The sequence below is a fragment of the Pseudomonas sp. Marseille-Q5299 genome (assembly GCF_943737035.1).
In the GTDB taxonomy this organism is placed as follows: Bacteria; Pseudomonadota; Gammaproteobacteria; order Pseudomonadales; family Pseudomonadaceae; genus Aquipseudomonas; species Aquipseudomonas putida_E.
Window position 1 is genome coordinate 1 of sequence record NZ_CALSFR010000008.1, and the last position, 115,343, is coordinate 115,343.

General features: G+C 61.9%; 89 protein-coding genes, 1 rRNA gene, 1 other RNA gene and 3 pseudogenes. 58 read left to right on the plus strand and 36 right to left on the minus strand.

What is annotated here, in order from left to right; genetic code table 11:
* Window positions 1–7: 7 nt before the first annotated feature.
* Window positions 8–123: ribosomal RNA gene (gene rrf / locus NGJ21_RS20820) — 5S ribosomal RNA — on the plus strand.
* Window positions 124–177: 54 nt separating this feature from the next.
* Here rrf and NGJ21_RS20825 read toward each other — a convergent pair.
* The gene (locus tag NGJ21_RS20825) at window positions 178–876 is read right to left on the minus strand and encodes a GntR family transcriptional regulator (RefSeq protein ID WP_046788330.1); all 699 of its coding nucleotides are present in this window, start codon (window positions 874–876) and stop codon (window positions 178–180) included.
* A gap of 220 nt (window positions 877–1,096) precedes the next feature.
* On the opposite strand from NGJ21_RS20825, the gene lapG reads away from it, so the two are divergent.
* A complete protein-coding gene (gene lapG, locus NGJ21_RS20830; RefSeq protein ID WP_376778894.1) occupies window positions 1,097–1,843 on the plus strand; it encodes a cysteine protease LapG in 747 nt (248 codons plus the stop codon).
* Between the two features lie 10 nt (window positions 1,844–1,853).
* Entirely contained in the window at window positions 1,854–3,800 is a 1,947-nt protein-coding gene (lapD, locus tag NGJ21_RS20835) for a cyclic di-GMP receptor LapD (RefSeq protein WP_174142627.1), read from the plus strand.
* A gap of 58 nt (window positions 3,801–3,858) precedes the next feature.
* Here the strand turns inward: lapD and NGJ21_RS20840 are convergent, their stop codons facing one another.
* Genes NGJ21_RS20840 through NGJ21_RS20850 form a run of 3 tightly spaced genes read right to left on the minus strand, consistent with a single transcriptional unit; the run spans window position 3,859 to window position 8,763 of the window.
* Window positions 3,859–5,217 carry an HlyD family type I secretion periplasmic adaptor subunit gene (locus NGJ21_RS20840; RefSeq protein WP_174142631.1) on the minus strand — a complete coding sequence of 453 codons (1,359 nt, stop codon included), beginning with the start codon at window positions 5,215–5,217 and terminating at the stop codon, window positions 3,859–3,861.
* Between the two features lie 7 nt (window positions 5,218–5,224).
* The gene (locus NGJ21_RS20845; protein ID WP_115273161.1) at window positions 5,225–7,381 is read right to left on the minus strand and encodes a type I secretion system permease/ATPase; all 2,157 of its coding nucleotides are present in this window, start codon (window positions 7,379–7,381) and stop codon (window positions 5,225–5,227) included.
* A gap of 44 nt (window positions 7,382–7,425) precedes the next feature.
* On the minus strand, window positions 7,426–8,763 hold the full coding sequence (locus NGJ21_RS20850) for a TolC family outer membrane protein (protein WP_119687964.1): 1,338 nt from the start codon (window positions 8,761–8,763) through the stop codon (window positions 7,426–7,428).
* Between the two features lie 350 nt (window positions 8,764–9,113).
* Here NGJ21_RS20850 and NGJ21_RS20855 point away from each other — a divergent pair, with 350 nt between their 5' ends.
* From NGJ21_RS20855 to NGJ21_RS20880, 6 genes and pseudogenes are all read left to right on the plus strand, one after another.
* Window positions 9,114–29,426: an immunoglobulin-like domain-containing protein gene (locus tag NGJ21_RS20855; protein ID WP_251962603.1), complete on the plus strand. Its 20,313-nt coding sequence runs from the start codon at window positions 9,114–9,116 to the stop codon at window positions 29,424–29,426.
* 156 nt (window positions 29,427–29,582) lie between these two features.
* Complete coding sequence (locus NGJ21_RS20860) at window positions 29,583–29,924, plus strand: hypothetical protein (protein WP_039603601.1); 342 nt, start codon at window positions 29,583–29,585, stop codon at window positions 29,922–29,924.
* A 217-nt stretch (window positions 29,925–30,141) separates the two neighbouring features.
* Window positions 30,142–31,041 carry a TauD/TfdA dioxygenase family protein gene (locus NGJ21_RS20865; protein ID WP_237860246.1) on the plus strand — a complete coding sequence of 300 codons (900 nt, stop codon included), beginning with the start codon at window positions 30,142–30,144 and terminating at the stop codon, window positions 31,039–31,041.
* Window positions 31,042–31,058: 17 nt separating this feature from the next.
* Window positions 31,059–32,078 carry an ABC transporter substrate-binding protein gene (locus NGJ21_RS20870; protein WP_115273157.1) on the plus strand — a complete coding sequence of 340 codons (1,020 nt, stop codon included), beginning with the start codon at window positions 31,059–31,061 and terminating at the stop codon, window positions 32,076–32,078.
* 6 nt (window positions 32,079–32,084) lie between these two features.
* A pseudogene (locus NGJ21_RS20875) lies at window positions 32,085–32,947 on the plus strand (ABC transporter ATP-binding protein).
* 14 nt (window positions 32,948–32,961) lie between these two features.
* Window positions 32,962–33,825 (plus strand): ABC transporter permease, encoded by an 864-nt coding sequence (locus NGJ21_RS20880; RefSeq protein WP_251962604.1) that lies wholly within the window; start codon window positions 32,962–32,964, stop codon window positions 33,823–33,825.
* Between the two features lie 11 nt (window positions 33,826–33,836).
* Here NGJ21_RS20880 and NGJ21_RS20885 read toward each other — a convergent pair whose 3' ends face one another.
* A complete protein-coding gene (locus NGJ21_RS20885) occupies window positions 33,837–34,394 on the minus strand; it encodes a WYL domain-containing protein (protein WP_115273154.1) in 558 nt (185 codons plus the stop codon).
* A gap of 206 nt (window positions 34,395–34,600) precedes the next feature.
* Here NGJ21_RS20885 and NGJ21_RS20890 point away from each other — a divergent pair, with 206 nt between their 5' ends.
* From NGJ21_RS20890 to NGJ21_RS26155, 8 genes and pseudogenes are all read left to right on the plus strand, one after another.
* On the plus strand, window positions 34,601–35,398 hold the full coding sequence (locus tag NGJ21_RS20890; RefSeq protein WP_046788345.1) for a tetratricopeptide repeat protein: 798 nt from the start codon (window positions 34,601–34,603) through the stop codon (window positions 35,396–35,398).
* Window positions 35,399–35,500: 102 nt separating this feature from the next.
* Window positions 35,501–35,953 (plus strand): MarR family winged helix-turn-helix transcriptional regulator, encoded by a 453-nt coding sequence (locus NGJ21_RS20895; protein ID WP_046788346.1) that lies wholly within the window; start codon window positions 35,501–35,503, stop codon window positions 35,951–35,953.
* On the plus strand, window positions 35,950–38,037 hold the full coding sequence (locus tag NGJ21_RS20900; RefSeq protein WP_251962605.1) for an FUSC family protein: 2,088 nt from the start codon (window positions 35,950–35,952) through the stop codon (window positions 38,035–38,037). Before NGJ21_RS20895 ends, NGJ21_RS20900 begins: the two co-directional genes overlap by 4 nt.
* On the plus strand, window positions 38,034–38,246 hold the full coding sequence (locus NGJ21_RS20905; RefSeq protein ID WP_251962606.1) for a DUF1656 domain-containing protein: 213 nt from the start codon (window positions 38,034–38,036) through the stop codon (window positions 38,244–38,246). Before NGJ21_RS20900 ends, NGJ21_RS20905 begins: the two co-directional genes overlap by 4 nt.
* Window positions 38,243–39,118 carry an efflux RND transporter periplasmic adaptor subunit gene (locus NGJ21_RS20910; RefSeq protein ID WP_012316803.1) on the plus strand — a complete coding sequence of 292 codons (876 nt, stop codon included), beginning with the start codon at window positions 38,243–38,245 and terminating at the stop codon, window positions 39,116–39,118. Before NGJ21_RS20905 ends, NGJ21_RS20910 begins: the two co-directional genes overlap by 4 nt.
* Window positions 39,115–40,536, plus strand: a complete 1,422-nt coding sequence (locus NGJ21_RS20915) for an efflux transporter outer membrane subunit (protein WP_204919192.1) — start codon at window positions 39,115–39,117, stop codon at window positions 40,534–40,536. The genes NGJ21_RS20910 and NGJ21_RS20915 overlap by 4 nt, the downstream gene beginning before the upstream one ends.
* Before the next feature lie 100 nt (window positions 40,537–40,636).
* Entirely contained in the window at window positions 40,637–41,617 is a 981-nt protein-coding gene (locus tag NGJ21_RS20920) for an RHS repeat-associated core domain-containing protein (RefSeq protein ID WP_115273152.1), read from the plus strand.
* 276 nt (window positions 41,618–41,893) lie between these two features.
* A pseudogene (locus NGJ21_RS26155) lies at window positions 41,894–42,079 on the plus strand (hypothetical protein); the annotation flags it as partial.
* A 6-nt stretch (window positions 42,080–42,085) separates the two neighbouring features.
* Here the strand turns inward: NGJ21_RS26155 and NGJ21_RS20925 are convergent.
* Window positions 42,086–42,541, minus strand: a complete 456-nt coding sequence (locus NGJ21_RS20925; protein WP_115273151.1) for an REP-associated tyrosine transposase — start codon at window positions 42,539–42,541, stop codon at window positions 42,086–42,088.
* Between the two features lie 520 nt (window positions 42,542–43,061).
* On the opposite strand from NGJ21_RS20925, the gene NGJ21_RS20930 reads away from it, so the two are divergent.
* The 3 genes from NGJ21_RS20930 to NGJ21_RS20940 all read left to right on the plus strand — a co-directional run bounded on the left by NGJ21_RS20930 (window position 43,062) and on the right by NGJ21_RS20940 (window position 44,214).
* The gene (locus tag NGJ21_RS20930) at window positions 43,062–43,325 is read left to right on the plus strand and encodes a hypothetical protein (protein ID WP_012316800.1); all 264 of its coding nucleotides are present in this window, start codon (window positions 43,062–43,064) and stop codon (window positions 43,323–43,325) included.
* Window positions 43,322–43,570, plus strand: a complete 249-nt coding sequence (locus NGJ21_RS20935) for a DUF3077 domain-containing protein (protein WP_115273150.1) — start codon at window positions 43,322–43,324, stop codon at window positions 43,568–43,570. The genes NGJ21_RS20930 and NGJ21_RS20935 overlap by 4 nt, the downstream gene beginning before the upstream one ends.
* A gap of 191 nt (window positions 43,571–43,761) precedes the next feature.
* Entirely contained in the window at window positions 43,762–44,214 is a 453-nt protein-coding gene (locus tag NGJ21_RS20940) for a YaiI/YqxD family protein (RefSeq protein WP_012316798.1), read from the plus strand.
* On the opposite strand, the gene elbB is transcribed toward NGJ21_RS20940, so the two are convergent.
* Complete coding sequence (gene elbB, locus NGJ21_RS20945) at window positions 44,215–44,880, minus strand: isoprenoid biosynthesis glyoxalase ElbB (RefSeq protein ID WP_115273149.1); 666 nt, start codon at window positions 44,878–44,880, stop codon at window positions 44,215–44,217.
* Between the two features lie 113 nt (window positions 44,881–44,993).
* On the opposite strand from elbB, the pseudogene NGJ21_RS20950 reads away from it, so the two are divergent.
* Window positions 44,994–45,620: pseudogene (locus NGJ21_RS20950) on the plus strand (sterol desaturase family protein); the annotation flags it as partial.
* 501 nt (window positions 45,621–46,121) lie between these two features.
* Here NGJ21_RS20950 and NGJ21_RS20955 read toward each other — a convergent pair.
* Window positions 46,122–46,766 (minus strand): DedA family protein, encoded by a 645-nt coding sequence (locus NGJ21_RS20955; RefSeq protein WP_080952215.1) that lies wholly within the window; start codon window positions 46,764–46,766, stop codon window positions 46,122–46,124.
* Window positions 46,767–47,041: 275 nt separating this feature from the next.
* Here NGJ21_RS20955 and ppk1 point away from each other — a divergent pair, with 275 nt between their 5' ends.
* Window positions 47,042–49,222, plus strand: a complete 2,181-nt coding sequence (ppk1, locus tag NGJ21_RS20960) for a polyphosphate kinase 1 (RefSeq protein WP_371928099.1) — start codon at window positions 47,042–47,044, stop codon at window positions 49,220–49,222.
* Here the strand turns inward: ppk1 and ppx are convergent.
* Window positions 49,209–50,711, minus strand: a complete 1,503-nt coding sequence (gene ppx / locus NGJ21_RS20965; protein ID WP_251962607.1) for an exopolyphosphatase — start codon at window positions 50,709–50,711, stop codon at window positions 49,209–49,211. The genes ppk1 and ppx overlap by 14 nt on opposite strands.
* 243 nt (window positions 50,712–50,954) lie before the next feature.
* On the opposite strand from ppx, the gene trxA reads away from it, so the two are divergent.
* From trxA to NGJ21_RS20990, 5 genes are all read left to right on the plus strand, one after another.
* Window positions 50,955–51,284, plus strand: coding sequence for a thioredoxin TrxA (gene trxA / locus NGJ21_RS20970; RefSeq protein ID WP_012316792.1), 330 nt, complete (start codon window positions 50,955–50,957; stop codon window positions 51,282–51,284).
* 227 nt (window positions 51,285–51,511) lie between these two features.
* A complete protein-coding gene (gene rho / locus NGJ21_RS20975) occupies window positions 51,512–52,771 on the plus strand; it encodes a transcription termination factor Rho (RefSeq protein ID WP_003253661.1) in 1,260 nt (419 codons plus the stop codon).
* Between the two features lie 200 nt (window positions 52,772–52,971).
* Complete coding sequence (ubiD, locus tag NGJ21_RS20980; protein ID WP_046788190.1) at window positions 52,972–54,438, plus strand: 4-hydroxy-3-polyprenylbenzoate decarboxylase; 1,467 nt, start codon at window positions 52,972–52,974, stop codon at window positions 54,436–54,438.
* Window positions 54,438–55,406: a CDP-6-deoxy-delta-3,4-glucoseen reductase gene (locus NGJ21_RS20985; RefSeq protein WP_046788191.1), complete on the plus strand. Its 969-nt coding sequence runs from the start codon at window positions 54,438–54,440 to the stop codon at window positions 55,404–55,406. Before ubiD ends, NGJ21_RS20985 begins: the two co-directional genes overlap by 1 nt.
* Before the next feature lie 245 nt (window positions 55,407–55,651).
* The gene (locus NGJ21_RS20990) at window positions 55,652–56,302 is read left to right on the plus strand and encodes a gamma-glutamylcyclotransferase (protein ID WP_046788192.1); all 651 of its coding nucleotides are present in this window, start codon (window positions 55,652–55,654) and stop codon (window positions 56,300–56,302) included.
* A gap of 70 nt (window positions 56,303–56,372) precedes the next feature.
* On the opposite strand, the gene NGJ21_RS20995 is transcribed toward NGJ21_RS20990, so the two are convergent.
* On the minus strand, window positions 56,373–57,350 hold the full coding sequence (locus tag NGJ21_RS20995; RefSeq protein WP_046788193.1) for an NADPH:quinone oxidoreductase family protein: 978 nt from the start codon (window positions 57,348–57,350) through the stop codon (window positions 56,373–56,375).
* A 156-nt stretch (window positions 57,351–57,506) separates the two neighbouring features.
* On the opposite strand from NGJ21_RS20995, the gene NGJ21_RS21000 reads away from it, so the two are divergent.
* Window positions 57,507–57,911: a flagellar basal body-associated protein FliL gene (locus tag NGJ21_RS21000; RefSeq protein ID WP_046788194.1), complete on the plus strand. Its 405-nt coding sequence runs from the start codon at window positions 57,507–57,509 to the stop codon at window positions 57,909–57,911.
* A 209-nt stretch (window positions 57,912–58,120) separates the two neighbouring features.
* On the opposite strand, the gene NGJ21_RS21005 is transcribed toward NGJ21_RS21000, so the two are convergent.
* Window positions 58,121–58,573, minus strand: a complete 453-nt coding sequence (locus NGJ21_RS21005) for an EVE domain-containing protein (RefSeq protein ID WP_119687954.1) — start codon at window positions 58,571–58,573, stop codon at window positions 58,121–58,123.
* A gap of 178 nt (window positions 58,574–58,751) precedes the next feature.
* Here NGJ21_RS21005 and NGJ21_RS21010 point away from each other — a divergent pair, with 178 nt between their 5' ends.
* Window positions 58,752–58,901, plus strand: coding sequence for a hypothetical protein (locus tag NGJ21_RS21010; protein ID WP_168216575.1), 150 nt, complete (start codon window positions 58,752–58,754; stop codon window positions 58,899–58,901).
* A 19-nt stretch (window positions 58,902–58,920) separates the two neighbouring features.
* Here the strand turns inward: NGJ21_RS21010 and NGJ21_RS21015 are convergent, their stop codons facing one another.
* From NGJ21_RS21015 to NGJ21_RS21030, 4 genes are all read right to left on the minus strand, one after another.
* Entirely contained in the window at window positions 58,921–59,529 is a 609-nt protein-coding gene (locus tag NGJ21_RS21015; RefSeq protein ID WP_046788196.1) for a 5-formyltetrahydrofolate cyclo-ligase, read from the minus strand.
* A 71-nt stretch (window positions 59,530–59,600) separates the two neighbouring features.
* Window positions 59,601–59,780: non-coding RNA, 6S RNA (ssrS, locus tag NGJ21_RS21020), on the minus strand.
* A 17-nt stretch (window positions 59,781–59,797) separates the two neighbouring features.
* The gene (locus NGJ21_RS21025; RefSeq protein ID WP_012316783.1) at window positions 59,798–60,118 is read right to left on the minus strand and encodes a cell division protein ZapA; all 321 of its coding nucleotides are present in this window, start codon (window positions 60,116–60,118) and stop codon (window positions 59,798–59,800) included.
* Window positions 60,115–60,297 carry a TIGR02449 family protein gene (locus tag NGJ21_RS21030; protein WP_039603542.1) on the minus strand — a complete coding sequence of 61 codons (183 nt, stop codon included), beginning with the start codon at window positions 60,295–60,297 and terminating at the stop codon, window positions 60,115–60,117. Before NGJ21_RS21030 ends, NGJ21_RS21025 begins: the two co-directional genes overlap by 4 nt.
* Before the next feature lie 182 nt (window positions 60,298–60,479).
* On the opposite strand from NGJ21_RS21030, the gene NGJ21_RS21035 reads away from it, so the two are divergent.
* The 10 genes from NGJ21_RS21035 (at window position 60,480) to gcvP (ending at window position 72,805) form a co-directional block, all read left to right on the plus strand.
* Window positions 60,480–61,034 (plus strand): YecA/YgfB family protein, encoded by a 555-nt coding sequence (locus NGJ21_RS21035; RefSeq protein WP_012316781.1) that lies wholly within the window; start codon window positions 60,480–60,482, stop codon window positions 61,032–61,034.
* A gap of 22 nt (window positions 61,035–61,056) precedes the next feature.
* Complete coding sequence (pepP, locus tag NGJ21_RS21040; protein WP_115273145.1) at window positions 61,057–62,391, plus strand: Xaa-Pro aminopeptidase; 1,335 nt, start codon at window positions 61,057–61,059, stop codon at window positions 62,389–62,391.
* On the plus strand, window positions 62,388–63,587 hold the full coding sequence (ubiH, locus tag NGJ21_RS21045) for a 2-octaprenyl-6-methoxyphenyl hydroxylase (protein ID WP_251962608.1): 1,200 nt from the start codon (window positions 62,388–62,390) through the stop codon (window positions 63,585–63,587). Before pepP ends, ubiH begins: the two co-directional genes overlap by 4 nt.
* Window positions 63,584–64,066 (plus strand): DUF4442 domain-containing protein, encoded by a 483-nt coding sequence (locus NGJ21_RS21050; protein ID WP_046788199.1) that lies wholly within the window; start codon window positions 63,584–63,586, stop codon window positions 64,064–64,066. The genes ubiH and NGJ21_RS21050 overlap by 4 nt, the downstream gene beginning before the upstream one ends.
* 9 nt (window positions 64,067–64,075) lie before the next feature.
* Window positions 64,076–65,293 (plus strand): 2-octaprenyl-3-methyl-6-methoxy-1,4-benzoquinol hydroxylase, encoded by a 1,218-nt coding sequence (locus NGJ21_RS21055; protein ID WP_174142001.1) that lies wholly within the window; start codon window positions 64,076–64,078, stop codon window positions 65,291–65,293.
* Between the two features lie 155 nt (window positions 65,294–65,448).
* Entirely contained in the window at window positions 65,449–66,450 is a 1,002-nt protein-coding gene (locus NGJ21_RS21060) for an extracellular solute-binding protein (protein WP_119687952.1), read from the plus strand.
* A gap of 90 nt (window positions 66,451–66,540) precedes the next feature.
* Window positions 66,541–68,163 (plus strand): ABC transporter permease, encoded by a 1,623-nt coding sequence (locus NGJ21_RS21065; protein ID WP_119687951.1) that lies wholly within the window; start codon window positions 66,541–66,543, stop codon window positions 68,161–68,163.
* A 123-nt stretch (window positions 68,164–68,286) separates the two neighbouring features.
* Complete coding sequence (gene gcvT, locus NGJ21_RS21070) at window positions 68,287–69,369, plus strand: glycine cleavage system aminomethyltransferase GcvT (protein WP_046788202.1); 1,083 nt, start codon at window positions 68,287–68,289, stop codon at window positions 69,367–69,369.
* A gap of 47 nt (window positions 69,370–69,416) precedes the next feature.
* Entirely contained in the window at window positions 69,417–69,800 is a 384-nt protein-coding gene (gcvH, locus tag NGJ21_RS21075; RefSeq protein ID WP_046788203.1) for a glycine cleavage system protein GcvH, read from the plus strand.
* Window positions 69,801–69,931: 131 nt separating this feature from the next.
* On the plus strand, window positions 69,932–72,805 hold the full coding sequence (gene gcvP / locus NGJ21_RS21080; protein WP_251962609.1) for an aminomethyl-transferring glycine dehydrogenase: 2,874 nt from the start codon (window positions 69,932–69,934) through the stop codon (window positions 72,803–72,805).
* Window positions 72,806–72,840: 35 nt separating this feature from the next.
* On the opposite strand, the gene NGJ21_RS21085 is transcribed toward gcvP, so the two are convergent.
* The gene (locus NGJ21_RS21085; protein ID WP_046788205.1) at window positions 72,841–73,155 is read right to left on the minus strand and encodes a DUF2388 domain-containing protein; all 315 of its coding nucleotides are present in this window, start codon (window positions 73,153–73,155) and stop codon (window positions 72,841–72,843) included.
* Between the two features lie 89 nt (window positions 73,156–73,244).
* Entirely contained in the window at window positions 73,245–74,930 is a 1,686-nt protein-coding gene (locus tag NGJ21_RS21090; RefSeq protein WP_251962610.1) for a GspE/PulE family protein, read from the minus strand.
* A gap of 340 nt (window positions 74,931–75,270) precedes the next feature.
* Between NGJ21_RS21090 and gabD the strand changes: the two genes are divergently transcribed.
* The 3 genes from gabD to NGJ21_RS21105 all read left to right on the plus strand — a co-directional run bounded on the left by gabD (window position 75,271) and on the right by NGJ21_RS21105 (window position 79,569).
* On the plus strand, window positions 75,271–76,713 hold the full coding sequence (gene gabD / locus NGJ21_RS21095; RefSeq protein ID WP_046788207.1) for an NADP-dependent succinate-semialdehyde dehydrogenase: 1,443 nt from the start codon (window positions 75,271–75,273) through the stop codon (window positions 76,711–76,713).
* 178 nt (window positions 76,714–76,891) lie between these two features.
* Window positions 76,892–78,169, plus strand: a complete 1,278-nt coding sequence (gabT, locus tag NGJ21_RS21100) for a 4-aminobutyrate--2-oxoglutarate transaminase (RefSeq protein WP_012316754.1) — start codon at window positions 76,892–76,894, stop codon at window positions 78,167–78,169.
* A gap of 137 nt (window positions 78,170–78,306) precedes the next feature.
* Window positions 78,307–79,569, plus strand: a complete 1,263-nt coding sequence (locus NGJ21_RS21105) for a response regulator (protein ID WP_237860273.1) — start codon at window positions 78,307–78,309, stop codon at window positions 79,567–79,569.
* A 30-nt stretch (window positions 79,570–79,599) separates the two neighbouring features.
* On the opposite strand, the gene NGJ21_RS21110 is transcribed toward NGJ21_RS21105, so the two are convergent.
* Together NGJ21_RS21110 and desA are read right to left on the minus strand one after the other, a co-directional pair.
* Window positions 79,600–80,586: a GGDEF domain-containing protein gene (locus tag NGJ21_RS21110; RefSeq protein ID WP_046788209.1), complete on the minus strand. Its 987-nt coding sequence runs from the start codon at window positions 80,584–80,586 to the stop codon at window positions 79,600–79,602.
* Window positions 80,587–80,727: 141 nt separating this feature from the next.
* Window positions 80,728–81,912 (minus strand): delta-9 fatty acid desaturase DesA, encoded by a 1,185-nt coding sequence (desA, locus tag NGJ21_RS21115; RefSeq protein WP_046788210.1) that lies wholly within the window; start codon window positions 81,910–81,912, stop codon window positions 80,728–80,730.
* Between the two features lie 147 nt (window positions 81,913–82,059).
* Here desA and dibA point away from each other — a divergent pair, with 147 nt between their 5' ends.
* Complete coding sequence (gene dibA / locus NGJ21_RS21120; protein ID WP_115273136.1) at window positions 82,060–83,955, plus strand: phosphodiesterase DibA; 1,896 nt, start codon at window positions 82,060–82,062, stop codon at window positions 83,953–83,955.
* A 62-nt stretch (window positions 83,956–84,017) separates the two neighbouring features.
* Here the strand turns inward: dibA and tcyN are convergent, their stop codons facing one another.
* From tcyN to tcyJ, 3 genes are read right to left on the minus strand one after another with little or no spacing between them, the layout of a single operon-like run.
* Complete coding sequence (gene tcyN, locus NGJ21_RS21125; protein ID WP_046788212.1) at window positions 84,018–84,776, minus strand: L-cystine ABC transporter ATP-binding protein TcyN; 759 nt, start codon at window positions 84,774–84,776, stop codon at window positions 84,018–84,020.
* 2 nt (window positions 84,777–84,778) lie between these two features.
* Window positions 84,779–85,447, minus strand: a complete 669-nt coding sequence (tcyL, locus tag NGJ21_RS21130) for a cystine ABC transporter permease (protein WP_039603142.1) — start codon at window positions 85,445–85,447, stop codon at window positions 84,779–84,781.
* Window positions 85,444–86,238 carry a cystine ABC transporter substrate-binding protein gene (gene tcyJ, locus NGJ21_RS21135; protein WP_115273135.1) on the minus strand — a complete coding sequence of 265 codons (795 nt, stop codon included), beginning with the start codon at window positions 86,236–86,238 and terminating at the stop codon, window positions 85,444–85,446. Before tcyJ ends, tcyL begins: the two co-directional genes overlap by 4 nt.
* Window positions 86,239–86,507: 269 nt before the next feature.
* Here tcyJ and epsC point away from each other — a divergent pair, with 269 nt between their 5' ends.
* Both epsC and betT read left to right on the plus strand, forming a co-directional pair.
* Window positions 86,508–87,440: a serine O-acetyltransferase EpsC gene (gene epsC, locus NGJ21_RS21140; RefSeq protein WP_174141987.1), complete on the plus strand. Its 933-nt coding sequence runs from the start codon at window positions 86,508–86,510 to the stop codon at window positions 87,438–87,440.
* 245 nt (window positions 87,441–87,685) lie between these two features.
* Window positions 87,686–89,647, plus strand: coding sequence for a choline BCCT transporter BetT (gene betT, locus NGJ21_RS21145; RefSeq protein WP_217433396.1), 1,962 nt, complete (start codon window positions 87,686–87,688; stop codon window positions 89,645–89,647).
* Window positions 89,648–89,754: 107 nt separating this feature from the next.
* On the opposite strand, the gene tauD is transcribed toward betT, so the two are convergent.
* From tauD to tauA, 4 genes are read right to left on the minus strand one after another with little or no spacing between them, the layout of a single operon-like run.
* Window positions 89,755–90,588, minus strand: a complete 834-nt coding sequence (gene tauD, locus NGJ21_RS21150; RefSeq protein WP_251962611.1) for a taurine dioxygenase — start codon at window positions 90,586–90,588, stop codon at window positions 89,755–89,757.
* Between the two features lie 52 nt (window positions 90,589–90,640).
* Window positions 90,641–91,480 (minus strand): taurine ABC transporter permease TauC, encoded by an 840-nt coding sequence (gene tauC / locus NGJ21_RS21155; RefSeq protein WP_115273132.1) that lies wholly within the window; start codon window positions 91,478–91,480, stop codon window positions 90,641–90,643.
* The gene (gene tauB, locus NGJ21_RS21160) at window positions 91,477–92,265 is read right to left on the minus strand and encodes a taurine ABC transporter ATP-binding subunit (RefSeq protein ID WP_251962612.1); all 789 of its coding nucleotides are present in this window, start codon (window positions 92,263–92,265) and stop codon (window positions 91,477–91,479) included. Before tauB ends, tauC begins: the two co-directional genes overlap by 4 nt.
* A gap of 13 nt (window positions 92,266–92,278) precedes the next feature.
* Complete coding sequence (gene tauA / locus NGJ21_RS21165) at window positions 92,279–93,250, minus strand: taurine ABC transporter substrate-binding protein (protein ID WP_119687945.1); 972 nt, start codon at window positions 93,248–93,250, stop codon at window positions 92,279–92,281.
* A 500-nt stretch (window positions 93,251–93,750) separates the two neighbouring features.
* Here tauA and NGJ21_RS21170 point away from each other — a divergent pair, with 500 nt between their 5' ends.
* The 7 genes from NGJ21_RS21170 (at window position 93,751) to NGJ21_RS21200 (ending at window position 100,316) form a co-directional block, all read left to right on the plus strand.
* Window positions 93,751–95,064, plus strand: a complete 1,314-nt coding sequence (locus NGJ21_RS21170) for an OprD family porin (protein WP_196997184.1) — start codon at window positions 93,751–93,753, stop codon at window positions 95,062–95,064.
* A 166-nt stretch (window positions 95,065–95,230) separates the two neighbouring features.
* Window positions 95,231–95,869: a peroxiredoxin gene (locus tag NGJ21_RS21175; protein WP_161871809.1), complete on the plus strand. Its 639-nt coding sequence runs from the start codon at window positions 95,231–95,233 to the stop codon at window positions 95,867–95,869.
* Between the two features lie 395 nt (window positions 95,870–96,264).
* The gene (locus NGJ21_RS21180) at window positions 96,265–97,230 is read left to right on the plus strand and encodes a sulfonate ABC transporter substrate-binding protein (RefSeq protein WP_251962613.1); all 966 of its coding nucleotides are present in this window, start codon (window positions 96,265–96,267) and stop codon (window positions 97,228–97,230) included.
* Window positions 97,231–97,290: 60 nt separating this feature from the next.
* Entirely contained in the window at window positions 97,291–98,439 is a 1,149-nt protein-coding gene (gene ssuD, locus NGJ21_RS21185; protein ID WP_012316730.1) for an FMNH2-dependent alkanesulfonate monooxygenase, read from the plus strand.
* Between the two features lie 10 nt (window positions 98,440–98,449).
* Window positions 98,450–99,247, plus strand: a complete 798-nt coding sequence (gene ssuC, locus NGJ21_RS21190; RefSeq protein ID WP_237860291.1) for an aliphatic sulfonate ABC transporter permease SsuC — start codon at window positions 98,450–98,452, stop codon at window positions 99,245–99,247.
* Window positions 99,244–100,056, plus strand: coding sequence for an aliphatic sulfonates ABC transporter ATP-binding protein (ssuB, locus tag NGJ21_RS21195; protein ID WP_237860293.1), 813 nt, complete (start codon window positions 99,244–99,246; stop codon window positions 100,054–100,056). The genes ssuC and ssuB overlap by 4 nt, the downstream gene beginning before the upstream one ends.
* A gap of 44 nt (window positions 100,057–100,100) precedes the next feature.
* Complete coding sequence (locus NGJ21_RS21200) at window positions 100,101–100,316, plus strand: TOBE domain-containing protein (RefSeq protein WP_008095172.1); 216 nt, start codon at window positions 100,101–100,103, stop codon at window positions 100,314–100,316.
* Window positions 100,317–100,353: 37 nt separating this feature from the next.
* Here NGJ21_RS21200 and NGJ21_RS21205 read toward each other — a convergent pair whose 3' ends face one another.
* The 4 genes from NGJ21_RS21205 to NGJ21_RS21220 all read right to left on the minus strand — a co-directional run bounded on the left by NGJ21_RS21205 (window position 100,354) and on the right by NGJ21_RS21220 (window position 105,419).
* Window positions 100,354–100,980 carry a TetR/AcrR family transcriptional regulator gene (locus tag NGJ21_RS21205; protein ID WP_046788222.1) on the minus strand — a complete coding sequence of 209 codons (627 nt, stop codon included), beginning with the start codon at window positions 100,978–100,980 and terminating at the stop codon, window positions 100,354–100,356.
* Entirely contained in the window at window positions 100,980–102,557 is a 1,578-nt protein-coding gene (gene gshA, locus NGJ21_RS21210) for a glutamate--cysteine ligase (RefSeq protein WP_237860295.1), read from the minus strand. The genes NGJ21_RS21205 and gshA overlap by 1 nt, the downstream gene beginning before the upstream one ends.
* A 154-nt stretch (window positions 102,558–102,711) precedes the next feature.
* Window positions 102,712–103,095 (minus strand): PaaI family thioesterase, encoded by a 384-nt coding sequence (locus NGJ21_RS21215; RefSeq protein ID WP_012316725.1) that lies wholly within the window; start codon window positions 103,093–103,095, stop codon window positions 102,712–102,714.
* Window positions 103,095–105,419, minus strand: a complete 2,325-nt coding sequence (locus tag NGJ21_RS21220; RefSeq protein WP_119687938.1) for a Tex family protein — start codon at window positions 105,417–105,419, stop codon at window positions 103,095–103,097. Before NGJ21_RS21220 ends, NGJ21_RS21215 begins: the two co-directional genes overlap by 1 nt.
* Window positions 105,420–105,646: 227 nt before the next feature.
* Between NGJ21_RS21220 and ompR the strand changes: the two genes are divergently transcribed.
* Together ompR and NGJ21_RS21230 are read left to right on the plus strand one after the other, a co-directional pair.
* The gene (ompR, locus tag NGJ21_RS21225) at window positions 105,647–106,387 is read left to right on the plus strand and encodes an osmolarity response regulator transcription factor OmpR (protein ID WP_046788224.1); all 741 of its coding nucleotides are present in this window, start codon (window positions 105,647–105,649) and stop codon (window positions 106,385–106,387) included.
* 13 nt (window positions 106,388–106,400) lie between these two features.
* Window positions 106,401–107,714: an ATP-binding protein gene (locus NGJ21_RS21230; RefSeq protein ID WP_046788225.1), complete on the plus strand. Its 1,314-nt coding sequence runs from the start codon at window positions 106,401–106,403 to the stop codon at window positions 107,712–107,714.
* 120 nt (window positions 107,715–107,834) lie between these two features.
* On the opposite strand, the gene rimK is transcribed toward NGJ21_RS21230, so the two are convergent.
* Both rimK and rimB read right to left on the minus strand, forming a co-directional pair.
* A complete protein-coding gene (gene rimK, locus NGJ21_RS21235) occupies window positions 107,835–108,740 on the minus strand; it encodes a 30S ribosomal protein S6--L-glutamate ligase (protein ID WP_012316721.1) in 906 nt (301 codons plus the stop codon).
* On the minus strand, window positions 108,737–109,219 hold the full coding sequence (rimB, locus tag NGJ21_RS21240; protein WP_039603122.1) for a retropepsin-like aspartic endopeptidase RimB: 483 nt from the start codon (window positions 109,217–109,219) through the stop codon (window positions 108,737–108,739). Before rimB ends, rimK begins: the two co-directional genes overlap by 4 nt.
* Window positions 109,220–109,328: 109 nt before the next feature.
* Between rimB and NGJ21_RS21245 the strand changes: the two genes are divergently transcribed.
* Window positions 109,329–109,730 (plus strand): RNA-binding S4 domain-containing protein, encoded by a 402-nt coding sequence (locus NGJ21_RS21245; protein WP_012316719.1) that lies wholly within the window; start codon window positions 109,329–109,331, stop codon window positions 109,728–109,730.
* A gap of 26 nt (window positions 109,731–109,756) precedes the next feature.
* Here the strand turns inward: NGJ21_RS21245 and NGJ21_RS21250 are convergent, their stop codons facing one another.
* Window positions 109,757–110,551, minus strand: a complete 795-nt coding sequence (locus tag NGJ21_RS21250; RefSeq protein ID WP_251962614.1) for a phosphatase PAP2 family protein — start codon at window positions 110,549–110,551, stop codon at window positions 109,757–109,759.
* Between the two features lie 119 nt (window positions 110,552–110,670).
* Here NGJ21_RS21250 and hslO point away from each other — a divergent pair, with 119 nt between their 5' ends.
* Window positions 110,671–111,570, plus strand: coding sequence for an Hsp33 family molecular chaperone HslO (gene hslO, locus NGJ21_RS21255; RefSeq protein WP_046788227.1), 900 nt, complete (start codon window positions 110,671–110,673; stop codon window positions 111,568–111,570).
* A 179-nt stretch (window positions 111,571–111,749) separates the two neighbouring features.
* Window positions 111,750–113,291: a phosphoenolpyruvate carboxykinase gene (locus NGJ21_RS21260; RefSeq protein ID WP_012316716.1), complete on the plus strand. Its 1,542-nt coding sequence runs from the start codon at window positions 111,750–111,752 to the stop codon at window positions 113,289–113,291.
* A gap of 51 nt (window positions 113,292–113,342) precedes the next feature.
* On the opposite strand, the gene NGJ21_RS21265 is transcribed toward NGJ21_RS21260, so the two are convergent.
* On the minus strand, window positions 113,343–113,615 hold the full coding sequence (locus NGJ21_RS21265; RefSeq protein ID WP_012316715.1) for a type II toxin-antitoxin system RelE/ParE family toxin: 273 nt from the start codon (window positions 113,613–113,615) through the stop codon (window positions 113,343–113,345).
* The gene (locus NGJ21_RS21270) at window positions 113,615–114,079 is read right to left on the minus strand and encodes a ParC-related protein (protein ID WP_223255173.1); all 465 of its coding nucleotides are present in this window, start codon (window positions 114,077–114,079) and stop codon (window positions 113,615–113,617) included. Before NGJ21_RS21270 ends, NGJ21_RS21265 begins: the two co-directional genes overlap by 1 nt.
* Before the next feature lie 101 nt (window positions 114,080–114,180).
* On the opposite strand from NGJ21_RS21270, the gene NGJ21_RS21275 reads away from it, so the two are divergent.
* On the plus strand, window positions 114,181–114,621 hold the full coding sequence (locus NGJ21_RS21275) for an acyl-CoA thioesterase (protein ID WP_039604534.1): 441 nt from the start codon (window positions 114,181–114,183) through the stop codon (window positions 114,619–114,621).
* Between the two features lie 54 nt (window positions 114,622–114,675).
* On the opposite strand, the gene NGJ21_RS21280 is transcribed toward NGJ21_RS21275, so the two are convergent.
* Window positions 114,676–115,155 (minus strand): glycine zipper domain-containing protein, encoded by a 480-nt coding sequence (locus NGJ21_RS21280; RefSeq protein ID WP_012316712.1) that lies wholly within the window; start codon window positions 115,153–115,155, stop codon window positions 114,676–114,678.
* Window positions 115,156–115,343 lie beyond the last annotated feature (188 nt).

The window sequence follows — 115,343 nt, forward strand, 5'->3', positions numbered from 1 at the left end:
AGAATTTCTTGACGACCATAGAGCATTGGAACCACCTGATCCCATCCCGAACTCAGTAGTGAAACGATGCATCGCCGATGGTAGTGTGGGGTTTCCCCATGTGAGAGTAGGTCATCGTCAAGATTCAAATCCAAAGCCCCTGTCTGCACTGCAGACAGGGGCTTTGTCTTTTCCGGGTTATGGCATTGGCTGGGCTGCTTGCTTGTCCAGGTAATTCCTGATAACCCGCGCACCATTGTTCAGATGCTGCTCCAGCACCCTCACTGCCTCGTCGACCAGCTTGTCACTGGCTGCATCCGCCAGTGCGTTGTGATCGTCCTGGGTCAGCTTGCCCAAGCCCATCGACGATAGATGAAAGCGCAGGAAGCGCTCTTCCTCGTTGAGCTCGTCCTCGATCAGGCGCAGTAGCTTCTGGTTCTGAGCCTTGCCGTACAGGGCCATGTGGAACAGCCGATTGAGGCGGCCGATTTCGGCGTGGCGCGTCTCGTTTTCCAATTGCCGGATGTAACCACGTGCCCGGGCGATATCTTCGGCATCGAGCAGGGGAATGGATTGGCGCAGGGCCTCGGATTCGAGCAAAACCCGCAACGCATAAGTGTCGACCGCATCTTCACCAATCAAGGGCGCCACAACTGCGCCCTTGTGCATCTCCACCTTGAGCAGCGATTGCGCTTCCAGCTGGCGCAGCGCCTCACGCACAGGCATGCGGCTGACGCCATACAAGGTCGCCAGCTCTTGTTGGCGCACGGCGGTACCGGGCGGCAGGCGGCCATCGAGTATGGCGCTGCGCAAGCGTTCTTCGATCACGCCACGGGCCAGGTTCGCCGGTAGCTGTTCGCTCGCCAGCACATTGCTCAGTTTGATTTTCTCGGCCACGCGGAGTCTGCCTCGACGACTAAAGTTGGATCCAATGACACTAGTAACAGGCAAGGGGGCTTGTCAAACCAGCTCCCCGCAATGGGGGCGGGCGAAACACGGCCTAGAGATATGGTGGATGAAGACGACTGGCAAAGGAAGCGGCACATACAAAGCATTAACTGGAAAGTCTTGGCTCCCCGACCACCGGCGGCATGAGTGCAGGATGCCATTGTTTTTTATGCTGACAGACCTCACCATCGCTGCTTTCGACTGGTCTAAACAGGTCTTCGCAGTGGCGATACCTTGGGTAATCAAAACCGCCGCGCGATGTGTCGGCCTTGCCATTTTGCTGGGCAGCTTGCTGCTGGGCGGTTTGCATGCGGATTGGGATTTTTCCCAGATCAGTCGCAAGTCACAGACCCTGTATGGCCCACTGGGTGCCGGCAAGGGCCGCATCGATGCCTGGCAAGCCATGATGGCCACGCAAAACCAAGGCTCCGAGCTACAACGCTTGCAGGCAGCCAATCTGTTTTTCAACCAGCAATTGCGCTATGTCGAAGACATCGACTTGTGGCGTGAAGTCGACTATTGGGCCACGCCCATCCAGGCCTTGATCAAGGGCGCCGGCGATTGCGAGGACTACGCCATCGCCAAGTATTTCAGCCTGCGCCGCATGGGTATCCCAAGTGAAAAGCTGCGCATCACCTACGTCAAGGCCTTGCGCCAGAATCGCGCGCACATGGTGCTGACCTATTATTCAAGCCCACAAGCCCAGCCGCTGGTACTCGATAGCCTGATGGACGCGATCAAGCCGGCCAGCCAGCGTACTGACCTCTTGCCGGTCTACGCCTTCAATGGTGAAGGCCTCTGGTTGACCGGTGCTGCGGGTAACAAGAAAGTCGGTGACACCAAGCGTTTGTCACGCTGGCAGGACTTGTTAAAGAAAATGCAGGCCGAAGGGTTCCCGGCCGAACCGGTTTACTGAAGGAGCACAGATGTCACTGTTCAAACAATTGCTGTTGGCCATTTGCCTGTTCCTGGTGGTCGCGTTCAGCGGCAGCTTCATGGTCAGCCTGGAGAGTTCACGCAGCCAGTACGTCAACCAGCTGCGCTCACATGCCCAGGACGCTGCCACGGCGCTGGCGCTCTCGTTGACGCCGAACATCGATGACCCGGCCATGGTAGAGCTCATGGTCAGTTCGATCTTTGACAGTGGCTATTATTCGAGCATCAAGGTCGTCGACCTGGCCTCGAATGCGGTGCTGGTGGAGCGTCACGCGCAGCCAGATCCTGGTGGTGTTCCTGCCTGGTTCATCCACCTGATAGGCCTCGAAGCTGCCGGCGGTGATGCCCTCGTCAGCCGAGGTTGGCAACAAGCCGCGCGGGTCGAAGTCATTAGCCACCCGATGTTCGCCATCTCCAAACTCTGGCAGAGCGCCTTGGGCAGCCTGGGCTGGCTGCTGCTCTGCGGTGCAGCGAGCGCGGTACTCGGAGCCTTGCTGTTACGTCGTCAATTGCGGCCGCTGGACTACATGGTCGAGCAGTCCCACGCCATCGCCCGCCGCGAGTTCCTCAGCCTGCCTGAGCTGCCGCGCACGCCCGAGTTGCGTCGTGTGGTGCAAGCCATGAACCAGATGGTGGAGAAGCTCAAGGCCCTGTTCTACGAGCAGGCCGAGCGCAGCGAGCGGCTACGTACCGAATCGTATCAGGACAGCCTGACCGGGTTGTCCAACCGCCGTTACTTTGAAATGCAGCTCAATACCCGAGTCAGCAACCTTGAAGAAGCGAGGGCGGGTTACCTACTGTTGCTGCGTGTTCAGGACCTCACAGGGCTTAACGCCCGCTTGGGCGGCCAACGCACCGACCAGCTGTTGCAGGCGGTCGGTGTACAGCTGCAGCGTACCTGTGCCAAGTTCCCGGAGACCAAAGACCTGATTTCCCGCAGCCGTGGCGGTGAGTTCGCCGTGCTCGCCCCAGGTATGGTGCACGAAGAGGCGGTGCAGCTCGCCCAGGCCTTGGAGGCTACGCTGCAGAGTCTGCACGAGACCGGCGCCACCGATGTCGACCCGGTAGCCTGTATCGGCCTTGCACCGTTCAGCCCCGGCGACGCGCCGCAAGCGCTATTGAAACTTGCCGATGAGGCCCTGGCCCGCGCTGAAAATCAGCCGACACCCGGCTGGGTTTGCCTTGAGCAGGGTGCCGCGGCTGTTGCCGGCGATAGCCATCACGCCTGGCACACGCGGCTTGAGCAAGCCTTCATCAAAGGTCAGTTCGAACTGTTCTTCCAACCGGTTGTGGATTGCAAGGACAAGCAGCGCTTGCTGCACTACAAAGTCATTTCACGGCTGCACGATGATGAAGGCGAGGCAGTGCCGGCCGGCCGCTTTCTGCCGTGGCTCGAGCGCTTTGGCTGGATGCCGCGGCTGGATGTGCTGGTGCTCGAAAAAGTGCTGGCGCACTTGCGTAGCCATGATCAGGTGCTTGCGCTCAACCTGTCGGCTGCGACCCTGGCCGACCCCAACGCTCTGCAGCGGGTATACGATTTGCTTGGGCAATACACCGCACTGGGGCCACGCTTGGTCTTGGAAATCGGCGAAGAGCAATTGCCTGCGCAAGCCGCGCTCGAGCAGTTGACTCGACGCTTGCACGGGCTTGGTTTCGGGCTGGCGCTGCAGCGTTTTGGTGGCCGCTTCAGCATGATCGGTAACCTGGCGCATTTGGGCCTGGCGTACCTGAAGATCGACGGGAGCTACATCCGCAATATTGACCAAGAGCAACACAAGCGTTTGTTCATCGAAGCAATTCAGCGGGCAGCGCACAGTATTGATCTGCCGTTGATTGCCGAGCGGGTCGAGACCGAAGGAGAGCGACAGGTGCTACTGGAAATGGAGGTTCAAGGTATTCAGGGGCAGTTGGTGGGCGAGCCTGCCCCTTGGCGCTGACTTCGGCCTGACAGAGCAGGTGCAGCGCCCTTCCTCAGGGTGGTTGCACCTGTGACAGTCAGCGTTCGCGCAGGGCTTCAGCACGGGCCTTCATGATGGGTTTTAGCAGGTAGCTCATGATGGTCTTCTTGCCCGTCATGATATCCACCGTTGCTACCATTCCTGGGATGATCAGCAACGGTTTCTCGTCAGTGCCCAAGTGGCTTTTTTCCGTGCGCAGCTTGATCAGGTAGTACGTGGTCTTCTTGTCTTCATCGGTGATGGTGTCGGCACCGATCTGCTCCAGCGTGGCCTTCAAACCGCCGTATATGGTGTAGTCGTAGGCCGTGAACTTGACCGTCGCTTCCTGGCCCGGGTGCAGGAATGCGATGTCCTTGGGCAGGATCTTCGCCTCGACTACAAGGCTATCATCCAGCGGCACGATCTCTACGATATCACTGCCCGGCTGGATCACGCCGCCGACAGTGTTGACCAGCAACTGCTTGACGATGCCACGTACCGGCGAGCTGACCATTGTGCGGTTGACCCGGTCATCCAGCGCCCTGCCCGTGGCGGTGGCCTTGTTCAACTCGGTACGTGCCTCGTTGAGCTGAGTCAGCGCCTCGCTGCGGAACTTGCCGCGGGTTTCTTCAATCTTGCTCTGCACTTCCTTGATAGCCGCTTCGGCGCGGGGGATGGCCAGTGCGGTGGAGTCCATCTGCCCTCGGTTCTCTACTTCTGCGCGGCGCAAGCGTAGCACTTCCACCTGGGAAATAGCGCCTTGGGCCACCAGTGGCTCGGACATGGCGATTTCCTGACGCAGCAACTGCAGGCTGTTGGCGTACTGTGACCGCTTGGAGGTGAACTCGCGCAGTTCCTGCTGTTTTTGCACAAGTTGCTGTTCCAAGCCGCTGATCTCATCATGCAGTTGCTGGCGCCGGCTCTGATAGAGCGACTGCTCGCTGGCGGCCTGGCTCGGTGCGGCCTTGCGCAGCTCTTCGTCGATCTGCAGCGGCTTGTCGTCCACTTCGGCGCTCAGGCGCTGCACTCGCAGCGCCATCGCCAGACGATCGGCTTCGGTTTCGCCAACGTTGGATGCGAAGCGTGTTTCGTCCAGCCGCAGCAATGGCTCACCGACTTCGACGATCTGCCCTTCCTTGGCATAGATCTGCGCGACGATGCCACCTTCCAGGTTCTGAATTTTCTGCACTTTGGAGGATGGAATGGCCTTGCCTTCACCGCGGGTAACTTCATCGATGGGGGCCACGCTGGCCCAGATGATCATGACCAGGAAGAACGCGATGATGCCCCAGATAGTCAGGCGCACGATGCGTGGCGCGTCTTCGATCAGCGCTTTGTTGACCTCCGGCAGCGGTTGCCCGGCAAGGGACTCCGAGCCCTTGAAGTAACGGCGCAGGCTGTCCTTGAAACGCCCCATATCCAGCTTATGCAACACTGATCTGCCCCTTTTTAAGCGCATCCATGACGGCGGCTTTCGGGCCATCCGCAACAATCTGTCCTCGATCGATGACGATCAATCGGTCCACCAGCGACAGCAAGGACGCCCGGTGGGTCACCAGCAAAACGGTCTTGCCCTCGATGACCGCAGCCAGGCGCTGTTTGAGGCGTTCTTCCCCCGTGTTGTCCATGGCACTGGTGGGTTCGTCCAACAGCAGGATCTGCGGGTTGAGCAGCAGCGCCCGAGCCAGGGCGACGTTCTGCCGCTGCCCTCCGGAAAGGTTCTGGCCGCGTTCGCCGACCTGCAGTTCGTAACCGTCGGGATGCAGGCGAGCGAATTCATGCACGCCGGCCAGCTCGGCGGCTTGCAGGATCAATTCGTCTTCAATGTAGCGGGCACCGCTGACAAGATTGTCGCGCAAAGTGCCTGCCAGCAACTGAATGTCTTGCGGGACATAGCCGATGTTATGGCGCAACTCACTGACGTCGATCTGGCGGATATCCACGCCATCGACCAGCAAGGAGCCATTGTCAGCCTCGTACAGGCCGACGATGAGCTTGGCCAGCGAGCTTTTGCCCGAGCCGCTGCGGCCGATGATGCCGACCTTCTCGCCCGGGCGGATATTCAGGTTGATGCCTTTGAGCGCCAGGTTCTGCTGATTGGGATAGGTGAAATCTACACCCCGGAATTCGACCGCGCCCTGCAGCACCTGACGGCTCAGAGGACGTTCTTCGAAATTGCGCTCCTGCGGTAGCTCCATCATCTGGTCGGTGGCCACCATGGTCACCTTGGCCTGCTGGTAGCGGGCCAGCAAACCGTTGAGCGAGCTCAACGGGCCTAGCGCTCGACCGCTGAGCATGTAGCAGGCGACCAGGCCGCCCATGCTCAGGTTGCCGTCGATGATCAGGTAAACGCCAACGCAGATCATCGCCACCCCCGCCAACTGCTGGATGAGCAAGGTGATGTTCATGGCCAGGCTCGACAGCACTTTGACGCGCAGCTCGAGGCGGCTGAGGGTGCCAAGGGTCTGCTCCCACATGTACTGGCGTTCGCTCTCGGCGTTGTTGACCTTGACTGCGTCCAGACCGGCCAGCGTTTCGATCAGGCTGGACTGGCGCTCCGATGCCAGCGCCATGGTGCGCTCCATGGTCGCCATCAACGGCTTCTGCAGCGCATAGCCGATGCCCAAAGCCAGCGGGAACGCAAGGACCGGGATCCATACCAGATGCCCGCCGATGATGGCGATGACAAGCAGGATCAGCAGGGTGAACGGCAGATCGATCAGGGTGGTCAGCGTTAGCGAAGCGAGGAAGTCGCGCAGGCCCTGGAATTCGTGAATGTTCTGGGCAAAGCTGCCGACCCGGGCAGGGCGATACTTCATCGACATGCCGACGATCCGCTCGAACAGCGTGGCTGAAATGATCAGGTCGGTCTTCTTGCCCGCAAGGTCCAGGCAGAGGCCGCGCAGGCCTTTGAGAATGAGGTCGAATATGTAGGCGAAGCCGATGCCTGCCGCCAGCACCCATAACGTCGACGTGGCCTGGTTGGGAACCACGCGGTCGTACACATTCATCACGAACAAAGGCGCAGCCAGTGCAATCAGGTTGATCACCAAGCTGGCAGCAATGGCGTCGATGTACAGCCATTTGCTGCGCATCAACGTGTCGCGGAACCAGGAGCGGGCGCGCGGGATGAGGTTGCCGTGGTTCACATCGAACTTGTGCTGCGGCTGGGCGAAGAACACTTTGCCGCTGTAGTCGCCCTGCAGCGCCTCGCGGCTCACCAGCACCTCACCGCCGTCGCTTTCACTGAGCAGCAGGCGGGCGGTGTCTTCGTTTTCCCAGCCCACCAGCACTGCACTGCGGCCCTCATTGAGCAGCAGCATGGCCGGCATGGCGATGCTCGGGATCTGCTCCAGCTTGCGCTGAAGTACGCGCCCTTGCAGCCCGGCACGGGCAGCCGCACGAGGCAGCAGATCAGGGGTCAGGCGCTGGGCCGGCAAGGGCAGGCCGGTAGTCAGCATGGCCCTGCTTGCGGGCTTCTGGTGCAGAACACACAGGGTCAGCAGACTATCCAGCAACGGGTCATCGTGCTGGCTGCGTGGATCGTGGCTGAGTTGCACTCGACTGACTTCGGATTCCACGCGGCGCTCTCTTCATCCTTGCGGGTAGATGGTGCGGGTGCGCCTCAGTTCATGCCTGGCAGGTTCACTCGCGGTTTCACATCATTCTGCACAACGGTGGCCATCGGTGCTACGACACCCTGGCTCTTGAGCAGTTGGCCAATGGTCGCCTTGATTCGGTATTGAGTAAACAATTGTATGTTCTTCACCTCAACCAGACGACGCTGAGCAGTGAAGGTTTCATTTTCACTGTCGAGCAAGTCGAGCAGTGTGCGTTCGCCTAGGCTGAACTGCTGCTGGTAAGCGCTGCGTACCCGGTTGCTGTGATCGACGTATTGCTGGGCGATAGGCAACTGGGCGTTGGCGTTCTCTTGCGCATTCCATGCCAGGCCCAGTTCTTCGTTGAGCTGGCGCAGGGCGTTATTGCGAATATCCAGCGCCTGGTTGGCCAAGTATGACTTGGACTCCAGGTCAGCCTTGTTGCTGCCGCCGGCGTACAGGTTGAAGTTCATGCGCAGCATGGCCTGCCACTCATTGTTGTGGCCGACAGTGCCGTCGATGTTGTTATCGGCCGTTCTTCCGAGTTCTGCATCGAACCGCGGATAGAAGCTCGACTTCGCTGCGTCGTACTGTTTCTCAGCCGCGGCGATGTCCGACTCTGCCGAGCGCAGTACTGGGCTGCTCTCTACCATCTGCGCGCGCGCCTCATCCAGAGTTGCCGGCAGCAGGTCGATGAAAGGCGCCGGGGCGCTCAGTTCATCCGGCATCTGGCCTACCACGCTTAGGAAGTTGGTGTTGGCATCGGCGAGGTTGGTCTGCTCGGTTATCAAATTATTGCGCGCTTGAGCCAGACGGGCTTCGGCCTGATCAAGGTCAGCCAGGCGGCCAACACCACGGCTGGTACGCAGTTTGATCTGGTCGAGGATACGTTCGTGGTTGCGCAGGTTTTCCTCGGCAAGGCGAACCATTTCGCGGCGCGACAGCACGTCCAGGTAAACCTGGGCCACGTCAAGCGCGGTGCGCTCCGAGGTGTCCATCAGCGAGTAGGCGCGGGCATTAACGGTGGCTTGTTGACGGCCTACTTCGTTAGAAGTGGCAAAACCGTCAAAAACCATTTGGCGAAGACGGATTGCTGACTCACCGCGATTGAGGGTTTCCCAGCGGTTGCCGGTGCTCGGGCTGTCAGTCCCCTCTCGTCCATAACCAGCGGTCACATCTACCCGCGGCAAATAGCCGCCCTTGGCCGCACGCAGCTGGTAATCGGCCGCCACTCGGGCGTTGACACCCGCCTGGATCTCCGGGTGCACCTCAAGGGCTTTCTGCATGGCTTCGGGCAAGGTTTGTGCTTGCAGGAAAGTGGCGGCAAAGGCGAATGGAAGAGCGGTAAACAGTGACGCACGCATTTTTACTGATCCCCGAGGGCGCTGTTGTCCTGAATCACGGCCGAAGCGGTTCAGGTCTGGAAAATGACAACCTGATTTGACCGATGAGCAGCTTCCGACGGGGCACTGGTATTAGTACTAAAGGAAGGGATAGCAACCGTTCAAATATCAATGTGACATTACATTGCCGATTGTTTAGGATGGCGACCATAAGGTCAATAGTTTGGCATAAAGTTAATAGCTGGCAGTTATAGACGATAATTTGACGTCAAGCATGCCGGAAACAGTATCGACACACTTCCGTCTGCAGTGGCTCGTGAACGCTGCTCGGAGCATGGAAGTAGATCACATCGGGTAACCCGGAGAGTCCAATGAGCAGCGTTGTAGCCATCGTCAAAAGTATTGTTGGCCAAGTCATCGCAGTATCCCCAGAAGGCATCCGGCGTGTACTCATTGAAGGTGATCGCCTGTTGGCCGGTGAAGAAGTTCTCACCGGCCCGGGCGGCGCCGTCACCCTCGAACTGGCCGATGGTCGCTTGCTCGATTTGGGCCGTGATACCCAATGGAGCGCTGATGCACCCGACAGCAGTACCGACTTGGGTCAGGCTACCGCGCAGGCCGCGCCGTCGGTGGAAGAGCTGCAGCAAGCGATCGCCGCGGGCGTGGACCCTACCACCGAACTGGAAGCGCCGGCAGCAGGGCCTGCAGCGGCAGGTGGTGGCACGGTTGGCGGTGGCCACAGTTTTGTCCTGTTGGAAGAAACAGCAGGCTCGGTGGACCCGACCATCGGCTTCCCGACTGACCCTCTGAGCTTCGCCGCCGGACTCAATGGCGAGGAGGTCGGCGGGCTTGATACCGATGCCAACAACACTACAGCCGATACTCCGACACCGGTCGCCACCGGGCTGACCCTCAGCGCCACCCCTTCCATCTCCGAAGCGGGTGGCGTTATCGTCTATACCGCGACGGTCGGCCAGGCACCTACGTCCAACCTGACCGTAACACTGTCGAATGGGGCAGTAATCGTCATTCAGGCTGGCCAGACCAGCGGCACCGTCAATGTCACGATTCCGCCTAACGATACCCCATACGTCGATGGCAGCCAGATCTCCACCACCGTGACGGGGGCCAGTGGCGGTACTGGTATCACCGTGGCCTTGCCGCAGACGCCTGCGGTGACTCTGGTTACCGATACAGTAGACAACACCACTGCGACCCTTACCGCTTCGCCAAGCGTGACCGAAGGTGGCGTCATCACTTACACCGTAACCCTGAGCAACCCCGCCCAGAGCCCGGTGACCGTGACACTGTCGAACGGCCAGACTATTACCGTTGGCGCGGGCAATACCACGGGCAGTGTGGCCTTCCAGACGCCGGCCAATGATGTTTTCAACAATGGCTCGACAGTCACCGCCACCATCACCGGCGCCACCGGGGGCAATTTTGAGCAGCTGTCGATCAACCCCCAGAGCGCTGTAACTACTATCAGCGACAGCATTGACACGTCGACGGTCACCTTGACTGCCACCCCAAGCGTGGTCGAGGGCGGTACTGTGGTGTACACCGCCTCGGTGTCGGCGCCTGTTACTGGTTCGCCGCTGGTCGTGACCCTGGCCAATGGTCAGAGCATCACCATCGGTGTCGGCGAGTCGTCCGGCTCGGTCAACTTTGTTGCGCCGAACAACGTCTACAACACCAATGCACCGCTGACCAACAGCATTACCAAGGTCGAGGGCGGTAACTACGAACAGCTCGACACCGCCGGCACTCCGACCACCACGGTCACCGACAGTCCCGCTACTCAGGCCACCACCAACCTGGTGCTGAGCGCAACTAGCGATGTGGCTGAAGGCGGTCAGATCGTTTACACCGCAACGCTTAGCAACCCAGCTGGCACGGCGATGACCGTGACCCTGAGCAACGGCGCGACCATCAACATCGCGGCCGGTCAGACCTCCGGCACGGTCTCTGTTGCAGCCCCGGCCGATGACGTCTACAAAGACGCCGGCCAGGTCAAAGCCACCATCACCGGTACCACCGGTGGTGACTTCGAGCAGTTGGCTGTTAATCCGGCTGAAGCCGTGACCAACGTCAGCGATACCCTCGACACGTCGACCGTGACCCTGACTGCGAATGCCTCGGTCGTTGAAGGTGGGGTGGTTACCTACACGGCCTCCGTCAGCGCTCCGGTCACCGGCAGCCCATTGGTGGTCACCTTGGCCAACGGCCAGAGCATCACAATCGGCGTCGGCGAGTCGTCCGGCTCGGTCGACTTCGTTGCGCCGAACAACGTCTACAACACCAATACCGCGCTGACCAACAGCATCACAAAGGTCGACGGCGGCAATTACGAACAGCTCGACACCGCGGGGGCTTCGACCACGACGGTTACCGACAGCCCGGACACTCAAGCGACCACCAACCTGGTACTTAGCGCGACTGGGGACGTGGCCGAAGGCGGCCAGATCGTCTACACCGCGACCTTGAGCAACCCAGCCGGCACGGCGATGACCGTGACCCTGAGCAACGGCGCGACCATCAATATCGCGGCAGGTCAGACCTCCGGCACGGTCTCTGTACCAGCCCCAGCGGATGACGTTTACAAAGACGCAGGCCAGGTCAAAGTCACCGTCACCGGCACCACCGGCGGTGACTTCGAGAGCCTCGCAGTGAATCCGGCTGAAGCCGTGACTAATGTCAGCGACACCCTCGACACGTCGACTGTCACGTTGACCGCTACCCCAAGCGCGGTCGAGGGCGGTACCGTGGTGTACACCGCGTCCGTGTCGGCGCCGGTTACCGGTAGCCCATTGATCGTCACCCTGGCCAACGGCCAGAGCATCACCATCGGCGTCGGCGAGTCCTCCGGTTCGGTCAATTTCGTTGCGCCCAATAACGTCTACAACACCAATACCCCGCTGACCAACAGCATCACCAAGGTTGAAGGCGGTAACTACGAACAGCTCGACACCGCCGGGACTCCGACCACTACGGTTACCGACAGCCCGGCTACCCAGGCGACCACCAATCTGGTGCTGAGCGCCACTGGCGATGTCGCCGAAGGCGGTCAGATCGTCTATACCGCCACGCTGAGCAATCCCGCCGGCACGGCGATGACCGTGACGCTGAGCAATGGCGCGACCATCAATATCGCTGCCGGCCAGACCACTGGCCAAGTGACCGTCGCTGCACCGGCGGATGACGTTTACAAAGACGCCAGCCAGGTCAAAGTCTCAGTCACTGGTACCACCGGTGGTGACTTCGAAAACCTCGCAGTCAATCCGGCGGAGGCCGTGACTAACGTCAGCGACACGCTCGATACCAGCACGGTGACCCTGACCGCCACTCCAAGCGTGGTCGAGGGCGGTACCGTGGTGTACACCGCTTCCGTGTCGGCCCCAGTCACCGGCAGCCCACTGGTGGTCACCCTGGCCAACGGTCAAAGCATCACCATCGGTGTTGGCGAGTCGTCCGGCTCGGTCGGCTTCGTTGCGCCAAACAACGTCTACAACACCAACACCCCGCTGACCAACAGCATTACCAAGGTCGACGGCGGTAATTACGAGAAGCTGGATACCGCCGGCACTCCAACCACCACGGTCACCGATAGCCCAGCTACTCAGGCCACGACCAACCTGGTGCTGAGCTCCACTGGCGATGTCGCCGAAGGCGGTCAGATCGTCTATACCGCCACGCTGAGCAATCCCGCCGGCACGGCGATGACCGTGACCCTGAGCAACGGCGCGACCATCAACATCGCGGCCGGCCAAACCTCTGGCCAAGTAACCGTCGCCGCCCCGGCTGATGACGTTTACAAAGACGCCGGCCAGGTCAAAGCGACCGTCACCGGTACCACCGGTGGTGACTTCGAGAACCTCGCAGTCAACCCGGCTGAGGCCGTGACCAACGTCAGCGACACCCTCGATACCAGCACGGTGACCTTGACCGCCACTCCAAGCGTGGTCGAGGGCGGCACCGTGGTGTACACCGCCTCGGTGTCGGCGCCTGTTACTGGCTCGCCGCTGGTTGTGACATTGGCCAACGGTCAAAGCATCACCATCGGCGTCGGTGAATCGTCCGGCTCGGTCAACTTCACCGCACCAAACAACGTCTACAACACCAATGCACCGCTGACCAACAGCATCACCAAGGTCGACGGCGGTAATTACGAGAAGCTGGATACCGCAGGTACTCCAACCACCACGGTCACCGATAGCCCAGCTACTCAGGCCACGACCAACCTGGTGCTGAGCTCCACTGGCGATGTCGCCGAAGGCGGTCAGATCGTCTATACCGCCACGCTGAGCAATCCCGCCGGCACGGCGATGACCGTGACCCTGAGCAACGGCGCAACTATCAACATTGCGGCCGGCCAGACCACTGGCCAAGTGACCGTCGCTGCCCCGGCTGATGACGTTTACAAAGACGCCGGCCAGGTCAAAGCGACCGTCACCGGCACCACCGGTGGTGACTTCGAGAACCTCGCGATCAATCCGGCTGAGGCCGTGACCAATGTCAGCGACACCCTTGATACCAGCACGGTGACCCTGACCGCTAATGCTTCGGTAATTGAAGGTGGCGTGGTGACCTACACCGCCTCGGTTAGCGCACCTGTTACTGGTTCGCCGCTGGTCGTGACCCTAGCTAACGGCCAAACCATCACCATCGGCGTCGGCGAGTCGTCCGGCTCGGTCGACTTCACCGCGCCAAACAACGTCTACAACACCAACACCCCGCTGACCAACAGCATCACCAAGGTCGACGGCGGTAATTACGAGAAGCTGGATACCGCGGGTACTCCAACTACGACGGTTACCGACAGTCCCGCTACCCAGGCGACTACCAACCTGGTGCTGAGCGCCACGGGTGATGTCGCTGAGGGCGGTCAGATTGTCTACACCGCGACCTTGAGCAACCCAGCGGGTACGGCGATGACCGTGACGCTGAGCAATGGCGCGACCATCAATATCGCTGCCGGCCAGACCACTGGCCAAGTGACCGTCGCTGCACCGGCCGATGACGTCTACAAAGACGCCGGTCAGGTCAAAGCCACCATCACTGGTACCACCGGTGGTGACTTCGAAAATCTTGCGGTCAATCCAGCGGAGGCCGTGACTAACGTCAGCGACACGCTCGATACCAGCACGGTGACCCTGACCGCCACACCAAGCGTGGTCGAAGGCGGGGTGGTCACCTACACGGCGTCGGTTAGCGCTCCGGTCACCGGCAGCCCACTGGTGGTCACCCTGGCCAACGGTCAAAGCATCACCATCGGCGTCGGCGAATCGTCCGGCTCGGTCAACTTCACCGCGCCGAACAACGTCTACAACACCAATGCACCGCTGACCAACAGCATCACCAAGGTCGACGGCGGTAATTACGAACAGCTCGACACCGCCGGTACTCCAACTACGACGGTCACCGACAGCCCGGCTACCCAGGCGACCACCAACCTGGTGCTGAGCGCGACTGGCGATGTGGCGGAAGGCGGTCAGATCGTTTACACCGCGACCCTGAGCAACCCAGCTGGTACGGCGATGACCGTGACCTTGAGCAACGGCGCGACCATCAATATCGCAGCAGGTCAGACCTCCGGTACGGTCGCTGTCCCAGCCCCGGCCGATGATGTCTACAAGGACGCTGGCCAGGTCAAAGCCACCATCACCGGCACAACCGGTGGTGACTTCGAGAACCTCGCAGTCAACCCGGCTGAGGCCGTGACCAACGTCAGCGATACCGTCGATATCTCGACTGTCACCCTGACTGCGAATGCTTCGGTAATCGAAGGTGGCGTGGTCACCTACACCGCTTCGCTGTCGGCTCCGGTCACCGGTTCGCCGCTGGTCGTGACCCTGGCCAACGGCCAGAGCATCACCATCGGCGTTGGCGAGTCGTCCGGTTCGGTCGACTTCGTTGCGCCGAACAACGTCTACAACACCAACACCCCGCTGACCAACAGCATCACTAAGGTCGAGGGCGGTAACTACGAACAGCTCGACACCGCTGGTACTCCGGCCACCACGGTCACCGACAGCCCGGCTACCCAGGCGACCACCAACCTGGTGTTGAGCGCGACCGGCGATGTCGCTGAGGGCGGCCAGATCGTTTACACCGCGACGCTGAGCAACCCTGCGGGAACGGCGATGACCGTCACCCTGAGCAACGGCGCGACCATCAACATCGCGGCAGGCCAGACCACCGGCCAAGTGAACGTCGCTGCGCCGGCCGATGACGTCTACAAAGATGCGGGTCAGGTCAAAGCCACCATCACCGGTACCACCGGTGGTGACTTCGAGCAGTTGGCTGTTACTCCGACCGAAGCCGTGACCAACGTCAGCGATACCCTCGATACGTCGACCGTGACCCTGACTGCGAATGCTTCGGTGATCGAAGGTGGCGTGGTTACCTATACCGCCTCGGTCTCGGCTCCTGTTACTGGTTCGCCACTGGTCGTAACCCTGGCCAACGGCCAAAGCATCACCATCGGCGTCGGCGAGTCGTCCGGCTCGGTCGACTTCGTTGCGCCGAACAACGTGTACAACACCAATACCGCACTCACCAACAGCATCACTAAGGTCGAGGGCGGTAATTACGAACAGCTCGACACCGCTGGTACTCCGACCACCACGGTTACCGACAATCCCGCTACCCAGGCCACTACCAACCTGGTGCTGAGCGCAACTGACGATGTGGCTGAAGGCGGTCAGATCGTTTATACCGCGACCCTGAGCAATCCAGCCGGCACGGCGATGACCGTGACCCTGAGCAATGGCGCGGTCATCAATATCGCAGCAGGTCAGACGTCCGGTACGGTCTCTGTTCCAGCTCCGGCTGATGATGTCTACAAAGACGCCGACCAGGTCAAAGCCACCATCACCGGTACCACCGGTGGTGACTTTGAGCAGTTGGCTGTTACTCCGACCGAAGCCGTGACCAACGTCAGCGATACCCTCGACGCGTCGACCGTGACCCTGACGGCGAATGCTTCAGTAGTCGAAGGTGGCGTGGTTACCTATACCGCCTCGGTTAGCGCTCCGGTTACCGGCAGCCCATTGGTCGTCACCCTGGCCAACGGTCAGAGCATCACCATCGGCGTCGGCGAATCGTCCGGCTCAGTCGACTTCGTTGCGCCGAATAACGTCTACAACACCAATACCGCACTGACCAATAGCATCACCAAGGTCGAGGGTGGTAACTACGAACAGCTCGACACCGCCGGTACTCCGACCACCACGGTTACCGACAGCCCGGCTACCCAGGCGACCACCAACCTGGTGCTGAGCGCGACTGGCGATGTCGCTGAAGGCGGCCAGATCGTTTACACCGCGACCTTGAGCAATCCAGCCGGCACGGCGATGACCGTGACCTTGAGCAATGGCGCGGTCATCAATATCGCAGCAGGTCAGACGTCCGGTACGGTCTCTGTTCCAGCTCCGGCTGATGATGTCTACAAAGACGCCGGCCAGGTCAAAGCCACTATTACCGGTACCACCGGTGGTGATTTCGAGCAGCTCGCGGTTAGTCCGGCTGAAGCCGTGACTAACGTCAGCGACACCCTCGACACGTCGACCGTGACTTTGACCGCCACTCCAAGCGTGGTCGAGGGCGGCACCATGGTGTACACCGCCTCGGTCAGTGCTCCGGTCACCGGCAGCCCGCTGGTCGTCACTCTGGCCAATGGCCAAAGCATCACCATCGGTGTCGGTGAGTCTTCCGGTTCGGTCAACTTCACCGCGCCGAACAACGTCTACAACACCAATACCGCGCTGACCAACAGCATCACTAAGGTTGAGGGCGGTAACTACGAACAGCTCGATACGGCGGGCACTCCGACTACTACAGTCACCGACAGCCCGGCTACCCAGGCGACCACCAACCTGGCGCTGAGCGCGACTGGCGATGTCGCTGAGGGCGGCCAGATCGTTTACACCGCGACCTTGAGCAACCCCGCCGGTACGGCGATGACCGTCACCCTGAGCAATGGTGCGGTCATCAATATCGCAGCGGGCCAGAGCTCCGGCGCTGTCTCTGTTCCAGCTCCGGCCGATGATGTCTACAAAGACGCCGGCCAGGTCAAAGCCACTATCACCGGTACCACCGGTGGTGATTTCGAGCAGCTCGCGGTTAGTCCGGCTGAAGCCGTGACCAACGTCAGCGATACCCTCGACGCGTCGACCGTGACCCTGACTGCAAATGCCTCAGTCGTGGAGGGCGGTGTGGTCACCTACACTGCTTCCGTTAGCGCCCCTGTCACCGGCAGCCCACTGGTCGTAACCCTGGCCAACGGCCAGAGCATCACCATCGGCGTCGGCGAGTCGTCCGGCTCGGTCGACTTCGTTGCGCCGAACAACGTCTACAACACCAATACCGCACTGACCAACAGCATCACCAAGGTCGACGGCGGTAATTACGAACAGCTCGACACCGCCGGCACTCCGACCACGACTGTCACCGACAGCCCGGCTACCCAGGCGACCACCAACCTGGTGCTGAGCGCGACCGGCGATGTCGCTGAAGGCGGCCAGATCGTTTACACCGCGACCTTGAGCAATCCAGCCGGCACGGCGATGACCGTGACCCTGAGCAATGGCGCGGTCATCAATATCGCAGCAGGTCAGACCTCCGGTACGGTCGCTGTTGCAGCCCCGGCCGATGACGTCTACAAGGACGCTGGCCAGGTCAAAGCCACCATCACCGACACCACCGGTGGTGACTTCGAGAACCTCGCAGTCAACCCGGCTGAAGTCGTGACCAACGTCAGCGACACCCTCGACACGTCGACCGTCACGTTGACCGCCACCCCAAGCGTGGTCGAGGGCGGTACCGTGGTGTACACCGCGTCGGTCAGTGCCCCAGTCACCGGCAGCCCGTTGGTCGTCACCCTGGCCAACGGTCAGAGCATCATCATCGGCGTCGGCGAATCGTCCGGCTCAGTCGACTTCGTTGCGCCGAATAACGTCTACAACACCAATACCGCACTGACCAACAGCATCACCAAGGTCGAAGGCGGTAATTACGAACAGCTCGACACCGCCGGCGCTCCGACCACCACGGTTACCGACAGCCCGGCTACTCAGGCGACCACCAACCTGGTGCTGAGCGCGACTGGCGATGTCGCTGAAGGCGGCCAGATCGTTTACACCGCGACGCTGAGCAACCCAGCGGGGACGGCGATGACCGTCACGCTGAGCAATGGCGCGACCATCAACATCGCGGCAGGCCAGACCACTGGCCAAGTGACCGTCGCTGCGCCGGCCGACGACGTTTACAAGGACGCCGGCCAGGTCAAAGCCACCATCACCGGCACCACCGGTGGCGACTTCGAGCAGTTGGCGGTCAATCCGGCTGAAGCCGTGACCAACGTCAGCGATACCCTCGACGCGTCGACCGTGACCCTGACGGCGAATGCTTCAGTAGTCGAAGGTGGCGTGGTTACCTATACCGCCTCGGTTAGCGCTCCGGTTACCGGCAGCCCATTGGTCGTCACCCTGGCCAACGGTCAGAGCATCACCATCGGCGTCGGCGAATCGTCCGGCTCAGTCGACTTCGTTGCGCCGAATAACGTCTACAACACCAATACCGCACTGACCAATAGCATCACCAAGGTCGAGGGTGGTAACTACGAACAGCTCGACACCGCCGGTACTCCGACCACCACGGTTACCGACAGCCCGGCTACCCAGGCGACCACCAACCTGGTGCTGAGCGCGACTGGCGATGTCGCTGAAGGCGGCCAGATCGTTTACACCGCGACCTTGAGCAATCCAGCCGGCACGGCGATGACCGTGACCTTGAGCAATGGCGCGGTCATCAATATCGCAGCAGGTCAGACGTCCGGTACGGTCTCTGTTCCAGCTCCGGCTGATGATGTCTACAAAGACGCCGGCCAGGTCAAAGCCACCATCACTGGTACCACCGGTGGTGACTTCGAGCAGCTGGCGGTCAGCCCGACCGAAGCAGTGACTAACGTTAGCGACACGATCGACGCTAGCACGGTGACCCTGACCGCCAATGCTTCGGTAGTCGAAGGTGGCGTAGTCACCTACACCGCCTCGGTATCGGCCCCAGTCACCGGCAGCCCACTGGTCGTCACCCTGGCCAACGGCCAGAGCATCACCATCGGCGTTGGCGAGTCGTCCGGTTCGGTCAACTTCAGCGCGCCGAACAACGTCTACAACACCAATGCACCGCTGACCAACAGTATTACCAAGGTCGAAGGCGGTAATTACGAACAGCTCGACACCGCCGGCACTCCGTCCACCACGGTCACCGACAGCCCGGATACCCAGGCCACTACCAACCTGGTGCTGAGCGCGACCGGGGATGTGGCGGAAGGCGGTCAGATCGTTTACACCGCGACGCTGAGCAACCCAGCGGGGACGGCGATGACCGTCACGCTGAGCAACGGCGCTACCATCAACATCGCGGCAGGCCAGACCACTGGCCAGGTGATCGTCGCTGCCCCGGCTGATGACGTCTACAAAGACGCCGGCCAGGTCAAAGCCACCATCACCGGTACCACCGGTGGTGACTTCGAGCAGTTGGCTGTTAATCCGGCTGAAGCCGTGACCAACGTCAGCGACACCCTCGACACGTCGACCGTCACGTTGACCGCCACACCAAGCGTGGTCGAGGGCGGTACTGTGGTGTACACCGCCTCGGTATCGGCCCCAGTTACCGGCAGCCCACTGGTCGTGACCCTGGCCAACGGTCAGAGCATCACCATCGGCGTCGGTGAGTCGTCCGGCTCGGTCGACTTCGTTGCGCCAAACAACGTCTACAACACCAATACTGCACTGACCAACAGCATCACCAAGGTCGAGGGCGGTAACTACGAACAGCTCGATACTGCCGGCACTCCGGCCACCACGGTCACCGACAGTCCGGCTACCCAGGCGACCACCAACCTGGTGTTGAGCGCGACCGGCGATGTCGCTGAGGGCGGCCAGATCGTTTACACCGCGACGCTGAGCAACCCTGCGGGCACGGCGATGACCGTCACGCTGAGCAATGGCGCGGTCATCAATATCGCAGCAGGCCAAAGCTCCGGCACGGTCTCTGTTCCAGCCCCGGCCGATGACGTCTACAAGGACGCTGGCCAGGTCAAAGCCACCATCACCGGCACCACCGGTGGCGACTTCGAGCAGTTGGCGGTCAATCCGGCTGAAGCCGTGACCAACGTCAGCGATACCCTCGATACGTCGACCGTCACGTTGACCGCCACTCCAGGCGTGGTCGAGGGCGGCACCGTGGTGTACACCGCCTCGGTATCGGCCCCAGTTACCGGCAGCCCACTGGTCGTGACCCTGGCCAACGGTCAGAGCATCACCATCGGCGTCGGTGAGTCGTCCGGCTCGGTCGACTTCGTTGCGCCAAACAACGTCTACAACACCAATACTGCACTGACCAACAGCATCACCAAGGTCGAAGGCGGTAATTACGAACAGCTCGACACTGCCGGCACTCCGACCACCACGGTTACCGACAGCCCGGCTACTCAGGCCACTACCAACCTGGTGCTGAGCGCAACTGGCGATGTCGCTGAAGGCGGTCAGATCGTTTACACCGCGACCTTGAGCAATCCAGCCGGCACGGCGATGACCGTGACCTTGAGCAACGGCGCGACCATCAACATCGCGGCAGGCCAGACCACTGGCCAAGTGACCGTTGCTGCCCCGGCTGATGACGTCTACAAGGACGCTGGTCAGGTCAAAGCCACCATCACTGGCACAACCGGTGGTGATTTCGAGAACCTCGCGGTGAATCCGGCTGAAGCCGTGACCAATGTCAGCGATACCCTCGATACCAGCACGGTGACCCTGACCGCCAATGCTTCGGTAGTCGAAGGTGGCGTGGTTACGTACACCGCCTCCGTGTCGGCTCCTGTTACTGGTTCGCCGCTGGTCGTCACCCTGGCCAACGGCCAAAGCATCACCATCGGCGTCGGCGAGTCGTCCGGTTCAGTCGACTTCGTTGCGCCAAACAACGTCTACAACACCAATACTGCACTGACCAACAGTATTACCAAGGTCGAGGGCGGTAACTACGAACAACTCGATACCGCCGGCACTCCGACCACGACGGTCACCGATAGTCCTGCTACTCAGGCCACTACCAACCTGGTGCTGAGCGCAACTGGCGATGTCGCTGAAGGCGGTCAGATCGTTTATACCGCGACCCTGAGCAATCCAGCCGGCACGGCGATGACCGTGACCTTGAGCAACGGCGCGACCATCAACATCGCGGCAGGCCAGACCACTGGCCAAGTGACCGTTGCTGCCCCGGCTGATGACGTCTACAAAGACGCCGGCCAGGTCAAAGCCACCATCACCGGCACAACCGGTGGTGACTTCGAGAACCTCGCAGTCAACCCGGCTGAGGCCGTGACTAACGTCAGCGACACCCTCGACACGTCGACCGTGACACTGACTGCAAATGCCTCGGTGATCGAAGGTGGCGTGGTTACCTATACCGCCTCGGTCTCGGCTCCTGTTACTGGTTCGCCACTGGTCGTCACCCTGGCCAACGGCCAGAGCATCACCATCGGAGTGGGCGAATCGTCCGGCTCGGTTGACTTCGTTGCGCCGAACAACGTCTACAACACCAATACTGCACTGACCAACAGCATCACCAAGGTCGAAGGCGGTAATTACGAACAGCTCGACACTGCCGGCACTCCGACCACCACGGTTACCGACAGTCCCGCTACTCAGGCGACCACCAACCTGGTGCTGAGCGCGACTGGGGACGTGGCCGAAGGCGGTCAGATCGTTTACACCGCGACCTTGAGCAATCCAGCCGGCACGGCGATGACCGTGACCCTGAGCAATGGCGCGGTCATCAATATCGCAGCAGGTCAGACCTCCGGTACGGTCGCTGTTGCAGCCCCGGCCGATGACGTCTACAAGGACGCTGGCCAGGTCAAAGCCACCATCACCGGCACAACCGGTGGTGATTTCGAGAACCTCGCGGTGAATCCGGCTGAAGCCGTGACCAATGTCAGCGATACCCTCGATACCAGCACGGTGACCCTGACCGCCAATGCTTCAGTAATCGAAGGTGGCGTAGTCACCTACACCGCCTCGGTATCGGCCCCTGTCACCGGCAGCCCACTGGTCGTAACCCTGGCCAACGGCCAGAGCATCACCATCGGAGTGGGCGAGTCGTCCGGTTCGGTCGACTTCGTTGCGCCGAATAACGTCTACAACACCAATACCGCACTGACCAACAGCATCACCAAGGTCGAAGGCGGTAATTACGAACAGCTCGACACCGCCGGCACTCCGACCACCACGGTTACCGACAGCCCGTCTACCCAGGCCACTACCAGCCTGGTGCTGAGCGCGACCGGCGATGTGGCGGAAGGTGGCCAGATCGTTTACACCGCGACCTTGAGCAACCCCGCCGGCACGGCGATGACCGTGACCTTGAGCAATGGCGCGGTCATCAACATTGCGGCCGGTCAGACGTCCGGTACGGTCTCTGTTCCAGCCTCGGCTGATGATGTCTACAAAGATGCCGGCCAGGTCAAAGCCACCATCACTGGTACCACCGGTGGTGACTTCGAGCAGCTGGCGGTCAGCCCGACCGAAGCAGTGACTAACGTTAGCGACACGATCGACGCTAGCACGGTGACCCTGACCGCAAATGCTTCGGTAGTCGAAGGTGGCGTAGTCACCTACACCGCCTCGGTATCGGCCCCAGTCACCGGCAGCCCACTGGTCGTCACCCTGGCCAACGGCCAAAGCATCACCATCGGTGTAGGCGAGTCGTCCGGCTCGGTCGACTTCGTTGCGCCAAACAACGTCTACAACACCAATACCGCACTGACCAACAGCATCACCAAGGTCGACGGCGGTAATTACGAACAGCTCGACACCGCCGGCACTCCGACCACCACGGTTACCGACAGCCCGTCTACCCAGGCCACTACCAGCCTGGTGCTGAGCGCGACCGGCGATGTGGCGGAAGGTGGCCAGATCGTTTACACCGCGACTTTGAGCAACCCAGCTGGCACGGCGATGACCGTGACCCTGAGCAACGGCGCGACCATCAACATCGCGGCCGGTCAGACCTCCGGCACGGTCTCTGTTGCAGCCCCGGCCGATGACGTCTACAAAGATGCGGGTCAGGTCAAAGCCACCATCACCGGTACCACCGGTGGTGACTTTGAGCAGTTGGCTGTTACTCCGACCGAAGCCGTGACCAACGTCAGCGATACCCTCGATACGTCGACCGTGACCCTGACTGCGAATGCTTCGGTAGTCGAAGGTGGCGTAGTCACCTACACCGCCTCGGTATCGGCCCCAGTCACCGGCAGCCCACTGGTCGTCACCCTGGCCAACGGCCAGAGCATCACCATCGGCGTCGGCGAGTCGTCCGGCTCGGTCGACTTCGTTGCGCCGAACAACGTCTACAACACCAATACCGCACTGACCAACAGCATCACCAAGGTCGACGGCGGTAATTACGAACAGCTCGACACCGCCGGCACTCCGACCACGACTGTCACCGACAGCCCGGCTACCCAGGCGACCACCAACCTGGTGCTGAGCGCGACCGGCGATGTCGCTGAAGGCGGCCAGATCGTTTACACCGCGACCTTGAGCAATCCAGCCGGCACGGCGATGACCGTGACCCTGAGCAATGGCGCGGTCATCAATATCGCAGCAGGTCAGACCTCCGGTACGGTCGCTGTTGCAGCCCCGGCCGATGACGTCTACAAGGACGCTGGCCAGGTCAAAGCCACCATCACCGGCACAACCGGTGGTGATTTCGAGAACCTCGCGGTGAATCCGGCTGAAGCCGTGACCAATGTCAGCGATACCCTCGATACCAGCACGGTGACCCTGACCGCCAATGCTTCAGTAATCGAAGGTGGCGTAGTCACCTACACCGCCTCGGTATCGGCCCCTGTCACCGGCAACCCACTGGTCGTGACCCTGGCCAACGGCCAAAGCATCACCATCGGCGTCGGCGAGTCGTCCGGTTCAGTCGACTTCGTTGCGCCAAACAACGTCTACAACACCAATACCGCGTTGACCAACAGCATCACCAAGGTCGAAGGCGGTAACTACGAACAGCTCGACACCGTCGGCACTCCGACCACCACGGTTACCGACAGCCCGGCTACTCAGGCGACCACCAACCTGGTGCTGAGCGCCACTGGCGATGTGGCTGAAGGCGGTCAGATCGTCTATACCGCCACGCTGAGCAATCCAGCCGGCACGGCGATGACCGTAACCCTGAGCAACGGCGCGACCATCAATATCGCGGCAGGCCAGACCACCGGCACGGTCTCTGTTCCGGCCCCGGCGGATGACGTCTACAAGGATGCCGGTCAGGTCAAAGCCACCATCACCGGCACCACCGGTGGTGACTTCGAACAGCTGGCTGTTAACCCGGCTGAAGCCGTGACCAACGTCAGCGACACCCTCGACACGTCGACCGTGACCCTGACTGCGAATGCTTCAGTAGTCGAAGGTGGCGTGGTGACCTACACCGCCTCGGTTAGCGCCCCGGTCACGGGTTCGCCGCTGGTCGTCACCTTGGCCAACGGTCAAAGCATCACCATCGGTGTTGGCGAATCGTCCGGCTCGGTCGACTTCACCGCGCCGAACAACGTCTACAACACCAATACCCCGGTGACCAACAGCATCACTAAGGTCGACGGCGGTAACTACGAGAAGCTGGATACCGCCGGCACTCCAACCACCACGGTCACCGATAGCCCAGCTACCCAGGCGACCACCAACCTGGTGCTGAGCGCGACTGGCGACGTCGCTGAGGGCGGCCAGATCGTCTACACCGCGACCTTGAGCAATCCCGCCGGCACGGCGATGACCGTGACCCTGAGCAACGGCGCAACTATCAATATCGCGGCAGGCCAGACCTCCGGCACGGTCTCTGTTCCGGCCCCGGCGGATGACGTCTACAAAGACGCCGGCCAGGTCAAAGCGACCGTCACTGGTACCACCGGTGGTGACTTCGAGAACCTCGCAGTCAACCCGGCTGAGGCCGTGACCAACGTCAGCGACACCCTCGACACGTCGACCGTGACCCTGACTGCGAATGCCTCGGTCGTTGAAGGTGGGGTGGTCACTTACACCGCCTCCGTTAGCGCTCCAGTCACCGGTTCGCCACTGGTCGTCACCCTGGCCAACGGCCAGAGCATCACCATCGGCGTCGGCGAGTCGTCCGGCTCGGTCAACTTCACCGCGCCGAACAACGTGTACAACACCAACACCGCGCTGACCAACACCATCACCAAGGTCGACGGCGGCAATTACGAGAAGTTGGTCACCGCTGGTACCCCGTCAACGACGGTAACGGATGTGGCGGGTACCAAGGACACGACGAGCCTTGTCCTGAGCGCGACGCCAACGGTCGCCGAAGGCGGCAAGATCACCTATACCGCAACCTTGTCCAACAAGGCCGGTTCTGACATGACCATCAAATTGAGCAATGGCGAGACCATCTCCATTGCCAAAGGTCAGACCGAAGGCAGCATCACCCTCAACGCGCCCGGCGATGATCCCTACATCGATGCCGGCTCGGTACAGGTCAAGATCGACGGAAGCACCGGCGGCGACTTCGAATTGCTGGCAGTCGACGGCGCTTTCGCGGTGACCAAGGTCACCGACACCATCGACAATACCAGCCTGACCCTCAGCGCCACGCCGACGGTCGCCGAAGGTGGCCAGATCACATACACCGCCACGTTGAGCACCCCGGCAGGCACCGCGATGACGGTCACCCTGAGCAATGGCCAGACCATCAACATTGCAGCAGGCAAAACGTCAGGTTCGGTAATTGTCGCTGCGCCCGGTGAGGATGTGTACATCGATGCAGGTGACGTGTCGGCGAAAATTACCGGCACTTCCGGTGGCAACTTCGAGAACCTCGTCGTCAGTAACACGGCAGCGGTAACGGCCGTGACCGACACCCTCCAGACCACCACCCTGAGCATCAGTGGTACAACCGCTGTTGCCGAAGGCGGCAACGCAACTTACACGCTGAACCTCAGCAACAATGCGCAAACCGATGTGACGGTGAAGCTTTCGTATACCGGCCCTGCCGCCGATGGTACCGACTACACCGGTGTGGCCATCGTAACGATCAAAGCCGGTAGCAACTCAGCCACCTTCACCATCCCGACAATCAAGGACAACGTCACCGAAGGTACCGAGCAGTTCACCGTCAAGATCGACTCGGCCACCGGCGGCAACTTCGAAAACCTGGCGGTCAGCGGTAGCGCTGGTAGCGTCACCACCCAGATCTTCGAGCCGGCGCCTGCTCTGGACCTAGACGCCAACGATTCGAGCGGCAAGACCGGCGCCGACTACCAGACCACGTTCACCGAGAACCAGCCAGGCAGCGGTGTTTCGATCGGCGATATCGACGTGTCGATCACCGACTTCGACAGCTCGATGCTGACTGGCGCGACGGTGACCCTGACCAATCGCCAGCCAGGCGATGCCCTGAACTTGGGCAACAGCGTCAATGGCATCTCGATCAATGCCAACAGCACCGACGGCAAGGTGGTCCTGACCCTGAGCGGAACCGCTTCGCTGGCTGACTACATCCAGGCGATCAAGAACATCACCTTCATCAACACCGGTGAAGACCCGAGCACCGCCCCTCGGATCATCACTGTCACGGTGACCGACGGTGTGAACACCTCGAACACGGCGACCACCACGGTCAATGTCGTGGCGGTCAACGACGTGCCCACCACCACTGGCGGAGCGGTCACCGGAACCGAGGACACCGACCTGGTGCTGGGTTGGAGCGACTTCAACATCAGCGATGTCGATTCCTCGCTCGCCAGCCTGGGGGTGACCATCACCCAGTTGCCAGGGGCCGGTACCTTGAAGCTGTACAACGGCACCAGCTGGGTCGATGTGAAGGCAGGCCAGACCATCAGCCAGGCCGACATCGCCGCCGGCAAGCTCAAGTTCGTTCCTGTGGCTAACCAGTCGGGTGTCGACGGCTACGGTGGTAGCGGTGTGGGCAACAAGCAGGTGGACTACGCGCAGATCAAGTACGCGCCTACCGATGGCAAGGGCACGGGCAGCGAAGCCACGCTGAAGGTCGATATCACACCGATGGCCGACAAGCCGGACCTGAGCATTGGCAACAACAACGTCAACTCGCTGGGCCTGACCAAGGAAACCTGGACCAGCCTCACTGGCCTGGGCACCAACGGCAATGGCATCACGGGCGACGCGCTGAAGAACGTCTTCGCCAACTCCGGCAACGCCGGCAAGAGCGAGCAGGTGACCACTGTCGACACCACGGCCACCGTCACCCCGGGGTCGGGCTCGAAGACCTCAGGCCTGATCTATCTGGAGGCCGGCAAGACCTACACCTTCAGCGGCACCGCCGACGACAGCCTGCAGATCGTCATCGGCGGCAAGAACGTCGCCGGTGGTACCTGGGGCTCGGCCAGCGGCAGCATTTCCGGCAGCTACACCCCAACCACCAGCGGCTATTACACCCTGGAGGTCTACAACGCCAACCAGGCTGGGCCAGGTAGCCTCGACGTCAACATCAAGGTGGGTAACGGTGCGGTAACTGACCTTAGCAGCGCCAACATCCCGATGTACCCCAACCTCGCCGCGCTGGCCAACGCCGGGGTTACGGTATCCGACCTGCATGGCAGTAACGGCGTGGGTTACTACGACGGCTACAAGCTCAACGAAGGCGGCGAGAACGGCGCGCCGGTCAAGCTGGTAAGCATCAGTACCGCCCTGACGGACACAGACGGCTCCGAGAGCCTGAGCGTCAAGCTCAGCGGCATCCCGGCAGGCTCGGTGGTTGCCGACAATGCCGGCCATACGTTCACCGTTGGCACCAATGCGGTTGATGTCACGGGTTGGAATCTGGGCACTTTGACCATCAAGCCACCGGCCTACTACTCCGGCCAATTCGACGTGAAAGTCACCTCGACGTCCACCGAGAGCGTTGGCGGCAGCACCGCGACCAGCGAAGGCAGCATCAAGGTCACGGTCTACCCGCAGTCGTACACCACCAGCAACCTGTCATCCGATAGCGATAACGTCGCCAGCACCGATGGCAATGACATCGTGGTCGCGGATGTCAGCGGCCTGCACGTGGTACCGGGCCAGGACTACAACATCGCCTTCATCGTCGACACCTCGGGCAGCATGGGCTCTTCGGGCGTCGATGCTGCGAAGAAATCGTTGGAGTCGGTATTCAAGACCTTGGCTGCAAGCGTCAAGGGCTCACAGTCCGGGACGGTGAACATTCTGTTGGTCGACTTTGCAAGCCAGGTCAAGAGCAGCGTATCGGTGACCCTCAACGATGCGGGCCTCAAGACCCTGCTGAGTGCGCTGGGTACGTTGAACTCCAATGGCGGCACCAACTATGAGGATGCCTTCAAAACAACCGCCAACTGGTTTGCGAACCTCAAGGCTGCAGGTAGCACCGGTAGTAACCAGACATTCTTCATCACTGACGGTGAGCCGACCTATTACCAGACGAGTGAACAGACCAACCCGAACCTGGGCAACACCAACGTCAAGCTCGACACGTTCCTGTCGTCGATCAACTACAAGATGGGCGATACCGTTACCAACTATCAGTTGGATACCAGCAATCGTCTCTCGATCGACAGCAGCGGCAAGTTGACCATGCAGGTTCGCGAGTTGGACTGGAGTTGGAACACGGGCTACTACTACAAATGGTCCACGCAGAGCACAGCCACTATCCATGCCGAGGGTAACGGTGGATACGAGCTGTCGACCCGAGACGGCACGGGCAACTCGACAGACCGGGCAACCACCAACAACTCGACTGACAGCTTCAAGATCCTTTCTGGCTTGTCCGATGTGGAGGCAATAGGCCTGAACAGTGGCGTGAACAAGGACGACCTGAAGCCCTATGACTCCGATGGCAAGCCACAGGCCAACATCGACCCAAGCAAACTGGCAGACGCCATCCTCGGCCACACCGAAGTTACCCAGCCGGGCAACGACACGGTCAACGGTGGTGACGGCAACGACATTATCTTTGGCGACTTGCTGACCTTCTCTACGGTCGCCGGCACTGGTGTAGAGGCAGTCCAGGGTTATGTGGCCAACAAACTCGGTGTCGATGCGGGTGATGTCGATGCGCGGGCAATGCACAAGTACATCAACGAGCATTACACCGAGTTCGATGTTGCGGGCAGCAATGATGGCGCCGACACCCTGATGGGGGGCGCAGGCAATGACATCCTCTTCGGCCAAGGGGGTAATGACACCCTCGATGGCGGCAAAGGTAATGACATGCTGCTGGGCGGCACTGGCAACGACACCCTGATCGGCGGCCAAGGCAACGACATGCTGATCGGTGGCAGCGGTGCCGACACCTTCGTGTGGAAGTCCGGTGACATTGGCAGTGACGTGATCAAGGACTTCAAAGTCAGCGAGGGTGACCGTCTCGATCTGCGCGACCTGCTGCAGGGTGAGAAGGCCAGCACTATCGACAACTTCCTGAAGATCACCACCGTCGATGGTTCCTCGACCTTGCAGGTCAGCACCGAAGGCAAGCTCAACGCAGCGGGTGGCCTGGCCAATGCCGATGTGTCTATCAAACTGGAAGGGGTCAACTGGTCCAATACCACGGTCAACTCGTTGATCAGCGGTGCAGACCCCACCATCAAGATCGATAACTCCTGATCCCGTCTGCGCGGTGGCCACCCGGGCCACCGCGCAGAGCGGTCTTTTCTGGCATCTTCGTGCAGCGCATACTTCTGCGCCGGGCTGTCATGCCCGATGAACTTTGCCTATGCTGCTGACTACCAACAAGGAACCATCGTGACGAGGGACGACGCCATGTTCTACGTGCAACGCGACGCCGAGGGCCAGTTGCTGCGGGTAGAAGCTGCACCCTATGCCGAACATACGGAGATCCTCCCGGCAGATCATGCCGAGATACAGGAGTGGTTTGCTGACGATGTCGTCGAAAACAGCCTGAAGCAGCTGAAGCAGAGCGACTTGGACATGATCCGGGTGCTTGAAGACTTGATCGAGGTGCTGACTGCCAAAGGCGTGTTCAGCATCACCGACCTGCCGCCTGGCGCCCAGGCCAAGCTGCTCAGTCGCTCGACTGCGCGCAAGGCGCTCGGCAGCTTGAACAATCTGATCGAGGACGAGGAGGAGGGCGGGTTGATTTAATCCGCTGTACTTGCCTGCTTACCCGGCAGACAGCTGCCACCCTCATATCGTTATTCATTAACGGTATTTAAAATATTTTTCTTATTACCTTATAGTCACTCCACTGCGTACCCGTCGACCAATCGATGCGCCGCACGACTTGAACCCACACGGCTAAACCCCGTGCGTTTCTGATCGTTGCGCGTCATCGAAGTCGCGCACTGCGTGGGAGTGAAAAATGTCCGTCGCCTCGAACGCCTTGTCGTCCAACCACAGCGCTCAGCCGCAAACCTTTGAAATCCGCCCGTTCTCGGGTGCCGTTGGCGCCGAGATCATCGGCCTGGACCTGGCAAAACCGGTCAACGCCGAGGACTTCAGCCTTATTCATCACGCCCACCTCGAGCACCATGTACTGGTGCTGCGCGACCAGCGCATCAGCCCTGAACAGCAGATTGCCTTCAGCCGCCGCTTCGGCCAACTGCAGATCCATGTGCTAAAGCAGTTTCTGCTCAAAGGCCACCCCGAGATCCTGATCGTCTCCAACATCATCGAGAACGGCCACAACATCGGCCTGGGCGATGCCGGCAAGTTCTGGCATTCGGACCTGTCATACAAGGAACTCCCAAGCCTGGGCTCCATGCTGCACGCCCAGGAGTTGCCCAGCGAAGGTGGCGACACCCTGTTCGCCGACATGCACAAGGCCTGGGACGCGGTACCCCAAGCGCTGCGCAAGCAGGTCGAGGGCCGCAGTGCCGCGCACTCCTACACCGCCCGTTATGCCGAGACCAAGTTCGAAGGCAACTGGCGCCCGACCCTTAGCGCCGAGCAGCTTGCACAGGTGCAGGAAGTGGTCCATCCGGTGGTACGAACCCATCCGGAAAACGGCCGCAAGGCACTGTTCGTCAGCGAAGGGTTCACTACCCGCATCGTCGGTCTGCCGGATGATGAAAGCCGCGACGTGCTGCAGCAGCTTTATGCCCTGAGCGTGCTCGAACAGAACATCTACCGCCACCAATGGCAGGCACACGATCTGGTGTTCTGGGACAACCGCTCGCTGACCCACCTCGCCACAGGCTGCCCGGCGCACCTGCGACGCAAACTTTTCCGTACCACCATCCAGGGCGATGCCCCGTTCTGACGACTGAGGAAACCATCATGCGCAAATCCATCAGCCGCCTGGCGGCAAGTATCTCCCTGGGTGCAAGCTTGGTCGTGGGCAGCCTTGCGGCCCCCACGGTGGCCCATGCCGAAGGCCAGATCCGCATTGCCGAGCAGTTCGGCATTGTCTATCTGCTGCTCAATGTGGTGCGTGATCAGCAACTGATTGAAAAGCACGGCAAGGAGCAGGGTATCGACATCGACGTCGACTGGGCCCAGCTATCCGGGGGTGCTGCGATCAACGACGCGCTGTTGTCCGGCGCGGTGGACATCGCCGGTGCCGGCGTTGGGCCGTTGCTGACGGTATGGGACCGCACCAAAGGCCGGCAGAACGTCAAGGCGGTGGCCTCGCTGGGCAACTTTCCGTACTACCTGGTCAGCAGCAACCCGAACGTGAAGACCATCGCCGACATTTCCGGCAAGGACCGCATTGCCGTGCCGGCCGTGGGCGTCTCGGTGCAATCGCGCTTCCTGCAGTACGCCGCTGCCCAGCAGTGGGGCGAGAAGGAATACAACCGCCTCGACAAGTACACCCTTGCCGTACCGCACCCAGATGCCACCGCTGCGTTGCTGGCTGGCGGCACCGAGCTCAACGGGCACTTCTCCAACCCGCCGTTCCAGGACCAGGCACTGGCCAACAAAGACGTGCACGTGGTGCTCAACAGCTATGACCTGCTCGGCCCCAACTCGCCGACCGTGCTGTTTGCCACCGAGAAATTCCGCAACGACAACCCCAAGACCTACAAGGCGTTCGTCGATGCCCTGGCCGAGGCTGCGGACTTTGCCCAGAAGGACAAGGCGGCGGCTGCCGATACCTATATCCGCGTCACCAAGGCCAAGATTGACCGCGATGTGCTGATCAAGCTGATCGACAACCCCCAGTACGAGTTCACCGTAACGCCGAAGAACACCTACAAGCTGGCCGAATTCCTCTACCGGGTAGGCGCCATCAAGCACAAGCCTGAGTCGTGGAAGGATTACTTCTTCCAGGATGAACGCCCACTGCAGGGGAGCTGACCGACCATGACCGCCCCATTGCCAGGCCACACGGCCAGCAACCTTAGCCGTGTGGCTACACCGCCGTTGCTCAAGGTGGATAACCTGAGCCTCGAATACCGTACCGCGCAGCGCGTGGTGCGGGCCACCCATCAGGTCAGCTTCGAAGTCGACCGTGCCGACCGTTTTGTCTTGCTGGGCCCCTCGGGGTGTGGCAAGTCCACGCTGCTCAAGGCCGTAGCCGGGTTCATCAGCCCACAGCAAGGGCAGATCCTGCTGCAGGGCCAGCCGGTCACCGGCCCTGGCCCCGATCGCATCGTGGTGTTCCAGGAGTTCGACCAGCTGCCGCCGTGGAAGACGGTGAAGCAGAACGTCATGTTCCCGCTGCTCGTTTCTGGCCAGCTCAAGCGCGCCGAGGCCGAAGACCGAGCGTTGCATTACCTGGACAAGGTTGGCCTGGCGGCTTTTGCCGACGCTTATCCGCATACCCTGTCGGGCGGCATGAAAGCGCGCGTGGCAATTGCTCGTGCACTGGCCACGCAACCGAAGATCCTGTTGATGGATGAGCCGTTCGCCGCACTCGATGCGCTTACCCGGCGCAAGATGCAGGAAGAGTTGCTGTTGCTGTGGGAGGAGGTGCGCTTCACCTTGTTGTTCGTCACCCATTCCATCGAGGAGGCGCTGGTGGTGGGTAACCGCATCCTGTTGCTGTCACCCCATCCGGGGCGGGTACGGGCCGAGGTGCACAGCCATCAGTACGACCTTGGCAGCCTCGGCGCCAGTGACTTCCAGGCCAGCGCCCGGCGCATCCATCGGCTGTTGTTCGACGAGGTCGATGCCCCGAGCAGGCCGAATACCTGGGCTTCAACGACATCCGCATTGCCTACTGACAGGAGCTTGAGCCATGACCACTACACCTGTACGTCAGGAATACGAGGTGCAGCTGGAGCCGCTGCTCAGTGTGCCTCTGGAACGCAACCTGCCGCTGGCCCAGCGCCTGTGGCAGCAAGGCTGGTTACGCAAGGCGGTGATCCTTGTGGTGATCGCAACACTGTGGGAAGCCATTGCCCGCTACCAGGGCAATGACCTGCTGCTACCGAGCTTTTTGCAGACTGCCGCGGCGCTGTGGGACGGCCTGCGCAGCGGCGAGCTGCCGGCCAAGGTCGGCGTGTCGCTGGTAATCCTGCTCAAGGGCTACCTGATGGGCATCGTCCTGGCATTCGGCCTTACCAGCCTTGCGGTATCGACCCAGCTTGGGCGCGATCTGCTGGGCACGCTGACCTCGATGTTCAACCCACTGCCGGCGATTGCCCTGCTGCCGCTGGCCCTGCTGTGGTTCGGGCTGGGTGATAACAGCCTGATCTTCGTGCTGGTGCACTCGGTGCTTTGGGCGCTGGCGCTGAATACCTACGCGGGTTTTCTTGGCGTTTCTGAAACCTTGCGCATGGCTGGGCGCAACTATGGCCTCAAAGGGCTGCGGCTGGTGCTGCACATCCTGGTGCCCGCGGCACTGCCGTCAATCCTGTCGGGGCTGAAGATCGGCTGGGCATTTGCCTGGCGCACGCTGATCGCCGCCGAGCTGGTGTTCGGCGCGAGCAGCGGCAAGGGCGGGCTGGGTTGGTACATCTTCCAGAACCGCAACGAGCTGTATACCGACAAGGTTTTTGCCGGGTTGGCGGTGGTGATCCTGATCGGGCTGCTGGTCGAGGGGTTGGTGTTCAATACCCTGGAACGGGTGACCGTGCGGCGCTGGGGGATGCAGCGCTGATCTGTAGCGGCCTAATTTTGGTACTGCGCAGCCGCATTGCTCAGGGTCTTGGCAATCTCACTGCGCAGTTCATCCGGCTGCTCCACCTTCACCCCGTCCCCCTGGCTCAACACCCACCAGCGTAACGCCCAGCCATCTTCCATCGTGGCCTGCAGCCGATGCCCGTGCTCCAGGGCAGTCAGCTGCATGTCTGCACTCAACGGCTGATCACGTAACTGTCGTGCCACCCTGTCGTTGACCCAGGCTTGCAGCGCCAGCCCACCACCTTGCGCCGGCTGGAGCGCCTCACCGCGCAAGTAGCCCTGCAGGTCGAAATTCCCACGCAGCTCACCCAAGGCATTCGCCGACCAGTGCCAGCCGAACGGAATGCTCTTGTCGTTGCGCTCCAGCGGGAAGATCAACGACAGCTCATTGAGGTCGCGTTCCACCGTGCGTTTGCTGACGGTGAAACCCACATCGCGCAGGCGCCACACCAGTTCTGCGCTGGTAATGCCCGGGGAACGGCTGGGTAGCTGGCGCAGCAGCGCCCACTGACGGCTGAGGGTGGCGCGGGTGGTGGCGAACGGCAAAAGGTAACGTCCTTGTCTAGGCTTGCCGCATCAGGATGGCGGCATTAGTGGGTCATGGCAATTAGCCACGATCCGTTCAGATCAAGGAACCGCCAATTGGTTGCCTGGCGCCGAATCGTTCGCGACAGGTTTTGACGTGACGTCGCGCAGAATCACGCCTCATCACAGCCGCAGTAAGGCCTGTGGGTCGTTCAATGAGGATGAACATGTCAGCTGTCAGCAATATCCACTCGCTGCTCGCCCGTCTTCTGCCTGAGCAGGTCATTCCCGCGCCGACCCCCGCTGGCAGGCGGCAGCGGCTGTTCGCCGGGGTGGGGTTGCCCAGCCAGCGGGCGCTGCTGGTCAACCGCCTGGACGAAGCGGCGGACCTGCAAGCGGTGTATGCCGACCTGCGCCATCAAGCGCTGGCCGGCCATGTGGCGGCGCTCAATGACCTGGGCTGGGTCTGGCTCAATGGCAAGTACTGGCGTGCCGACACCGTGCTGGCCGGGCACCTGCTGCGCATGGCGGCCATGCAGGGCAATGCCGCAGCCTGGTTCAACCTGGGGCAGCAGCACTACTTCGGCAAGGGTGTGGAGGTTTCCTACGTCCAGGCCGCAGAGTGCTATCGCCATGCCTTTGACCGGGGCATGCTCGATGCAGCCGCCGCACTCGGCGATTTGTACGAGGAAGAAGTGTGCGATGCGCAACTGGGCTGGCAGGTCGATCTGGCTCAGGCTTACCAGTGGTTTCTTCGTGGGGCCGAACGGGGCGAGGTGCGTTGCCGCTTCGAGGTGGGCTACCGTTTGTTGCATGGCCTGAGTGTGGACGCTGATATCAAGGCCGGGCTGTACTGGCTGGAGCTGGCGGCAGCGACCGGGGTCATGCAGGCGGCCGAGGAGCTGGCAGTGCATTTCAGCCGTTGCGATGCGGCGCGCTATCTGGATTGGCGGGATCGGGCAGTGCAGATGGGCAGTACATTGGCGCTGGCGATGAAGTTGGAGGACCAGGTTCAGCCTCAATGAACAACAATTCATGTATTCCCCCCGTCGCCCCCGGTTGACGACAGGGGGAGGGCCAGGCGTATATTGATAGTTAGCAAACTATGAATATCCTTGGTTCTTTACATGACGCTTGACTCACTGCGCCTGCAAGTCAGCACCGGCATGGTCGTTGCCGCCCGCCATTGGCGGCGCATTTGCCATACGGCCCTGACCAGCTACGGCATTTCCGAAGCCTGCGCCGCACCTTTGCTGATGATCGTGCGCCTGGGCGATGGCGTGCACCAGGTAGCCGTGGCTCAGGCCGCTGGCCTGGAAAGCCCGTCGCTTGTGCGCCTGCTTGACCAGCTGTGCAAGGCTGGCCTGGTATGCCGCAGCGAGGATCCGCTGGACCGCCGTGCCAAGGCCCTGAGCCTGACAGCCGAGGGCCGTGCCTTGGCCGAAGCCATCGAAGCCGAACTGGTGCGCGTACGCCACGAAGTGCTGCAGGGTATCGATGAGGCCGACCTGCATGCCGCCTTGCGCGTGCTCCGCGCCTTCGAGGCAGCAGGCCTTGGAAGCACTGGCGGGGTGGCATGAACGGTTTTTTCAGTTCGGTACCGCCGGCCCGCGACTGGTTCTATGGTGTGCGTACCTTTGCCGCGTCGATGATCGCGCTGTACATCGCACTGCTCATGCAGCTGCCGCGCCCCTACTGGGCGATGGCAACCGTCTACATCGTTTCCAGCCCATTCGTTGGGCCTACCAGCTCCAAGGCCCTGTATCGGGCCCTTGGCACGCTGCTCGGCGCTGGCGGGGCAATCTTCCTGGTGCCGCCGCTGGTGCAGTCGCCGTTGTTGCTGACCGTCGCGATCGCCCTGTGGACTGGCACATTGCTGTACCTCTCGCTGAACCTGCGCACCGCGAACAACTACGTGCTGATGCTGGCCGGCTATACGCTGCCAATGATCGCCCTGGCGGTGGTCGACAACCCGCTGGCAGTGTTCGACGTTGCTTCTTCACGTGCCCAGGAAATCTGCCTGGGGATTGTCTGCGCAGCCGTGGTCGGCGCGATTTTCTGGCCACGACGCCTGGCGCCCGTGGTGGTTGGCGCGACCGGAAGCTGGTTCAGCGAAGCGATCCGCTACAGCGATACCTACCTCGCCCGTGATGTTGCTGCGGACAAAGTGGGCGGCATGCGTGGTGCCATGGTTGCCACCTTCAACTCGCTGGAGTTGATGATTGGCCAGCTCGGCCACGAGGGTGCAGGCCCGCATACCTTGAAGAACGCCCGCGAGCTGCGCGGGCGCATGATCCATCTGCTGCCGGTGATCGACGCCCTTGACGACGCCCTGGTGGCGCTCGAAGGCCGCGCCCCGGCGCAGTTCGCCCAGCTGCAACCAGTGCTCGCCGCCGCCCGCGAATGGCTCGAGGGCACAGCACAAAGCGCCTCGGTAGCACGCTGGACTGCCCTGCACGAACAGATCGACCGCCTGCAGCCCGGCGCCGCCGCGCTCGACCAGCGCGCCGAATTGTTGCTGTCCAATGCGCTTTACCGGCTGACCGAATGGGCCGACCTGTGGCAGGACTGCTGTACCTTGCAGCACGCCTTGCGCACGGATGACGCCAAGCCCTGGCGCGCGGTCTACCGCCACTGGCGCCTGGGCCGCCTGACACCGTTCTTCGACCGTGGCCTGATGCTTTATTCGGTGGTTTCCACCGTGCTGGCAATCATCGTCGCCTGCGGCCTGTGGATCGGCCTGGGCTGGAACGACGGCGCCAGCGCGGTGATCCTCGCCGCCGTGTCGTGCAGCTTCTTCGCCGCCATGGACGACCCGGCACCGCAGATCTACCGGTTCTTTTTCTGGACGTTGATGTCGGTCATCTTCTCCAGCCTGTACCTGTTCCTGGTGCTGCCCAACCTGCACGATTTCCCGATGCTGGTGCTGGCCTTCGCGGTGCCGTTCATCTGCGTCGGCACCCTGACCGTGCAGCCACGCTTCTACCTGGGCACCTTGCTGACCATCGTCAACACCTCGACCTTCATCAGTATCCAGGGCGCCTACGACGCCGATTTCTTCACCTTCCTCAACTCCAACCTGGCAGGCCCTGCAGGGCTTCTGTTCGCATTCATCTGGACCCTGGTGATGCGCCCGTTCGGTGTGGAACTGGCCGCCAAACGCATGACTCGCTTCGCCTGGCGGGACATCGTCGAGATGACTGCCCCGGCGACCCTGGCCGAACGTCGCCAGCTCGGCGTGCAGATGCTCGACCGCCTGATGCAGCACCTGCCGCGCCTGTCGCAGACCGGCCAGGACAGTGGCGCAGCCCTGCGCGACCTGCGCGTGGGCCTGAACCTGCTCGACCTGCTGGCCTACCTGCCGCGTGCAGGCACCCAGGCCCGCGAGCGCCTGCAAACGGTGATCGAGGAAGTGGGCGGCCACTACGCTGCGTGCCTGCGTGCCGGTCAGCGCCTGCATGCCCCTGCACCGCTGCTGCGCAACATGGAGCGGGCACGCCTGGCGCTGAACCTGGATGAACTGTACGAACGTGGCGATGCCCGCACGCACCTGCTGCATGCCCTGAGCGGCCTGCGCCTGGCATTGCTGCCGGGTGTCGAGGTGATGCTCGAGCCTGCCGAACAACCGCAACTGCCCCCCGGGCTCGACGGAGCGCCCCTGTGATCGGTGAACTGGATATCAGCGGGGTGTTCCTGCCCACGCTGCTGGTGATGATGGTCTGCACCTACCTGCTGTTTCTCGGGGTGCACGCGGTGCTGGTGCGCCTGCACTTCTACCACCTGGTCTGGCACCGGGCGTTGTTCAACGTTGCTTTGTATGCCGTGCTGCTTGGCGCGGTGGACCATTTTTGCCGAAGCCTGATGCTGCCATGAAAAAACCTTTGCTGACCCTGGGCCGTGTGGTCCTGACCTTGCTGGTAGTGACCTTCGCCGCCGTGCTCGTGTGGCAGATGGTGGTGTACTACATGTTCGCCCCCTGGACCCGCGACGGCCACATCCGCGCCGACGTGATCCAGATCGCCCCGGATGTTTCCGGGTTGATCCAGAAAGTCGAAGTGCGTGACAACCAGACCGTCAAGCGCGGCGACGTGCTGTTCACCATCGACCAGGACCGCTTCACCCTGGCGCTGCGCCAGGCCAAGGCGACCCTTGGCGAACGCCAGGAAACCCTGGCCCAGGCCTCTCGCGAAGCGCAGCGCAACCGCAAGCTGGGCAACCTGGTGGCGGCCGAGCAACTGGAAGAAAGCCAGTCCCGCGAGGCCCGTGCCCGTTCGGCGGTGAGCGAGGCCCAAGTGGCGGTCGACACCGCCCAGCTCAACCTGGACCGTTCGGTGGTGCGCAGCCCGGTGGACGGTTACCTCAACGACCGCGCGCCGCGAAACCACGAATTCGTCACGGCCGGCCGCCCCGTGCTTTCGGTCGTCGACAGTGCTTCGTATCACGTCGATGGCTATTTCGAAGAGACCAAATTGGGCGGCATCCACATTGGCGATGCCGTGGACATCCGCGTAATGGGCGACAACACTCGCCTGCGTGGCCACGTGCAGAGCTTTGCCGCCGGTATCGAGGACCGCGATCGCAGCAGCGGCAGCAACCTGCTGCCCAACGTCAACCCGGCGTTCAGCTGGGTGCGCCTGGCCCAGCGGATCCCGGTGCGCATCGCCTTCGATGAAGTGCCGCAAGACTTCCGCATGATCGCCGGGCGTACCGCCACGGTGTCGATCATCGAGGGCCCGCGCCCATGAAACAGCTGATCCTGGCTGGCTTTTGCCTGTCTCTTGGTGCCTGCATGATGGTAGGCCCGGACTATGAAGTGCCCAAGGACGCGGCAGTGCAGCGCAGCGACCTCAGTGGGCCGCTGCGCCAGGATGCTGCCAGCGTCGTGTCGGCGCCGGTACCCGAGGACTGGTGGCAGCTGTATCAGGATCAACGCCTCAATGAGCTGGTGCGCCAGGCGTTGAGTGCCAACACCGAACTGCGCGTGGCTGCGGCCAACATTGCCAAGGCCCGTGCGCAGGTCGAGGTAGCCCAGTCCCAGGGTGGATTCAACGGTGGCATCAAAGCCGGAGCCCAGCGGTTGCAGGAGTCTGGCGAGGCATTTTTGCTGACCGAGAAGGTGCCAGTGGCCAACATCGGTGATGCGATCATCAGCGCTTCCTACCAGTTTGACCTCTGGGGTACCTTCAAGCGTGGCACCGAAGCGGCCAAAGCCAATGCCGACGCTGTGCAGGCCGCTGCCGATACCGCCCGCATCACGTTGGTGGCCGATGTGGTCAAGGCCTACACCCAGGTGTGTTCGGCCAACGAGGAATACCACATCGCCCGCGAGTCGCTCGGCTTGCAGCAGCAGAGCGTGCAGCTCAACCAGCGCCTGCGTGATGCTGGCCGGGGTGACGAAACCCAGGTCACTCGCTCGCAGACCCAGTTCAAATCGCTGCGCGCAGAGTTGCCGCGCTTCAAGGCCGAGCGTGAAACCGGCCTGTATACCTTGGCCGCGCTGCTGGCCAAGCCTGTGGAGCAACTGCCTGCCGGCACTGCCGAGTGTGCCGAGCTGCCACACCTGAACCAGCTGTTGCCGGTCGGTGATGGCGCCGCGCTGCTCAAGCGCCGCCCCGACGTGCGCCAGGCCGAACGCCAGCTGGCGGCATCTACAGCGAATATCGGCGTGGCCACGGGCGCCCTGTATCCCGACATCAGCATCGGCGCCCAGGTTGGTACCATCGGTATTCTCGAGAACCTGGGTGAGCCTGCGACCAACCGCTGGGGCTTCGGCCCGCAGATCAGCTGGAACATCCCCACCAACGGCACCCGTGCCCGCATTCGCATGGCTGAGGCTTCGACCCAGGCGGCGCTGGCGCATTTCGACGGCGTGGTGCTCAACGCCATTCGCGAAACCCAGACCCGCCTGGCCCAGTACAGCGCCTTGCTCGACCGGCGTGATGCGCTGGCCGAGGCGGAGAAGTCGGCAAAAGAAGCGGCGGACCAGACGCACCGCTATTACCAGGCGGGGCGTGAGTCATTCCTGGCGGACTTGCAGGCGACACGGACCTACACGGACATGCGCGCGCAGCTGGCGGCGGCCAATAGCCAGGTGGCGATGGGGCAGATCGGTGTGTTCCTGGCGTTGGGCGGTGGGTGGAAGGGCGCTGCGGTGAAGCAGTGAGGGCGGAACAGGGTCGTGGCGATACCTGTCACTTTTGCCAGTAGCGAGCTGCCACGAACTGCATCAGCATGGTCTGGGCCCGATACGAGGTCAAACCACCATGAGCCAGAACACGCAGGGTCGAGAACTGTCCTGTACCCAGTTTTTTTACGCGCAAGACCGGCTTGTGACACAGGTGGAGGGCCAGTCAACGCGAACGGTGTTGCGGGCGAGGGGCTTACTGTTAGCGCAGTTGCGTTGTGACGACAACGCACTGCAAACCGTAGTGCTTACGATGGACGCCAAAGACTCTGTGCTCATGGCTTCGGTAAGCGGCGAAGCACAAAGTTTTGCCTACCCACCTTACGGCTCCAAGCAGGAAAGCGCCGATCTCCCAGGGTTGCCCGGTTTCAATGGAGAAACACGGGACGCTGTGACAGGGCACTATTTTCTAGGTTTGGGCTATCGTCTGTACAACCCTGTGCTGATGCGCTTTCAAAGTACTGACAGCTTGAGCCCATTTGGCGAGGGTGGGTTGAATGGCTATGCGTATGTCTCCGGTGATCCTGTCAATTTCAGTGACCCGACCGGGCATATGCCTACTAAGGGAGTATTGCCGGCACACATGAAAAGGCCTCACTCATTGATTGTGTCTCCCAATTCGCAGAAGACCCGCGCTTCGAGGAAGCCTGCGATGAACCGATCTATTTCGACTGCCTCCAGCTCGTCATTATTATCCTCCCCCTCCCCCTTGTCAGGAGGGAGCCCTCCATTGGGTGAACGGTACAGCTCACCAAGCTCTGTATTTTCAAACGCATTCTCAGAAGAAAACCAAGGCTGGAAACTAAACAAGGCGGACGTGAGAAAAAATTTGAAAGTACTGACTAAAGTTGAGCAGCAGAAATTCGATGAATTTCAAAATTCGATTCACAATAAGGGGCTGCCGCCTTGGGAAGCTGTATTGCCTTTAGGTGATGTAGACTACAAACTTTATAGGAAAGATTTAGGGATTTATCAGTTCCGCCTCAATGGCGGTACCCGTGTTCACTTTGAGGTGGAGGGTAAAACCGTGATTATTCGCCAGGTGGGAGGGCATGCGTAGCGTACGCGGCATATTGCCAACCCTGCAGTCGTAAGAAATTTCCGAATATAAAACCAAATGCTTCAGTCGAATTATCCTACGGCGTCTGTCGGAAGGTGTCGTTTTGGCTGGAAAGTGTTCCCGGAATACTGTGCTCAGGTCACCTTGCAAGGCGATCGGGCGTGAGACACTCGGTTTAAACGTGAGTAGCCGACAGCCTTCATTGCGGAAATCCTCACTTCGGCATCATCAGGCAAATGTTTCTCACGCTACAAGGAAAATTATGATTTTTAGGGTTTGCTCGACTATATCGGTGCCGACTATCCGCCGACCGTGCGTGACGGCCAGTTGGGCGCGCGCCTGGCCGTGGCCTACGAAGTCCGTCAGGCGCCGGTGATTACCCCGGACCCCGCCCGTGGTGCTTCGTTGTATGCACACAACTGCTCGATCTGCCACGGTGACACGGGGCAGGCGATGTGGCCATGGCAGTCAAACCCAGATCGCGTCCCAATGCGGATAATCCCCCACCCGCTCAACCAGACCTGCGCGCTTAGGGTTCAAGACGATGTACCGCGCCACAGCCTGCACGTCTTCTTCTCGCCGCAACGCCCGGTCATGAAACCCCTTCTGCCAAAGCCTCCCATATCGCCCGAGATGGCGGTTGATGGCACAGGTGCTGTGCGACTTCACCCGGCGCATCAACGTTTTCAGGCTCACCGGCCCCAGCTCGATCAACCAGTGGAAATGATCAGGCATTACCACCCAGGCTAAAGACCGCGCCGCACCTTCTGCCTCGGCCTGGCGTAGCTGGCTGACCAACAAGCGGGCCGAGTGAAACCCACCCAGTACAGGGGCCCTGTGCAATGTGGTGCTGGTGAGAAGGTACAACCGATGCCTTTCTGAGAACCGGCCAAGCCTTAGCTGATTTGAATGGGGACGATCCATGTTCCCTGCCTCCTATGGTTTGCCTGTGAGGCTAGTAGCGACGGTTTTATCAGGTTGGACGCAATTGGTACCTGCTGTTTCCGCGGGGTAGCCAATCGCCGGCAAGCCGGCCACAGGGAACGCGCAGTTCTTGAGGTCTGCACTGTACTTGTGGGAGCCGGCTTGCCGGCGATCGAGGGCGAAGCCCTCGCAGCAGTCGCAAGCCGTAAGACATTTCTGAACCTGAAACCAAATGCTTCTGTTCTTTCACTCTGGCGACTTATCCTACGACGCCTATCGGAAGGTGCCGTCTTGGCTGGCAAGCGCTCCGGGAATAATGTCCTCGGGTCGCCTCGCAAGGCGATCGGGCGTGAGACACCCGGTTCACATTCGGTAGCGCCGCTCCATGGCGGTCGTGCGCGGGCAGGCTTCGGTCTGGCCGGGGTTACCGTATGTCCCGGGTCTCACCCCGTGCACGACTGCCACCCAAATCCGTGAGACGAGGAGGAAGGCAGGTCAGCCCAACATACGGAGATCCGCCATGAAAAAGCTCGTCCCAGACCCACCTCCATCCGCCCTGCTTCTGCTCGACCCTCCCGCCATCTCGCTCCCGGAACCGCCCAACACCCAAGAGTGCAACGCACTCATCTGCGCTTTGACCCTGACCATCAAACAGACCTCCAGCGTGCTGCTCGACAGCCCGCAAGGCCCTGTGCGTGACGCCATGGGCATGAACATCCGCCTGCTGTGCCGGATGATCAATGCGCTGAACGAGCACGCCGGTGCGCAAGGAGCATCACAATGAGCGAGGGCCTCAACCAAGCATCAACGGCAGGCGTAGAAACCTTCGACCTGTTCAGCCTCAGGCCTGATGTTCCGTTCGATCATGCGTTCTCGCAGCTTTCCGTACTGCTCGGCTGCATCCGCCACCTCACCACAGAAGCAGAAATGGAAAACGACCGCATCGCTGGCAGCGCGGCGCGGATTCTCAGCGAGATGGCCAAGGCATTGATCGATGATCTGGAGCGGGGGATGAACGAGGCTCACTGAGGGCTGCGCAGGCTCCATTTGTTGCGATTGCTGCTTCTGCAACTGCACAGGGCCATTGAAATAGATGTGCCATTGCGTGTTTCTTTCGCCGGGACGAGTAACATGGCCGTTTCGGGGCCGCAAAGCGGCCCCAAATCGCTCAACTGAACGGCATCGGGCAAAGCCCTTCCTGCTTCAAGAGGAAAAATGCAATGCGCATATGGATCGACGCCGACGCCTGCCCCAAGGCAGCCAAGGACCTGATCGTCAAATTCGCCCTCAAGCGCAAGCTCGAGGTGGTCATGGTGGCCGGGCAGGCCGTGGCCAAACCGGCCTTCGCCGTTGTGCGGCTGATCGTGGTACCCAGCGGCATGGATGCCGCCGATGATTACCTGGTCGAGCACGCCGTGCCAGGTGAGCTGGTCATCTGCAGCGACGTGCCGCTGGCCGACCGCCTGATCAAGAAGGGGGTAGCGGCGCTGGACCCACGCGGCCGTGAATTCGACGAGCGCAACATGGGCGACCGGCTGGCAGTGCGCAACCTGTTTACCGAGTTGCGCGAGCAGGGCCAGGCCGGCGGAGGGCAGGGGCCTTATGGCGAACGCGAAAAGCAGGCGTTCGCCAATGCGCTGGACCGTATTCTGGCCCGCTTGGCCAAGGGCTGATCAGTCAGCCTCGTGGGTCATTTCCAGCACGCGATCCACCAGCTTGTAAATGCCGCCAGCCGCCTCGCTGATCGACTTGGCCACCATGTACGCCGGCGTGGTCACCAGCTTGCGCTGGGTGTCCTCAACGATGTCATGCACATCGCACTCTTCATGGGTGCCACCCATCTTGGTCACCGCAGCAGCAGTATCGGCATCGTTCCCGATGGTGCAGACCACGCCAGGGCCGTAGATCTTGGCCGCCAGTGCCGGTGAAATGCACATCAGGCCAACCGGCTTGCAAGCTTCGGCAAAGGCCTCGGCCAAGGCCAGTACCTGCGGGTTGACCGTGCAATCGCTACCTTCGACGGCAAAGTCGGACAGGTTCTTCGCCGCCCCGAAACCACCCGGCACGATCAGCGCGTCGAAGTCCTCGGCCCTGGCCTCGCTGATGTCCTTGACCTCGCCGCGGGCGATGCGCGCCGATTCCACCAGTACATTGCGCGACTCAGGCATCTGCTCACCGGTGAGGTGGTTGATCACATGCATCTGCGCGATGTTCGGCGCGAAGCACTGCACCTGTGCGCCGCGCTGGTCGAGGCGCAGCAGGGTGATCACGCTTTCATGGATTTCGGCGCCATCGTAGACGCCACAGCCGGAAAGAATCACCGCTACTTTTTTCGTCATGCTCATTACTCCAGTGTCGAGGCGCTAAATGTCCTCTAGTTTGGCAGATGTGGCCATAGGGGTTGCCTTGGGTGCATCCTAATCTGTGTGGATACCCTTCGAGGCAGCTGTCCATGGACCTGATTCTGCTGGCCGTACCGTTCTTTTTCGTGCTGATCGCGGTTGAACTGGTCGCCGACCATGTGCGCGGCCAGCGCAATTTCACGCTGGCCGATTCGATCAACAGCCTGAGCACCGGCGTGCTGTCCACCAGTACCGGGCTGCTGACCAAGGGGGCAGGGCTGGTGACCTATGCACTGGCGTGGGAGCATCTGGCGCTGCTGCACCTGCCGGACCACGCCGTCTGGGTCTGGTTGGTGGCGTTCGTGCTGTACGACTTCTGCTATTACTGGCTGCACCGCTTGGGGCATGAGCGCAATGTGCTGTGGGCAGCCCATTCGGTGCATCACCAGAGCGAGGAGTACAACCTCACCACCGCGTTGCGCCAGACCAGTAGCGGCTTCCTTTTTTCGTGGATCTTCTACCTGCCGCTGGCGCTGATCGGCGTGTCGCCAGGGGTGTTCATTACAGTGGCGTCGCTCAACCTGCTGTACCAGTTCTGGGTGCACACCCGGCACATTCCCAAGTTGGGCTGGCTCGAATGGATACTGATCACACCGTCCAACCATCGCGTCCACCATGCGCAAAATACTGTTTACTTGGATCGCAACTACGGCGGTGTGTTCATTCTTTGGGACCGTCTGTTTGGCACCTTCAAGGAAGAAGACCCGGCCGAGCCGGTGGTGTTTGGCGTGACCACGCCGTTGGCCAGCTGGAACCCGTTGTGGGCCAACCTGCAGTTCTATGCCCAGCTCTGGGACGATGCCCGGCGTACCGATAGCCTGTGGGACAAACTGCGTATCTGGTTCATGCCCACTGGCTGGCGGCCGGCGGATGTGGCCGCGCGTTATCCACAGGCCAAGCAGAACCTGGCGCTGTTCCGTAAGTTCGAGGTTGCCCTGGGGCGGGCGCAGCAGGTTTATGTGGTGCTGCAGTTCGCCGTTTACGTGGCATTGGGCAGCTACCTGATGGGTGTTGCAGAGCAGGTGCCGACGGCGGCCCTGGTGCTTGGCTGGTCGGTGATGGCGCTGGGGTTGTTCGCCCTGGGCGCGGCCCTGGAAAACCGGCCGTGGGCAGGGCGCCTGGAGCTGGCGCGCCTGTTGTTGAATGTGCCTGCGCTGTATCTGGCTGGCGCTTTGGGCTTAGGGGTTGTTACGCCCTTGGTCTGGGCCCTGCTCGCGCTTTACAGCCTGCTCAGCCTCGGCGGCCTGGGCCTGTGCCGCGGCCTTGCGCTCGGCGCGCAAGGTGCGAAAACGCCGCCGCAGCCACAGCAGGGCGCCGAGCAGCAGCAGGCCACCGAGCACCCATAGCTCGTACTTCTTCACGTTGCCCAGCATGCCTTCAAGAATGGCGCCGAAGTGGTACGCGGCTGCGCCCAGGGCCAAGGCCCAGACGGCTGCGCCGATGCCGTTGAGCAGCAGATAACGGCGGGGTGGGTAGCCGGACAGGCCGATAGCCACAGGCATGACCGTGCGCAGGCCATAGACGAAGCGGAAGCTCAGTACCCAGATGTCGGGGTGGCGGCGGATATGTTCCAGCGCCCGGTCGCCCATGGCCTGCCAGCGCGGCTTGCGCGCGAGGATCTTGCGCCCGTGGCGGCGGCCCATGAAGTACCACAGCTGGTCGCCGGCATAGCTGCCGAAGAATGCCACGATCACCACCAGGCTGATGTCCATGTACCCGCGGAACGCAAGGAATCCTGCAAGCACCAGGATGGTCTCGCCTTCAAAGAAGGTGCCTAGAAAAAGGGCAAAATAGCCGAAATCCTGCAGGAATTGTTGAAGCATTTTCTGAGGTGCTGGCGAAATGAACGCGCAGCCTACCCCTTCACGCGCGTTCGTGAAAGTGTCCAGATGCGTCTCGACGTGAACAATTCGTACAAGGACAATGGCTTCAGCCACAAGTCGCGGGCTTGCCTATAGATGTAACACAGACGTCATAATGGCCGCTTATCGTCCCGCTCAATTGATGATAGGGCGTTAACGTCCTCCAGGAACGCCAGATGAATAATGAAGTGCTAACCCCTGTCGCGATCAAGGACGCTCAGGCAGTCCCCGAAGAGATGGTGCAGACCCCGCCGGATCTGCCAGAGGCCCCGGAGCCTGCAGTAGAGGCCGCAGCCCCCGCGCCCGTGCATACTGCCCCCGCGCCGGCCATCGCCATCCCGAGCCTGGACGACAGCAGCCTGTACATTCATCGCGAGCTGTCGCAGCTGCAGTTCAACATCCGCGTGCTGGAGCAGGCGCTGGATGAGTCCTACCCATTGCTCGAGCGCCTAAAGTTCCTGCTGATCTTCTCCAGCAACCTCGATGAATTCTTCGAGATCCGCGTGGCGGGCCTGAAGAAGCAGATCAACTTTGCTCGTGAACAGGCCGGTGCCGACGGCCTGCAGCCGCATCAGGCGCTGGCGCGCATCAGCGAGCTGGTGCACACCGAAGTGGAGCGCCAGTACGCCATCCTCAATGACGTGCTGCTGCCGGAACTGGAAAAGCACGCGATCCGCTTCATCCGCCGCCGTTACTGGACGCCCAAGCTCAAGACCTGGGTGCGCCGCTACTTCCGTGACGAGATTGCGCCGATCATCACCCCGATCGGCCTCGACCCGACGCACCCGTTCCCGTTGCTGGTGAACAAGAGCCTTAACTTCATCGTCGAACTCGAAGGGGTCGATGCCTTCGGTCGTGATTCGGGCCTGGCGATCATCCCGGCACCGCGCCTGCTGCCGCGGGTCATCCGTGTGCCGGAAGAGGTCGGTGGCCCTGGGGACAACTACGTGTTCCTGTCCTCGATGATCCACGCCCATGCCGACGACCTGTTCCAGGGCATGAAGGTCAAGGGTTGCTACCAGTTCCGCCTGACCCGTAACGCCGACCTGGCGCTGGATTCGGAAGAAGTCGACGACCTGGCGCGCGCCCTGCGCGGTGAGCTGTTCTCGCGCCGATACGGCGATGCCGTGCGCCTGGAAGTGGCCGACACCTGCCCCAAGCACCTGTCCGACTACCTGCTCAAGCAGTTCAGCCTGAGCGAGAGCGAGTTGTACCAGGTCAACGGCCCGGTCAACCTGACCCGCCTGTTCAGCATCACCGGCCTGGACAGCCACCCGGAGCTGCAGTACACGCCGTTCACCCCGGCGATCCCCAAGCTGCTGGTCAACGCCGACAACATCTTCAGTGTCATCAGCAAGCAGGACATCCTGCTGATGCACCCGTTCGAGTCATTCACCCCCGTGGTCGACCTGCTGCGCCAGGCCGCCAAGGACCCGCACGTGCTCGCCGTTCGTCAGACGCTGTACCGCTCCGGCGCCAACTCGGAAATTGTCGACGCACTGGTGGATGCAGCACGAAACGGCAAGGAGGTCACCGCGGTGATCGAGTTGCGCGCGCGCTTTGACGAAGAGTCCAACCTGCAGATGGCCAGCCGCCTGCAGGCCGCCGGCGCCGTGGTGATCTATGGCGTGGTGGGCTTCAAGACCCATGCCAAGATGATGCTGATCCTGCGCCGCGAGCAGGGCGAGATCGTCCGCTACGCCCACCTGGGCACCGGTAACTACCACGCCGGTAATGCTCGCCTGTACACCGACTACAGCCTGCTGACCTCCGACGATGCCCTCACCGAGGACGTCGGCAAGCTGTTCAGCCAGTTGATCGGCATGGGCAAGACTTTGCGCATGAAAAAACTGCTGCACGCGCCGTTCACCCTGAAAAAGGGCATGCTCGACATGATTGCCCGGGAAACCCAGTTCGCCCTGGAAGGCAAGCCCGCGCACATCATCGCCAAGTTCAACTCGCTGACCGATGCCAAGGTCATCAAGGCCCTGTACAAGGCCAGCCAGTCGGGCGTGAAGATCGACCTGGTGGTGCGTGGCATGTGCTGCTTGCGCCCAGGCATCCCGGGGGTTTCGCACAATATCCAGGTGCGCTCGATCATCGGCCGCTTCCTGGAGCATACCCGGGTGTTCTACTTCCTCAACGGCGGCGAAGAGCAGATCTACCTGTCCAGCGCCGACTGGATGGAGCGCAACCTCGACAAGCGTGTCGAGACCTGCTTCCCGGTGGAGGGCAAGAAGCTGTTGCTGCGGGTGAAGAAGGAGCTGGAAGGCTACCTGACCGACAACACCCATGCCTGGACGCTGCAGCCCGACGGGCGCTATGTGCGCAGCAGCCCGACCGGCAACCAGAACCCGCGCAGTGCCCAGGCGACCCTGCTGGAGCGCCTGAGCAACCCGGTACTTAACGTACGCTGAGGACGAAGTTGACCCGGGCCAGCCACTCCGCCTCGTTGGCGAAGTCGGCCTGGGTCAGCTGGTTCTGCTCCAGCCAGCCGGCCGGGAAGGCCACGTCGAGGCTATTGTCTGCGGCCTGCAGTTGCACCTTGGGCATCTGTTGGGTGCCACGGATGTGGTGGAACAGAATGGCGAAGCGCAGCAGTACGCACAGGCGCAGCAGTTTCACGCCTTCATCGTCGAGTTCGGCGAACTTGTCCTTGGGGATGTTGCGGCGGTGGCCACGTACCAGCAGCGCCATCATCTGCTGGTCTTCACGCGAGAAGCCCGACAGGTCGGAGTGCTCGATCAGGTAGGCACCATGCTTGTGGTAGTGGTAATGGGCAATGTCCAGGCCAATTTCGTGAATTTTGGCTGCCCAGCCCAGTAGATCGCGCCAGTTACCCTCTCCAAGGCCCCATGCCTTGGCCACTTGGTCAAAGGCGTGCAGCGCCTTGCGCTCGACGCGCGCAGCCTGGCCCTGATCGACGTGGTAGCGCTCCATCAACGAGTTCAGGGTGCGTTCGCGCACGTCTTCGTGGTGGTGGCGGCCAAGCAGGTCGAACAGCACACCTTCACGCAGCGCGCCATCGCAATGGTCCATGCGTTGCAGTTCCAGCGCGTCGAAAATCGCCTCGAGAATCGCCATGCCGGCCGGGAAGATGGCGCGGCGGTCGGGTTTGACCCCGTCGAAGTCGATCTTGTCGGTCTCGCCCAGCTTGAACAGCTTACGTTTGACCCAGGCCAGACCGTCGGCGTTGACCTCGCCATTGCCCAGGCCAGCGGCCTTGATTGCGGCGCCGATGGCACGGATGGTCCCGGAGGAGCCTATCGCTTCATCCCAGGTCAGGCGGTGCAGGGCATTCTCGATGCTCATCAGCTCCAGGCGCGCGGCAGTGTAGGCCTGGGCGTAGCGGGCCGGGGTGATCTTGCCATCGCGGAAATAGCGCTGGGTGAAGCTGACGCAGCCCATCTGCAGGCTTTCACGCAGCAGCGGCTCAAAGCGCTGGCCGATGATGAACTCGGTGCTGCCACCGCCGATATCGGCGACCAGGCGTTTACCAGGGGTGTCGGCCAGGGTGTGGGACACGCCCAGGTAGATCAGGCGCGCTTCTTCGCGGCCGGAGATCACTTCCACGGGGTGGCCGAGGATCACTTCGGCACGCTGGATGAATTCGTTGCGGTTGCGCGCCTCGCGCAGGGCGTTGGTGCCAACGATGCGCACGGCCCCCGCAGGCATGCCGTTGATCAGCTGGGCAAAGCGCTTCAGGCATTCCAGGCCCCGGACCATGGCTTCTTCGCTGAGCATGCGTGCTTCGTCGATGCCAGCGGCGAGCTGAACCTTTTCCCCGAGCCGCTCCAGGATGCGGATCTCGGTATGGTGAGCCTTGGCCACGACCATGTGGAAACTGTTGGAGCCCAGGTCGATGGCGGCAATCAGGGACAGGTTCTTCGCTAAGGTATGCGGCATGATCTGAGTAGTCTCGGTCGGTAACCCGGCAATCGTGCCACGTTAGCAGGCTGTCGCCAACGCGCGACTCGCCAGGGCTTGATGCAAGGCAATGTGCCAGTCGATGCTATGACACTTCTGTGACAGTTTCGATTCGTGGCGTCTTGCACAACTATAGTGACACTCAATCGTCCGCGACTTCCTGTAGCGCGTGGGTGCGGCTATGATGGGCCACGTTTTTTGCTTACGACCCTGGAGATATCCATGAGCAGCGATCTTATCAAACACGTCACCGACGCCACCTTTGAGGCCGAAGTCCTGCAAGCCCAAGGCCCGGTGCTGGTCGACTACTGGGCTGAATGGTGCGGCCCATGCAAGATGATCGCTCCGGTGCTGGACGACATCGCCACCACCTACGAGGGTAAACTGACCGTCGCCAAGCTGAACATCGACGACAACCAGGAAACCCCGGCCAAGCACGGCGTGCGTGGCATCCCGACGCTGATGCTGTTCAAGAACGGCAACGTCGAGGCCACCAAGGTCGGCGCCTTGTCCAAATCCCAGCTGGCCGCGTTCCTCGACGCCCACCTGTGATGTGAAAAGCCCCGGAAATTCCGGGGCTTTTCTTTTCCAACCCACTAGACGTCGAAAAAAGCAAGTGTTACATTCGGCCTCGCACTGTTTCTCCAGTGCCCCCTGCACGCCGTCGCCGACGCACTCCTAATTAGAATCTGTGCGCGATCCTATCGCCTTCTAGCGGCGCGGCTTCATTAAGCCAGAAGCTTAATCCTCCCTTCATACATGATTACGTCATTCCCCTTATGAACCTGACTGAACTCAAGCAAAAGCCGATTACCGATCTGCTGGAAATGGCCGAACAGATGGGCATCGAAAACATGGCCCGTTCGCGCAAACAGGACGTGATTTTCGCCCTGCTGAAAAAGCACGCGAAAAGCGGCGAAGAGATCTCAGGTGACGGCGTGCTGGAGATTCTCCAGGATGGTTTCGGTTTCCTGCGTTCGGCTGATGCGTCCTATCTGGCCGGCCCTGACGACATCTACGTCTCGCCCAGCCAGATCCGCCGCTTCAACCTGCGTACCGGCGATACCATCGTCGGCAAGATCCGCCCGCCGAAGGAAGGGGAGCGTTACTTCGCGCTGCTCAAGGTCGACACGATCAACTTCGATCGCCCGGAAAACGCGAAGAACAAGATCCTCTTCGAAAACCTGACGCCGCTGTTCCCGAACAAGCGCCTGAAGATGGAAGCCGGCAACGGTTCCACCGAAGACCTGACCGGCCGCGTCATCGACCTGTGCGCGCCGATCGGCAAGGGCCAGCGTGGCCTGATCGTCGCCCCGCCGAAAGCGGGTAAAACGATCATGCTGCAGAACATCGCGGCCAACATCACCCGTAACAACCCCGAGTGCCACCTGATCGTTCTGCTGATCGACGAGCGCCCGGAAGAAGTGACCGAAATGCAGCGCACCGTGCGCGGTGAAGTGGTTGCCTCGACCTTCGATGAGCCGCCAACCCGCCACGTGCAGGTTGCCGAAATGGTCATCGAGAAGGCCAAGCGCCTGGTCGAGCACAAGAAGGATGTGGTCATCCTGCTGGACTCCATCACCCGTCTGGCGCGTGCCTACAACACCGTGATCCCGAGCTCCGGCAAGGTGCTGACCGGTGGTGTCGATGCCCACGCCCTGGAGAAGCCGAAGCGTTTCTTCGGCGCTGCGCGTAACATCGAGGAAGGCGGTTCGCTGACCATCATCGCCACCGCGCTGGTAGAAACCGGCTCGAAGATGGACGAAGTGATCTACGAAGAGTTCAAGGGTACCGGCAACATGGAACTGCCCTTGGACCGTCGCATCGCCGAGAAGCGTGTGTTCCCGGCCATCAACATCAACCGCTCGGGCACCCGCCGTGAAGAGCTGCTGACTGCTGATGACGAACTGCAGCGCATGTGGATCCTGCGCAAGCTGCTGCACCCGATGGACGAGATCGCCGCCATCGAGTTTTTGGTCGACAAGCTCAAGCAGACCAAGACCAACGACGAGTTCTTCCTGTCGATGAAGCGTAAGTAAGCGTTTCAGGCTGGCAGTGATTGGGGCTGCTTCGCAGCCCATCGCCGGCAAGCCGGCTCTTACAGGTCCTCTGCGATCCTTGTGGGAGCCGTCTTGCCGGCGATGGGGCGCGGAGCGGCCCCAAGTCATTTTTGGCCATTGAGCGCTGAACGGCGCTACACTCTGCACCCCGACCGATACGGCCAACACGAGGCTCATGCATGCAGTATCGCGACTTGCGCGACTTCATTCGTGGCCTGGAACAGCGCGGTGAACTCAAGCGCATCCAGGTCCCGATCTCCCCCGTCCTGGAAATGACCGAGGTGTGTGACCGCACCCTGCGTGCAAAGGGCCCGGCGTTGTTGTTCGAAAAGCCCACAGGCTTCGACATTCCGGTGCTCGGCAACCTGTTCGGCACCCCGCAGCGGGTGGCCATGGGCATGGGCGCCGAGTCGGTCGAGGAGCTGCGCGAGATCGGCAAGCTGCTGGCCTTCCTCAAGGAGCCGGAGCCGCCGAAAGGCCTCAAGGATGCCTGGTCGAAACTGCCGATCTTCAAGAAGGTCGTGTCCATGGCGCCGAAGGTGGTCAAGGATGCTGTTTGCCAGGAGGTGGTGGTCGAGGGTGATGATGTCGACCTTGGCCAGCTGCCGATCCAGCACTGCTGGCCGGGCGACGTGGCGCCGCTGATCACCTGGGGCCTTACCGTGACCCGCGGCCCGAACAAGGACCGCCAGAACCTGGGCATTTATCGCCAGCAGGTCATCGGCCGCAACAAAGTCATCATGCGCTGGTTGAGCCACCGCGGCGGTGCCCTGGATTATCGCGAATGGTGTGAGAAGAACCCCGGCCAACCGTTCCCTGTCGCCGTTGCCCTGGGTGCCGACCCGGCAACCATCCTCGGCGCCGTCACGCCGGTGCCCGATACCCTGTCCGAATATGCCTTCGCCGGCCTTTTGCGTGGCAACCGCACCGAGTTGGTCAAATGCCGAGGCAGCAACCTGCAGGTGCCGGCTACCGCCGAGATCATCCTTGAAGGTGTGATCCACCCGGGGGAGATGGCTCCGGAAGGCCCCTATGGTGACCACACCGGCTACTACAACGAAGTGGACAGCTTCCCGGTGTTCACCGTCGAGCGCATCACCCACCGGCAAAAACCGATCTACCACAGCACCTATACCGGCCGGCCGCCAGATGAGCCGGCCATCCTCGGCGTGGCGCTCAATGAAGTGTTCGTGCCGATCCTGCAAAAGCAGTTCCCGGAGATCGTCGACTTCTACCTGCCGCCGGAAGGGTGCTCGTACCGGATGGCGGTGGTGACGATGAAGAAGCAGTACCCGGGCCACGCCAAGCGCGTGATGCTGGGTGTGTGGTCGTTCCTGAGACAGTTCATGTACACCAAGTTCGTTATCGTAACCGACGACGACATCAACGCCCGTGACTGGAATGACGTGATCTGGGCCATCACCACGCGCATGGACCCCAAGCGTGATACGGTGATGATCGACAACACGCCGATCGATTACCTGGACTTTGCGTCGCCGGTATCGGGCCTGGGGTCGAAGATGGGCCTGGATGCCACCCACAAGTGGCCGGGCGAGACTACACGCGAATGGGGCCGGGTCATCGTCAAGGACGAGGCCGTCACCCGCCGCATCGATGAGTTGTGGGACCAGTTGGGAATAGATTGATGCAGGTAACGTTGCAGCCGTCCGGGGCGGTGCTGGCGCTCGAACCCGGGGAACGGATCCTGGATGGAGCGCGGCGGCTGGGCTATGACTGCCCGAACAGCTGTCGCAATGGCAATTGCCATGTGTGCGCCGCATTGTTGGTCGAAGGTCGCGTTCGCCAGAACGGTGAGGTGCGCGACCATGGTGAGCTGTTCACGTGCATCGCCGAACCGCTGGAGGACTGCGTGCTGCTCTGGGATGGTGTGCTGGCCCTGGGCGAGCTGCCAGTGCGCAAGCTGGCATGCAGCGTCATTGAATGCGTAGAGGTGGGTGGCGATGTCTGGCGCGTGCGCTTGCGCGCGCCGGCTGGCAAGCCACTGCGCTATCACGCCGGGCAGTATCTGATGATCGAGCGCGAGGGCGGCAAGCCGGCGGCCTTCTCCCTGGCGTCTGCCCCCCACAGTGGGCGCGACCTTGAGCTTCACGTGCTGGTCCGCGAAGACAGCGCCCGTCAGCTTTTGGCGCAACTGCAGCGTGACCCTATCGCCCGCATCGAAATGCCATTCGGTGACACCCACCTGGCCGAGCTGCCCGATGGACCACTGGTGCTCATCGCTGCGGGAACCGGCATGGGGCAGATGCACAGCCTGGTCGAGCATTGCCGCGCTCAGGGCTTCAAGCACCCGGTGCACCTCTACTGGGGCGTGCGACGCCCTGAAGACTTCTACGCCATCGAGCACTGGGACGAATGGGAGCGTCTGCCCAACCTGTTCCTGCACAAGGTGGTGAGCGACCTGTGTGGCTGGGAAGGCCGTTGCGGCATGTTGCACGAGGCTGTGTGCGAGGACGTGCAAGACCTCAATACAGTTCATGTTTATGCCAGTGGTTCACCAAACATGGTTTATGCCACGCTCGATGCCCTGGTCGAGGCCGGTATGGATGCGCACCGCATGCGTGCGGATGTGTTTGCCTACGCACCGCGTGGTTAATAACCGAAGTTTCAGGTAGTGGGTATAAGGCGGTAATTCTTACCGCCTTGACTAATAACTTTCACTATACTTGGAACAATGCTCTCCAACCGTCGGAAGTTCGCGTGAAACTTAGGCTTCAGGGCTTGAGTGTTGGCGCGGTTCTATCCTAAGGTGGTTGCAGGCTCCCAAGGCGCTGGCGCAAGCCCCGCCCTGCAGGGCCTTTCGCTATATCAGTAGTTCACAGGGAATAATGGCGGCAGCTTATGTCGGCACTTGAAAGTTTATCCTGGAAAAGCGCTTATCCTCCGGCACTCGACTTCGGCCAGCAACTGACCCGCGAGCAATTGATCAACTCGATGCATACGACCATGTCGCGCCATGACGGTGGCCCGGTCTGGTTGTTCGCCTATGGTTCGTTGATATGGCGCCCGGAGTGCAGTTCGGTAGAGCGCCAGCGTGCACGCGTGCATGGCTATCACCGTGGCCTTTACCTGTGGTCGCACGAGCATCGTGGTACGCCGGAAACGCCAGGCCTGGTATTCGGCCTCGACCGCGGCGGTTCGTGCAGCGGTTTTGCCTACCGCCTCGATGAAAGCAACCTCGACGACTCGCTGATGGCCTTGTGGCAAAGAGAGATGCCGTACCCGGCGTACCGGCCGCACTGGCTCAGCTGCCGGCTGGGTGATGGCAGCAAGGTGCAGGCCTTGGGCTTTGTACTTGAGCGGCACCTGCCGTGCTACGCCGGCAATCTGCCTGATACGCTGCTTAGCCAGATTCTTGCCAGTGCCAAAGGGCGCTACGGCACGACGCGTGAGTATGTCGAGCAGACGCTGAACGCATTGCGCAGCCACCAGATGCCTGACCGCAACCTCGAAGCGCGGTTCAGGCGCTGCCACAACCTGCGGGAGGTCTGATTGGGCTGTGCAGGGCTCTTCGCGCGTTTATCGGCGAAGAGCTCTGCAGGGTCAGCGTATCTTTCAATGATTAGCTGGCCAGCAGCACCAGCTTACCCACCGCTTTCCTTTGGCCCAACTGCTCGATCGCCGCGCCCGCCTCGGCCAGTGGGTAAGTCTTCGATACCAGCGGCTTCAGCTTGCCCTCGGCATGCCAGGCAAACAGCTGGTTGAAGTTGGCCGCATTGTCCTGCGGCTGACGCTGGGCAAATGCCCCCCAGAATACCCCCAGTACCGCTGCGCCCTTGAGCAGTACCAGGTTCGCCGCCATCTGTGGAATCGTCCCGCTGGCAAAGCCGACCACCAGCAGCCGCCCGTTCCACGCCAGCCCGCGCACGGCCTGGTCGAACAGTTCACCGCCGACCGGGTCGTAGATCACATCTACCCCTTGGCCGCCGGTCAGGCGCTTGATTTCCTCCTTGAGGCTGGCCTGGCTGTAGTCGATCAACTCGTCCGCCCCTGCAGCCTTGGCCACGGCCAGTTTCTCTGCGCTGCTGGCGGCTGCGATCACCTTGGCGCCCATGGCTTTGCCGATCTCCACGGCCGCCAGGCCGACGCCACCGGACGCACCCAGCACCAGCAAGGTTTCCCCTGGCTGCAACTGGCCGCGCTGCTTGAGCGCATGCATCGAGGTGCCATAGGTCATGCCAAAGGCAGCAGCGGTGGTGAAGTCCATGCTTTCGGGGATGGGCAGCACGTTGTAGAACGGCACGGCCACCTGTTCGGCGAACGCCCCCCATCCGGTGAGGGCCATCACCCGGTCTCCGACCTGGAAGGCACCGGCGCGCTCGCCGACAGCGGCAACGACACCCGCCGCCTCGCCACCGGGAGAGAACGGTAGCGGTGGCTGGAACTGGTATTTGCCTTCGATGATCAGGGTATCTGGGAAGTTGACCCCAGCCGCATGCACCTCGAGCAGAATCTCGTTTTTCTTCGGTACCGGGCTGGCCACCTCTTCCAGAACCAGGTTGCGTGCCGGCCCCAAGGTTTTACACAACACAGCTTTCATCGGGCTATTCCTTTGCGGGTAGTGGCCGATAAGTGTAGGAGGGCGGCCTGCCGGGTCAACGAGCATGGCCCGCCCTGATGGGGCTGCATAAGCCCGGGCTTGGGTTTGGGCCGCATGCTGGGTAAGCTGGCGCCAATTGTTTTGAGGAGTGAATTCGTGAAAGCGTGGATCTTGATGGTGCTGGCCCTGATGCTGCCAGCGGCGGCCCTGGCCGAAGAAGCCAAGGAAGGAGCCCCCAAGGTCTCCTATATCAGCCTGAGCCCGCCCTTTGTAGGCAACTACGCCCTCGACGGCGGCCCCAGGTTGCGCGTATTCAAAGCTGATGTGGCCCTGCGTGTGACTGGCGATGAGGCAGCCAAGGCGGTCAAGCACCACGAGCCGCTGATTCGCAACCAGCTGGTGGCGCTGTTCACCCAACAAGGTGTGGATAACTTGAGCAACGTCGACGCCAAGGAAAAACTGCGCCAAGAGGCGCTCAAGCAGGTACAGCAGGTGATGGAAGCAGAAGAAGGCAAGCCGATTGTCGAGGATCTGCTGTTCAATAACCTGATTGTGCAGTGATCGCCCTTGCAGTCAGTTGTCAGTGTGGCACGGGATACACCATACTAAGCAAGTTCCAAAAAGGGGCTTGAGAGACTCTGCGGATCCTGGTCAATCCAGCAATCACAGAGCCGGGCAGGTGTCAGGCGATGACAAACCATCCTGTCTGTGAGTAGGGCGCCGAAAGGCGCCCTTTGTCTTTCTGGGCCAATCGAGTGACTATCAGCAATTCACTGAGTGAGCGCTACAATCGCCGCCCACTGCTCTTCGGTCACCGGCATCACCGACAGCCGAGTGCCTTTTTGCACCAGCGGCAACTCCTCCAGCGCGCTTTGTTGCTTGAGCAAGCCCAGCCCCAGCACCTGCCTGAACGTCTTCACGTGCGCCACATCTACCGCGCTCCAGGGGTTCTTCTCGGCAGTGGCTTTGGCGTCGTAGTAATGGCTCTGAGGGTCCAGCGCAGTTGGGTCCGGGTAGGCCGCTGCAGTGATCCGGGCGATCCCGGCAATGCCCGGTTGAGGGCAACTGGAGTGGTAGAAGAAAAACTCATCGCCTACGTTCATGGCGCGCAGAAAATTGCGCGCCTGATAGTTGCGCACGCCATCCCAGCGGGCCTCACCCAGGCGGCCCAGGCCTTCGATCGAAAGCTCATCGGGCTCGGATTTCATCAGCCAGTAGGCCATGGATACTGCTCCTGAAAAGGTTTGAAATAACCTGTTGCACGAAACCGACAGCCGGTTGGCGTCAACGTTTGCGTGTCGACGCAGGTTGTCGGAAAATGCGCCGATTTTAACGCTATATGCTCCGGCGGCACCAAGAAGGTCGCCGAGCCAGAACGTATGCCTAGGGGGGCATTCTTCGATGAATCAACGCAAACCGGACCTGCTCTGGGTCCTGGTCTTCATCTTTGGTCTGGGTGTGGTTACCACCGGTTATGCTCAGGGTATCTGGGAGCGCAAGCTCGATACCGCGTACCAGGCACCGGTCGAAGCCGGTCAGCAGCAGCGCTGATCTTCCCCGCTGGCGCCTGTTATTTAGGCGCCAGGTACCAGTCACGGTCCGAGACCGTGCCCTGCAGTGGTACATCCCAACTGGCCTGCGCCAGTCGTTCGACCTTCTGGCATTCATGGGCCAGCCCCAGCAGCAGGGGTTTTTTCCATGTTTTGCGTCGCGCCTGGTAGGCCAGGCTGCGATCATAGAAACCACCGCCCATGCCTAGCCGCCCGCCGGCTTCATCGAAGCCCACCAGTGGCAGCAGAATCAGGTCCAGCGACCAGATCGGGCGCTGGCGCTTGCGGTCAGTCAGTGGCTCTGGAATACGGAAACGGTTGCGCTTGAGCTTTTCCCCTTGCTCGAACCGCTGGAACACCATGCGCGTACGCGGCCATGCGTGCAGTACCGGCAGGTAGGTACGTTTGCCACGGCGTTGCGCCTCGCGCAGTAGCAACTGCGGGTCGATTTCACCGTCGTTGGGCAGGTACAGGGCAATGTGCCGTGCGCGGCGGAACAGCGGGTTTTGCGCCAGCTGCCGATACAGCCCAAGGGAGGCTTGGCGTTGCTGGGCTGGCGTGAGTGCGCGGCGGGCATTGCGAAGCAGGCGACGAAGCTGGGGGCGGGTTAGCGGCGCGGTGTCGGTCATGGCACGGGCGTTCCCAGGTGTCGAAGCTAAAAGCGAGAACTGCCCGCCGGGGTGGGCGGGCAGTCGAAATCAGGCTCCCCGATAAGACCGCTATCGGTGTAGCCCTTGAACCCGAAAGTTCAAGGTGGAGATTGCAGGGGGCGTTAAGGCTTTCCGTCGGGCGGACATGCACACCGGCCCCAGCGTGCAACCCCCGTGGTTGTGCGTATCGGCTCAGGGACATAACCGACTGGCGCATCCCCCAGGGAGTGGCGCCAGTATACCAACCTCAGCCGATTTTGGTATCCGTGTCGTCGGACAAAGCCTTGTCGACGCGATCGAGCAGGTCGCGGACCTGTTCGCGGGTGGCACTGCCAGCGGGGGCGTCGGTGCGGTCTTCCTGGCGGTGGAGCATCTCGTGGGTGATGTTCAATGCGGCCATGACCGCGATCCGATCAGCACCGATCACCTTGCCGCTGCTGCGGATCTCGCGCATCTTGCCGTCCAGGTAGCGTGCGGCGCTGACCAGGTTGTTGCGTTCTTCCGGCGGGCAGATGATCGAGTATTCCTTGTCCAGGATCTGCACGGTGACGCTATTGCTTGAACTCATGAGTCATGCTCCAGGGCCTTGAGGCGTAAGATCATCGACTCGACCTTGCGCTTGGCGATCTCGTTCTTTTCGATGAGGTGGGCGCGCTCTTCGCGCCAGGATTTTTCCTGAGCTACTAGGAGTGCATTTTGCCGTTTAAGTTGCTCGACGCGCTCGATCAGCGACTCGAACCGGCTCATCAATGCTTGCAGGTCGTTCTCTTGCGTGGGTTGCACTCGATTCGCTCCGTCATTGAATCACCCGTCGATGATGCCTCTCCCTGAGCGGTGACGGCCAGTGCCGATGGTCTTGGCGCGCCTGCCGGTGCTAGGATACAAGGCCTTCATTCTAGTCAAATGCGCCGTCTGGCGCCTAGCCGCCCATGCCTAATACCCAATCGCCCTACACCGCATTCGCCGCACTGCTCTCGAGCAACGGCCACCCTGTTTCCCCCGCCGAGCTGCACGGCCTGCTGATCGGCCGCAGTTGCGCCGGTGCCGGCTTCGAGGCCGATGCCTGGCTGGCCGACGCTGCCGGGGTGCTGGAAAACGAACCTGAAGACAATGTGCGCGCTGCACTGATCGGCCTGCAAGAGATGGTCAAGGCCGAGCTGACCGGCGAGGACATTGCGATCGTTCTGCTGCTGCCAAGCGACGAAACCCCGCTGACCGAGCGTGCCACGGCGCTGGGCCAGTGGTGCCAGGGCTTCATCGCCGGCTTCGGGCTCAACGCTGGCGGCAAGGACCTGTCAACCGATGCCAAGGAAGTGCTCCAGGACCTGGTTGCCATTTCCCAGGTCCAGGAAGCGCTGGAAGAATCCGAGGACGGCGAAAGCGATTACATGGAAGTCATGGAGTATCTGCGCGTTGCGCCGCTGCTGCTGTACACAGAGCTGGCCGCGCCGGCCGCGCCTGCGCCAAAACCTTCGCTGCACTGATCAACCGGGGGTAGTCCTGCCCATGAGCCACATACCCAAGGCCGAATATGCCCGTCGGCGCAAGGCGCTGATGGCGCAGATGGTCCCCAACAGCATTGCCATCCTGCCGGCTGCCGCAGTCGCCATTCGCAACCGCGATGTCGAGCACGTCTACCGCCAGGACAGCGATTTCCAGTACCTGAGCGGCTTCCCGGAGCCGGAGGCGGTGATCGCGCTGATCCCGGGGCGCGAGCATGGCGAGTACGTGCTGTTCTGCCGCGAGCGTAACCCTGAGCGCGAGCTGTGGGACGGCCTGCGTGCCGGCCAGGAAGGTGCCATCCGCGACTTTGGCGCGGACGATGCCTTCCCGATCACCGACATCGACGAGATCCTGCCGGGCCTCATCGAAGGTCGCGAACGGGTCTACAGCGCCATGGGCAGCAACCCCGAGTTCGACCGTCGGCTGATGGACTGGATCAACGTGATCCGCTCCAAGGCGCGCCTTGGCGCCCAGCCACCGAACGAGTTCGTTGCCCTGGATCATCTGCTGCACGACATGCGTCTGTATAAATCGGCGGCGGAAGTGAAAGTGATGCGCGCCGCTGCAGAAATTTCCGCGCGTGCCCATGTGCGGGCCATGCAGGCCTGCCGGGCAGGGCTGCACGAGTACAGCCTGGAAGCCGAGCTGGACTACGAGTTCCGTAAAGGCGGGGCAAGAATGCCAGCCTACGGGTCGATCGTCGCTGCCGGCCGCAATGGCTGTATCCTGCACTATCAGGAGAACAATGCCGCGCTCAAGGACGGTGACCTGGTGCTGATCGACGCCGGTTGCGAAATCGATTGCTATGCCAGCGACATCACCCGCACCTTCCCGGTCAGCGGGCGGTTTTCGCCTGAGCAAAAGGCCGTCTATGAACTGGTGCTCAAGGCCCAGGCCGCCGCTTTCGCCGAGATTGCCCCAGGCAAGCACTGGAACCACGCCCATGAAGCGACCGTGCGGGTGATCACCGAGGGCCTGGTGGAGCTGGGCCTGCTCAAGGGCAAGGTGCAGGCGCTGATCGAAAGTGAAGCGTATCGGGCCTTCTACATGCACCGTGCCGGGCACTGGCTGGGCATGGACGTGCACGATGTGGGCGAATACAAGGTCGGCGGCCAGTGGCGGGTGCTGGAGCCTGGCATGGCGCTGACCGTCGAACCGGGTATCTACATTGCCGCCGACAATCAGCAGGTCGCGAAGAAATGGCGCGGCATCGGCGTAAGGATCGAGGACGACGTGGTGGTGACCAGGCAAGGCTGTGAAATTCTGACTTCGGGCGTGCCCAGGACGGTCGCCGAGATCGAGGCGCTGATGCAGGCGGCACGTAAGGACGCGGCATGAACCGAGTCAACCTAGCGATCATTGGTGGCGGCCTGGTCGGTGCCAGCCTTGCGCTGGCCCTGCAGGCTGGGGCCAAGGCGCGTGGCTGGAAGATCCTGCTGATCGAGCCATTCGCCCCGGGCGACAGCTTCCAGCCCAGCTATGATGCGCGCTCCTCAGCGCTTTCGTTCGGTACCCGGCAGATCTACCAGCACCTGGGCGTGTGGCAGGCCATCAGCCCCCGTGCCGAGCCGATCCGGCAGATCCAGGTCTCGGACCGTGGGCGCTTTGGCTCCACCCGCCTCGATGCGCAGGAGGAGGGCGTGCCAGCGTTGGGCTACGTGGTCGAGAACGCCTGGCTTGGTCAGTGCCTTTGGCAAGGGCTGGACAGCGAGGTGGTGAGCTGGCGCTGCCCGGCCGAAGTGAAGGCGATGCAGGCCGTCGCCGGTGGTTATCGCTTGCAGCTGGACGATGACACCGCCCTTGAGTGCGACCTGGCAGTGCTGGCCGACGGTGGCCGCTCCGGGTTGCGCGAGCAACTGGGCATCCATGTGCGCCGCACGCCCTACGAGCAGAGCGCCCTGATCGCCAACATTACCCCGGGCGAGTCCCATCGCGGGCAAGCCTTCGAGCGCTTTACCGAGCAAGGCCCCATGGCATTGCTGCCGCTGCCCGAGAACCGCTGTGCGTTGGTCTGGACCCGTCAGGGTATGGACGCCAAGCGCTTGGCCGAGATCGACGAACGCAGCTTCCTGCGCGAGCTGCAGGATGTATTCGGCTATCGCCTCGGCGCCCTGCGCCAGGTCGGCGCACGGCATCTTTACCCGCTGGCACTGGTCGAAGCCCAAGAGCAGGTGCGCCCGCATCTGGTGGTACTGGGCAATGCCGCGCACAGCCTGCACCCCATTGCCGGGCAGGGTTTCAACCTGTCGCTGCGCGATGTGCAGTCGCTGGCCGATGCGCTGCTGGCCGGCCCGCAGCAGCCAGGCGATCTGGCGACCCTGCAGGCGTACCATCAACGCCAGCAACTCGACCAGGCCATGACCATCGGTTTCTCCGACCAGGTTACCCGCCTGTTCGGCAGTAATCAGCCGTTGCTGGCCGCCGGGCGCAACATCGGCTTGCTTGGGCTCGACTTGCTGCCGCCGGCCAAAAGCTGGTTCGCCCGCCAGGCCATGGGCCTGGGCACCCGCCCTGATCCGCGGGGGCAGGCATGAGCAACCCGCGCAAGCTGGCGCGCCGGGCGCGCATGTTGCGCTGGCTGCTGAACCTTTACCCACCGTACCTGGGCGCTGGCATTCGCATTCAGCACATCAGCCCAGACATGCGCAGTGTCAGGGTGCGCATGAAGCTGAACCGCTGGAACCGCAACTACGTCGGTACCCAGTTTGGCGGTAGCCTGTATTCGATGGTCGATCCGTTCTACATGCTATTGCTGATCGAACTGCTGGGCCGTGAGTACATCGTCTGGGACAAGGCAGCCAGCATTGACTTCATCGCACCGGGCAAAGGCCCGGTGTATGCCGATTTCCACATCGAAGACGCACTGCTGGACGAGATCCGCCAGCAGACCGCCAGCGGCAAGAAATACCTGCCACGTTTGCAGGTCGATGTCCGCGACGGTGCCGGCGAGCTGGTGGCGCGGGTCGATAAAACCCTATACGTGCGGCTCAAGCCGCAAGCGAGGCAGGCGTAAGGCATGGAAATGCGCGCAGATCTGTTGATTGTCGGTGCCGGTATGGTCGGCAGCGCCTTGGCCTTGGCGTTGCGCCACAGTGGCCTGGAGATACTCCTGCTCGACGGTGGTTCGCTGACGGTGAAGCCGTTTGACGGCGATGCGCCGTTCGAGGCGCGGGTCAGCGCCCTCTCGGCGGCCAGCCAGCGCATCCTCGAGCGTTTGGGTGCCTGGGAAGAAATCGCCAAACGGCGTGTTTCGCCCTACTCGGACATGCATGTCTGGGACGGCAGCGGCACTGGGCAGATTCACTTTTCCGCCGCCAGCGTGCACGCGCAGGTGCTTGGCCATATCGTCGAAAACCGGGTAGTGCAGGATGGCCTGCTGGAGCGCCTGCATGACAGCGATATCGGCCTGCTGCCCAACGCCCGCCTGGAGCAGATGCGCCGCTCTGGCGATGAGTGGCTGCTGACCCTGGCCGATGGCCGCCGCCTGCGGGCACCGCTGGTGGTGGCTGCCGACGGTGCCAATTCGGCGGTGCGGCGCCTGGCCGGCTGCCAGACCCGTGAGTGGGATTACCTGCACCACGCTATCGTCACCAGCGTGCGCTGCAGTGCTGCACACCAGGCTACCGCCTGGCAGCGCTTCACCGACGAAGGGCCGCTGGCCTTCCTGCCCTTGTCGCGAGACGGCCAGCAGGGCTGGTGCTCGATCGTGTGGTCGACCACGCCCGAGCAGGCCGAGCAGCTCATGGCGCTGGATGATCAAGCTTTCCTCAAGGCCCTGGAGCGTGGATTCGAGGGGCGCCTGGGCCAAGTGCTGCACGCCGACCCTCGGGTTTGCGTGCCGTTGCGCCAGCGCCACGCCAAGCGGTACGTGGACGAGGGGCTGGCATTGATCGGCGATGCCGCGCACACCATTCATCCGTTGGCGGGGCAGGGCGTGAACCTGGGCTTTCTCGATGCAGCGGTGCTGGCTGAGGTGTTGGTGAACGCCTGCGAGCGGGGTGAACGGCTGGCGGATGTGAAAGTGCTCAGCCGTTATGAGCGCCGACGCATGCCACACAACCTGGCATTGATGGCGGCGATGGAGGGCTTCGAGCGGCTGTTCCAGGCCAACCCGCTGCCGTTGCGCTGGTTGCGTAACAGCGGTCTGAAGCTGGTGCAGCAGATGCCGGAGGCCAAGGCGCTGTTCGTGCGCCAGGCGTTGGGGCTTTCCGGGGACTTGCCGGAGCTGGCCAGACCTTGAGATTGTTGGGCCGCTTTGCGGCCCTTTCGCGACACGAGGCCGCTCCCGCAGGCGTTCGCGTGCTCTTGCAACATCTGGTAACGGCTGGGTAGGTGAGCCGGAAAATGGGATTCACTACCATTTGCGCCTCTCATACGATTCGAGGAGTGCATCCCATGTTGCCACGCAAGCCCCTACTGGCCGCCCTGGCCCTGACGCTGTTCGGTGGCACCGCCCAGGCGGCGGACGAAGTAGTGGTGTACTCCTCGCGCATCGACGAGCTGATCAAGCCGGTGTTCGACGCCTACACCGCCGAGACCGGCGTCAAGATCAAGTTCATCACCGACAAGGAAGCCCCGCTGATGCAGCGCATCAAGGCCGAGGGCGAGAACGGGGTGGCCGACCTGCTGCTGACCGTCGATGCCGGTAACCTGTGGCAGGCCGAGCAGATGGGCATCCTGCAGCCTATCAAGTCGGCCATCATCGACCAGAACATCCCCGCTCAATACCGCGCCTCGTCCCATGACTGGACTGGCCTGAGCCTGCGCGCGCGGACCATCATCTACTCCACCGAGCGGGTCAAACCCGCAGAGCTGAGCACCTACGAGGCACTGGCCGACAAGCAGTGGGAAGGGCGTCTGTGCCTGCGCACGGCAAAGAAGGTCTACAACCAGTCGCTGACCGCCACGCTGATCGAGAACCATGGCGAGGCCAAGACCGAACAGATCGTCAAAGGCTGGGTCAACAACCTGTCTACCGACGTGTTCTCCGATGACAACTCGGTAATCCAGGCCATCGAGGCCGGCCAGTGCGATGTGGGGGTGGTGAACACTTACTACTTCGGCCGCCTGCACAAGCAGAACCCGAACTTGCCGGTGAAGATCTTCTGGCCTAACCAGGGCGACCGAGGCGTGCACGTCAACCTGTCCGGCATCGGCCTGACCAAGCACGCACCGCATCCGGAGGCGGCCAAGAAGCTGGTGGAGTGGATGACCGGTGAGCAGGCGCAGAAGCTGTTCGCCGACATCAACCAGGAGTTCCCGGCCAACCCGAAGGTCAAGCCATCGGACGAGGTCGCGGCATGGGGCAGCTTCAAGGCTGACAGCATCCCGGTCGAGGTGGCAGGCAAACGCCAGGCCGAGGCCATTCGCTTGATGGATCGGGCTGGCTGGAACTAAGCCCCAGGCTTTATCCTGCAGGGGCCCACAAGGGCCCCTTCGCGTGGCAAGCCCGCTCAGCGGTTGCCATCTGCCACAGAGACAGTTGCCTTGCCCCACGCTCCCCAACGCCGCTGGTACCTCCCGGTCATCCTGACCGCCGCCCTCGTGCTCTTGCCCTTGAGCGTCCTGCTGCTGTCCTGGCAGTCGATCGACGTGCAGATCTGGTCGCACTTGCTCGACACCCAGATGAGCCGCCTGCTCGGCAACACATTCACCTTGGTGGCGGGTGTAGGCGTAGGCGTCACCGTGCTCGGCGTGAGCCTGGCCTGGCTCACCAGCCTTTGCGAGTTCCCCGGCAGGCGCTGGCTGGACTGGGCACTGATGCTGCCGTTTGCCATCCCCGCCTATGTCCTGGCGTTCGTCTTCGTCGGCCTGCTGGATTTCGCCGGCCCGGTGCAAAGCGCCTTGCGTGAAGTGTTCGGGCCCATGCGCCTGCCGCGGGTGCGCTCCACCGGCGGGGTGATTGTGGTGCTGGTGCTGGTGTTCTACCCCTATGTCTACCTGCTCGCGCGCACGGCATTCCTGGCTCAGGGCAAGGGGCTGATGGAAGCGGCGCGGGTGTTGGGCCTTTCGCCGCTGCAAGCTTTCTGGCGGGTTGCCCTGCCCATGGCGCGGCCGGCCATCGGCGCAGGCATAGCGCTGGCCCTGATGGAGACCTTGGCAGATTTCGGTGCGGTGGCTGTGTTCAATTTCGACACGTTCACCACCGCCATTTACAAGACCTGGTACGGCTTCTTCAGCCTGTCCAGCGCGGCTCAGCTGGCCAGCCTGCTATTGCTGGCGGTAATGCTGGTGCTGTACGGAGAACGCCGCGCCCGTGGCGCCTCGCGCAGCTCAAACGAACGCCCGCGGGGTCAGGCCCTCTATCACCTGCGCGGTCTGAAGGCACTGCTGGCCAGTGGCTGGTGCCTGCTGGTATTTGCCTGTGCCTTCGTCATCCCGCTGCTGCAGTTGCTGGTATGGTTCTGGCACCGGGGGCGGCATGACCTGGACGAGCGCTATGTTGGCCTGGTGCTGCACACCTTGTACCTGGGCGCCCTGGCAGCCTTGATCACGGTGAGCGTCGCACTGCTGCTGGCATTTGCCCGGCGTCAGGCGCCGACCGGCGGCATCCGTGCCGGGGTTGGCCTGGCCAACCTAGGCTACGCCTTGCCCGGCTCGGTGCTGGCGGTGTCGATCATGCTGGCCTTCAGCTACCTGGACAACCACCTGGTGATCCCTCTGTCGAGCTGGCTGGGTGGGGCAGGCAAGCCATTGCTGCTGGGCAGCCTCGCGGCATTGCTGGTGGCCTATCTGGTACGTTTCATCGCCGTGGCCTATGGGCCACTGGAAGGCAGCCTGGAGCGCATCCGCCCGTCGTTGCCCGAGGTTTCACGGAGCCTGGGTGTCGGAGGGGCGAGATTGTTTTTCAAAGTGTATATGCCGCTGCTGGTCCCTGGTGCCCTCAGCGCCGCACTGCTGGTCTTCGTCGATGTGCTCAAGGAAATGCCCGCGACCTTGCTGATGCGGCCCTTCGGCTGGGATACCCTCGCCGTACGGGTGTTCGAGATGACCAGTGAAGGCGAGTGGGCGCGTGCCTCACTGCCCGCCTTGACCTTGGTGCTGGTTGGCCTGCTGCCGGTCATCGGCCTGATTCGTCGTTCAGCCAGGCGCCCCGGTCACAGTCACTGAGGGTGCCAGCCCGCGCCCTTGCGGCTACAATGCGCGGCATTCGCGCGACGGGTCCTACAAGAAGAGCTGACAACCAAACGTCATCGACCGCCGCCGCTTCGCCACGCCCGGAAGGAGAAACCCATGGGACAGCGCACGCTTTTGTACGACTTGCACCTGGCGCTAGGCGCCAAGACAGTCGATTTCGGTGGCTGGGACATGCCGCTGCACTACGGCTCGCAAGTTGAAGAGCACCATCAGGTGCGCAGTGACTGTGGGGTGTTCGATGTTTCCCACATGACCGTGATCGACATCGATGGCACCGATGCCACCGTCTGGCTGCAGCGCTTGCTGGCCAACGACGTTGCCCGCCTTGGGGGTGTCGGCAAGGCGCTGTACAGCCCGTTGCTCAACGAACAGGGCGCAATTATCGATGACCTGATCGTCTACCGCACGGAAAATGGCTACCGGCTGATCACCAATGCCGCTACCCGCGCCAATGTACTGGCGTGGCTGGAGGCCCACAGTACCGGCTTCTCGGTCGGTTTCAAGGTGCGCCCCGACCTGGCCATTCTCGCCATCCAGGGCCCCCAGGCCCGCGAGAAAGTCGCAGCCTTGCTCAGCGCTTCGCGCGCTGCGCTTATCCGTGAGCTGCGCCCGTTCGAAGGGCTTGGCGAGGGCGACTGGTTCATTGCCCGCACCGGTTACACCGGTGAGGACGGGTTGGAAATCATCCTGCCGGGCCATGAGGCCGTGGCCTTTTTCAACGACCTGGTCGGCGCTGGCATCGCCCCCAGTGGCCTTGGCGCCCGCGACACCTTGCGCCTGGAGGCCGGCATGAACCTGTACGGCCAGGATATCGACGAAGACCACACCCCGCTTACCTCCAACCTGGGCTGGAGCATCGCCTGGGAGCCGGCCGAGCGTGATTTCATCGGCCGCGCTGGCCTGCTGGCGGAAATCGAGCGCGGCGTGCAGGACAAGCTGGTCGGCCTGGTGCTGGAGGAACGCGGTGTTTTGCGCGCCCATCAGGTGGTTCGCGTTGCCGGCATTGGCGAAGGGGAGATCACCAGTGGTAGTTTCTCTCCTACGCTGAGCAAATCCATTGCCCTGGCGCGCGTGCCCATGGCCACCGGCGATCGTGCCGAGGTCGAGATTCGCGGCAAGTGGTACCCGGTGCGGGTGGTCAAACCGACCTTCGTGCGTCACGGCAAGATTCTGATCTGAACAATCAACGGCGGGCCGACCGCTGACCCAATCGAGGAATACAAGACATGAGCAATATCCCCGCCGATCTGCGTTTTGCCGAAAGCCACGAGTGGGCGCGCCTGGAAGCCGACGGTACTGTGACCGTGGGCATCAGCGACCACGCTCAAGAGGCCCTGGGTGATGTGGTGTTCGTGGAACTGGCAGAGGTTGGCAAAGTATTCGCTGCTGGCGATGCTGCTGGCGTGGTCGAGTCGGTCAAGGCCGCTTCGGATATCTATGCCCCGGTGGGTGGCGAAGTGATCGCGGTCAACGAAGACCTGGCCGACAGCCCGGAGCTGCTCAACGAAGAGCCTTACGGCGCCTGGATCTTCAAGCTCAAGCCAAGCGACAAGGCCGAACTGGACAAGCTGCTGGACGCTGCCGGTTACAAAGCCGCTATCGGCGAGTGAGCCTTCTGGCCTCATCGCCGGCTTGCCGGCGATGAGGCCGGTACTGGCGAAGCAAGTTTTCCCGCAGTATCGGCAATCCTTCCTAGACTTATAAGTCTCCACGAGGCCTGGTCTAGGAAGAGAGCGTCGTCATGTCCCAGTCGCCATCCCTGCATCAACTGCAAGAGCTCAACCCATTCCTGCGTCGCCACCTGGGGCCAGATGCCTCCGAGCAGCAGGCCATGCTCAACGCCCTGGGCTTGAGTAGCCGCAGCGAGCTGATCGAACAGACCGTCCCGCCGGATATCCGCTTCAACCGCGCCCTCGACCTGCCCCCCGCCCTGGATGAACAGGCTGCCTTGGCCAAGCTCGCCGGTTATGCCGAGCAGAACCAGGTGTGGACCAGCCTGATCGGCATGGGTTACCACGGCACCGTCACGCCAACCGTCATCCTGCGCAACGTGCTGGAGAACCCCGGCTGGTACACCGCCTATACGCCTTACCAGCCAGAAATCGCCCAAGGCCGGCTGGAAGCGCTGCTCAACTTTCAGCAAATGGTCATCGACCTGAGCGGCCTGGCCCTGGCCAATGCCTCACTGCTCGATGAAGCCACCGCCGCAGCCGAAGCCATGGCCTTGGCCAAACGCGTGGCGCGCAACAAGAGCAATGCCTTCTTTGCCGATGAACACTGTCACCCGCAGACACTGTCCGTGTTGCGAACCCGGGCTGAAGGTTTTGGTTTCGAGCTGATCGTCGACGCTGTGGATAACCTTGGCCAGCACCAAGTATTCGGCGCTCTGCTGCAGTACCCGGATACCCATGGGGAAGTGCGTGACCTGCGCCCGCTGATTGACCAGTTGCACGGCCAGCATGCCTTGGCATGCGTGGCGGCAGACCTGTTGAGCCTGGTGCTACTCACGCCGCCGGGCGAACTTGGCGCAGACGTGGTGCTTGGCTCGACCCAGCGCTTTGGCGTGCCGATGGGCTATGGCGGCCCGCATGCGGCCTATTTCGCCTGCCGCGAAGACTACAAGCGGGCGATGCCGGGGCGCATCATCGGTGTGTCGCGTGATGCCCGTGGCAACACCGCACTGCGAATGGCCCTGCAGACCCGCGAGCAACACATCCGCCGCGAAAAAGCCAACTCCAACATCTGCACCGCCCAGGTACTGCTGGCCAACATCGCCGGCTTCTATGCGGTGTACCACGGCCCTGAAGGCTTGCAGCGCATTGCACAGCGCGTGCACCGGCTGACCGTCGTGCTCGCCGCGGGCCTTGAGGCCAAGGGCATCAAACGCCTTAACCAGCATTTCTTCGACACCCTTACCCTGGATGTCGGCGGTGCCCAGGCGGCCATCATCGAAAGTGCGCAAGCGGCGTGCATCAACTTGCGCATTCTGGGCCGCGGCCATCTGGGTGTGAGCCTGGACGAAACGTGCAGCGAAGAAACCGTGCTTCGGCTGTTCGACATCTTTCTTGGCGTGGATCATGGCCTTGAGGTCACCGCGCTTGACCAGCAGGTTCTGACAGGGGGTATTCCGGCCGCTCTGGAACGGCGCACGCCGTTCCTCTCCCACCCGGTGTTCAACCTGCATCACAGCGAAACGCAGATGCTGCGCTACCTCAAGCAGCTGGAAAACAAGGACCTGGCGCTGAACCAATCGATGATCCCGCTGGGTTCCTGCACCATGAAGCTCAACGCCACCAGCGAAATGATCCCCATCACCTGGCCCGGATTCGCTCTGCTTCATCCCTTTGCGCCCGATGCTCAGGTCGCAGGCTACAAAGCGATGATCGATGAGCTGGAGCGCTGGCTGTGCGCTATTACCGGTTTTGATGCGATCTGCATGCAACCCAACTCGGGTGCCCAGGGCGAATACGCCGGGCTGATGGCAATCACCCGTTACCACCGCAGCCGTCATCAGCCCCAGCGCACGCTGTGCCTGATCCCTTCGTCGGCCCACGGCACCAACCCTGCTTCAGCGCAGATGGCTGGCATGGAAGTGGTGATCGTCGACTGCGATGACGACGGCAACGTTGACCTCGACGACCTCAAAGCCAAGGCCAAGGCTGCAGGCGAGCGGCTGTCCTGCCTCATGGTTACCTACCCGTCGACACATGGTGTGTATGAGGAGGGCATCCGGGAAATATGTGAGGTGGTGCACCAGCACGGTGGCCAGGTCTACATGGACGGCGCCAACCTCAACGCCCAGGTCGGTCTCACGCGGCCGGCTGACATCGGCGCCGATGTCTCGCACATGAACCTGCACAAGACCTTCTGCATCCCGCACGGTGGCGGCGGCCCCGGGATGGGGCCGATTGGCATCCGTGCACACCTCAAGCCGTTCGTCGCCAGTCATCCGGTGGTGCCGGTGCCGGGCCTGGACCCGAACAACAGCGCGGTCAGCGCCGCGCCTTGGGGCAGTGCGAGCATCCTGCCGATCAGCTGGATGTACATCGCCATGATGGGGCCGCAACTGGCCGATGCGAGCGAAGTGGCCATCCTGTCGGCCAACTACCTGGCCAGCCAGCTTGGTGGGGCTTTCCCGGTGCTGTACAGAGGCCGAAACCAGCGGGTGGCGCACGAGTGCATTCTTGATCTGCGGCCGCTCAAGGCAATTACCGGGATAACTGAAGAGGATGTGGCCAAGCGCCTGATGGACTATGGCTTCCATGCCCCGACCATGTCATTCCCGGTGCCCGGGACCTTGATGGTCGAACCGACAGAGAGCGAGTCGAAAGCCGAGCTGGACCGGTTCGTCGAGGCCATGCTGGCGATCCGTGCGGAGATCGGTGAGGTGCAGCAGAGTAACTGGCCAGCGGAAGACAACCCGCTCAAACATGCGCCACATACCCTGGCCGATGTGCTGGCACCGTGGAGCCGGCCTTACAGCCTTGAGCAGGCTGTAGCCCCCAGCGCTCACGTGCGCCAGCACAAGTACTGGCCGGCGGTGAACCGGGTCGACAACGTGTATGGGGACAGGAACCTGTTCTGTGCGTGCGTACCGGTGGAGGCGTATCGCTGAGTTGAAGTTGGGGCTGCACAGCAGCCCCAGGGGGCTTACTCGGCTACCGCATTCCTGGCCAGGATGGCATTGGCCAGTTCCATGTCGCTGGCTTGCATGCCTGGGTTCTCAGCCCGCACCTGGCGCATTGCCGCCTCCAGGAACGGCCCACGAATAGCACCTTCACTGGCAACGAAGCTGCCGGCGTCATCCTGCGCCGCGACGACCAGCTTGTGGTCCCTGGAGGTCAGGTAAGTCGATGCCGTGGTCGCGCCGGAAGAAATCACGTTGCGCCAGAAGGTATCGGCCATGGCGGAGCCAATGGGCAGCGAAAGCAGGGCAGCGGCTGCGATGGCGGTTGGGAGACGCATGATGAAACACCTCGAAGGGTGAGGGCTGATGGAGCCCGATTTGATTGAGTCTGAGGGGTGTAAGTTCCCAGAAAACAAGGGTTTTTTGCTTATGCGCAGACCCGCAGCACTTCCTCTTGGCAGGTCAGCCCACTGGCCACCTTTGCCTCCCCGCAGCGTTTCAGGTCCAGCAACCCTTCGCTCAATGCCTGTCGCTGCAAGCTGGCAAGGTCCGCCCCTGCGCCTATCCGGGCGCGCAGGCTTTCACTTGGGACCAGCAGCTCGAACACGCCCGTTCGGCCATGAAAGCCGGTGCCCCGGCACAGCAGGCAAGGCTGGCCGCTGGCCGATGATGCGCAGCCCTGGCAGTCACGGCACAGCAAGCGCACCAGGCGCTGCGCCATCACCCCGCTCAGGGAGGCCTTGATCAGGTAATCGGGCACGCCCAGTTCCAGCAGGCGGGTGATGGCGCCACAGCTGTCGTTGGTGTGCAGGGTCGAGAGCACCAGGTGCCCGGTAAGGGCAGCTTGCACGGCTACCAGCGCCGTCTCGCGATCGCGGATCTCGCCGATCATGATGATGTCAGGGTCTTGGCGCAGCAGCGCGCGTACGCCGTTGGCGAAGCTGAGGTCCAGTGCCGGCTGCACCTGTAATTGATTGAAAGCCGGCTCCAGGCGTTCGATCGGGTCTTCGATGGTGCACAGGTTGACCTCGGGCGTGGCCAGCCACTTCAGGCTCGCGTACAGCGTGCTGGTCTTGCCTGAACCGGTAGGGCCGGTGACCAAAAGAATGCCATGACGGCGCTGCAGCAGGGCCTGCCACTGCTGCAGTTGTTCACCTTCCAGGCCCAGGCGGTCGAAGTCTTCCTGTAGCTGTTGTGGGTCGAACAAGCGCAGTACCAGCTTTTCGCCAAAGGGGGTGGGCAGCGTAGACAGGCGCAATTCCACCTCGTGGCCACCTGGCAGGCTGCTCTTCACACGGCCATCCTGCGGCCGGCGTTTTTCCGCGACATCCATGCGGCCCAAGTGCTTCAGGCGGCTGACGACGGCCAGGGTCACGCTGGCCGGGAAGGCGTAGACCGTATGCAGGAGGCCGTCTATGCGATAGCGCAACCGGCCCTGCTCGCGGCGTGGCTCAAGATGGATGTCACTGGCGCGCTGTTCGACAGCGTACTGCAGCAGCCAGTCGACGATGTGCACGATATGCGCGTCGTCTGCCGTGGCGTTGCCCTGGCGCTTGTCCTGCTCCAGCAATTGCTCGAGCTCACCGAGGCTTGCTGACTGCTGATGCTGGGCACCTTGCACCGAGTGGGCGAGGCGAAACAGCGACTGGCCCACCTGGCGCAACTGCAGGGGGCTGGCGAGCACACGGCGGATCGGCCTGCCCAGGCTGCGGGCCAGATCGGTTTGCCAGTCACACTGGTAAGGCTGCGCACTGGCCACGGTGATGCCCAGGCTGTCGCTGGCCAGGATGAGTATGCCGTGGCGATGGGCGAATGCTGGCGATATCAGCCCGTTGACCTGCGACAGGTCGAGTTGCAGTGGGTCGATGCGCTGGTAAGGCTGGCCGACTTTTCTGGCGAGCCATTGGCACAGGCAGTCCAGATGCAGGCGCTGGCCGGGGTGCTGGCGGTCTTCGAGGCCCAGGGCCGCTATGGTTTCGAGCGGATGGCGAGGTGGCTGTGAGGTGGCGTGTTCGAGTACCTGCCTGGCGTCGTTGGCGCTCAGGCGCTGGTCGGCTTGCAGCGTGTCCAGCACGCGCTTGATGTCGAGGGATCGATCGTCGGGGTTGTGCATGGCGGCGTCCGTGCCAAGTGATGAGTTCCTCATGAAGGCTAGCCAGTGGGGCTGGTTCGAGCGTAAGCGAAAGGTTTCGGGATCTTGCCGGGCTGGTAGTAGTCTGTTTCACGGTGAGGGGTGTCGGTTGGTCCTCCCCTCACATTTGCCTGCGCGCATTCGTCTACCCTGTAGGGGTTCCTGCCGGCAGCTTTCGGATAGGCTGTGCAACCATTCGTTCTTTTTTTCGAACAGCCTATTGTCCTATACCCCAGCAGCCGCTTAGCATTCGTTTGAGATTTCAAACGCTCGATGCCCTGCCTTGGGCGCTTTTCAACAATCAACAATTCGGGAAGCCGACATGCAGCTCAAAGACGCTCAGTTGTTCCGCCAGCAAGCCTTCATCAACGGTGAATGGCTGGATGCGGACAGCGGCCAGACCATCAATGTGACCAACCCGGCCACAGGTGAAGTCATCGGTACCGTGCCGAAGATGGGCTCTGCGGAAACCCGCCGCGCCATCGAAGCTGCCGACAAGGCCCTGCCGGCCTGGCGTGCACTGACCGCCAAAGAGCGCTCGAACAAGCTGCGTCGCTGGTTCGAACTGATGATCGAGAACCAGGACGACCTGGCTCGCCTGATGACCACTGAACAAGGCAAGCCACTGGCCGAAGCCAAGGGCGAAATCGCCTACGCAGCCTCGTTCATCGAGTGGTTCGCCGAAGAAGCCAAGCGCGTCTACGGTGATACCATCCCGGGCCACCAGCCTGACAAGCGCCTGATCGTCATCAAGCAGCCGATCGGCGTTACCGCGGCCATCACCCCGTGGAACTTCCCGGCGGCGATGATCACCCGTAAAGCCGGCCCGGCCTTGGCCGCTGGCTGCACCATGGTGCTCAAGCCTGCTTCGCAAACCCCGTACTCTGCCCTGGCCTTGGTCGAGCTGGCTACCCGTGCCGGCATCCCGGCTGGCGTGCTGAGCGTGGTGACCGGCAGCGCTGGCGAAGTTGGCGGCGAGCTGACCGGCAACTCCCTGGTGCGCAAACTGTCCTTCACCGGCTCGACCGAAATCGGTCGCCAGTTGATGGAAGAATGTGCCAAGGACATCAAGAAGGTTTCCCTGGAGCTGGGTGGCAACGCCCCGTTCATCGTGTTCGACGATGCCGACCTGGACAAGGCGGTAGAAGGCGCGATCATCTCCAAGTACCGCAACAACGGCCAGACCTGCGTTTGCGCCAACCGTATCTATGTGCAGGACGGCGTCTACGATGCCTTCGCCGAGAAGCTCAAAGCTGCTGTGGCCAAACTGAAGATCGGTAACGGCCTGGAAGACGGCACCACCACTGGCCCGCTGATCGACGGCAAGGCCGTCGCCAAGGTTCAGGAACACATCGAGGACGCCGTCTCCAAAGGCGCCAAGGTGCTGTCCGGTGGCAAGCTGATCGAAGGCAACTTCTTCGAGCCGACCATCCTGGTCGACGTGCCGAAGACCGCTGCCGTCGCCAAGGAAGAGACCTTCGGCCCGCTGGCGCCGCTGTTCCGCTTCAAGGACGAGGCTGAAGTCATCGCCATGTCCAACGACACCGAGTTCGGCCTGGCCTCGTACTTCTATGCCCGCGACATGAGCCGTGTGTTCCGTGTTGCCGAGGCGCTGGAATACGGCATGGTGGGTATCAACACCGGCCTGATCTCCAACGAAGTCGCGCCGTTTGGCGGCATCAAGGCTTCGGGCCTGGGCCGTGAAGGTTCCAAGTACGGCATCGAGGACTACCTCGAAATCAAGTACCTGTGCATCAGCGTCTGATGCGCTGAAGGCTTTACCTCTGCCAGCGGGGCGCGAGAGCGACGTCTCGCTGGCTTTTTTGACATCGCAGCACCTGGTGGCCAGGGCGTTCACGGCAGTCGATCAACGAATACTGTTCGCGAACACTCCCAGCCACCCCCGAATAAAAGCGCCGCTGATCGGCGCAAATGAGGGCATTATGAGCAAGACCAACGAATCCTTGATGCAACGTCGTGTAGCCGCCGTCCCACGTGGCGTAGGCCAGATTCACCCGATCTTCGTCGAAAGCGCGAAGAACTCGACCGTGATCGACGTTGAAGGCCGCGAACTGATCGACTTCGCCGGCGGCATCGCAGTTCTGAACACCGGCCACCTGCACCCGAAAGTGGTTGCCGCTGTTCAAGAGCAGCTGACCAAAGTCAGCCACACCTGCTTCCAGGTACTGGCTTACGAGCCTTACGTAGAGCTGTGCGAGAAGATCAACAAGCTGGTCCCAGGTGACTTCGACAAGAAGACCCTGCTGGTTTCCACCGGCTCCGAAGCCGTTGAGAACGCCGTGAAAATCGCCCGTGCCGCCACTGGCCGTGCTGGCGTGATCGCCTTCACCGGCGGCTACCACGGCCGCACCATGATGACCCTGGGCCTGACCGGCAAGGTTGTGCCGTACTCCGCAGGCATGGGCCTGATGCCTGGCGGTATCTTCCGCGCCCTGTTCCCGAGCGAACTGCACGGTGTCAGCGTTGACGACGCCATCGCTTCGGTCGAGCGTATCTTCAAGAACGACGCCGAGCCGCGCGACATCGCCGCGATCATCCTCGAGCCGGTACAGGGCGAAGGCGGCTTCCTGCCAGCGCCTAAAGAGCTGATGAAGCGCCTGCGCGCCCTGTGCGACCAGCACGGCATTCTGCTGATCGCCGACGAAGTACAGACTGGCGCTGGCCGTACCGGCACCTTCTTCGCCATGGAACAGATGGGCGTCGCGCCGGACCTGACCACCTTCGCCAAATCCATTGCTGGCGGCTTCCCGCTGGCCGGTGTTTGCGGCAAGGCCGAGATCATGGACGCCATCGCTCCGGGCGGCCTGGGCGGTACTTACGCCGGTTCGCCGATCGCCTGTGCTGCGGCTCTGGCCGTCATCCAGGTGTTCGAAGAAGAGAAGCTGCTGGACCGCAGCAAGGCAGTAGGTGAGCACCTGACCGCTGGCCTGCGCAAGATCCAGGAAAAGCACCCGATCATTGGCGACGTCCGTGGTCTGGGCTCGATGATCGCTGTGGAAGTCTTCGAAAAAGGCACCCACACCCCGAACGCCGCTGCGGTCGCCCAAGTGGTTGCCAAAGCCCGTGACAAGGGTCTGATCCTGCTGTCTTGCGGTACCTACGGCAACGTTCTGCGTATCCTGGTTCCGCTGACCGCCGAAGATGAGCTGCTCGACAAGGGCCTGGCCATCATCGAAGAGTGCTTCGCTGAACTGGCCTGATGTGACACGCTTCATGAAAAAACCCGCTTAGGCGGGTTTTTTTTGTGCCTATTAAAGGCCCTTGGCGCTATGGTTGTGGCAGGACTTGCTTTGGAAGCTGCAACGGATTGCGTGTCAGGGATATTCAGGAGTTGGCCATGAACGCTGCAGACCCCACCCCACCTTGCGTACTGATTGCCGAGGGCGATCCCTGGGTGCGCGACATGCTGCGTGAGATGCTGCTCAGCGTGCGCTGTGATGCCCGGCTGCAGGTGTGCGCCGATGGCTCACAGGCGCTCACGGCATTGGCCAGCAAGCCTGATCTGATCATCGCTGCCCGTGAGCTGGCAGGTGTCGATGGCCTGGACCTGTTGCGCAAGGTGCGCGCCAAGGGGCCGGGGTTGCCGTTCATTCTCATGAGCAACCGCAGTGACAGTGCCAGCGTGCGTGAGGCGCTGCCGCTGCACCCCACGGCTTACCTGAGCAAGCCACTGAACATGGACAACCTGCGCAAGCGCCTGGAAGAGCTGCTGCTTGAAGTGGGTGAGCAGATCGCCTGCCCGGTGCCACCGTTGCAGCCAGGGGCGAGCTTGCCGGCCTTCCTTGAGCAGCGCCGCGCCACCGCCGATGGCGGGCCGCTGTTCGCCGACGTGCAGGTGGCGATCAAGCGCGCGCTGAACCCGCAGGGGCTGGACCTCAAGGTGCTCGAAGAGGAAGTGCGCAACGACCCGCAGGTTACTGCCGTACTGATCGCTGCGGCCAACAGTGCTGCGCTGCACCGCGACGCACCGGTGCAGACCCTGCTGCAGGCGCTGAACAAGCTTGGCAGCACGCAGAGCATGAACCTGATTCTGGGCCTTGCCCTCAAGCGCAGCGCCCGCCTTAGCGACCCGCTGCTGGCGCAGCAGGCGGCGCATTTCTGGAACCTGTCGCTGCATACCGCCGAATACGCTCGTTCGCTTGCGCGCATGCTTGAGCTCGATGAAGAGCTTTGTTACTGCGCCGGGCTGTTGCACTGCCTGGGTGACCTTGCGGTGCTGCGCTGCCTGCAGGAATGGCGGCTGGCAGGTGGTGAACTGCATGATGGCTTGGTGCATGCATCACTGCGCGACTTCGGTGCAGCATTCGGTTCGGCGCTGCGAACCCGCTGGCGCTTGCCGCTGGGCCTGCGTGAGCTGATCGCAGCAATCTATCAGTTGGGCGGTGGGGTGTATTCGCGGGAGATCCTGGCCATGAACCTGGCAGGGCAACTGGCAAGGCTGCCGGCGGGTCAGGGGTTGGAGAAGGTGGCCGACAACAAGACCGCGCGCTTGCTCAAGGTTGGGTTGGCGCAGTTGAGCCGGTTGCGCAAGGTGCAGAACCCTGAGGTAAAACCGCAAGATGAAGAGCCGCCTGTTCCCGAAGAAAAGGTGCCGACCTGAGTTTTGGGGCCGCCGTGCGCAGCCACTGGCTCAGCCCCGCACGATCTGATTCTTGCCCTGCCGTTTGGCCCGGTACATCGCTGCATCGGCCCGAGCGAAGAGGCTGTCCAGTGAGTCATCCTCATCCGTTAGCCCGGTCAACCCCTGGCTTACCGTCACTCCATACACCTGCTCGCCATGGCTGAAACTCAGCCGCTGAATCTCGCGCTGCAGGCGCTCGGCAATCTGCTCGGCGACCTGCGCATTGCAGCCGGGGAACACTGCGGCAAACTCCTCGCCACCAATACGCCCAAAAAGGTCGCCGCGGCGCAGCACTGCCTTGCCGCTGTCGGCAATGCGTTGCAATACCTGGTCGCCTTCCTGATGGCCGTAGCTGTCGTTGATCTGCTTGAAGTCATCGATGTCCAGTAGCAGGAACGCCAGTGGCGTGCCGTCTTCGCGTGCGCTGTCGAAGGCTTGGCCTGCACATTCGAAAAAGTGCCGGCGGTTGCTGCTCTGGGTCAGCACGTCCGTGGTGGCCAGGCGATGCAGCTCGCCCTCAAGCTGCTTCTTGTCGGTGATGTCTTCGGCAATGCCGACGATTATCACCCGGTCACCTTCCTGCTGCTGGTTGATGTAGCACTTGTCACTGAGCCAGCGTACCTGGCCGTTTGCATTGAGAATGCGGTACTCGCGGTCTTCAACCGCGCCTTTGATCAGCACCTGGGCCAGGCTGCGCTCGGCGTATTCCAGGTCATCGGGGTAGATGCTGTCGCGCCATTCGTTGAAGTCCGCCAACACCAGGCTCGTGGGGCGGCCGAAGATGCGTTCGTAGGCGGGGCTGACGTAGAGCACCTGGCGTGTTTCCCAGTCGAACGCCCAGAGCACCGCGTTGACGCTGTCGAGCAACGAGCTGTAGAGCTGTTCACGTTCGCTCAGGCGAGCCACTTCGCCTTGGGCATGCAGCAAGGCCAGCAGTATTTGGGCTGCCTCGGGAGCTGAATTGCCGGGCAGCGTTGAATGGATGTTCTTGGCCATGTGCACGGAGCGGCTCTCGACGGGTAAGCGTGCGGCCAAAGACCGGCCCGCCACGCGGGCGATGTGCCGGCTTTGAGTGGTTTTTCAGGGGGGAAGTTCCAGCGTGCACGCCCCGTTGCGGGGCGTGCCGATCAACGGTGCTCAGGCGCCGTTCGGGCGCAGGGAGTAGGTTTTCAACTGCGCTGCGAAGTCGTGCAGGGCGTGAATGCCACTGGCTTCCGCCTCGTGCACCCAGTCTTTCATGGCGGCCAGCATGTCGTGACCATTGGCGCTGGTACGGGCCCAGATCTGCTGCAAGGCCAAGCGTTTCTCATAGATGGTCTTGAGTGCCTGGCTCTGCTCAAGCAGGGACTCGATGCGCACATGGTGACGCTCTTCGAGCAGGCTGGGTTCCCGCGACAGCAGGCGTTTGGCCCGGCGGAAGCGATGGCGTACCGACGCATCGACCTTGGCCAGTTCCTGTTTGACCAACGGGCCGATCACCAGCTTGCGGTACTGGGCCATGATCTGGAAGCGGTTGTTGAGGATGGCCATGGTGGTGTCCATGTCCAGGTTGGCCTTGCCTTCGACGCGATGGGCGATAGGCGCCACCCGTTGTACTTTGGCCAGCCGCAGCAGGCACAACAGGCGTATCCAGGCCCAGCCGGCATCGAACTCCCAGCGCTTGACCGACAGCTTGGCCGAATTGGGGTAAGTGTGGTGGTTGTTGTGCAGTTCTTCGCCACCGATGACGATGCCCCATGGCACCAGGTTGGTAGCAGCGTCGCGGCACTCGAAGTTGCGGTAGCCCACCGCATGGCCCAAGCCGTTGACCACACCCGCTGCCCAGAACGGAATCCACATCATCTGCACCGCCCAGATGGTGATGCCGATGGTGCCGAACAGCAGCAGGTCGAGCACCGCCATCAGGGCGATACCGCCATGTTTGTAGCGTGAGTAGAGATTGCGCTCGATCCAGTCATCCGGGCAGTTTTTGCCGTAGATGCGCAGGGTTTCGGGGTTGAGTGCTTCTTCCCGATAGAGTTCGGCGCCTTTGCGCAGCACCGTGCCCAGGCCTTTGTGTACCGGGCTGTGCGGGTCGTCCGGGGTTTCGCACTTGGCGTGGTGCTTGCGGTGCACTGCTGTCCACTCGCGGGTGTTCTGCGCCGTGGTCAGCCACAGCCAGAAGCGGAAGAAGTGCTTGAGCGCGCCATTGAGCTCCAGGGCACGATGGGCGGAGTAGCGGTGCAGATAAATGGTGACGCTGATGATGGTCACGTGAGTCATCAGCAGGGTAACGCCAACCAGTTGCCAGGCCGACAAGTCGAGCAGACCGTAATACCACATAGGTGTCAAAACCCTCGAAGACACAGGGGAAGGCTCTGATTATCCCTTGGCAGGGAAATAAAACCAGTCACCCTTGCAGATAGGACGTCACGGCATGTTTCTGCCTCTATAATGCCCCATCATTTTTCATGGACTTTTGTTGCCGACATGTCTGTTTCCGTTCGCGACGCCTTGCGCATGGCCGCGCTGTATCTGGTGCTCTCGATCCTCTGGCTGGTGCTGTCAGAGGTGGTTTTGCGCAGCATGTCTGAAGACCCTCTGGCCTTGGCCGTGGGGCGGCAGATCAATGTTGTTCTATGGGTGCTGGCCAGCGCGGGGCTGATTTTCTTTACCCGTGCCCGTCTGCTCAATTTCATCGGTGTCGGCGCACGGCTTCGCAGCGAAGACCGCGCCCGCCTGCGTATGGCCGCAGCCGTGTTCGACAGTACCCTGGAGGGCGTGCTGGTCACTGACCGCCAGGGGCTGATCGTGCACGTCAACCGTGCCTTCATGCGGATCACGGGTTACCAGCAGGACGAAGTGCTCGGCCAGCGCCCGAGCAAGTTCAAGTCGGGCCGGCACGGCGTGCCGTTCTATCAGCAGATTTATGCCACCCTGGCAGAGAAGGGCGAGTGGAGCGGGGAGATATGGAACCGGCGCAAGAGCGGTGAAATCTACCCGCAATGGCAGACAATCCGCGCCATACACGATGATGGCGGTGAGATGACCCATTATGTCGCGGTTTTCAGCGACATCAGCGCGATCAAGCATACCGAGCAGGAACTGGCCTACCTGGCCCACCACGACCCCCTTACCGGCTTGCCCAACCGTCTGCTGTTCAACGACCGGGCCGAGCAGGCACTGGCTTCGGCACAGGCCAACAAGCGAGGATGTGCTTTGTTGCTGCTTGACCTTGACCACTTTCAAAGCATCAACGACGGCTTGGGCCACACCATCGGTGATCAGCTGCTCAAGCTGGTAGGCGAGCGTCTGGCCGAGGTGGTGGGCAATGGCGTGACCTTGGCGCGCCTGGGCGGTGACGAGTTTGGTGTGCTGGCAGAGAACTGCCAGCAGGTCGGCCAGGCCGGCAAACTGGCACAGGCGCTCATCGAACGCATGCGTGAACCGTTCGAGTTCGACGGGCATCGGCTGTTCATCAGCGTCAGCGTTGGCATCAGCCTGTTCCCCAGCGATGCGTTGAGCGCCGAACAGCTACTGCGCAACGCCGACTCGGCGCTGTTCAAGGCCAAGCACAATGGCCGCGCCTGTTACGCGCTGTACACCGAAGAGCTGACAGCACACGCCCAGCACCGGGTGGAAACGGCAGGCGAGCTGCGCCGTGCGCTGGCGCAAGACGAACTGCGGGTGTTCTACCAGCCGGTGTTCGACCTGTTCACCTCGAAGATGGTCGGGGTGGAGGCACTGGTGCGTTGGCAGCACCCGCAACGTGGCTTGGTGCCGCCAAGCGAATTCATCCCTATCGCCGAGCGTACCGGGCTGATTGCCGACATCGATGCCTGGGTGCTGCGCGAGGCGTGCCGGCAGATGGTCAGTTGGCAGGCTGACGGGCGCCTGCTCGAGTTCGTTGCGGTCAACATCTCCAGCCGGTTGTTCGGCCAGCGTGAGCTGTACCGGCAAGTGGCCGGGGTGTTGCACGAAACCGGTCTGGATCCGTCGCTGCTGGAGGTGGAGGTGACCGAGAGTGCAGTCATGGAAGACCCCGAAGTCGCGCTGGAGCAGTTGCACCGGCTGCGTGAGCTGGGCTTGAACCTGGCAATCGATGACTTTGGCACCGGCTACTCGTCGTTGCTGCGGCTAAAGCGCCTGCCGGTGCAGAAGCTGAAGATCGACCAGGGCTTCGTCGCCGGCTTGCCGATGGATGACGACGACGTCGCGATCGTGCGGGTGATCATCGCCCTGGCCCGGAGCATGGGCATGCAGGTGCACGCTGAGGGCATCGAGCAGCCGGAGCAGGCCAGGTTCCTGCTGGAGCAGCAGTGCCAGCTGGGGCAGGGCTACTGGTTCGGGCGGCCCGTGCCGGCTGAGGGTTTGCGTTGGAACTGAGTAGGGCCGCTTCGCGCCCCATCGCCGGTTTGCCGGCGATGGGCCAGTGAAACGAATGCCGATTATTCGGAAGCCGCAGTCCCGAGAAACTTGCGCAAGAACTGCCGCGTCCGCTCTTCCTTGGGATTGGCAAACAGCGCCTTGGCCTCGCCCTGCTCTACGATCACCCCCTTGTCGAAGAAGATCACCCGGTTAGCCACATCACGCGCAAAGCTCATCTCATGGGTGACGATGATCATGGTGCGCTTTTCTTCCGCCAGGCCGCGGATGGTCGCCAGCACCTCGCCGACCAGCTCAGGGTCGAGCGCCGAGGTGGGTTCATCGAACAGAATCACCTCAGGTTCCATGGCCAGCGCCCGGGCGATGGCAACGCGCTGTTGCTGTCCGCCCGAAAGGCGTTTGGGGTAGGCGTCTTCCTTGCCTGCCAGCCCGACCTTGGCCAGCAGCTTGCGGCCCAGCTCGATGGCTTGGGCGCGGGGCGTCTTCTTGACGATCACCGGCCCTTCGATGACGTTTTCCAGCGCTGTGCGATGAGGGAACAGGTTGAAGCTCTGGAACACGAAGCCGGCCTGCTGGCGCAAGCGGCGAATGGCACTTTGCTGATTGCCAAGCGGGCGGTTGGCATCGATGCTGATGGCACCAATCTGAATGCGCCCGGCGTCAGGCGTTTCCAGCAGGTTGAGGCAACGCAGGAAGGTGGTCTTGCCCGAGCCGCTGGGGCCGATGATGGCCACCACTTCGCCCGGTTGCACGGTCAGGTCGATGCCGTTGAGCACGGTCTGGCCTTTGAACTGCTTGGTCAGGCCTTCTACTACGATCATCTTCAGTGCTCCTGGTCGTGCTGGTTGACCCGCGCTTCCATGCGGTTCTGGAAGTGCGCGAGGATGCTGCAGAGGACCCAGTAGACCACCGCAACGGCCAGGTACATGGTGAATACTTCGAAAGTGCGTGCAGTAATCAGCTGCGCCTGGCGGAACAGCTCGGGCACCTGGATGGTCGCCGCCAAGGCGGTGTCCTTGACCAGCGAGATGAAGCTGTTACCCAGCGGTGGCAATGCCGTGCGCAGTGCTTGCGGCAGGATCGCCCGGCGCATGGCCTGGGTGCGGGTCATGCCGATGCTGGCGGCTGCTTCCCACTGGCCACGGTCGATCGAGGAGATCGCCGCACGCAGGATTTCGCAGATGTACGCTGCCATGTTCAGCGACAGGCCAATCAGCGAGGCCGGGATCGGGTCGAGTTCGATGCCGATCTGCGGCATGCCGAAGTAGATCACGAACAGCTGCACCAGCAGCGGCGTGCCCCGGAAGAACGACACATAGATGCGTGCCAGCCAGTCCAGCGGCAGGATCTTCGACAGGCGCATCAGTGCCAGGGCAAAACCCAGTACCAGGCCGAAGAACATGCCGCCGACACTCAGCAGCACTGTATAACCCGCGCCCTTGAGCAGGAAGGGCGCGGAATCGACAACGAGTTGCAGGCTTTCAGCGATCATTTGGTGACATCGGCACCGAAGTATTTCTCGGACAGCTTGGCCAGGGTGCCATCGGCCTTGAGCTTGTCGATGGCCTTGTTGATGGCCGCCAGCAGCTCCGGCTCACCCTTGCGCAGGGCCACGCCACTTTCCAGGCGCGAGAAGGCGTCGCCTGCAAGCTCGGTGTCCTTGGCTTTTTGCGCGTATTCCAGGGCGGCCAGGCGGTCGATCAGGATGGCGTCGATACGGCCGTTGCGCAGGTCGGCGAACTTGCTCGGGTCATCTTCATAGGTGCGCACTTCAGCGTTCGGAACGTCCTGCTTCACCCACTGTTCGTAATTGGTGCCCAGGCCCACGCCGACCTTCTTGCCGGCCAGGTCCTGCGCGGTCTTGATGTTCAACTGCTCGGCTTTCTTCTTCAGGATCAGCGCCTGGATGCCGGAGACGGTGTAGGGCTCGGAGAAGTCGTACTTCTTCTTGCGCTCCTCGGAGATGGTCACTTGGTTGACCACCACGTCCAGGCGCTTGGATTCCAGCGCTGCAAGGATGCCATCCCATTTGGTTGGCTGGATCTTGGCCTTGACGCCCAGCTCCTTGGCCAGCAGTTCTGAAAACTCGACCTCGAAGCCGGCGAGCTTGCCGTTTTCATCCTGGAAGCTGAACGGCGGGTAGGTGCCCTCGAGGCCGACGTTGATCACGCCTTTTTCCTGGATGGTTTTCAGTTGCTCGCCGGCGAATGCCTGGCTGAACAGACCGGTGCCCAGCAGGATGGCCAGGCTGGCATTGAGAAGCGGTTTGGCGAATTTCGACATGTCAGGCCCCGCGCTTGTTGTGGAAGTGGTGGGTGGCGACTATAGGGTTGGCTTCATAGGCCAGGAAATAATAAAAACTTATTTTGTTATTTCCTTTTTGATCTGTGCCGGGTTTTGGCTGCTTTGTGGGTAGGCGACGATGCCGGGTCCGTCATCGCGGCTTATGCCCGACTTAGCGCAGGATGGAATAAAGCGTTGTTTTTTCCAAGGGGCTGATTTGCCGTAAAGTGGATTGCAAACTATCTGATTGGCCCTGGCAGGAGATCACCGTGAGCGAACAACCTTCATCCGCGCATTGGCAGTTGCACAATATTGTCAGCGGCCTGCGCAGCGCCCGTGAGCAGTGGCGAAGCCACAATGGCCGCAGCATTGGCGAGCAGGGCGGGCGCGAATTGCCCTCGCGCGAGGCCATTCGCCAGGTCCTCGAGCAGTTGTGCGGTGCGCTGTTCCCGATGCGTTTGGGCCCGGTCGACCTGCGCGAAGAGAGCGAGGACTTCTACGTTGGCCACACCCTCGACGCCGCGCTGACCGCGTTGCTGGCCCAGGCACGTCTGGAACTGCGCTATGCCGCGCGCCAGAGCAATGCCGACCTGGCCGCCGTCGATGCCCAGGCACTGCGCCTGATCCAGGATTTTGCCGCCGCCCTGCCAGGCCTGCGCGTGCTGCTCGACACCGATGTACTTGCCGCCTACCACGGTGACCCGGCCGCGCGCAGCGTCGATGAAGTGCTGCTGTGCTACCCGGGCATACTCGCCATCATCCATCACCGACTGGCCCACCATTTGTACCAGGCCGGTTTGCCATTGTTGGCGCGCATCTGTTCGGAGCTGGCGCATTCGGCCACGGGTATCGATATCCACCCGGGCGCGCAGATCGGCCCGAGCTTCTTCATCGACCACGGTACCGGTGTGGTGATCGGCGAGACTGCGATCATCGGTGAGCGTGTGCGCATCTACCAGGCGGTGACCCTTGGCGCCAAGCGTTTCCCGAGCGATGAGTCGGGTACGTTGCACAAAGGCCTGGCCCGCCACCCGATCGTCGAGGACGATGTTGTGATCTACGCGGGGGCGACCATCCTGGGAAGGATCACCATTGGTAAAGGTTCGACCATTGGCGGCAATGTGTGGCTGACCCGGAGTGTGCCGGCCGAAAGCAACATTACCCAGGCCAATCTACAGTTGGATTGCCAGGGCAAGAATTGACCTGAATGCTTCACTGCCTGTACCGGCCCTATCGCCGGTGCAGGAATGCGCCGATCAGCAGCCCGGGTCGCATCGAATCCCGATCCATGTTTAACTTGAACGCTTGTTCAACGAAAAAACGCTGGTCCGCTGCCGGTGTTCAACAGGAGGATTCCTTTGCTGAACCCGTTCATTCCGAACCTCACGTCAATCGACGAGGTGCATGCCCCATGAGTGCACCGACCCCTTCCAACAGCCAGATCCGCATGAACCCTCCGGTGTTCTATTTTGCGGCAAGCTTCATCCTCATCTTCGGCCTGGTGGTCATCGCCCAACCGCAAGCAGCGGGCGACTGGCTCTTGGCAGCGCAGAACTGGGCGGCCAACACGGTCGGCTGGTACTACATGCTGGCCATGACCCTGTACCTGGTCTTCGTGGTGGTCACCGCCTTGTCCGGCTACGGCAAGATCAAGCTCGGTGCCGACCACGACGAACCCGAGTTCAGCTACCTGTCGTGGGCCGGCATGTTGTTCGCCGCCGGTATCAGCATCACGCTGTTCTTCTTCTGCGTTTCCGAACCCCTGACCCACATGCTCCAGCCCCCCCAGGGTGAGGCGGGCACGGCGGAGGCCGGGCGCCAGGCGATGCAGATACTGTTCCTGCACTGGGGCCTGCATGGCTGGGGCGTGTTTGCCTTCGTCGGCATGGCGCTGGCCTACTTCGCCTACCGCCACAACCTGCCGCTGGCTTTGCGTTCGGCGCTGTACCCGCTGATCGGCAAGCGTATCAACGGGCCGATCGGTTACGCGGTAGACGGTTTCGGCATCATCGCCACGGTGTTCGGCCTGGGCGCCGACATGGGCTTCGGGGTGCTGCACCTCAATGCCGGCCTCGACTACCTGTTCGGCATCAGCCATAGCCAATGGGTGCAGATCGCGCTCATCGTCCTGATGATGGGCGCTGCGGTGGCCGTAGCGGTCGCGGGGGTGGAGAAAGGTGTGCGGGTGATGAGCGACATCAACCTGTTCCTGGCCTGTGCCCTGCTGCTGTTCGTGCTGTTCGCCGGGCCCACCCAGCACCTGTTCAATACCTTGATCCAGAACCTTGGCGATTACCTCGGCGCCCTGCCACGCAAGAGCTTCGACGTTTATGCCTATGGCGAAAACCGCGACTGGCTGGGCGGCTGGACGGTGTTCTACTGGGCCTGGTGGATTGCCTGGGCGCCTTTCGTGGGGCTGTTCATCGCGCGTATCTCGCGTGGCCGCACCATCCGTGAATTCGTCTTCGGTGTGCTGCTGATCCCGCTGGGCTTCACCCTGGCGTGGATGTCGATCTTCGGCAACAGCGCGCTGGACCAGGTGCTGAACCACGGCATGACCGCGCTCGGCCAGTCGGCCATCGATAACCCGTCGATGAGCCTGTACCTGCTGCTGGAGACCTACCCGTGGAGCAAGACCGTCATCGCGGTGACGGTGTTCATCAGCTTCGTGTTCTTCGTCACATCGGCGGACTCGGGCACGGTGGTGCTGTCGACCTTGTCCGCCAAGGATGGCGGTGCTGATGAAGACGGCCCGAACTGGTTGCGGATCTTCTGGGGCGCGATGACCGCGCTGATCACCAGCAGCCTGCTGTTCGCCGGCAGCATCGATTCGCTCAAATCGGCGGTGGTGCTGACCTCGCTGCCGTTCTCGTTGATCCTGCTGTGCATGATGTGGGGCCTGCATAAGGCGTTCTACCTTGAGTCGCAGCGCCAGATCGCCCAGTTGCATTCGCTGGCACCGTTCGCGCAGTCCCGCCGTGGCCGTGGTGGTTGGCGCCAGCGCCTGAGCCAGGCGGTGCACTTCCCGTCACGCGATGAGGTGTACCGCTTCATGGACGACGTGGTGCGCCCGGCGATTGCCGATGTGCGCGAGGTGTTCGAGCAGAAAGGCCTGGTACTGGTGACCCAGGATGACCCTAGCCACGACAACGTCAGCCTGAAGGTCGGCCATGGTGAAGAGCAGCCGTTCATCTATCAGGTGCAGATGCGCGGGTATTTCACACCGTCGTTCGCGCTGGGTGGGTTGGGGACGCAGGATTTGAAGAACCGCCGTTATTACCGGGCGGAGGTGCACCTTAGCGAGGGCAGCCAGAACTACGACCTGGTGGGCTACAGCAAGGAGCAGATCATCAACGACATCCTCGACCAGTACGAGCGGCATATGCAGTTCTTGCATCTGGTCAGGTAGATCGCTGGGGCCGCTTTGCGGCCCTTTCGCGACACAAGGCCGCTCCTACAGGCCTGTAGGAGCGGCCTTGTGTCGCGAAAGGAGGCCAAAGGCCTCCCAAGGTTCTTTCAGAACGGCGCATCCCCCAGGATGGTCGCCCGATGCATCACCCGCCGGTTCGGCCGGTAATCATCCACCGCAAAATGCTGAGTGACGCGGTTGTCCCAGAACGCCACGTCGTTCTCCTGCCAACGCCAGCGGATGCTGAACTCCGGCCGCGTCGCATGGGCGAACAGCAGCTTGAGCAGCGCCTCGCTCTCCAACTCGCTCAGCTCATTGATCCGCGTGGTGAACCCTTCATTGACGAACAACGCCTTGCGGCCGCTCACCGGGTGCGTACGAACAACCGGGTGTGACAGCGGCGGGTTGTTGCGCCGGGTCGCTTCCCAGCGCGCCAGGTCCTCAGGCGTAGTGCCAAAGCGCTCGAGCGGGAACGACTTGGTGAAATCGTGCGTTGCAGTCAGGCCATCAAGCATCTCGCGCAGCGGGGCCGACAGGGCTTGGAAGGCGGCAATGCCGCTGGCCCACAAGGTATCGCCGCCATAGGCCGGCAACTGCTTGGCACTGAGCACCGCACCCAGTGCCGGGGTCGGCAGGAAGGTTACGTCGGTGTGCCACACGGCATTATCGCGTACGTCGGTGACCGCAGTGTCGAGTATCAGCACCTGCGGGGTTTGCGGTACGTTGGGGTAGATCGGGTGGATGTGCAGGTCGCCGAAGCGCGCGGCAAAGCGCGCTTGCTGCTCGGGTGTGATCGGCTGGTCCCGGAAGAACAACACCTGGTGTTGGAGCAGTGCCTGCTCGATGGCGTCGCGCTGCTCGACGTTAATCTCGCGGCCGATGTCCACGCCGCTGATCTGGGCGCCGAGGGCCGGGCTGAGGGGGGTAACGGTCAGGCTCATGTCTTTTCTCACTCCAGGCGCCGGGTAGCCGGCGTGGTCAGTCCGCAATCGGTCAGTGGCTTTGCCCATGCCAGGGCACCAGCTTGCGCTGCAGGGCGCGCAGGCCCATCTCCAGGGCGAAGGCGATCAGGGCGATCAGCAGGATGCCCAGCACCACCACGTCGGTCACCAGAAACTGCGCCGCCGACTGCACCATGAAGCCCAGGCCGCTGGTGGCAGCGATCAGCTCGGCGGCTACAAGGGTCGACCAGCCCACACCCAGGCCGATACGGATGCCGGTGAGTATGTCGGGCAGGGCGCTGGGCACGATCACATGGCGGATCAGTTGCACCTTGGTCGCCCCCAGCGATTGCGCAGCGCGCAATCTGGCCGGGTCGACGGTGCGCACGCCGGTGGCCGTAGCGATGGCGATCGGGGCGAAGATTGCCAGGTAGATCAGCAGTACCTTGGACAACTCGCCGATACCGCACCAGATGACGATCAGTGGCAGGTAGGCCAGTGGCGGTATGGGGCGGTAGAACTCGATCAGTGGGTCGAGGATGCCTCGGGCCACACGGTTGTAGCCGATGGCGATACCGGCCGGGATGGCGGTCAGGGTCGCGGCAACCAGCGCCAGGCCGATGCGGCCCAGGCTCGCGCCCAGGTGTTGCCACAGGCTGGCGTCCATGTAGCCTTGGGTGAGCAAGCTGCAGGCTTTGGCCAGGATGTCGCCGGGCGCTGGCAGGAACAGTGGCTCGATCCAGCCGGCGGCGGTCACCAGCCACCAGACCAGCAGCAGGCTGGCCAGGGTTAGCGTGCTGATCCAGCGGGTGGAAAGCTGGCGGCGCGCTTTATCAACGGGCCGGGCTTGGCTGTCGCGCTTGCTGGCGACCGGCAGATCAAGGCTGCTCATGCGTGCTCCTGCAGGCTTTGGCGTTGAGAGAAAACCCGCGCCAGCACATGCTCGCGAGTTTCAATGAAGCGTGGGTCAGACTTGATGGCCCGGGCCGATTCGCCAGCGGCATAACGTTGGCCGAAGTCCAGCTGCAGGCGCTCGACCACGCGGCCTGGGTCTGGGGCCAACAGCACCAGTTCGGTTGCAAGGAATACGGCTTCTTCAATGTCGTGAGTGATCAGGAACACCGGTTTGGCGGTGCGCTGCCAGACCTGCAGCAACAGTTCCTGCATCTGCTCGCGGGTGAACGCATCGAGGGCGCCGAACGGCTCGTCCATCAGCAGTACCCTTGGGTCGGCCGCCAGCGCGCGGGCCAGGCCCACACGCTGCTTCTGGCCACCGGACAGTTGCCAGATGCGCCGCTCGCCAAAGCCATCCAGATCGACCAGTGCCAGCATTTCCCGTGCCTTGGCCTCTCGCTTGCCGCGGGCTACACCAGCCAGCTCCAAACCGAAGGCGACGTTGCCCAGCACGTTCTGCCACGGCAGCAGAGCATCGTCCTGAAACACCACGCCGCGTTCGGCGCCGGGGCCTTGCACCGGCACGCCGTCAAGGGTGATGCGCCCGCCGCTGGGGGCGACAAAGCCCGCGATCAGGTTGAGCAGCGATGTCTTGCCGCTGCCGGAGGGGCCCAGTGCTACCAGCAGCTGGCCTGGGCCCAGGCTGAGGTTGATGTCGGCCAGCACAGGGGTGCTGGCGCCGGGGTACTGTGCGCTGATGCGCTCCAGTTCTAGCAAGGCCATGACGGGCTCCGGATCAATTGGGCAAGAACTTGGCGCTGACGTAGGCCGAATAGTCCGGCAACACGGCGTCGACCTTGCCTTGCTGCTTGAGGAAGGTGGCGGTGTCGGTCAGCGCTTGAGTGGTCGGTGCACCCAGGGCGTTGGCCTGGTCGGCGGCCAGCGGGTAGACGTTGCCTTGCAACAGAGCAGGAATATCACTGGCCTTGGCACCGGACAGCTTCACCAGCTTGGCCACGTTGTCCTTGTTGGCCAGCCAGGCCTGCGGGTCTTTGCGGTAGTCGGCGTAGGCGTCGAGGGTGACCTTGGCAAAGGCTTTGACCACCTCGGGGTGCTTGTCGGCGAAGTCCTTGCGCACGATCCAGGCATCGAAGGTCGGTGCGCCTTTCTCGGCCAGTTCCCCTGAGGTGATCAGCACCTTGCCGTTTTCCTTGGCCACGCCCAGGGCCGGGTCCCAGACGTAAGTGGCGTCGATGTCGCCGCGCTTCCAGGCAGCGATGATCGCCGGTGGGGCGAGGTTGAGGATCTGCACCTTGGACGGGTCGATGTTCCAGCTCTTCAGTGCGGCCAGCAGGCTGTAGTGGCCGGTGGAAACAAAGGGCACGGCGACTTTCTTGCCGATCAGGTCTTGTGGGGTCTTGATGCTGTCGCGGGCCACCAGCGCTTCGCCGGCGCCGATCTGGGTGGCGATCAGGAAGGTTTCCACCGGCAGCTTGCGGGTGGCGGCAGCGGCCAGCGGGCTTGAGCCCAGGTAGCCGATCTGCACGTCGCCGCTGGCCACTGCAGTGATCACATCAGCGCCGTTATCGAACTTGCGCCAGTCGATGCTGGCCTTGCTGGCTTTTTCGTAGTCGCCATCGACCTGGGCCACCTTGGCCGGGTCGACGGTGGTCTGGTAGGCGACGGTCAGGTCGGCGGCCTGGGCGAACCAGCTGGTTCCGGCGAGGGTCAGGGCGGCGAGCAAGCGCAGTGGCGTGTGCGGGATCATGGTCGAACCTCTTGTCAGGCAATCGGTGTGCTGAATGGCAAGAAGGCTAGATGATCTAAGAAATAGAAAATAAATAACTTTTTGGAATTAGCATAGGAGCCATTCGCTTTAAGCTGAAGGGCTTGATCAGGCTTCTGGGTGAAGACCAAGTGAAATGGTCGGTCTTTTTCCGCTTAACAGGGCGATTGGAAATAAGGATATGAGCAAACGTTTGCAAATAACCTAAAGCTATTACAAGCGTCTGCCGATACAGCTTTTGGCAGTAAAGGTTTCAACCATATGCCTTAAAAATCTTACAAATTCATAAAACGGTCATTTTGGATTTATAGGATTGTCATTATCCTGTAGCGCAGGTGGCGTCTTAGACCAAAGTCGTGAAATGTTCAGTAACGATTGACTTGCTGGTCACTCTTTGGGACTAAATCGCCAGTCCACGGTGAGCAGGGCATCAGATCCCGCCGCCAGAGATACACAAAAATTAGAACGTAGAGGAGCAAAACATGTACAAGTCCAGCCTGGCTCTGGCCGTGGCACTGGGGGTTCTCGCCCAACAAGCAGGCGCTGCCGGTTTCGTTGAAGACAGCAAATTGTCTTTGAGCTCGCGCACCATGTATTTCAATGGCGATAACCGTGATGGCGGTTCAGACAACCGCGAGTCGGGTCAAGGCTTCAAGCTCGACTACCTGTCCGGTTTCACCGAGGGCACCGTTGGTTTTGGCGTAGACGTTCAAGCGCTGTGGGGCATCCACCTGGATGGCGGCAAAGGTCATCACCCTGACAACAGCTCCTTCTTCCCAAGCGACAGCGACGGTTCGGCTGTAGACCAGTGGGCGCGTATCGGCGGAAACGCCAAGGCTCGCTTCTCCAAGACCGAAGTTCACTACGGTAGCGCCCTGGCGCCGAACCTGCCGATCCTGGTCTCCAACGATGGCCGTCTGCTGCCGCAAACCTTCGAGGGTGGCACCATCCAGTCGAAGGAAATCGACAACCTGACCATCAATGCCGGTCAGCTGACCCACGCCATGGGTCGTGCGTCGAGCAACCGTACCGGTCTTTCGGTACAGGGTGCTACTCAGGAGAGCAACAAGTTCCGCTACGCTGGTCTGGATTACAAGCTCACTCCCGACCTGACCTTGCAGTACTACTACTCGAATCTGGAAGACTTCTACAAGCAGCACTTCCTGGGTGCCACTCACGTCTTCAAGATTGCTGACGACCAGTCGTTCAAAACCGACCTGCGCTACTTCGATAGCAGCAAAGACGGCCGTAATGGTGAGGCCGGTTACGAGTTCAAAAACAATAACGGCTACGCCAAAAACCCAGGCGAAGTGGACAACAAGACTTGGTCCGCCATGTTCACCTACACCCTGGGCGGCCACGCTCTGATGTTGGGTCATCAGCAGGTCAGCGATGATGGTGGCTTCGTCTGGCTGAACCAAGGCAGCCTGGTCGATGAAGGCGCTGGCGGTTCCAGCTTCTACCTGTTCACCGACAGCATGATCAACCAGTTCGCCAAGGCCGGTGAGAACACCACCTTCGGTCAGTACTCGTATGACTTTGCTCGCCTGGGCGTGCCTGGCCTGAAAGCATCTGTTTCCTATCTGCGTGGTGAAGATGGCCGTAGCACCAATGGCAACGGCACCTTCAGCGAGTGGGAACGTGATGCGCGCGTCGACTACGTCCTGCAGGAAGGCACGCTTAAAGGTCTGGGCTTCAGCCTGCGCCAAGGCGTCTATCGCGGCACCGGTTCGGGCTCTGCGAACGATCAGGATCAGACCCGCTTCATCGTCAACTACACTTACAACTTCATGTAAGACGTAGTTGGAAAAAAGAGCCTCGCCTAGTGCGAGGCTTTTTTGTGCGCGCATTTGTAAATTCCATTAAGTTATAAATAGAGAATTATTTATTCCTTTTGTCTTTCTGCGGATGCAGGCACATTGAACCTCACAAGGCCAGCCCATAGCCCAGGAGCCACACCCCATGAGCCTCAAACTCGGCGACATCGCCCCCGACTTCGAACAAGATTCCAGCGAAGGTACGATCCGCTTCCACGAGTGGCTCGGTAACAGCTGGGGTGTGCTGTTCTCTCACCCGGCCGACTTCACCCCGGTGTGCACCACCGAGCTGGGCCTGACCGCCAAACTCAAGGACGACTTCGCCAAACGTGGGGTCAAGGCCATCGCCCTGTCCGTAGACCCGGTCGACTCGCACCACAAGTGGATCGAGGACATCAACGAGACCCAGAACACCGTGGTCAACTTCCCGATCATCGCCGACGCCGACCGCAAGGTTTCCGACCTGTACGACCTGATCCACCCGAACGCCAGCGACACCCTGACCGTGCGCTCGCTGTTCGTCATCGACCCGAACAAGAAGGTGCGCCTGACCATTACCTATCCAGCCAGTACCGGGCGCAACTTCAACGAAATACTGCGGGTGATCGACTCGCTGCAGCTCACCGACAACCACAAGGTGGCCACGCCAGGTAACTGGCAGGATGGCGACGAAGTGGTAATCGTGCCTTCGCTGAAGGATGAGGAAGAGATCAAGCAGCGCTTCCCGAAAGGCTACCGCGCTGTAAAACCCTATCTGCGGCTGACCCCGCAACCCAATCGCTGAAGCATTCTCGTTGCATTGCTCTTAGCCATAGCAGGGATATTCGGGCCGTTTCGACGGCCCTTTTTTATGCCTGCACAAACCGCTTCAGGCGTGGGGCTGCTGCGCAGCCCATCGCGACACAAGGCGCGGCTCCTCGTAGGAGCGGCCTTGTGTCGCGAAAGGGCCGCAAAGCGGCCCCAATATCAAAGAATCACCAAAGTACTTTATGGAATAAACAAATGAAAAAATATGATTTCTAGGAATATACCAAGGCTGCTAATGTCAGCCCTCAGGTGCAACACTTCCAGCGCTGGAGCATCTGAACCGGCACAACGGCTTTATCGCGTCATCCACCTTACTCGCCCGTCAACGAGGCAAGCAGGTGCAACCCGAACCTACTCGCACAGGAGAGCGCCATGCGCACAGTCTTCTTGCGTCGTGGTCTGGTCGCCCTGTTTGCGGCGGCTGTGTCCTTCGGCGTCATTACCCAAGCCCAGGCTGAAAGCCTGCGTATCGGCTATCAGAAATACGGCACCCTGGTGCTGCTCAAAGCCAAGGGCACGCTGGAAAAGCGCCTGGCCGATCAGGGCATCCAGGTGCAATGGACCGAATTCCCAGGTGGCCCGCAGCTGCTCGAAGGCTTGAATGTCGGCTCCATCGACTTTGGCGTAACTGGTGAAACGCCGCCGGTATTCGCTCAGGCCGCCGGTGCCGATCTGCTCTATGTGGCCTACGAACCGCCTGCGCCGCACAGTGAAGCGATCCTTGTACCGAAGGGTTCGCCGATCCAGTCGGTGAAGGAACTCAAAGGCAAGAAAGTTGCGCTCAACAAAGGTTCGAACGTTCACTACCTGCTGGTCCGCGCCCTGGAAGAGGCCGGCCTAAAGTACAGCGACATACAGCCCGTCTACCTGCCGCCGGCCGATGCCCGCGCCGCGTTCGAGCGTGGCAGCGTCGATGCCTGGGTGATCTGGGACCCGTACCAGGCCGCCGCCGAACAGCAGCTGCAGGCACGCACCCTGCGTGACGGCAAAGACCTGGTCGACAACCACCAGTTCTACCTGGCTACCCGCAACTACGCGACCCAGCATCCGGCTGTGATCAACGCCCTCATCGAAGAAGTACGCGCCGTGGGCAAATGGTCGCAGGCCAACCCGCAGGAGGTGACCGACCAGGTTGCTGCGCTGCTCGGGCTGCCCGCCGACATCACCCTGACTTCGGTCAAGCGCCAAGGCTACGGTGCCGCGCCGCTGACCCCCGAGGTGGTGGCCGCACAACAGAAAATCGCCGACACCTTCCAGGCGCTGAAGCTGATTCCCAAGCCGCTGAGCATCAAGGACGTGATCTGGACACCCCCGGCCAAGGTCGCCAGCGCGCCTTGATTGATTCGCCTGTGCCGGGGCGCCGCTGTGGCCCTCGCCATCTTTAAGGAGACAACTCCAATGAGCCTTAACATTTTCTGGTTCCTCCCCACCCACGGTGACGGCAAGTACCTGGGCACATCCGAGGGTGCCCGTGCGGTCGATCACGGTTACCTGCAACAGATTGCCCAGGCCGCCGACCGTCTCGGCTTTGGTGGTGTGCTGATCCCTACCGGGCGTTCCTGCGAGGATTCCTGGTTGGTGGCAGCATCGCTGATCCCGGTGACCCAGCATCTGAAATTCCTGGTTGCCCTGCGTCCAGGCATCATTTCGCCGACGGTCGCGGCGCGCCAGGCGGCAACCCTGGACCGCCTGTCCAACGGCCGGGCGCTGTTCAACCTGGTCACCGGTGGCGACCCCGACGAGCTGGCCGGTGATGGCCTGCACCTGAACCACCAGGAGCGCTACGAAGCCTCGGTCGAGTTCACGCGTATCTGGCGCAAGGTGCTGGAGGGCGAGAACGTCGACTACCAAGGCAAGCACATCCAGGTGAAGGGCGCCAAGCTGCTCTATCCGCCCATTCAGCAACCACGCCCGCCTCTGTATTTCGGTGGCTCGTCCGAAGCCGCCCAGGATCTTGCTGCCGAGCAGGTCGAGCTGTACCTGACCTGGGGCGAGCCACCAGCCGCTGTTGCCGAGAAAATCGCTCAGGTGCGGGAGAAGGCTGCCGCGCAAGGTCGCGAAGTACGCTTTGGTATCCGTCTGCATGTGATCGTGCGGGAAACCAACGACGAAGCCTGGGCCGCGGCAGACCGCCTGATTTCGCACCTGGACGACGACACCATCGCCCGGGCCCAGGCCTCGCTGGCGCGTTTCGACTCGGTGGGCCAGCAGCGCATGGCCGCATTGCATGGCGGCAACCGTGACAACCTCGAAGTCAGCCCCAACCTGTGGGCGGGTGTCGGTCTGGTACGCGGTGGCGCCGGTACCGCGCTGGTCGGTGATGGCCCGACTGTCGCGGCACGGGTCAAGGAGTACGCAGACCTGGGGATAGATACCTTCATCTTCTCAGGTTACCCACACCTGGAAGAGTCCTACCGCGTTGCCGAGCTGCTGTTCCCGCACTTGGACGTGCAGCGCCCGGAGCAACCGCAGACCGGTGGCTACGTGAGCCCGTTCGGCGAGATGGTGGCCAACGACATCCTGCCCAAGTCCGTGTCGCAGAGCTGAGGGCGCAGCCATGAGTCGTGCAACGTCCTCCACTCTGACCCAGCGCCTGGCGCCGTGGGCGCTGCCGGTACTGCTGTTGGCTGTCTGGCAGCTGGCGGTCAGTGCTGGCTGGTTGTCGACGCGCATCCTGCCTGCACCCAGCGCCGTAGTCAGCGCCGGTGTCGCGCTGGTACGCAGTGGTGAAATCTGGACCCACCTGGCCATCAGCGGCTGGCGTGCCGGCCTGGGCTTTCTGATCGGTGGCAGCATTGGGCTGGTACTGGGCTTCATCACCGGCCTGTCGAACTGGGGCGAACGCCTGCTCGACAGCTCGGTGCAGATGATCCGCAACGTGCCGCATCTGGCGCTGATCCCGCTGGTGATCCTGTGGTTCGGTATCGACGAGTCGGCAAAGATCTTCCTGGTCGCGCTGGGCACGCTGTTCCCGATCTACCTGAACACCTACCACGGTATCCGCAACGTCGACCCGGCGCTGGTGGAAATGGCCCGCAGCTATGGCCTGTCCGGCTTCGGCCTGTTCCGCCAGGTGATCCTGCCGGGCGCGTTGCCCTCGATCCTGGTCGGTGTGCGCTTTGCCCTGGGCTTCATGTGGCTGACCCTTATCGTTGCCGAAACCATTTCGGCCAACGCCGGTATCGGTTACCTGGCAATGAATGCCCGTGAATTCCTGCAGACCGACGTGGTGGTCCTGGCCATCGTCCTGTATGCCGTGCTCGGCAAGCTCGCCGACCTCGCCGCCCGCGGCCTGGAACGTGTCTGGTTGCGCTGGCACCCGGCCTACCAAGTCGCCAGGAAGGAGGGCGCATGACCATTCTCAAGGAACAACCGCCGCGCTTGTTGCGGGGTATCCCGCTGGCCGCCAATGGCCTGCGCAAGACCTTTGGCCAGCGTGAAGTGTTGCGTGGTATCGACCTGCACATTCCGGCCGGCCAGTTCGTTGCCATCGTCGGGCGCAGCGGCTGTGGCAAGAGCACCTTGCTGCGCCTGCTGGCCGGGCTCGACCAGCCCGGCGCCGGTGAGCTTCTGGCCGGTGCAGCACCGCTGGCCGAGGCCCGCGAAGAAACCCGCCTGATGTTCCAGGACGCTCGCCTGCTGCCTTGGAAAAAGGTGATCGACAACGTCTGCCTGGGCCTGTCCGGCCACTGGCGCCCCCGTGCGCTGGAAGCACTGGAGGCGGTTGGCCTGGCTGACCGCGCCAATGAATGGCCGGCAGCGCTCTCGGGTGGCCAGAAGCAGCGCGTGGCGTTGGCCCGGGCGCTGATTCATCAGCCACGCCTGCTGCTGCTGGACGAGCCGCTGGGTGCGCTGGATGCCCTGACCCGTATCGAGATGCAGCAACTGATCGAACGCCTGTGGCGTCAGCACGGCTTCACCGTGCTGCTGGTCACCCATGACGTCAACGAAGCCGTTGCCGTGGCCGACCGGGTGATCCTTATCGAGGACGGCGCAGTCGGCCTGGACCTCAACGTCGATCTGGCTCGGCCAAGGGTGCGTGGTTCGCACCGTCTGGCCGCGCTGGAAAGCGAAGTGCTCAACCGTGTTCTGTCGGCCCCGGGCACTGCGCCCGAGCCGGACCCTGTAGCCCCTTTGCCCACGCAACTGCGTTGGGCGCACTGAATGACTCACTTACCAGACTGAAGCCATAGAGAAGGAAGCACATCATGACTATCAAAGCCATCAACGTCCGCAACCAGTTCAAAGGCACCGTGAAAGAAATCCTCGAAGGCCCGGTATTGTCGGAAATCGATGTGCAGACCGCCTCCGGCATCGTCACCTCGGTGATCACCACCCGCTCTGTGAAGGAGCTGGAACTGCAGGTGGGCAGTGAAGTGATCGCTTTTGTGAAATCGACTGAAGTGTCCATCGCCAAGCTGTGATGTGGGCATTTGGGGCCGCCCTGCGGCCCCAGCAAGATCAGCGTTTGGCAAGAAACGGCGGCAGGTACAAGCCCAGGTACGCCTCGAACACCCGCTTGCCTTCCTCGGCCATGCGCGGGGTGATCGCCTCGTGCAACTGTACCGAGCGCGCATACACCCGGTCGCTCAACTCCATGGCCAGTGCAAACACATCCACGTCCGCTGGCATTACCGGCAACCGGAAATGCTGGTCGAACAGTTTGTGCATCAACTCACCCAGCTCCATGTCGTGCTGCCGGTCCGCCTGCACCACTTCGCTCAGGCCATGCTGGGCCAGGATCAACTGACGCGCTGCAGCATCCTCGTTGTAGATGTCGAGCATGCGCTGTTCGATCAACCGTGAAAGCTCATGCCAGGTGCCAAGCGCGCTGCTGTCTATCGGTGCGCTCAACGCCTCGCGAAAAGCCCGGTGCACATCGGCCGTCAGCGCTTCGAGCAGTGCCGGCACGCTGGCAAAGAAGTGATACACCGACGAGGGTGGAATCTGCGCCCGTTCGGCCACGCTGTAGATCGACAATGCTGCCACCCCTTGCTCGGCCAACAGCTCGCGCGCCGCCGCCAGGATCGCCTCGATCCTGGCCTGGCTGCTGGCGCGCGGCTTGCGCGGGGTGGTGCTGCGGGTCATCAGTTGCTGATCGCCAGGATGCTGGCCTGGTAGGCGCCGACGAACTGGTCGAAGTCGCCGACTTCCTGCTGCTCGAGGCGTGACTGCTCGGCCAGCGAATTGCGGGCGAGGGTCTCGTAGGCTTGCTGGCGCTCTGTGGGCAGCGGTTGCTCACGGAACGTTTGCGCGTGCAGGCGGCTCTGGCGCAGCGAGAACTGGATGAAGCTTTCCTCATGCTCGCTCATGCGCGCGAGCACCTGGGCCGATGGCGTCAGCGAAGCGTCGTCGACTTTGGCCTGCTGTGCGGCCAGGGCTTTGGCATGTTCGTCGCCGCCTTGAGCGTGATCGAGCAGCTCAGCCAGTTGGCCGATGCGCCCAAGCAAGTCGCTGGCCCAGGCTTTCAGCTCGATCGGTTGGCCGTCGCGGCGCAGCTCAAGGCCTGGGCGACGGCCTTCCTTGACCACACTCAGGAAGTTGTCGGTGCATTGGCCGCATTCGCCATTGTCCAGCAGCGGGCTGTCTTCCAGGGCACAGAACAACAGAAACGCATCGAGGAAGCGCGCCTCGGTCAGGTCGATGCCTACCGGCAGGAACGGGTTGATGTCCAGGCAGCGCACCTCGACGTACTGCACGCCGCGTGAGGTCAGGGCCTGGATCGGCCGCTCGCCGGTGTAGGTGACACGCTTGGGGCGGATGTTCGAGTAGTACTCGTTCTCGATCTGCAGGATGTTGGTGTTCAACTGCACCCATTCGCCGTCCACATGCGTACCGATTTCCACATAGGGCGGGTAGGGCGTGCCCACCGCCTTGCGCAGGCTGTCGGTATAGCTGGCTAGGTTGTTGTAGCAGGGGGTGAGGCCGGCCTGGGCGTTGCTCTGGTAGCCCAGGTCGCTCATGCGCAAGCTGGTAGCGTAGGGCAGGTACAGGGTTTCGGCGTCCAGCTCTTCGAGCTGGTGCGGGCGGCCACGCAGGAAGCCTTTGTCCAGGGCTGGCGAGGCACCGAACAGGTACATCAGCAGCCAGCTGTAACGGCGGAAATTGCGGATCAGCGCAATGTACGCCGCCGACTGGTAGTCGCGGTCGCTCTGGTCGTTGCCCTCGGCGGCGCGCAGCAGCGGCCACAGCGCTTCAGGCAACGAGAAGTTGTAGTGGATGCCGGCGATGCACTGCATGGTGCGGCCGTAGCGCAGGGCCAGGCCCTTGCGGTAGACGTGCTTGAGCTTGCCGATGTTCGAGGTCCCGTACTCGGCGATCGGGATGTCCTCCTCGGCCGGCAGCGTGCACGGCATCGACGGGCTCCACAGCAATTCGTCGCCAAGCTTGCTGTAGACGAAGCGGTGGGTTTGCTCGAGGCTTTCCAGCACTTGGGCCGGGTCGGGCAGGGCCGGGGTGATGAACTCCAGCAGCGACTCGGAATAATCGGTGGTGATCTGCTCGTTGGTCAGCGCCGAACCCAGGCTTTCCGGATGCGGGGTCTGAGCCAGGCGACCTTCGTCGGTGACGCGCAGGCATTCGCGCTCAATACCGTGCAGGCACTGCTTGAGCAGGGGGAGATTGGCGCCGAGCAGGCTCAGGCGGCGGTTGAGGAGGTCGCTCAAGATGGTTTCCTTCACGCATCAGTCGCCCCAATATGGGGGTAGAGTTGACGGTCTACAAGGGTAGGAGGAAAGGAACTGGCGTTGTCGCCTGGTTTACGCGGTTACGGCAGTGCCAGCGCACTGCCGCAAAATACCGCAGATACCGTTTGGTGAGCTAGAGAACCGCGAAGGTTCCCTGCGCTTTGGCGACCAGTTTGTCGCCTTGGACTACGTCGGCGTCGACCACCAGGGTACGGCGCCCGGCGTGCAGCACCCGCGCCGTGCACAGGACCTCGCCGTCACCGACCGCACGCATGTAGTTGATCTTGCATTCGATGGTCACGCTTTGCTGGTCGAAACCATGGCTGGCCGAGCAGGCCAGGCCCATGGCGATGTCCACCAGGCTGAAGATGGCCCCGCCGTGCAGCTTCTGGCCGCGGTTGCGCAGGTGCGGTTCAAGCGCCAGTGCCACCTCTGCAACGCCCGTGTCCAGGCGTTGCAGGCGGCAGCCCAGTAGCTGGCTGTAGGCGCTTTCAACGAGCTCTTTGGGGATCTCCATCACTTCTTTTTCAACTGCTTGGCGTTGGCAAAGAGCGCAGCCATGGCGTTGTTCGCCGGCGCGGCGCTAGCGGTTTCGCGCTGGCGTGGTGCCTGCTGCGGGCGGTTGCCGCCATTGCCACGGTTGCCACCACGGTTGCCTTCGACTTTTTCGCCCGGGGTATCGCTCATGCGCATGGACAGGCCGACACGCTTGCGCGGGATGTCCACTTCCATGACCTTGACCTTGACCACGTCGCCGGCCTTGACCGCTTCGCGCGGGTCCTTGACGAACTTCTCGGACAGCGCCGAGATGTGTACCAGGCCGTCCTGGTGCACGCCGATGTCGACGAACGCGCCGAAGTTGGTGACGTTGGTGACCACGCCTTCGAGAATCATGCCGGGCTCCAGGTCCTTGAGGTCTTCGACGCCGTCCTGGAAGGTGGCGGTCTTGAACTCGGGGCGCGGGTCACGGCCGGGCTTGTCCAGTTCCTGGAGGATGTCGGTGACGGTGGGCAGGCCGAAGGTTTCGTCGGTGAACTGCTTGGGGTCCAGGCGCTTGAGGAAGCCGCTGTCGCCGATGAGCGAGCGGATGTCACGGCCGGTGTCGGCGGCGATGCGTTTCACCAGCGGGTAGGCCTCGGGGTGCACGGCGGAGGCATCCAGCGGGTTGTCGCCGTTCATTACGCGCAGGAAGCCTGCGGCCTGTTCGAAGGTTTTCTCACCCAGACGGCTGACCTTCTTGAGTGCGGCACGGGTGGCGAACGGGCCATTGGCGTCGCGGTGCGCGACGATGTTCTGCGCCAGGGTGGCGTTGAGGCCGGAGATGCGGGTCAGCAGCGCGACCGAAGCGGTGTTGACGTCCACGCCCACGGCGTTCACACAGTCCTCGACCACAGCGTCCAGGCCGCGGGCCAGCTTCACCTGGGACACATCGTGCTGGTACTGGCCGACACCGATGGATTTGGGGTCGATCTTCACCAGTTCGGCCAGCGGGTCCTGCAGGCGGCGGGCAATCGACACGGCGCCACGGATCGACACGTCCAGGTCAGGGAATTCACGGGCAGCCAGCTCCGACGCCGAGTACACCGACGCACCGGCTTCGGAGACCATGATCTTGGTGATCTTCAGCGCCGGGTATTTTTTAACCAGCTCGGCGATCAGCTTGTCGCTCTCGCGGCTGGCGGTGCCGTTGCCAATGGCGATCAGCTCCACCGAGTGTTTGGCGCACAGTGCGGCCAGTACCGAGATCGTGCGGTCCCAGTCGTTGCGCGGTGCGTGCGGGTAGACCGTGGCGGTGTCCAGCAGCTTGCCGGTGGCATCGACCACCGCGACCTTGCAGCCGGTACGCAGGCCCGGGTCGAAGCCCAGGGTCGCGCGCGGGCCGGCCGGGGCGGCCAGCAGCAGGTCGTGCAGGTTGTGGGCGAAGACGTTGATCGCCTCGCTTTCGGCGTTATCGCGCAACTCACCGAACAGGTCGGTTTCCAGGTGGGTGTACAGCTTGACCTTCCAGGTCCAGCGCACCACCTCGCCCAGCCACTTGTCAGCCGGGCGGTTGCGGTTTTCCACGCCGAAGTGGCTGCCGATCATCATTTCGCACGGGTGCAGGGTGCCCGGCAGCTCTTCGCCAACCTTCAGCGACGCGCTCAGCACACCTTCGTTGCGGCCGCGGAAAATGGCCAGTGCGCGGTGCGACGGGCAAGTGCGCAGCAGTTCGTCATGGGCGAAATAATCGCGGAACTTGGCGCCTTCCTCTTCCTTGCCAGCCACCACGCGGGCGCTGAGCACCGCTTCCTGCTTGAGGAAGTTGCGCAGCTTGTCGAGCAGGGCAGCGTCTTCGGCGAAACGCTCCATGAGGATGTACTTGGCGCCCTCGAGGGCGGCCTTGACGTCGGCGACACCTTTGTCGGCATCGACGAAGCGCGCGGCTTCGCTTTCCGGCGCCAGTTGCGGGTCGTTGAACAGGCCGTCGGCCAGCTCGCCCAGGCCGGCTTCCAGGGCGATCTGGCCCTTGGTGCGGCGCTTTTGCTTGTACGGCAGGTAAAGGTCTTCGAGGCGGGTCTTGGTGTCGGCCAGCTTGATCTCGCGGGCCAGCTCAGGGGTCAGCTTGCCCTGTTCCTCGATGCTGGACAGGATGCTCGCACGGCGCTCGTCCAGCTCGCGCAGGTAGCGCAGGCGCTCTTCCAGGTGGCGCAACTGGGTGTCGTCCAGGCTACCGGTCACTTCCTTGCGGTAACGGGCGATGAAGGGCACGGTAGAGCCTTCGTCCAACAGGCCCACGGCCGCCTCGACCTGCTGAGGGCGTACGCCCAGTTCCTCGGCGATACGGCTGTTGATGCTGTCCATGTAAACCACCTGACAATTGTGAATACGGGGGCTGCGAGGCGCTTGTTCCGCCCGGCGGCACTGGAGAAAGCCGCGCATTATACCCATCGCAGACGGCTTGCGGTGATGGCGCCAGGCCAGTTGCGGAGGCCGGGAAGTGGCGCCGGGGGAAAAATCTGCTAACAATGCTCACGGCACGCGTGGCAATGGCTACGCCATAATGCGCGGCGATCTCAGAGGAGTTATTCATGACCGGCACCGCAAACAACGCTGAAGGTGACAAGATTCTCATCGTCGACGACGATCCGGGGCTCAGCAGCCTGCTGGAACGTTTCTTCACCAGCAAGGGCTACCGTGCCCGCGCGGTGCCCAACACCGAACAGATGGACCGCCTGCTGCAGCGCGAGGTATTCAACCTGGTGGTGCTCGACCTGATGCTGCCGGGCGAAGATGGCTTGTCCGCGTGCAAGCGCCTGCGCCAGTCGAACAACCAGATCCCGATAATCATGCTCACCGCCAAGGGTGACGAACTCAGCCGCATCAAGGGGCTTGAGCTGGGCGCTGACGATTACCTCGGCAAGCCGTTCAACCCGGACGAGCTGATGGCGCGGGTCAAGGCCGTGCTGCGCCGTCAGGCACCGACGGTACCGGGCGCCCCGGGCAGCGAGGACGAGTCGGTCACTTTCGGCGATTACGAGCTGTCGCTGGCCACCCGTGAACTCAAGCGTGGCGAAGAAGTGCACATGCTCACCACCGGTGAATTCGCCGTGCTCAAGGCCCTGGTCATGCACGCCCGTGAGCCGTTGACCCGCGACAAGCTGATGAACCTGGCCCGTGGCCGTGAGTGGGATGCCCTGGAGCGCTCGATCGACGTACAGATTTCGCGCCTGCGCCGCATGATCGAACCGGACCCGTCCAAACCACGGTATATCCAGACTGTGTGGGGCGTAGGTTACGTCTTCGTACCGGACGGAAACGCTGGCAAATGAAGCCTGGCCTTCGATGAAAACTCCGGTCTGGTTCCCGCAAAGCTTCTTCGCCCGCACCCTGTGGCTGGTGCTGATCGTTGTCCTGTTCTCCAAGGCGCTGACCCTGGTCTACCTGCTGATGAACGAGGATGTGCTGGTCGATCGGCAGTACAGCCATGGTGTGGCGCTGACGCTGCGCGCCTATTGGGCGGCCGATGAAGAAAACCGCGACAAGATTGCCGAAGCCGCAGGCCTGATCCGGGTGACCGGCTCCGGCGTGCCGGAGGGCGAGCAGCACTGGCCCTACAGCGAAATCTATCAACGGCAGATGCAGGCCGAGCTGGGCGAAGACACCGAAGTGCGCTTGCGCATCCACGCACCGCCTGCGTTGTGGGTCAACGCGCCGAGCCTCGGCCCGGGCTGGCTGAAAGTGCCGCTTTATCCGCACCCGTTGCGTGGCCAGAAGATCTGGAACGTACTTGGCTGGTTCCTGGCCATCGGCCTGCTGTCCACCGCTTCGGCGTGGATCTTCGTGCGCCAGCTCAACCAGCCGCTCAAGCGCCTGGTGTTCGCTGCCCGTCAGTTGGGCCAGGGCCGCAGTGTACGTCTGCCGATCAGTGATACGCCGAGCGAAATGACCGAGGTGTATCGCGCGTTCAACCAGATGGCCGAGGATGTCGAGCAGGCCGGGCGTGAGCGCGAGCTGATGCTGGCGGGTGTGTCCCACGATTTGCGCACGCCACTGACGCGCCTGCGTCTGTCGCTGTCCTTGCTGAACAGCGACAACGAACTGAGCGACGACATGGTCCGCGACATCGAGGACATGGACGCGATTCTTGACCAGTTCCTGGCCTTCATTCGCGATGGCCGCGACGAGCCGCTGGAGGAGGTCGACCTGGCCGACCTGGTGCGCGAAGTGGTGGCGCCCTACAACCAGCCGCAAGAGCGTGTGCGCTTGTGCCTGGAGCCTATTCCGCCATTCCCGCTGCGCAGGGTTTCCCTCAAGCGCATGCTGGGCAACCTGATCGGTAACGCGCTGCATCACGCGGGCAAGGGGGTCGAGGTGGCCGCCTATGTGTCGGGCGACGAGAGCGCGCCTTATGTGGTGCTGAGCGTGCTGGACCGGGGGGCAGGGATCGATGAGTCGGAGCTGGAAACCATCTTTAACCCGTTCATTCGTGGGGACCGTGCGCGGGGTGGCAAGGGCACCGGGTTGGGGCTGGCGATCGTCAAGCGGATCGCCGCCCAGCATGGCGGTAATGTCGAGTTGCGCAACCGTTCTGGGGGCGGGATCGAGGCGCGGGTAAGGTTGCCGTTGGGGCTTTTGCTACCGCGTAACGCGGTTTGAGCCTTCGCTGTCAGTGATGGCCCTATCGCCGGCAAGCCGGCTCCCACAGGTACATCACTGAGCCGCAGAGCAGTGGGAGCCGGCTTGCCGGCGATGGGGCTGCACGGCAGCCCCAAAACCTCAGCCTTTGCCCTTGGTCCGGGTCTGATTCGGCCCGCCATTTTTCTCCAGATGCTCGATGATCATCCCGGCCACGTTCTTGCCGGTTGTCACCTCGATACCTTCCAGGCCCGGTGAGGAGTTCACCTCCATCACCAGCGGCCCGTGGTTGGAGCGCAGAATATCCACCCCTGCCACGCTCAGGCCCATCACCTTGGCCGCACGAATGGCGGTTATCCGCTCTTCAGGCGTGATCTTGATCAGGCTGGCCACACCGCCGCGATGCAGGTTGGAGCGAAACTCGCCTGGCTTGGCCTGGCGCTTCATCGAAGCAATCACCTTGTCGCCCACCACGAAGCAGCGGATATCGGCACCGCCGGCCTCCTTGATGTATTCCTGAACCATGATGTTCTGTTTCAGGCCCATGAACGCTTCGATCACCGACTCGGCCGCTTGGGTTGTCTCGCACAACACCACGCCGATCCCTTGCGTGCCTTCCAGCACCTTGATGACCAGCGGGGCGCCATTGACCATCTGGATCAGGTCGGGGATGTCGTCCGGCGAGTGGGCGAACCCGGTAATGGGCAGGCCGATGCCGCGCCGGGACAACAACTGCAACGAACGCAGCTTGTCACGCGAGCGGGCGATGGCCACCGACTCGTTGAGCGGGTAAACGCCCATCATCTCGAACTGGCGCAGCACCGCGCAGCCGTAGAACGTCACTGACGCGCCGATGCGCGGGATCACTGCATCGAAACCCTCCAGCGGCTTGCCGCGGTAATGGATCTGCGGCTTGTGGCTGGCGATGTTCATGTAGGCCCGCAGGGTATCGATCACCACCATTTCATGGCCACGCTGAGTGCCGGCTTCGACCAGCCGGCGGGTGGAATACAGACGCGGATTGCGCGACAGCACAGCGATCTTCATGCAGCACCTGTGACAGGAGATAGGGTGGCCGGGTAGGCCGGTTTGTCTTGCACGTACTTGAGCCCGGGGTTGACCACCAACTGGCCGTGAATGAGTGCCTTGGAGCCGAGCAGCAGGCGGTAGCGCATGTTCTTGCGGCAGGCCAGGGTGAACTCTACTTCCCAGACGCCATCGCCCAACGCCAACGAGGTGCGGATCACGTAACGGGTCTGGGCATGGCCGTTGGAGCTCTTGATGGTCTTCATGGTGACCAGCGGGGCTTCGCAGCGGCGGTGGCGCAATTGCACGATCGAACCCAGGTGGGCCGTAAAGCGCACCCATGGCTGGCCGTCGCGCTCGAAGGGCTCCACCTCGGTGGCATGCAGGCTGGAGGTGCTGGCACCGGTATCGATCTTGGCGCGCAGGCCCGCCACACCGAGGTCGGGCAAGGCGACCCACTCGCGCAGGCCGATTACAGTCAGATGGTCAAATGTCTTCACGAAGCACACCCTGCGAATGAGGTGGTGAACTGTAAGCACGGCGGGGACTTTTTGCATCCGTCAGTTACGGTAGTACAGTTCGATGAAAGACAGAATTCGAGGCAACGGGATGGCACACAAAGCGGAAGAAGACGACAAGGTACGCCTGGACAAATGGTTGTGGGCGGCGCGGTTCTACAAGACCCGGGCGCTGGCCAAGGCCGCCATCGAAAGTGGCAAGGTGCATTGCCGGGGCGAGCGCTGCAAGCCCGGCAAGGAGCCGCGAGTGGGTGACGAGTTCGTGCTGCGTACCGGTTTCGACGAGCGTACCGTGGTGGTCAAGGCGCTGTCGGTGGTACGCCGGGGCGCGCCTGAAGCGCAGGCCCTGTATGCAGAAACCGAGGAGAGTGTGCGCCGCCGCGAGCAGGCAGCCGAGCTGCGCAAGGCCGGGGCGATGGGCGTGACCACCGACGGCCGGCCGAACAAGAAGCAGCGGCGGCAGATTCACCAGCTGCACGGCAATTTTGATTGAATGGGCTGGGCAGCCGCCCCAGCCGTCTAGCGGACCACCGCCAGGCGCCCGACCAGCGGTAGCCTGGCAGCGAGGGCAAACAAAGGCGCCGTCCACCGCATCAGCAACGCGCTACCTTTGGCCGCCAGTGGCGTATGGCAGCTCCAGCCCAACGCCAGCACCGCCATCAGCAAGCCACCGATGTAGTCATCCTGCCCCCAATGCGCGCCTGCAACCAGGCGCGGCAGCATGAACAGCAACGCCAGGCCCCAGATCACGAGGTGCTGGACCAGGCGCCGGCTGAACAGGCTCATGAACAAGGCCCAGATCAGCAATACCGAGGCGTGGTCGCCCGGGAAGCTGTTGCTGGAACGGTCCTTCAGCTCCCATGCCTTCTCAAGGTTCGGGTAGTAGTCGCTCAGGTGCACAGCGTTGGTGAATAGCATTGATGGGCTGTCATGCTGCCAGCCCATTGCATCCACCCACTTGGAAAACACCGCGCGAATCACCACTAAGAGGATCAGCGTAACCAGAAAGCCGAAGAAGGCTTCACGCACCTGGCTGGCTTTGAATACCCAGTCACCGCGAATCAGCACGGCCAGAAGGACCAGGCCAACGACGATGTCGAAGGGGCGCAGGCTGCCGACGGTCCAGATATAGCGCCAGGTGGTGTTGTCGGCCAGCGGTGCATTGAGGCTGTGGAACAGCCATTCGTCGAAAGTCAGGCACAGGATCTGGCCAAACGGCCACAACCAGAAACACAGTAGAGCGATGGGCAGCAAAGTGCAGGCTGCCAAGGGGCCCCAAGACCACCTTGCTTTTAACAGTGGTCGATTGTCCATAAAATACCTCTATTGCAATCAGGAATCGGAGCGCCTTGTGAGCGCTCTGTCACGGGATCTCGCAAGTGTTCGACATTCCGTGTAACCATTTTGTCATCATTTTTAGATAGCCAAAACCTATGAGCGATTTGCCGGATACCGATTTCACCCAACGTTTCATCTTCGACGACCGCGATATTCGCGGCGAGTGGGTGGCACTCGATGACAGCTACGCCGCGGTGTTGGCTCGTCATGCATACCCACAGCCCGTTGCCACTCTGCTCGGTGAACTGATGGCCGCTACCTCGCTGTTGGTGGGCGCGCTGAAGTTCGACGGCCTGCTGATCCTGCAGGCGCGTTCTGCTGGCCCCATCCCCCTGCTGATGGTGGAGTGCTCGGGCGAGCGCGACATCCGCGGCATGGCGCGTTACGAGGCGGACCAGATAGCAGCCGACGCGACGCTGGCGCAGCTGATGCCCGACGGTCATCTGACCCTGACCATCGACCCGGTCAAAGGCCAGCGCTACCAGGGTACTGTCGAGCTCGACGGCAAAAACCTGTCCGAATGCTTCACCAACTACTTCGTGCAGTCGCAGCAGCTCAACACGCGCTTCTGGCTCAACGCCGAAGGCGGCAAGGCTCGCGGCCTGTTGCTGCAGCAGTTGCCGGTGGATCGCCAGCGTGATGAAGAAGAGCGCGAGGACAGCTGGCAGCACGTGATTGCCCTGGCCAACACCCTCAAGCCGCAGGAGTGGGCCGAGGCCAACGAAACCTTGCTGCACCGCCTCTATCATGAAGACGCCGTACGCCTGTTCGATATCCAGCCGCTGCGCTTCAAATGCAGCTGCTCGCGCGAACGTTCCGGCAATGCGCTGGTCAGTCTTGGCGAGCATGATGCCAAGCAGCTGGTCGAGGAGTGCGGGGGCAAGGTCGAGATCGATTGCCAGTTCTGCAACGAGCGTTATTTCTTCGATGCCAGCGATGTGGCACAACTGTTTGCCGGTGGTGGCACTGACACGGCGTCAGAAACTCGCCACTGAAACGTTTAATTTCAGGGAAATCTCCTGTCGAATTGCGCAAAAGGGCAGTTACGACAGGAGGGGCCTACTTTTTTTGGGCGTTTCTGGCATAATCCGGCCACTTTTTTCGCTGTAGTAGTTTTTTACAGACAACTACAAAACGTTTGGAGCACTCGGCCTCGGGCCGGATGGGGTATCTCATGACGCAAGCCAACAACACCGTGTACACCGACCTGAGCGTCGATGAGCTGGTAAAAGAAGCGCTGCAACGCGGTGAAGGCGTGCTAGCCGATACCGGCGCATTGGTCGTCGAGACCGGGCACCGTACTGGCCGTTCGCCGGCTGACCGTTTCATCGTCGAAGAACCTTCCACCCAGGACGCTATCGCCTGGGGCCCGATCAATCGCAAGTTCCCGGCCGACAAGTTCGATGCCCTGTGGGACCGCGTCGAGGCGTTCAACAACGCCCAGGATCACTTCGTTTCCTACGTTCACGTAGGGGCTGCCGCCGAGCACTACCTGCCGGTGAAGATGACCACCCAGACCGCCTGGCAGAACCTGTTCGGCCGTTGCCTGTTCATCAACCCTGAGCAGTTCAACCCGGCTGGCCGCGATCAGTGGCAGGTGCTCAACGTTGCCAACTTCGAGTGCGTGCCTGAGCGTGACGGCACCAACTCCGATGGTTGCGTCATCATCAACTTCGCCGCCAAGAAAGTGCTGATCGCGGGCATGCGTTATGCCGGCGAAATGAAGAAAGCCATGTTCTCGGTGCAGAACTTCCTGCTGCCGGCTGCCGACGTGCTGCCAATGCACTGTGCTGCCAACATCGGTGAAGAAGGCGACGTCACCCTGTTCTTCGGCCTGTCCGGCACCGGCAAGACCACCCTGTCGGCTGACGAAAGCCGTTACCTGATCGGTGACGACGAGCACGGTTGGGGCGAAGGCGTTGTCTTCAACATGGAAGGTGGCTGCTACGCCAAGTGCATCGACCTGTCCGAGAAGAACGAGCCGGTCATCTGGAAAGCCATCAAGCATGGCGCCGTGCTGGAAAACGTCGTCCTGGACGGCAACAAGCACGCCGACTATGCCGATGTCAGCCTGACCCAGAACAGCCGCGCCGCCTACCCGCTGGAGCACGTCGCCAAGCGCGCCGAAGCCAACCTGGGTGGCGAGCCTAACGCAGTCATCTTCCTGACCTGCGACCTGACCGGTGTTCTGCCTCCGGTTTCGATCCTGAACAACGAGCAGGCGGCCTACCACTTCCTGTCCGGCTACACCGCGCTGGTCGGTTCCACCGAAATGGGTTCGGGCGGCGGCATCAAGTCGACCTTCTCCACCTGCTTCGGCGCACCGTTCTTCCCGCGCCCGGCTGGCGAATACGCCGAGCTGCTGATCAAGCGTATCAACGCCTTCGGCTCCAAGGTCTACCTGGTCAACACTGGCTGGACCGGTGGTGGCTATGGCGTCGGCAAGCGCTTCAGCATCCCGACCACCCGTGGCGTGATTGCTGCCATCCAGAGCGGCGCTCTGGTCGGTACCGAGACCGAGCACCTGGACATCATCAACCTGGACGTGCCGAAGGCCGTTCCGGGCGTCGAGACCGAGCTGCTCAACCCGCGCAACACCTGGGCTGACAAAGCTGCCTACGACGAAGCTGCAAAAGGCCTGGCCAAGCTGTTCACTGAAAACTTCAAGAAGTTCGAAGTGTCCGACGCCATCAAGGCTGCTGGCCCACAGCTGTAAGCTGTCGCCGGTTGCAACGAGAAAGCCGCCCCCAAGGGCGGCTTTTGTGTTTCAGGGCCATTGCTGCCTTGCATGCAGGATGCGGATGATTTCCACGGCTTCCCTTGTAATCCGATAGACCATCACGTAGTTGGGGTGGATGATGATTTCCCGGGTCCCCGGATAGCGCCCGGGTTTGTACATGGAAGGAGTCTGCGCAGCGAGCCTGGCTTTTTCGGCAAATTTTTCGTCTAGTGAAATGGCGGCAGCGGGATTGTCCTGGGCTATATGGTCCATAATGCGAAAGCGATCATTGCGGGCCATCTCACGCCAAGCCAGGCGCATCAGCGGACTCTGGCTTTGAGTTCGCTGCGGCGAGCCGCGAACAGCAGCTCTGCTTCTTCATCCTCCATCGCGGGCGACGAATCGTTCAGGCTTGCTTCGACTTGTTCTGCGAACCACGCCTCATAAGCGGCTGCTTCATGAGCCCGCTTCAACGCTTGAGCGCGATCAGGACGTTGGTAAGTGCTCATCAGGCCAGGATCAAAGGCTGAGGTGTCCACCTCGAAATGGTCGATGCCCATCTCACGCAGGTAGATGACCAAGGTTTCAAACTTTTTGAAAAGCCTTACGTTGCCGCTACGTTGGGCAATCAGCAGGTGCTCTTGCTGATTGATATCGACCTGGATGGCCCAGCCACCCGGTTGGCCGACGATGTGCGTAGCGTTGATTCGGCCCGATTCCACCAGTCGGCTCAAGTTGGCATGATCTAATTGATGAGTTGGCATCGGTGTCTTTCTCAGTTTCATCAGATACACCATGGTATGCAATCTATAGTTGATTGCGACTATAGTCCTTCCTGTCTTGGTGTGGGAAGCTTCCTCACGGTGTAACCAATTGTGGATATCTCATGACCGAATCCCCCCAGCGCAGCGCGTTCTCCCACTTCCACCCCATCCTCACCCGCCCCCAGGACAACGACCATAACGGCCACATTGCCGGTGCCACGGTGCATGGTTTCTTCGAAACCGCCATCCAGGCCTTTCTGGTCGAGCAAGCTGAATTCGACCTGCGTGAAGGTGAGCTGGCGGCGTTCGTGGTCAGTTCGGCGGCAGACTTTTTTGCGCTGCCGGGCTTTCCGGACGTGCTAGAGGTGGGTTTGGGCGTCACTCGCCTTGCAGGCAGCACGGTGGAGTACCGGCTGGCGCTGTATCGCCCGGGAGAGGCCGATGCTTGTGCGGCAGGGACCGTGGTGCAGGTGTTCATCGAGCGCGCCAGCGGCCGGCCGGTACCGCTGCCGGAGGCGCTGCAAGTCATTTTGTCGGGCCTGCAGCTCGGTTCGCAGGCATGAAAAAGCCCCGCGGGTGAGGGCGGGGCTCTTGCTGCCTGAGGATGGTCTCAGGTATCAGTCGCGCCAGTGGCGCTTGTGCTTGCGGTGGCCGTAGTGGCGGCCACGGTCGTAATGACGGCGGTCGTCGTAGCCGCGACGGTAGCGGCGATCGTCGTGACGGTCGTCATCATCGGCCTTGTTGCCCAGGTAGTTACCGAGCGCGCCACCGGCGCCGCCGCCTGCGGCTGCACCAATGTAGCTGCCGGTGGTACCACCCACCGAGCGACCGACCACGTTACCGCCTGCAGCGCCCAGTGCGCCGCCGATAGCGGCCTCACCACGCTGGCGCTTGTCGGCACCCAGGGCACCGCCGGCCGCACCGCCCAGGCCGGCACCAATGGCGCCGCCAGTGCTACCACCGATGGAGTTGCCCACTACGGAGCCGAGTACCCCACCCAATGCGCCGCCAATGCCGGCCTCGGTATTGCCACCGGCCATGGCAACGCCGCTGAGCAAGCTGAAAGACAACAACAGAATCGAGGAGTACTTCTTCATCAAGAGAGCCTCATAAGAATGACGAGGGCGAATTTGCAGTTCCTTGAGGCCGCTGGCAACGAAAATCCGACGAGTAGCACGAGTTGTACACAATTCTCTAAGTTACTGTTTTATCGATGAAACTTTATCGATTTTCGTGTGTCTGAGGTAATTGTGACAAAGCCCTGAACCCCTGTGGAACAGGGCTT

Bases quoted from the DNA above. Each gene is read 5' to 3' on its own strand.
- NGJ21_RS21090 (WP_251962610.1), bottom strand. From the start codon at position 74,930: ATGCACAACCCCGACGATCGATCCCTCGACATCAAGCGCGTGCTGGAC.
- NGJ21_RS21215 (WP_012316725.1), bottom strand. From the start codon at position 103,095: ATGGAGATCCCCAAAGAGCTCGTTGAAAGCGCCTACAGCCAGCTACTG.
- NGJ21_RS20880 (WP_251962604.1), top strand. From the start codon at position 32,962: ATGACCACTACACCTGTACGTCAGGAATACGAGGTGCAGCTGGAGCCG.
- NGJ21_RS21010 (WP_168216575.1), top strand. From the start codon at position 58,752: ATGAATCAACGCAAACCGGACCTGCTCTGGGTCCTGGTCTTCATCTTT.
- trxA (WP_012316792.1), top strand. From the start codon at position 50,955: ATGAGCAGCGATCTTATCAAACACGTCACCGACGCCACCTTTGAGGCC.
- tcyJ (WP_115273135.1), bottom strand. From the start codon at position 86,238: ATGTCGAAATTCGCCAAACCGCTTCTCAATGCCAGCCTGGCCATCCTG.
- NGJ21_RS21110 (WP_046788209.1), bottom strand. From the start codon at position 80,586: ATGGCCAAGAACATCCATTCAACGCTGCCCGGCAATTCAGCTCCCGAG.
- tauC (WP_115273132.1), bottom strand. From the start codon at position 91,480: ATGAGCAGCCTTGATCTGCCGGTCGCCAGCAAGCGCGACAGCCAAGCC.
- ssuC (WP_237860291.1), top strand. From the start codon at position 98,450: ATGAGTCGTGCAACGTCCTCCACTCTGACCCAGCGCCTGGCGCCGTGG.
- NGJ21_RS21015 (WP_046788196.1), bottom strand. From the start codon at position 59,529: ATGACCGACACCGCGCCGCTAACCCGCCCCCAGCTTCGTCGCCTGCTT.
- rho (WP_003253661.1), top strand. From the start codon at position 51,512: ATGAACCTGACTGAACTCAAGCAAAAGCCGATTACCGATCTGCTGGAA.
- NGJ21_RS21250 (WP_251962614.1), bottom strand. From the start codon at position 110,551: ATGGACAATCGACCACTGTTAAAAGCAAGGTGGTCTTGGGGCCCCTTG.
- lapG (WP_376778894.1), top strand. From the start codon at position 1,097: ATGCTGACAGACCTCACCATCGCTGCTTTCGACTGGTCTAAACAGGTC.
- NGJ21_RS20955 (WP_080952215.1), bottom strand. From the start codon at position 46,766: ATGCTTCAACAATTCCTGCAGGATTTCGGCTATTTTGCCCTTTTTCTA.
- tcyL (WP_039603142.1), bottom strand. From the start codon at position 85,447: ATGATCGCTGAAAGCCTGCAACTCGTTGTCGATTCCGCGCCCTTCCTG.
- NGJ21_RS21260 (WP_012316716.1), top strand. From the start codon at position 111,750: ATGACGCAAGCCAACAACACCGTGTACACCGACCTGAGCGTCGATGAG.
- NGJ21_RS21275 (WP_039604534.1), top strand. From the start codon at position 114,181: ATGACCGAATCCCCCCAGCGCAGCGCGTTCTCCCACTTCCACCCCATC.
- NGJ21_RS20995 (WP_046788193.1), bottom strand. From the start codon at position 57,350: ATGAAAGCTGTGTTGTGTAAAACCTTGGGGCCGGCACGCAACCTGGTT.
- elbB (WP_115273149.1), bottom strand. From the start codon at position 44,880: ATGACGAAAAAAGTAGCGGTGATTCTTTCCGGCTGTGGCGTCTACGAT.
- NGJ21_RS21220 (WP_119687938.1), bottom strand. From the start codon at position 105,419: ATGGACAGCATCAACAGCCGTATCGCCGAGGAACTGGGCGTACGCCCT.
- NGJ21_RS21030 (WP_039603542.1), bottom strand. From the start codon at position 60,297: ATGAGCCGGTTCGAGTCGCTGATCGAGCGCGTCGAGCAACTTAAACGG.
- ssuB (WP_237860293.1), top strand. From the start codon at position 99,244: ATGACCATTCTCAAGGAACAACCGCCGCGCTTGTTGCGGGGTATCCCG.
- NGJ21_RS21105 (WP_237860273.1), top strand. From the start codon at position 78,307: ATGAACGCTGCAGACCCCACCCCACCTTGCGTACTGATTGCCGAGGGC.
- ssuD (WP_012316730.1), top strand. From the start codon at position 97,291: ATGAGCCTTAACATTTTCTGGTTCCTCCCCACCCACGGTGACGGCAAG.
- betT (WP_217433396.1), top strand. From the start codon at position 87,686: ATGAACCCTCCGGTGTTCTATTTTGCGGCAAGCTTCATCCTCATCTTC.
- NGJ21_RS20940 (WP_012316798.1), top strand. From the start codon at position 43,762: ATGCGCATATGGATCGACGCCGACGCCTGCCCCAAGGCAGCCAAGGAC.
- dibA (WP_115273136.1), top strand. From the start codon at position 82,060: ATGTCTGTTTCCGTTCGCGACGCCTTGCGCATGGCCGCGCTGTATCTG.
- NGJ21_RS20985 (WP_046788191.1), top strand. From the start codon at position 54,438: ATGCAGGTAACGTTGCAGCCGTCCGGGGCGGTGCTGGCGCTCGAACCC.
- NGJ21_RS21035 (WP_012316781.1), top strand. From the start codon at position 60,480: ATGCCTAATACCCAATCGCCCTACACCGCATTCGCCGCACTGCTCTCG.
- tauA (WP_119687945.1), bottom strand. From the start codon at position 93,250: ATGATCCCGCACACGCCACTGCGCTTGCTCGCCGCCCTGACCCTCGCC.
- NGJ21_RS20840 (WP_174142631.1), bottom strand. From the start codon at position 5,217: ATGGGGCGTTTCAAGGACAGCCTGCGCCGTTACTTCAAGGGCTCGGAG.
- ompR (WP_046788224.1), top strand. From the start codon at position 105,647: ATGACCGGCACCGCAAACAACGCTGAAGGTGACAAGATTCTCATCGTC.
- rimK (WP_012316721.1), bottom strand. From the start codon at position 108,740: ATGAAGATCGCTGTGCTGTCGCGCAATCCGCGTCTGTATTCCACCCGC.
- NGJ21_RS21170 (WP_196997184.1), top strand. From the start codon at position 93,751: ATGTACAAGTCCAGCCTGGCTCTGGCCGTGGCACTGGGGGTTCTCGCC.
- NGJ21_RS21055 (WP_174142001.1), top strand. From the start codon at position 64,076: ATGCGCGCAGATCTGTTGATTGTCGGTGCCGGTATGGTCGGCAGCGCC.
- NGJ21_RS21005 (WP_119687954.1), bottom strand. From the start codon at position 58,573: ATGGCCTACTGGCTGATGAAATCCGAGCCCGATGAGCTTTCGATCGAA.
- NGJ21_RS21270 (WP_223255173.1), bottom strand. From the start codon at position 114,079: ATGAAACTGAGAAAGACACCGATGCCAACTCATCAATTAGATCATGCC.
- desA (WP_046788210.1), bottom strand. From the start codon at position 81,912: ATGTGGTATTACGGTCTGCTCGACTTGTCGGCCTGGCAACTGGTTGGC.
- tauD (WP_251962611.1), bottom strand. From the start codon at position 90,588: ATGAGCCTGACCGTTACCCCCCTCAGCCCGGCCCTCGGCGCCCAGATC.
- NGJ21_RS20935 (WP_115273150.1), top strand. From the start codon at position 43,322: ATGAGCGAGGGCCTCAACCAAGCATCAACGGCAGGCGTAGAAACCTTC.
- NGJ21_RS21230 (WP_046788225.1), top strand. From the start codon at position 106,401: ATGAAAACTCCGGTCTGGTTCCCGCAAAGCTTCTTCGCCCGCACCCTG.
- NGJ21_RS21280 (WP_012316712.1), bottom strand. From the start codon at position 115,155: ATGAAGAAGTACTCCTCGATTCTGTTGTTGTCTTTCAGCTTGCTCAGC.
- ppk1 (WP_371928099.1), top strand. From the start codon at position 47,042: ATGGTGCAGACCCCGCCGGATCTGCCAGAGGCCCCGGAGCCTGCAGTA.
- NGJ21_RS20900 (WP_251962605.1), top strand. From the start codon at position 35,950: ATGAACGGTTTTTTCAGTTCGGTACCGCCGGCCCGCGACTGGTTCTAT.
- ubiH (WP_251962608.1), top strand. From the start codon at position 62,388: ATGAACCGAGTCAACCTAGCGATCATTGGTGGCGGCCTGGTCGGTGCC.
- NGJ21_RS21175 (WP_161871809.1), top strand. From the start codon at position 95,231: ATGAGCCTCAAACTCGGCGACATCGCCCCCGACTTCGAACAAGATTCC.
- NGJ21_RS21050 (WP_046788199.1), top strand. From the start codon at position 63,584: ATGAGCAACCCGCGCAAGCTGGCGCGCCGGGCGCGCATGTTGCGCTGG.
- NGJ21_RS21085 (WP_046788205.1), bottom strand. From the start codon at position 73,155: ATGCGTCTCCCAACCGCCATCGCAGCCGCTGCCCTGCTTTCGCTGCCC.
- gcvH (WP_046788203.1), top strand. From the start codon at position 69,417: ATGAGCAATATCCCCGCCGATCTGCGTTTTGCCGAAAGCCACGAGTGG.
- NGJ21_RS20920 (WP_115273152.1), top strand. From the start codon at position 40,637: ATGAGCCAGAACACGCAGGGTCGAGAACTGTCCTGTACCCAGTTTTTT.
- NGJ21_RS20890 (WP_046788345.1), top strand. From the start codon at position 34,601: ATGTCAGCTGTCAGCAATATCCACTCGCTGCTCGCCCGTCTTCTGCCT.
- ubiD (WP_046788190.1), top strand. From the start codon at position 52,972: ATGCAGTATCGCGACTTGCGCGACTTCATTCGTGGCCTGGAACAGCGC.
- gabT (WP_012316754.1), top strand. From the start codon at position 76,892: ATGAGCAAGACCAACGAATCCTTGATGCAACGTCGTGTAGCCGCCGTC.
- NGJ21_RS20915 (WP_204919192.1), top strand. From the start codon at position 39,115: ATGAAACAGCTGATCCTGGCTGGCTTTTGCCTGTCTCTTGGTGCCTGC.
- NGJ21_RS21060 (WP_119687952.1), top strand. From the start codon at position 65,449: ATGTTGCCACGCAAGCCCCTACTGGCCGCCCTGGCCCTGACGCTGTTC.
- NGJ21_RS20855 (WP_251962603.1), top strand. From the start codon at position 9,114: ATGAGCAGCGTTGTAGCCATCGTCAAAAGTATTGTTGGCCAAGTCATC.
- NGJ21_RS20865 (WP_237860246.1), top strand. From the start codon at position 30,142: ATGTCCGTCGCCTCGAACGCCTTGTCGTCCAACCACAGCGCTCAGCCG.
- NGJ21_RS21200 (WP_008095172.1), top strand. From the start codon at position 100,101: ATGACTATCAAAGCCATCAACGTCCGCAACCAGTTCAAAGGCACCGTG.
- NGJ21_RS20925 (WP_115273151.1), bottom strand. From the start codon at position 42,541: ATGGATCGTCCCCATTCAAATCAGCTAAGGCTTGGCCGGTTCTCAGAA.
- lapD (WP_174142627.1), top strand. From the start codon at position 1,854: ATGTCACTGTTCAAACAATTGCTGTTGGCCATTTGCCTGTTCCTGGTG.
- NGJ21_RS20870 (WP_115273157.1), top strand. From the start codon at position 31,059: ATGCGCAAATCCATCAGCCGCCTGGCGGCAAGTATCTCCCTGGGTGCA.
- NGJ21_RS20895 (WP_046788346.1), top strand. From the start codon at position 35,501: ATGACGCTTGACTCACTGCGCCTGCAAGTCAGCACCGGCATGGTCGTT.
- NGJ21_RS20860 (WP_039603601.1), top strand. From the start codon at position 29,583: ATGTTCTACGTGCAACGCGACGCCGAGGGCCAGTTGCTGCGGGTAGAA.
- NGJ21_RS20930 (WP_012316800.1), top strand. From the start codon at position 43,062: ATGAAAAAGCTCGTCCCAGACCCACCTCCATCCGCCCTGCTTCTGCTC.
- NGJ21_RS21180 (WP_251962613.1), top strand. From the start codon at position 96,265: ATGCGCACAGTCTTCTTGCGTCGTGGTCTGGTCGCCCTGTTTGCGGCG.
- tauB (WP_251962612.1), bottom strand. From the start codon at position 92,265: ATGGCCTTGCTAGAACTGGAGCGCATCAGCGCACAGTACCCCGGCGCC.
- NGJ21_RS21245 (WP_012316719.1), top strand. From the start codon at position 109,329: ATGGCACACAAAGCGGAAGAAGACGACAAGGTACGCCTGGACAAATGG.
- NGJ21_RS20910 (WP_012316803.1), top strand. From the start codon at position 38,243: ATGAAAAAACCTTTGCTGACCCTGGGCCGTGTGGTCCTGACCTTGCTG.
- tcyN (WP_046788212.1), bottom strand. From the start codon at position 84,776: ATGATCGTAGTAGAAGGCCTGACCAAGCAGTTCAAAGGCCAGACCGTG.
- ppx (WP_251962607.1), bottom strand. From the start codon at position 50,711: ATGCCGCATACCTTAGCGAAGAACCTGTCCCTGATTGCCGCCATCGAC.
- NGJ21_RS21265 (WP_012316715.1), bottom strand. From the start codon at position 113,615: ATGCGCCTGGCTTGGCGTGAGATGGCCCGCAATGATCGCTTTCGCATT.
- gabD (WP_046788207.1), top strand. From the start codon at position 75,271: ATGCAGCTCAAAGACGCTCAGTTGTTCCGCCAGCAAGCCTTCATCAAC.
- hslO (WP_046788227.1), top strand. From the start codon at position 110,671: ATGAGCGATTTGCCGGATACCGATTTCACCCAACGTTTCATCTTCGAC.
- NGJ21_RS20850 (WP_119687964.1), bottom strand. From the start codon at position 8,763: ATGCGTGCGTCACTGTTTACCGCTCTTCCATTCGCCTTTGCCGCCACT.
- pepP (WP_115273145.1), top strand. From the start codon at position 61,057: ATGAGCCACATACCCAAGGCCGAATATGCCCGTCGGCGCAAGGCGCTG.
- NGJ21_RS21205 (WP_046788222.1), bottom strand. From the start codon at position 100,980: ATGACCCGCAGCACCACCCCGCGCAAGCCGCGCGCCAGCAGCCAGGCC.
- NGJ21_RS20990 (WP_046788192.1), top strand. From the start codon at position 55,652: ATGTCGGCACTTGAAAGTTTATCCTGGAAAAGCGCTTATCCTCCGGCA.
- gcvP (WP_251962609.1), top strand. From the start codon at position 69,932: ATGTCCCAGTCGCCATCCCTGCATCAACTGCAAGAGCTCAACCCATTC.
- NGJ21_RS21025 (WP_012316783.1), bottom strand. From the start codon at position 60,118: ATGAGTTCAAGCAATAGCGTCACCGTGCAGATCCTGGACAAGGAATAC.
- gcvT (WP_046788202.1), top strand. From the start codon at position 68,287: ATGGGACAGCGCACGCTTTTGTACGACTTGCACCTGGCGCTAGGCGCC.